This is a genomic window from Streptomyces sp. NPDC044033, from assembly GCF_056434425.1.
This window is the reverse complement of the sequence record NZ_JBWKFF010000002.1, coordinates 646,096-761,438: the sequence shown is the minus strand read 5'-3', so window position 1 is coordinate 761,438 and position 115,343 is coordinate 646,096. Positions and strand designations below refer to the sequence as shown.

Sequence of the window (115,343 nt, the reverse complement as noted above, 5' to 3'; positions counted from 1 at the left end):
GGCGGTACGGGCAAGAGCGCGTCTCCCGAGGCCACGGCTTCGGCTTCGGCATCGGCGACGCCCAGTGAGTCGCCGACGCCGAGCCCGACTCCGACTCCGACCTCGACCCCGACGTCCGCCCCTTCGACGCCTCCGCCGGCCCAAGAGCCCGCGCCCGATCCCGAGCCGCCGACGAGCCACCCCGCGCCGAAGCCTCCGGCCCACCACGAGGGCGGGGGCGGCGGTTCATCGTCGGGCGGTTCGTCGTCCGGCGGCAGCCACTCCGACTCCGGTGGTTCGAGCACCGGCGGCTCCCACAGCGGCGCCTCCGCCATCTGCGATGACGGCAGCTACTCCTACTCCGCACACCGCCGCGGCACCTGCTCCCACCACGGGGGAGTGGCCACCTGGCTGAAGGACCTCCCGGCGTAGGATGCGCGGCACTTGGCCGGTACAGCTAGTACAGCTGGTGCGGCTCGTGGCGCACGGGGGCAGTACGGCCCGTACGGCACCTGCCGTCCGTACGGCCGCCACCCGCCGTCGCAGCCCGAGGAGTCCGACGATGTTCACGACCCGGCCGACCCTCCAAGGAACCTTCGGAATGGTGTCCTCCACGCACTGGCTCGCCTCGCAGTCGGCGATGGCGGTCCTGGAGAACGGGGGCAACGCCTATGACGCGGCCGTCGCCGCCGGATTCGTCCTGCATGTCGTCGAGCCGCATCTGTGCGGACCGGCGGGCGAGGTGCCCATGATCCTCGCCCCCGAGGGCGGACCGGTGCGGGTGCTGTGCGGGCAGGGGCCGGCCCCTGCCGGGGCGAGCATCGAGCACTACGCGGGGCTCGGCCTGCAACTCGTTCCCGGCACGGGCCCCTTGGCGGCGGCCGTGCCGGGCGCGTTCGACGCGTGGATGCTCCTGCTGCGCGATCACGGCACCAAGTGCCTCTCCGACGTGCTGAAGTACGCCATCGGGTACGCCGAGGACGGCCACGCCCCCGTCGAGCGGGTCGGCGAGACCGTGGAGAGCGTGCGCGAACTCTTCGAGACGGAGTGGACGGACTCCGCCGCCCTCTATCTGCCCGGCGGCGAGCCCCCGGCCCCGGGCCGGCTCTTCAAGAACCCGGCGCTCGCGGCGACCTGGCGGCGGCTGATATCCGAGGCGGAAGCGGCCGGCACGGACCGGGCCGCGCAGATCGACGAGGCGCGCAGGGTGTGGCGCGAGGGGTTCGTCGCCGAGGCGCTCGTGGCCGCCGCCGCCCGGCCCACCATGGACACCTCGGGCGAACGGCACACCGGCACGCTCACCGCCGAGGACCTCGCCGCCTACCAGGCGACGTACGAGGACCCGGTCACCTACGACTGGCACGGCTGGACCCTCTGCAAAGCCGGCCCGTGGTCGCAGGGGCCCGTCTTCCTCCAGCAGCTCGCCCTGCTGCCGGACGGCCTGACCTACGGCACCCCCGAGTACGTGCACACCCTCATCGAGGGCGGCAAGCTCGCGATGGCCGACCGCGAAGCCTGGTACGGCGACGCGGCGGACGTACCGCTCGACACCCTCCTGTCGGACGGCTACAACGCCGACCGCCGCGCCCTGATCGGCGAGCGGGCCTCGTACGAGCTGCGCCCCGGCAGCCCCGACGGCCGGGCGCCGCGGCTCAGCGAGCACACCACCACCGTCGCCGCGGGCGGCGCGGGCTTCGACGCGCTCGGCCTCGCCGGTACGGGCGCGGGGGAGCCGACCGTGGCCAAGGACGGCGCGACCCGCGGCGACACCTGCCACCTCGACATCGTCGACCGCTGGGGCAACATGGTGGCCGCGACCCCGAGCGGCGGCTGGCTCCAGTCCAACCCCGTCATCCCCGCGCTGGGCTTCCCGCTCGGCACCCGCCTCCAGATGGCCTGGCTCGACCCGGGCCTGCCGAACTCGCTCACGCCCGGCCGCCGCCCCCGTACGACCCTCACCCCCTCGCTCGCGCTGCGCGACGGCGTACCGGTGCTGGCCTTCGGCACCCCCGGCGGGGATCAGCAGGATCAATGGCAGGTGCACTTCTTCCTCGCGGTGGCGCTGCGTGAGCGGGTACGGGGCGGGCTCGACCTGCAAGGCGCGATCGACGCGCCGAACTGGCACCAGGACAGCTTCCCCGGTTCCTTCTACCCCCGCGCGATGCTGCCCGGCAGCGTGACCGTCGAGGCCCGGATCGGCGCCGAGACGATCGAGGAGCTGCGCCGCAGAGGGCACGAGGTGAGCGTGGGGGAGCCCTGGTCGGAGGGGCGGCTGTGCGCGGTGGCGCGCGACCCGCAGACGGGCGTGCTGTCGGCGGCGGCCAACCCACGCGGAATGCAGGGGTACGCGGTAGGGCGTTAACCCCATGTACGCCTGACGTCACCATGCCGTACATCGCCACTGTCAGTGACGCGTGGTTCGATGGACGCATGATCGAAGATCTGCTGAACAAGTTCGAGGTGTCCGAGGTCGAAGAGGCGATCCGTGAGGCGGCCGCGGCCGAGATCATGCCGAGGTTCCGGCAGCTCGCCGCCCACGAGATCGTCGAGAAGAACGGGCCGCACGACCTGGTGACGGTCGCCGACCGGCTCGCCGAGGAACACCTCACCGCCTCGCTCACGAAGCTGCTGCCGGGCTCCGTCGTGGTCGGAGAGGAGGCCGTGCACGCCGATCCGTCCGTGCTGGCCGCCCTGCGCGGCGACGCGCCGGTCTGGATCGTCGACCCGGTCGACGGCACCCGGCTGTTCGTCCACGGGGACCCCGGCTTCTCGACGCTCGTCACCCTCGCCCAGGGCGGCGAGCTGCTGGCCTCCTTCACCTACGGTCCCGCGCTCGACCTGATGGCCATCGCCGTCCGCGGTCAGGGGGCCGTGCTCAACGGCGAGCCGATACGGTCCGGCTCGCCGGAGTCCGGCAAGACCCTCGAAGTGGCCACCTCCCACCACGACTTCACCGACGACGACCAGAAGCGGGTGCTCGCCGCACTGGCCGTCGACGGGGTCGCGCCGCGCCCCTGCGGCTCCGCGGGCCTCGAATACCTGCACGTGGCGCAGGGTTCCCTTGACGGCCTCGCCTTCTCCTGGGAGAACGCGTGGGACCACGCGGCGGGGCTGCTGCTGGTCGCCGAGGCGGGCGGCACGAGCGCGACGGTCGCGGGCGAGCCCTTCCGGATCGCCGGGGGCAACGCCCTTCCGTTCACCGCGGCGCGGGACGCGGAGACGGCTCGGCTTATCCTGGGGCTGCTGGCGTCCGCCGGCTGACGCCGACTTCAGCGAATCCAGGGGCGTCGGCGACGTCAGGGAGGTCAGCGACCTCGCTGGCCTGAGAGCGTTCTCGGTGGCCTGAGAGCGATCTCAGTGATCTGAGAGTGACCTCAGAGCGGTCTCAACGACGAGGGGAGCCCATCCGGTGCCATCCATGCTCGACGCGGTCGTGGTAGGTGCCGGGCCCAACGGACTGACCGCGGCCGTCGAACTCGCCCGGCGCGGCCTGGCCGTCGAGGTGTTCGAGGCCGCGGAGACCATCGGCGGCGGAGCGCGCACCGAGGAACTCACGCTCCCCGGCTTCCGCCACGACCCCTGTTCCGCCGTGCACCCGCTCGGCGCGGGATCGCCCGCCTTCAACGCCATGCCGCTGGCCCGCCACGGCCTGACCTGGCTCCACCCCGACCTGCCGATGGCGCACCCCTTCCCCGACGGCACCGCCGCGCTGCTCTCCCGCTCGGTGGGCGAGACCGCGATGTCGCTGGAACCGCGCGACGCGGGCGCGTACCGCCGACTGCTCACGCCCTTCCTCGGCAAGTGGGACGCCATCGCCACCGACTTCCTGCGCACCCAGTGGGACGGATTGCCGCGCGATCCGCTCACCTACGCGCGCTTCGGCCCCGTCGCGGCCCAGCCCGCGGCCCTGCTGGTGCGCCGGTTCCGCGACCAGAAGGCGCGCGGCCTGTTCGCGGGGCTCGCCGCGCACGGCATCGCGCCGCTCAGCTCGATCGGGACCGGGGGAATGGCGCTGATCTTCGCGCTCGCCGCGCACTCGGTCGGCTGGCCGGTCCCGCGCGGCGGCTCGCAGGCCATCGCCGACGCGCTCGGCTCGTACCTGCGCGAACAGGGCGGCGCGATCCACACCGGCTTCGAGGTCAAACGGCTGGACGACCTGCCGCCCGCCCGCGCCTACGTCTTCGACACCTCGCCGACCGCCCTCGCCCGCATCGCCGGGCTCGGCAACGCCTACCGCAACTACCGTTACGGCGCGAGCGTGTTCAAGGTCGACTACGCGCTGGACGGCCCCATGCCCTGGACCGCCGAGGCGGCGCGCCGCGCGGGCACCGTGCACATCGGCCCCACGTACGGGGAGATCTCCGCGGCCCTGCACGCCGCCGTCGACGGCCGCGACCCGTCCGTACCGTTCCTCATCACCGCCCAGCCCAGCATCGTCGACCCGACCCGCGCCCCCGAGGGCAAGCACACCTTCTGGGCGTACGGGCATGTGCCCAACGGCTGGGAGGGCGACGCGCTGGAGGTGATCGAGCGTCAACTCGACCGGTTCGCACCGGGCTTCCGCGACCTGGTGCTGGCCCGAGCCGTGGCGGGCCCGCCGCAACTGGCCGCCCGCAACACCAATTACGTCGGCGGCGACATCGCCAGCGGCTCCGTCGAGGGCCTGCGACTCCTGCTGCGCCCCAAGCTGACGCGCGTCCCGTACGAGACGTCGCACCCCTCCGTCTTCATCTGCTCCTCCGCGACACCGCCGGGCCCGGGGGTGCACGGCATGTCGGGGCATCACGCGGCGCGCGCGGTGTGGCGGCGGCTGCGGGGACGGGACACCGCGGGCACACGCCGGCCGATCGCGCCGCTGACGGGCTGACGGGCTGGCGGACTGGCGGGCTGACGGGCTGATGGGTCGGCGCGCGTCAGCCGTTTTCGGCAGCGGGTCCGGACAGCTTCCAGGTGGCCGAAACGGTCAGGCTCGCCTGCCCGTTGGCACCGACGATGCCCAGCTTGAGATCCTGACCGACCTGCACGCCGAACTCCACGCTCAGCTCCTGCGGCGGATCGTCCACGGCCCCCACCGCGTCGTGGACCTCCTGAAGCAGCGGCCCGAGCGGGCGCAGCACCGTGCGCAGCGTGCCGGTGGCGAGCGCCGCCGCCGCTCGGGCTCCGCGCCCTACGGGCGTCATGCCATCGAGCCGGGTGTCTCCGTCACCACTCGGCGGAGCCCCGACGGGGGCGAGCGCCAGGCGCACGGCGGTGCCATCGGCCAGCAGGATCTCGGCGTAGTCCGTCACTCGGCCTATGTTAGGCGCAGCCCCGGCCCCGGTTTATGCGACAACGCGCATAGTCGCCTCCACGCATGGACGGCCGAGCGGCCCCCTCATACAGTCATGGTCAACAGGCCCACCAGGGCCCCGACGCAAGGGGGTTCGGCGATGGCACGCGAGGAACTGATCCGGCTCACAGGGAATGGCAACGGCGGCCCGTGCGGCGAAGAGGACTGCCCGAACGTGTACCGCACCGCAAGCGGCTCCATCATCGTCCAGGGCGAGGTTTCACGGGTATTTGAACCGGCGGCCGAGGAAGGGCTTGTGGAAATCCCGGAACAGGTATTGCGGGAGGCTGTACGTGCTCTTGGATGGTGACGAGTGGCGGGCGGTGTTCCAAACCTTCCGGACGGAAGCCTGGCGACTTGAGACGCTCCCGCAGTACCTCATGCCGCAGGAAGAGAAGGAGATCCAGGCATTCAAGGACGGTGACCGAGTCGACCTGCGGTCCTACTCGTCCAGCTATACCGACCGGATCAAACGACAGCGTGCGGAGGGAAAGGCCAATGGACGTGTCCGCATCCTCACCCGTCCACTCTCCGAATACCTGCGGTTCGAGTTCTCTCGTTACTACGAGCCGCATGCTCTGGCCGGCGAAGACATTCGCATCCTTGACGTGACCGGCCGGGGAAACCCATTGGCGGGCATCCCGGATTTCTGGATGTTCGACAGATCCACGGTCGTGCTCATGCACTATGAGCCGGACGGCAAGCAGGTCACCCGTGAAGTCCACGAGGGCGACCCTGGACCGTTCATCGAATACCAGCGGATCGCAGTAGCCGAGTCCGTGCCTCTCGGGGAGTACGTGAGCGGGTGACGTTCGAGCCCGACCAGCTTGGCCAGTCGTCGGACGAACTGGCGGCCATGCTGAGAGGACTGCGCAAGGCGGCCGGTCTCTCCGGGGACCGGCTGGCCAAGCGTATGAACGTTTCCCAGTCCAAAGTGAGCCGCATCGAGAACAACAGAGTGCGGCCGTCCCTCGTGGACATAGAGCAGTACTTGAGGGGTGTGGACGCACCCGCGCCCGCTGTCGAGCAGGTCATGGCCTTGGCCAGGCTGGCCAACACCCAATGGCGGGATCTGCGGAGTCTGCGGCGTACGGGCCTCGGTGCCCGCCAGGCGGAGCTGAAGGCACTTGAAGCCTCCTCCGGCCATATGCGGTATTTCCTGCTGTCCATGATCACCGGTCTGCTGGCAACGCCGGAGTACATTCGCGCCAGCCTCTCTCACTCGCCTGCCGACGTAAGCAAGGCAGTGGCCGGGAAGCTGGAACGCCAGCAGATCCTCTATGACAAGTCCAAGCGTTTCACTTTCATCCTCACTGAGCAGGCGGTGCGGTTCCCACTCACCGAGCCCCAGGCGATGGCTGTGCAGCTGGACCGGCTGGCTTCGCTTGCTCTCCTGCCGAACATTCGACTTGGGGTTGTTCCCGTAGGTGCTTATCTGCCTGGAATGCCGCTGAATACTTTCACCGTGTATGACGACAGGATGGCCACGGTGGAGCTGGCGACCGGCTCCATAGTCTTCCGGGACGGAAGAGATGTTCGAGCCTACCTCGACGAGTTCGCCGGGTATGAGGATCGAGCGTTTTTCGGTGACTCCGCCAGGGCGAAATTGAGGGAATGGTCGGCTTCCTTCCGCGGGGATCTTTAGTCCACAACGCGAATAGTGCTGGAGACGACGCCTCGCCGGGCCGATGATGTTCCTATGCCGTCTGAATCGAAGCAGAAGAACTCCTCAGCCCCAAAAGGGTGGAGAGTGGACCCGATCCCGAGCCGACCGGCTTACCGAGACGACGCCGGGCGGGTCTGCATTCCGGTGTGGCTGGCGAGGGACGGACGGCATGTGGCAGACACGGAAGTGGTTCTGCTGCCATCCGAGGCCGACCTGCTGGGCGAGCGACTCGGGAACCTGATTGCTTCCCGACCCGTGGTTCCCGAGCTGTTCGAAGGCGGAAGAACGTCCGAGATTTCACCCGGCGTGACGTTCGTTCGCAAGAGCAGTCCCTGTGAGCTCTGAGGCGGCCTCTCAGCCATCTACCAGGAAGGTGCATCAGCATGCCGAACGCGACTGATCTGTACGGCCTCGACATCGACGGAGCCCGGTTCAGCCGGGCCTGCGGAGGCAACACGCACCCGGACGGCGAGTCGTGCGTGGCCCTCGCCCGGATCGGGACCGACGCGTGGGCCGTCAGTGACAGCAAGCGGCCGGGCGCCGAGCCGTTGAGGTTCACCACTGCCGAACTGGACGCGGCCGGTATCGACCCCGCGCGCTTCGGGCTCTCGGCCTGACCGGTCGCCACCGACCGGTGGCCCCCGTCCTCTGGGGAGGGCGGGGGCCACCCTCAACTGTGCTGAACGGAACGGACCATTGCACTGCCATGGCTACCTCTGGGTCGGGGACAAGGCGACCTTCGACAAGGAGGGCGTCCGTCGCCCGCCGGCGGCGGAGGAGCCGGCCGCGACGAGTGCGCTCGACGTGGTGCGGCGGTACCGGGAGGCGGCGAGCGAGTGGCGCACCTGCGATGTGCCACCGCTTCAGGTGGCGCACTGGCTGATGAAGCCCCCGCATCTCATCCGGGGAACGTGGGAGGAGCCGAAAGAAGCCGCGGAGTGGCTCGGGCGGCAGGTCATCGCGTACGCGCCCCGGTTCTCCTCGGAGCAGGACCAGGACAGCACACGGCTGACCGTACGGGTGGCGTACGCCGCGGAGGCCCTGGGATGGGGCGGAGACGTCTCGCACGGGCACTACCTGGGGCGGCCGCTTTTCCTGTCGATCGCTCTGGTGACGTGCTCCCCGAACCGCGCGGAGCCCCGGCTCAACTGCCCCCTCCGGACCCACCCGAGCCGCCAGTGATCCGGCCCCCCAACCCCCATGTCGGATTTCCGCGAGCCCGCGGCCCCGCCGACGGCCATGCTGGTACTCATGCACACCGACTTCGACCGCTGCGTGCGGGCCGTGCAGTCCAAGGACGCCCGATTCGACGGCTGGTTCTTCACCGCCGTCCTGACCACCCGGATCTACTGCCGGCCCAGCTGCCCGGTGGTGCCGCCGAAGGTCGAGAACATGTCCTTCTACCCCAGCGCGGCCGCCGCCCAGCAGGCCGGGTTCCGGGCCTGCAAGCGCTGCCGGCCCGATGCCAGCCCGGGGTCGCCCGAGTGGAATGAGCGGGCCGACCTCGTCGCCAGGGCCATGCGGCTCATCGGCGACGGTGTCGTGGACCGGGAAGGCGTGCCCGGGCTCGCCGCACGGCTCGGCTACTCCACCCGGCAGGTCGAACGGCAACTCCTCGCCGAACTCGGCGCGGGGCCGCAGGCGCTGGCCAGGGCCCAGCGGGCGCAGACCGCGCGGCTGCTCATCGAGACCACCGAACTGCCGATGGGAGACGTCGCCTTCGCCGCCGGCTTCGCCTCCATCCGCGCCTTCAACGAGACCGTACGAGAAGTCTTCGCCCTCTCCCCGAGCGACCTGCGCGTCCGGGCCGCCCGCGGCCGGCAGCCGTCCCCGTCCGGCGTGCTCGCCCTGCGGCTCCCGTTCCGGGCGCCGTTGTGCCCCGACAACCTCTTCGGGCACCTCGCCGCCACCGCCGTGCCCGGCGTGGAGGAGTGGCGCGACGGCGCGTACCGGCGCACCCTGCGCCTCCCGTACGGGCACGGCACCGTCGAACTGCGCCCCCAGACCGGTCACATCGGCTGCCGACTCGCCCTCACCGATCAGCGCGACCTGACCGGAGCGATCAGCCGCTGCCGACGGCTGCTGGACCTCGACGCCGACCCCGAAGCCGTCGACGACCTGCTGTGCTCCGACGAACGCCTCGCCCCCCTCGTCCGCAAGGCGCCCGGGCGGCGCGTGCCGCGCACCGTGGACGCGGACGAGTTCGCCGTCCGGGCCGTGCTCGGCCAGCAGGTGTCGACCGCTGCCGCCCGTACGCTCGCGGGCCGGCTCGTCGCCGCGCACGGAGAGGCCGTCGAGGACCCGGCGGGCGGCCTCACCCACCTCTTCCCCTCGACCGACGCGCTCGCCGCCCTCGACCCCGCCACCCTCGCCATGCCGGCCGGCCGCCGCGCCACCGTCGTCGCCATGGTCTCCGCGCTCGCCTCCGGCGACCTGGCCCTCGGCGTCGGCAGCGACTGGCCCACGGCCCGCGAACGCCTCGACGCCATGCCCGGCATCGGGCCGTGGACCACCGAGATCATCGCCATGCGCGCGCTCGGCGACCCCGACGCCTTCGTGCCGACGGACCTCGGGGTCCGGCGCGCGGCCGAAGAGCTGGGGCTCCCCGCGACCCCGGCCGCCCTCACCCGGCACGCGGTGGCCTGGCGGCCCTGGCGCGCGTACGCCGTCCAGTACCTCTGGTCCGCCGACGACCACGCCGTCAACCGCCTCCCGGCCGGGTGAACGGCCGACCACCCCCTGTCCGCCCCCGATCGGAAGATCCGACCCATGCGCGTACGCACCCACACCCTCATCGACAGCCCGTACGGCCCGCTCACGCTCGTCGCCGCCGACGGCACCCTCTGCGGCCTCTACATGACCGAGCAGCGCCACCGCCCGCCCGAGGAGACCTTCGGCGCGCCTGACGACACGCCCTTCACGGCGGCCGTGCACCAGCTGACCGCCTATTTCGCGGGCGAGATCACCGAGTTCGACCTGCCGCTGCACCTGGACGGCACGCCCTTCCAGCGCCGCGTGTGGAGCGGACTCCAGCGCATCCCGTACGGCGAGACGGTCTCGTACGGGCAGCTCGCCGACCGGATCGGCGCGCCCAACGCCTCCCGCGCGGTCGGCCTCGCGAACGGCAAGAACCCCATCGGCATCATCGTCCCCTGCCACCGCGTCGTCGGCTCCACCGGCAGCCTCACCGGCTACGGCGGCGGCCTCGACCGCAAGCGGCGGCTGCTCGACTTCGAACGCGGCGTCAGCGATCCGACGTCTCAGGCGGGAGCGGCGGAGCAGGACGCGCTGTTCTGAGCGCCCTCGGCGCCGGGGACCGAAACCGACGCGACTCCTCCGGTACCGGGCTACGGCGTCGGCGCGATGGGTAAGTCCCCGGTGTACGTCATTCGCCCCGGACCGGCCGCGAGCCCGCGCGAACGCGGCGCCCGGCGCCCGGGCCGAGGGGCTGGTCCTCGACGCCGGGCGCCGACGCGTCATCGGCGTCCGTACGGTCGGCGCCGCCACGTCCGGCAGCGCGTCGAACCGTACCGTCCGCCTCGGCCGAAGGCGTCCCTACGCGCCCGGCGCACCGCCGGTCCCGTCGTCCCGGTCCCGAGCGCTCTCCACGACCCGGCGCAGCCGCGCGTGCCGCACCGGGCTCTGCTCGGAGACGACATCGCCGACCATGGCCCGTACCGCGTCGCGCATCCCGAGCAGCGCGTGGTGGCGGGCCGGGCCCGCGCCCGGGTCGTCGCGGAGTTCCTTGATGAGCGACCAGCACAGCGCGAGCATCACCAGCACGAACGGCAGGGCGACCAGGATCGTCGCCGACTGGAGCGAGTTCAGGCCGCCCGCCACCAGCAGTACGGCCGCCACCGCCGCCATCAGCACGCCCCAGCCGACCACCAGCCAGGTGCGCGGATGCAGCGCGCCCCGGCTGGTGAGCGAGCCCATCACCAGCGAGGCGGAGTCGGCGCTGGTGATGAAGTACGTCATGACCAGCGCCATCGCGATCCACGAGGTCACCGTGGCGATCGGCAGCGCCTCCAGCAGCCCGAACATCGACGCCTCCGCGCCCTCCTTGACGGTCGCGGTCAGGTCGGCCCCACCCGTCATGTCCAGGCGCACCGCGCTGCCGCCCATCACGCAGAACCAGACGACCGTCGCCCCGCTGGGCACCAGCAGCACCCCGACCAGGAACTCGCGGATCGTACGGCCGTGGGAGATCCGGGCGATGAAGGTGCCCACGAACGGGGCCCAGGACAGCCACCACGCCCAGTAGAAGATCGTCCAGGTGCCGAGCCACTTGGGGTCCGTGAACGCTCCGGTGCGGGTCGCCATCGTCAGCAGGTCGTGCAGATAGCCGCCTGCGCTCGCCGGGATCGTGTTCAGGATGAAGACGGTGGGGCCGAGCACGAAGACGAAGAGCATCAGGCACGCGGCGAGCACGATGTTGATCGTGGACAGCCACTTCACGCCCTTGTGCAGACCGGAGAAGGCGGAGAGCACGAAGGCCGCCGACAGCGAGCCGATGATGATGAGTTGGAGCGTCTTGGAGTCCTCGACGCCGGTGGTGATGTTCAGGCCCTTCGAGACCTGGAGGGCGCCCAGGCCCAGGCTGGTCGCGGTGCCGAAGACGGTGGCGAAGACGGCGAGGAGGTCGATGATGCGGCCCTGCCAGCCCGCCGCGCGCCGCTCGCCGAGCAGCGGTACGAACGCGGCGCTGACCCGATTGCCCCGGCCCTTGCGGAAGCCCGCGTAGGCGAGGGCGAGCCCGGCCATTCCGTAGATCGCCCACGGGTGCAGGGTCCAGTGGAAGAACGAGTACTCCAGCGCCGTACGGGCCGCGGGGCCCGTTCCCGCGGTGACCCCGCTGCCCGGCGGCGGGGCGGCGAAGTGCTGGAGCGGCTCGCCGACGCCGTAGAACATCAGGCCGATGCCCATGCCCGCGCTGAACATCATCGCGATCCAGGTGAGGTTGCCGAACTCCGGCCGGTCCTCGTCCCGGCCCAGCCGGATCCGGCCGAACCGGCTCAGCGAGATCAGCACGGCCAGCACGAGGAACACATCGGCCGCGATCACGAACAGCCACGCGAAGTTCGACAGGACCCAGCCCAGGGCGGAGGAGGACGCGCGGTCGAAGGAGTGCTTGCCGAACGCCGCCCAGGCGACCACCCCCAGTACCGCGGCGCCGCCGACGGTGACGACCGTCATGTCCGGCTGCCGGTCGTGCGCCGGTCCGTGGGGCGGTCCGGATGACGGGCCGGATGGCGGCGGTCCTGGCGGGGTGTCCGGATCGGTCGGCTGAGGGGTGTCGGTGCTCATGTCGCCCCACTATGGCCGGATTGAGTGGTTTTTCCGGGGCTGGCGCGCCGCCGGGGGCCGTGGGCAACGCCGGACCATGGCGGGTAGGGTCGCTGCGGCGCGAGCGCCTGTGCGAAAGCCGGGCCGAAAAGCAAGGGGAGCAAGGTGGCGGACGTTTCCACTAAAGAGCCGACGCGCGTGCTGATCGCCGCGGACAAGTTCAAGGGCTCGCTGACGGCCGTTCAGGTCGCCGAGCATGTCGCGGTGGGGCTGCGCCGGGCGGCGCCCGGCGTCGAGGTCGAGACCCTGCCGGTCGCCGACGGTGGCGACGGCACGGTGGAGGCCGCGCTGGCGGCCGGGTTCGAGGCCCGTGGGGCGCGGGTGACCGGCCCGCTCGGGGCGCCCGTCACGGCCACGTTCGCGATGGGCCCGGACGGCACCGCCGTGGTGGAGATGGCCGAGGCGTCGGGGCTGCGGCACCTGCCCGCCGGCGTCTTCACGCCGCTCACCGCCAGCACGTACGGGACCGGCGAGCTGCTGAGCGCGGCCCTCGACGCGGGCGCGCGCGCCATCGTCTTCGGCGTCGGCGGCAGCGCGAGCACCGACGGCGGAGCCGGGATGCTGGCCGCGCTCGGCGCGAGCTTCCTCGACGACGACGGCGACCCCGTGCCGCACGGCGGCGGGCCGCTGACCGAGCTGACCTCGGCGGACCTCTCCGGGCTCGACCCGCGCTTCGCGGATGTCCCGATCGTCCTCGCGAGCGACGTCGACAACCCGCTGACCGGCCCGAAGGGCGCCGCCGCGGTGTACGGCCCGCAGAAGGGCGCCAGCGACGAGGACGTCACGACGCTGGACAACGCGCTCACGCACTACGTCGGCGTGCTGGAGAAGGCGATCGGCCCGCGGGCCGCCGAGTACGCGCAGTCGCCCGGGGCGGGGGCCGCGGGCGGCATCGGCTACGGCGCGCTCATCGGCCTCGGCGCGACGTTCCGGCCGGGCATCGAGGTGATGCTCGACGTGCTCGGCTTCGGCGCGGCGCTGGCCCGGGCCGGGCTCGTCATCACAGGGGAGGGCTCGCTGGACCAGCAGACCCTGCACGGCAAGGCTCCCGCCGGGGTCGCCGCGGCGGCCCGCGCGGCCGGGGTCGAGACCGTCGCGGTCTGCGGCCGCCTGGAGCTCGCGCAGGAGGCGCTCGCCGCGGTGGGCATCCGTCGCGCGTACGCCCTCACCGAGCTGGAGCCGGACCTGTACCTCTGTATGTCGGAGGCGGGGCCGCTGCTGGAGCGGGCGGCCGAGGCGATCGCCCGCGACTGGCTGCGCTGAGGCCGGGGGCCGATCCGGGGCGGGAACCGTGCCGAGGCCCGGTCGGGGCAGGAACCGTGCCGAGGCCGGCGGGGCTGACGTGAGGCCGGGGCGGGCTGGGGCGGGAGATCTCGCTATACACCACAGTTATAGGTGTTCTGTATAGTCCCCCGTATGATCTCGACCTACCCCCACTTTGGCATGCCCGAAATCGGCTTGCTTCTCATATCCGCGCCCCGGCTCAGCAGCGATGAAACGTTTCGCCTGAGCCGGGGCCGCGTGGCCCGTCGGGAGGCCGCGCTCTGATGGCGGAGACACTCCGTAGGCGGCCGTCGGGCATCGGCTCCACGCCCGACCCGTCTCGTGGCGGCCGCCGGTGGGACTGGCCGCTGCTGCTGGTGTGCGCCGTCGTGGCGCTCGCGGTGGGGCTCTCGTCGCCCCCGAACACCTCACAGCGGGTATGGGGCGTCTGCGCCGCCGTGGGATACGGCTGCGCGGCCGTCGTCGCGGTGCTGTCGGCCAAGCCCTGGGCGCGCAACGCCGCTGTGGTGGCGCTGATCGGCGCGGCCGTCGTGCCGCTGGTGTACCTGACGGCGATCGGCCGGGCGCAGATGGAGGTCGGCGTCGTGGAGCGCGGGGCCGACCTGCTGTTCTCCTCCGGAACCCCGTACAACTCGTCGCCGCACGCCGTACCGGACTTCAACCCCTATCTGCCGGGCATGGCGATCTTCGGCATACCGCGCGTGCTGTTCGGCGACACCTTCTTCGCCAGCGCCCGGCTGTGGTTCGTCGTCGGTTTCCTCGCGGCCGTGATCGGTGCCCTGCGCGTATCGCTGAAGGGCACGGGGGGTACGGGCAGCACTCCGGCCGGCACGTCCGGCGCCACCGGGCTGCTGTGGCTGATCGCCTGCCCCGTCGTCGCACTGCCCCTGACCATCGGCGGCGTGGACCCGCCGGTCATCGCCCTGGTCTGCCTGGCCCTGGCCTTTGCGCACCGGGGCCAGTCGGGGCGCGCGGGCCTGGCGCTGGGCGTGGCGGCGGCGCTGAAGTGGACCGCTTGGCCGGCCGTACCCGTGGTGGTAGCGCTGCTGCTGGTCTGCCGCGGCAAGCGCGCCGCCATCAAGTGCGCCGCGGGGGCCGCGGGGATCGCCGTGCTCTCCGTCGTCCCGGTGGCGCTGGCCGACACCGGGGCGTTCTACCAGAACGTGGTCCTCTACCCCCTGGGCCTCGGCCCCACCCAGTCGTCCGCCGAGAGCCCCCTGCTCGGGCATCTGATCGTCTCGGTGGTGCCGCACGGCAAGACGGTCGCCGTGGCGCTCATCCTGATCAGCGCCCTCGCCGTCGGGGTATCGCTGCTGCTCCGCCCGCCCCGCGACATCGTGGCCGCCGCCGACCGGCTGGCGATCGGACTGCTCCTGGCCATCGTACTGTCGCCCGCGACACGCATCGGCTACGCGATCTACCCCGTGGTCCTGCTGCTCTGGCCCCGCTTCGTGGTCAGCCTCTCGCGCGGACGGGACGAGGCGGCCGCCGATCGCGGTGTGCCGGCTCAGGGCGAGCGGACCCCGGTCACCGCCGCCGCGCCCTCCGACTGAGCGCGCCGTGAGCGGACCCGTACAGCTCCTCTGATCCGGTGCCGCCCTGCCCCACCAGGGCGGCACCGGCCACCGGGCCGGGGGCGACGCCGACAAACAACGCGACAACCCCGACAACGCCGACAACACTGACAACGCCGAAGGGCCCCGAGCACGTAGCTCGGGGCCCTTCGGCGTTGCGGTGGTACTACGGCAGCTGGGTGGCGCGGGCCTCGCGCCGGTTGCCGCGGAAGGTGTTGACGCGGCGGGCCGTCGCGAAGAGCGGGATCACCGCGCCGAGGACGACCTGGAGGGCGCAGCCGGTCTGCAGGAGCAGTTCCCCGCCGGGGGCGTCGAAGGCCCAGGCGGCCAGCAGGCCCATGCTCAACACGATCCAGCCGAGCATCGCCACCGCCAGGCGGCCGCGCGGCTTCGGGTACTCGACCCGGCTCACCATCAGCCACGCCACCCCGACGATCGCGAGGAGCGTCGGCATGAACGGGAGCTCAAGGAGGACGATGGAGACGACGGTCAGCGCCCCGAAGGGGCTCGGCATCCCCTGGAAGATGCCGTCGCGCAGCTGTACGCACGAGAAGCGCGCGAGCCGGAGCACGACGGCCAGCAGGACCACGATCGCGGCGACCGCCGAGACCCGCTGGTGGGCGTCGTCGGCGACCATCCCCCAGACGACCACGAAGTACGCGGGCGCCAGCCCGAAGCTGATCAGGTCGGAGAGGTTGTCGAGCTCGGCCCCCATCGCCGAGCTGCGCAGCTTGCGCGCCACGAGCCCGTCGAAGAGGTCGAAGACCGAGGCGAGCAGGATCAGTATCACCGCGGTGGCCGCGCTGTGCCGGGCCATGCCGCCGTCCTCGTTGCCCGTCAGATGCGGGATCAGGACGCCGGTGGTGGTGAAGTACACGGCCATGAAGCCGCAGATGGCGTTGCCGAGGGTGAGGGTGTCCGCTATCGACAGCCGGGTGGACAGGGGGATGTCCGCGACGTCGGAGTCCGCTTCCTCGGCCTCCGGCACCCAGGCCGCCTGTGTGTCGGGATCAATCACGGTCAAGGCGAGTCACCCCCGCCGTGGTCGCCTGGCCGACCTCGACCGCGGCCTCGACGCCTTCCGGGAGGTAGACGTCGACGCGTGAACCGAAGCGGATCAGACCGATCCGGTCGCCCTGCTCGACCTTGGTGCTCTGCGGCACGTACGGGACGATGCGGCGGGCCACGGCACCGGCGATCTGGACCATCTCGACGTCGCCCAGCTCGGTGTCGAAGTGCCAGACGACGCGCTCGTTGTTCTCGCTCTCCTTGTTGAACGCCGGTACGTAGCCGCCGGGGATGTGCTTGACGGAGCGCACCGTGCCCGCCATGGGGGCGCGGTTGACGTGGACGTTCAGAGGGCTCATGAAGATCGCCACGCGGGTGCGCCCGTCCTTCCACGGCATGATGCTCTGCACCACACCGTCGGCGGGGGACAGGACGCGGCCCTCGGGGATCTCTCGCTCGGGGTCACGGAAGAACCACAGCATTCCCGCCGCGAGCGCGGTGGTGGGTACGGCCAGGGCCGCCCAGCGTCCGGAGCGGCGGGCACGGGCGAGGCTGACCGCGGCCGTGGCGACGGTCGGGACGAGCCACGGCGACGCCCCGCGCGCGAGGCGGACGCGGCCGCGAGGTGCAGAGGATTGGCTGTGGGGCATGGATGACCTTCGTAGCGGAGGATGATGCCGCGTAACAAAACGGGGGACGGCGGCTTTCCGGGGATGCTATCGGTTGCGAGCGGCAACTGGGCAAGCGCCAGGGCCAGTCGGTGGCCGAACTCCGATGACGGGGTGTGATCTACTTCTCGTAGAAAACACCTCATAAGGGACATTTATCCCTGGAATCGGTACTCTTCAAGTAGTCGACGGCCAATGATCATTTTCTGGATCTCGGCGGTACCTTCACCGATGAGCAGCATCGGCGCCTCGCGGTAGAGGCGCTCGATCTCGTACTCCTTGGAGAAGCCGTAGCCGCCGTGGATGCGGAAGGCGTCCTCGACCACCTCCTTGCAGTACTCGGAGGCCAGGTATTTGGCCATACCGGCTTCCAGGTCGTTGCGCTGTCCCGAGTCCTTCTTGCGTGCCGCGTTCACCATCATCGCATGCGCCGCTTCGACCTTTGTCCCCATTTCGGCCAATTTGAACTGAATGGCCTGATGTTCGGCGATCGGTTTTCCGAAGGCGTGTCGCTGTTGCGCGTAGGAGGCGCCCAACTCGAAGGCACGCTGCGCCACTCCGCACCCACGCGCCGCTACATTCACCCGGCCGACCTCGACGCCGTCCATCATCTGGTAGAAGCCCCGGCCGGTGGCGCCGCCGAGCACCCGGTCGGCCGGAACCCGCAGTCCGTCCATGATCAGTTCGGTGGTGTCGACGCCCTTGTAGCCCATCTTGTCGATCTTCCCCGGGATGGTGAGACCGGGCTTGACCTCGCCGAACCCCGGCTCCTTCTCCACCAGGAAGGTGGTCATCGACTTGTGCCGGGCGGTGCCCTCCGGGTGCCCCTCGTCCGTGCGGCACAGAATCGCCACGAGCGAGGACGAGCCCCCGTTGGTCAGCCACATCTTCTGCCCGGTGAGGGCGTAGCCGTCGCCGTCCCGCACGCCCTTGGACGTGATCGCCGACACATCCGAGCCCAGCGCCGGCTCGGACATCGAGAACGCGCCCCGGATTTCTCCCGCCGCCATTTTTGGCAGGAAATAGTCCTTCTGTTCTTCGGTGCCGTGCTGCTTGAGCAGGTAGGCGACGATGAAATGGGTGTTCACGATCCCCGAGACGCTCATCCAGCCGCGGGCGATCTCCTCCACGCAGAGCGCGTAAGTGAGAAGGGACTCACCGAGGCCGCCGTATTCCTCCGGAATCATCAGGCCGAACAGCCCCAGTTCCGTCAGCCCCTCGACGATCCGCGCCGGGTACTCGTCGCGGTGTTCCAGCTCGGTCGCGACCGGCAGGATCTCTTTGTCGACGAAGTCACGGATGGTGGAGAGGATTTCCCGCTGGACATCGGTGAGGGAATCGGTCTGCGCGAGGCGTCCCATGGCTACTTCTCCACCTTCTTCTCGGGAGGCGTCTGGGGCCGGGGGCGGCCCGGCTGCTCTCCGCCGCGCTCCTTGACGTACGTCTCGGTGGGCACCATCACCTTGCGCCGGAACACGCAGACCAGGGTGCCGTCCTGCTTGTAGCCCTTCGTCTCCACGTACACGATCCCGCGGTCGGACTTGGATTTTGACGGAATCTTGTCGAGCACGGCCGTCTCGCCGTAGATGGTGTCGCCGTGGAACGTCGGCGCCACGTGCTTGAGCGACTCGACCTCCAGATTGGCGATCGCCTTGCCCGAGACATCCGGCACGGACATGCCCAGCAGCAGTGAATAGATGTAGTTGCCGACGACCACGTTCTTGCCGAAGTCGGTCGACAGCTCCGCGTAATTGGCGTCGATATGGAGCGGGTGGTGGTTCATCGTGAGCAGGCAGAAGAGGTGGTCGTCGTACTCGGTGACGGTCTTTCCCGGCCAGTGCCGGTAGACGTCGCCGACGGTGAACTCCTCGTAAACGCGGCCGAACCGCATGGCGCTCACACCTCCGGTGCTTCGAACGCGGTGGTGCGCCGCATACCGGCGGCGCGGCCCTTGCCCGCGACGACCAGCGCCATCTTGCGGCTGGCCTCGTCGATCATCTCGTCGCCGAGCATCGCGGAGCCCTTCTTGCCGCCCTGCTCCGAGGTGCACCACTCATAGGCGTCCAGGATCAGCTCCGCGCGGTCGTAGTCCTCCTGCGAGGGCGAGAAGACCTCGTTGGCCGCCTCGACCTGGCCGGGGTGCAGCACCCATTTGCCGTCGAAGCCCAGCGCCGCGGCGCGGCCCGCGACCTCGCGGAAGGCGTCCACGTCGCGGACCTGGAGATACGGCCCGTCGATCGCCTGGAGGTCGTGGGTACGGGCCGCCATCAGGATGCGCATCAGGATGTAGTGGTACGCGTCGGCGCCGTACCCGGGCGGCTGCTGCCCGACGACCAGCGTCTTCATGTTGATGGAGGCCATGAAGTCGGCCGGGCCGAAGACGATGGTCTCCAGCCGGGGCGAGGACGCCGCGATGCCGTCGACGTTCACCAGCCCCTTGGCGTTCTCGATCTGCGCCTCGATGCCGATCCGGCCGACCTCGAACCCCATCGTCTTCTCGATCTGGGTGAGCAGCAGATCGAGCGCATGGACCTGGGCGGCGTCCTGCACCTTCGGCAGCATCACGCAGTCGAGGTTGTGGCCCGCCCCCTCGACCACGGTCACCACGTCGCGGTAAGTCCACTCGGTGGTCCAGTCGTTGACCCGTACGACCCTGGTCTTGCCTGTCCAGTCGCCCTTGTTGAGCGCGTCCACGATGGTGTGCCGGGCGCCCTCCTTGGCGAGCGGCGCGCACGCGTCCTCCAGGTCCAGGAAGACCTGGTCGGCGGCGAGGCCCTGGGCCTTCTCCAGAAAGCGCGGGTTGCTGCCCGGCACGGCCAGGCAGGAGCGGCGCGGACGCAGGCGGTTGACAGTCATACGGGTACCTCCAGGGGGTCGAGCCTGTTCGCTTTCCGGATCTCGTCGACGATACGGCCGATGATCTCCGTGATTCCGAAGTCCTTCGGGGTGAAGACGGCCGCGACGCCGGCCGCGCGCAGGGCGTCGGCGTCGGCGGAGGGGATGATGCCGCCGACGACCACGGGCATGTCGTCGACGCCGGTGCGGCGCAGCCGCGCCAGCACGTCCGGGACCAGCTCGGCGTGCGAGCCGGAGAGGATGGACAGGCCGACGCAGTGCACGTCCTCGGCGACGGCCGCCGAGACGATCTGTTCCGGGGTGAGCCGGATGCCCTGGTAGACCACCTCGAAACCGGCGTCGCGGGCCCGTACGGCGATCTGCTCGGCGCCGTTGGAGTGCCCGTCCAGACCGGGCTTGCCGACCAGCAGCCGCAGCTTGCCGCAGCCGAGGTCCTCGGCGGTACGGGCCGCCTTCGCGCGTACGGCCGCGAGCGGGGTGCCCGGCTCGGCGGTGACGGCCAGGGGCGCGCCGCTCACGCCCGTAGGCGCGCGGAACTCGCCGAAGACGTCCCGCAGCGCCCAGGACCACTCGCCGGTCGTGACGCCCGCGCGGGCGCATTCGAGGGTGGCGGCGAAGAGGTTGTCGCTGCCGGCCGCGGTCTTCTTGAGGACGGCCAGCGCGTCCTGCGCGCGGCCCTCGTCACGGTTGTCGCGCCAGGTGTGCAGCGCGGCCACCACGCGCGCCTCGTTGGCCGGGTCGACGGTCATGATGGCGGTGTCGAGATCGGCGGTGAGCGGGTTGGGCTCGGTGGACTCGTAGCTGTTGACGCCGACGATCAGCTCCTCGCCGGCCTCGATCCGGGCCCGCCGCTCGGCGTGCGAGGAGACGAGCCGGGACTTGAGGTAGCCGGACTCCACGGCTGCCATCGCGCCGCCCATCTCCTGGATGCGGCCGATCTCCGCCCGGCACTCGGCGACCATCGCCGCCACCTTGGCCTCGATGACATGGGAGCCGGCGAAGATGTCCTCGTACTCCAGCAGGTCGCTCTCGTGGGCCAGGACCTGCTGGATACGGAGCGACCACTGCTGGTCCCAGGGGCGGGGCAGCCCCAGCGCCTCGTTCCAGGCGGGGAGCTGCACGGCGCGGGCGCGGGCGTCCTTGGAGAGGGTGACGGCCAGCATCTCCAGCACGATGCGCTGGACGTTGTTCTCCGGCTGCGCCTCGGTCAGGCCCAGGGAGTTGACCTGGACGCCGTAGCGGAAGCGCCGCTGCTTGGCGTTGTCGATGCCGTACCGCTCGCGGGTGATCTCATCCCAGATGCGGCCGAAGGCGCGCATCTTGCACATCTCCTCGATGAAGCGGACGCCCGCGTTCACGAAGAAGGAGATCCGGGCGACGACATCGCCGAACCGCTCCGGGGCCACCTGCCCGGAGTCGCGTACGGCGTCGAGCACCGCGATGGCGGTGGACAGCGCGTACGCCATCTCCTGGACGGGCGTGGCCCCGGCCTCCTGGAGGTGGTAGCTGCAGATGTTGATCGGGTTCCACTTGGGGATGTGGGCCACCGTGTACGCGATCATGTCGGTGGTCAGCCGGAGCGACGGCCCGGGCGGGAAGACGTGCGTCCCGCGCGAGAGGTACTCCTTGACGATGTCGTTCTGGGTGGTGCCCGACAGCTTGGTGATGTCGGCGCCCTGTTCCTCGGCCACCACCTCGTACATCGCCAGCAGCCACATCGCGGTCGCGTTGATGGTCATCGAGGTGTTCATCTGCTCCAGCGGGATGTCCTGGAACAGCCGGCGCATGTCGCCGAGATGGGAGACGGGGACCCCGACCCGGCCGACCTCGCCGCGGGCGAGGACGTGGTCGGGGTCGTAACCGGTCTGCGTCGGGAGGTCGAAGGCGACCGACAGGCCGGTCTGCCCCTTGTCGAGGTTGCGTCGGTAGAGCTCGTTGGACGCCTCGGCGGTGGAGTGCCCGGCGTACGTCCGCATCAGCCACGGACGATCCTTCTGACGCTCAGTCATGTACGTCTCTCAGCCGTCTCGTTCAGATGTCGCGGAAGCGGTTGATGGCGTCGAGGTGCCGCTCGCGCAGCTCGGGATCGGTGACGCCCATGCCCTCCTCGGGGGCGAGCGCGAGCACGCCGACCTTGCCCTGGTGGAGGTTGCGGTGCACGTCGTACGCGGCCTGTCCGGTCTCCTCCAGGGCGTACGTCCGGGAGAGCGTCGGGTGGATCTTCCCCTTGGCGATCAGCCGGTTGGCCTCCCACGCCTCGCGGTAGTTGGCGAAGTGGGAGCCGACGATCTTCTTGAGCGACATCCACAGATAGCGGTTGTCGTACTCGTGGGTGTAGCCCGAGGTGGAGGCGCAGGTGACGATGGTGCCGCCCTTGCGCGTGACGTACACGGAGGCGCCGAAGGTCTCACGGCCCGGGTGCTCGAAGACGATGTCGACGTCCTCACCGCCCGTCAGCTCCCGGATGCGCTTGCCGAACCGCTTCCACTCGCGGGGGTCCTGGTGGTGCTCGTCCTTCCAGAACCGGTAGTCCTCGGCGGTGCGGTCGATGATCGCCTCGGCGCCCATCCGGCGGCAGATCTCCGCCTTGCGCGGGCTGGAGACGACGCAGATCGGATTGGCGCCGCCGGCCAGCGCGAACTGCGTGGCGTAGCTGCCGAGTCCGCCGCTGGCGCCCCAGACCAGGACGTTGTCGCCCTGCTTCATGCCCGCGCCGTTGCGCGAGACGAGCTGCCGGTAGGCGGTGGAGTTGACCAGCCCGGGGGAGGCCGCCTCCTCCCAGCTGAGGTGCCGGGGCTTGGGCATCAGCTGGTTGGACTTGACGAGCGCGATCTCCGCCAGGCCGCCGAAGTTGGTCTCGAAGCCCCAGATGCGCTGCTCGGGGTCGAGCATGGTGTCGTTGTGGCCGTCGGAGGACTCCAGCTCCACGGAGAGGCAGTGCGCGACGACCTCGTCCCCGGGGTGCCAGGTGTTGACCCCGGGACCGGTGCGCAGCACGACGCCGGCGAGGTCGGAGCCGATGACGTGGTACGGCAGGTCGTGCCGCTTGGCGAGCGGCGAGAGCCGCCCGTACCGCTCCAGGAACCCGAAGGTCGGCAGGGGTTCGAAGATCGAGGTCCAGACGGAGTTGTAGTTCACCGAGCTGGCCATGACGGCGACCAGCGCCTCGCCGGGGCCGAGTTCGGGTGTGGGCACGTCCTCGACGTGCAGGGACTTGCGGGGATCCTTGTCCCGGGTGGCGAGGCCGGCGAACATCTCGGCCTCGTCCTTGTGCACGGTCACCGCGCGGTACGACTCGGGGATGGACAGGGCGGCGAAGTCTTCGCTCGTGCTGTCCGACGCGACGATCGCGTCCAGTAGCTGGTTCACGGTTTGCCTCCGGCGAGTGGGGCCTCTCCCTGCTTGAGCGAAGCCGAGAGCTTGGGGAAGCGTCGAGGGAACGGCTTGAGGGGACGTCGGGGGTGGTGCAGAGGCGGTGCCGTCGGTTCGGCGGTGCTGATGGTGCTCGGCGGTGCGCCCGATCGGGCGCGAGGTGCCTGTGACGCAGGCGTCCGGGCGCACAGAGTGCTTGTGGGGACAGCCGACGCACGACGGTTGTGTCTGCGCGCCGGCCGCCCGGACACCCTCAAGGTATGACACCGGGTGCCAGTCGACAAGACACTCAGTGCCAAGAATTTCTCTCAGATGTCATCGGCATGGCACGAATGAGCAAGGTGCGCGGATGAGGGGCCGTACGGGGCCGGGGCCGGGGCCGGGGCCGGACACGACTGCGCCCGCCGCTGCGGGCGGCGGGCGTCAGGGTGCTCGTTGCGGGCGTCAGGCCGCTGATGGGGGAGGCGCCGAGGGGGGACGGGGCGCGGCGGGGGAGCGCGGGCCGGGGGCCGGCCCGGTCACTTCCGCTTGAGGGCCTTCTCGATGGTGCGCATGACCTCGTCCAGCGGCGCGTCCGTGCGCGCCACCGTCACCAGCACCTCGCCGTTCGTACGGGCCGTGGGCGCCGGCGGCCGCTCCGTGCCGGGCCGGGCGCCGATGCCCGTGCCGAAGGTCTCGCGGACGATCGCGAAGGCGTGGTCGAGCTGAGTCTCCACGTCGCCGACCCCGCCCGCGCGCAGCCACCGGCGCAGCACATGGTTGTGGGCGGTGACCACGGCGGAGGCGGCGACCTCGGCCAGCAGCGGGTCGTCGTCGCCGACGTGGTGTGCGCCCTCGTCGAAGTGGCCCAGCAGATAGCGGGTGAAGAGCCGTTCATAGCGGGCCACCGAGGAGATCTCACGTTCGCGCAGGGCGGGCACCTCACGGGTCAGCCGGTAGCGCTCGACGGACACGGCCGGGGAGGCCGCGTACATCCGCATGACCTCCTTGATGCCCCGGCACACGGTGTCCAGCGGGTTCTCGTGCGCGGGAGCGGCGTCCAGCACCGCCGCCGCCCGTACCAGGGTGTCGTCGTGATCGGGGAAGATCGCCTCTTCCTTGGAGCGGAAGTGGCGGAAGAACGTCCGGCGGGCGACCCCCGCGGCGGCCGCGATCTCATCGACGGTCGTCGCCTCGTAGCCCTTCGTGGCGAACAACTCCATGGCGGCCGCGGCCAGTTTGCGGCGCATGGCGAGGCGCTGGGCGGCGGCGCGGCGGCTGCTCGCGCTCTCCGTGCCGTCAGCGGTCTCTTTATTCGTCGAACGCAGCGTACGAGCGGACTTAACGGGCTGGGACATGTGGGGAACGTAACACGCGGCCGTATGCGTGTGCCGGGGCGGACTGCTGACCGGTTCGAGCAGCCCACCCCACCTCAGACACCCTTCGTGCGGCCGACCGTCAGCGGCGGGCATACTCGCGGAAGCCGCGCCCCGTCTTGCGGCCCAGGCACCCCGCGGCGACCAGATGTTCCAGGAGCGGCGCGGGCGCCAGCCCCGGGTCGCGGAACTCGCGGTGCAGGACCCGCTCGATGGCCAGCGAGACATCGAGGCCGACCACGTCGAGGAGTTCGAAGGGCCCCATCGGATAGCCGCCGCCGAGTTTCATCGCGGCGTCGATGTCGTCCAGCGTCGCGTAGTGCTCCTGCACCATCTTGATCGCGTTGTTGAGGTACGGGAAGAGCAGCGCGTTGACGATGAAGCCCGCCCGGTCGCCGCAGTCCACCGGGTGCTTGCGGACCCGCGCGCACACCTCGCGGACGGTGGCGTGGGCGTCGTCGGCGGTCAGGACCGTACGGACCACCTCGACGAGCTTCATGGCCGGGGCCGGGTTGAAGAAGTGCATGCCGACCACGTCCTGCGGGCGCGACGTGACGCGGGCGCAGGCGATGACGGGCAGTGAGGAGGTGGTCGTCGCGAGCACCGCGCCGGGTCCGCAGACCTTGTCGAGCGCCCCGAACACCTCCTGCTTGACCGCCAGTTCCTCGGCGACCGCCTCGATGGCGAGGTCCGCGTCCGCGAGGGCGTCCAGCGACGCCGAGGGCGTGATCGCGGCCAGCGCCGCGTCCCGCGCCCCGGCGGTCAGCCGCCCCTTGCCGACCGAGCGGCCGAGCGAGGTGGCGATCCGGTCCTTCGCAGCCTCGGCCTTCTCCGGGGAGCGGGCCACGAGCGCGACGGGGTACCCGGCCTTGGCGAAGACCTCGGCGATGCCGGAGGCCATGGTGCCCGAGCCGACGACGCCCACGGCGCGCACCTCGCGGCCGACCGCGGCCCCGGCCGCGCCGGCGGCGGGGGTGGCCGGGTCCGGGACGGTCCGCGCGCTGCCCGGCGCCTCGTAGGTGTAGAAGCCGCGGCCGGACTTGCGGCCGGTCAGCCCGGCCTCGGCGAGATGGCCCAGGACCGGGGCGGGCGCGTGCAGCCGGTCGTGCGAGGCGCTGTACATCGCCTCCAGGACCGTACGGGCCGTGTCCACGCCGATCAGGTCGAGCAGCGCGAGCGGGCCCATCGGCAGGCCGCAGCCCAGCTTCATGGCCGCGTCGATGTCCTCGCGGGACGCGTACCGCGACTCGTACATGGCGGCGGCCTGGTTGAGATAGCCGAACAGCAGCCCGTCCGCGACGAACCCCGGCCGGTCGCCGACCGCGACCGGCTCCTTGCCCAGCTCGCGGGCGAGGCCGGTGACCGCGGCGACGGCGGCTGGCGCGGTCAGCACGCTGGAGACCACCTCGACCAGCTTCATGGCGGGCGCGGGGTTGAAGAAGTGCAGACCCAGAACGCGCTCGGGGCGGGCCGAGTCCGCCGCGAGCCGGGTCACCGAGAGCGCGTTGGTGCCGGTGGCCAGGATGGTGTCGGGCCGGACCAGGGCGTCGAGGGCGGTGAAGACCTCGTGCTTGAGCGCGTACTCCTCCGGTACGACCTCGATGACCAGGTCGGCGTCGGCGGCGCTACGCAGATCGGCGCAGGTTCGGAAGCGGGACAGGAGGTCCCGGCGTGCGGGTTCGGTGAAACGCTCGCGTTCGACCGCACGTGCGGTGGACGCTTCGAGGGACGCCACGGCACGCGCGGCCGCAGCGTCGCTGACGTCGATCCCGACGACCTCACGGCCGGCGCGGGCGAGGACTTCGGCGATGCCGCAGCCCATGGTGCCGAGGCCGACGACGGCGACCTTGCGCAGCGGGCGGGCGGCAGGTGTGCCGGAGGCGGCGGAGCCGAGAGGAGTTCGGGAGGCGGGGGAGGTAAGGGAGGCGAGGGGGGTGAGAGAGGAGGGATCAGGGGTGGACGTACGGTCCATCGCGAGACTCCAGGGAGAGTTCCCCGACAGCAGGGGGGAAGTGACGACTGAGGAGTTTCCGGGTACGCGCAAAGTGCGCCCGGAGAAAGGGAGTTGAGGAATCGGCGGGGCCCTGTCCCGAGGCCGTGCCGTACTGGGGTGCCGAACCGACTGCACGCTGTGGCGGCTGCGTCACCAGGCCGCCCGAGCAGGAGTACTGCTCTCCTTTGGAGGTTAACTCACGGGTAACCGAGGCCGCCAGTGGTCGGCTTGCGAATTACGCTGTGGCAGGGGCCACTCGGGGAGGAGCGGGAAATGGAAGAGGAATTCCGTGCGCTGCTGGAACGAGTATGGGGACAGCTGGGCTCCCCGGCGGAGGTGAGGGCCTACCAGGGAGTACTCGACCTGCTGCGCGACCACCGTCCCGCCGAGCACCGGGAAGACCTGGCGCGCATACTCGTCGAGCCCGGACGCCCTCTGTGGGCGCGCGAGATCGCCGCCTACGCGCTGGGCGTACGCGGCGACCGACGCGCTTTCGAGCCCCTGGTCATGCTCCTCAACTACCGCGACCCGGTCAGCTGCGCCTGCTCCGCCCGCGCCCTGGCCCGCCTCCGCGACCCCCGCACCGCCCGCGCCGCCGCCGCCCTCGCCACCAATGAACTGCGCACCGCCTACGCCCTGTACCCCATCCGGCTGCTCACCGAGCTCCGCGCGCCCGAGTCCGTACCCGCCCTGCTGGCCACCTTGAACCGGCTGCTGGCCGCGCCCGACCACTACTGGCCGATCGCGCGCGCCTGCGTCGAGGGGCTGGGCGCGCTCGGGGACCGGAGCGCCGTGCCGTCCCTGACGGCGGCCCGCCGCCACGAGCGGCTGCGGCCGGCGGCCGACGAGGCCCTCGCGCAGCTCGCGGGCCCGGCGACACAGAATGTGCGCCCCACCTCCAGTGCGTAACGCACCTCGGGCACCGGGACCCCGGCCACCTCGGACTCCTCTTCACCGCCGTCCGCCGCGAAGCCCGCGCGCTCGTAGAAACGGCGGGCGCGGGCGTTGCCCTTCACCACCCACAGCAGCAGCCGCGAGAACCCCCGCTCGGCGGCGCCCGCGAGCGAGGCGGCGGTCAGGGCGCGCCCGACTCCGGCGCCGACCAGCTCGGGCCGTACATAGAGCGCGTACAACTCCCCGTCGCCCGGGGCCGCGCCGCGATCCCGCGACGCCCCGAAGCAGGCCCAGCCCACGACGGCGCCGGACCCCTCCGCCACCAGGCTGGTCACCGCGCCGTCGCCGCGTCCGAAGAACTCCCGCCGCCGCGCCGCGTCCTCGCGCACGCTCAGCCCGTCGAGATACGCCTGCGGCATGAGCCCGGCATACGCGAACTGCCACCCGCGCACCCGGATCTCCGCCACCGCGTCGATGTCCCCGGCCGTCATCTCCCGCACCCGCACCATGCGCGGCACGCTAACGGCGTGCCGCGCGCGGTGCCACGGAATTCCTGTCGCGCGCCGGGCGTCGGGCGCCCGGCCGGGGAGATGGCGCAGGCGCCTACTCGCCCACGAGCGCGAACGCCTCGATCTCCAGCAGGAGGTCGGGCCGGGCCAGGGCCGCCACCTGGACGGCGGAGCAGGCCGGCGGGCGGGTCATGTCCAGGACCTCGTCGCGGGCGGTCCGGATGGCCGGGAGGATGGCGATGTCCGTGACGAAGAAGGTCATCTTCATCACATCGGCGAAGGTCGCGCCCGCCTCGGCGAGGCAGCGGCCGAGGTTGGCGAAGACCTGGCGGGCCTGCGCCTCGGGGTCGTTTTCGCCGACCAGCGAGCCGTCGGCGTCGAGCGCGATCTGCCCGGACACGGCGACGAAGCGGCCCGTTCCCCAGACGACGTGGCTGTAGCCGTTGCCGGGGGCGAGCCCGTCCGGTACCGGGGAATGGTGGAGCTGGGCCATGCGGGGCCCCCTTCAGAGCAAGGTCAACTGGGTGTGTTCGGGGGCGAGCGTAGGCGACGCGGCCGGCTCGGGGACGCGGCGGTGGGCGCCGGGGGCGTACGGGCCGATGCCGTACCGCCCCGTTTCCGGTCGGGGGCGGCGCGGGGTGCCGTGCGTGGTCAGTCGCGCACGCGGTGGGCGGCCCATGCCTTCGCCGCCGTGTGTACGCGGCGTGTCCACGGGTCGGGGTCGTGCTCGGCGATCTCGGCCCAGAGGTTCTCATTGGCCGCGGCGAAGGCGCTGACAGCGGCTGGATGAACCGCGCGGAAGGCGGGGGTGCGCATCGCCCACTGTTCGGCGCTCGCGGGCGAGTGGCTGCCCTCGGCGATGAGCCAGACGACCCAGTACCCGGCGTCCAGCCACGGAGCGCCCCGGGTGGCCCACGCCCAGTCGACGAACCATGCCTGTCCTTGGCCGACCAGGATGTTGCCGGGGTTGGGGTCGGTGTGGAGGAGGGCGTCACCGGCGAAGTGTCCGAGTGCGGTGGCAGGCGCGTAGTCGCGTAGCCGGTGTTCGGCCCGCTTCAGTTCCACACCGTCCGGTGCCCGCAAGGCCGACAGCCGCTCCAGGGCGGCGGCGACGAGCGGAAGGTCCTGAGAGCCCGGCGAATAGTCGGCTTGGCGGCCGCTCAGGGCGTCGAAGGCGACGAGATCCCATCCGCCGGCCTCGACGCGCCACCGCGCGCGCGGGGAGATTCCTTCCACGTACGGGCTCACTGTCGCTTCTCGCTCCTGCGTCCACACGCGGGGGTGGCCGATGGGCAGGCCCTTGATGTACAGGTCGCCCTGCTCGGTGGCGAGGCGCGCGGCGATGGCGGAGTTGAAACCGGACGACACCGTGTCGGCGTGCAGGATCGGGCCGGTGCGGGCGGTGACGGCGTCCTGGGCATCGGCGGGCAGGTCGCTGAAGTGCATGCGCTCGGTCGGCATGGCGGAACTCTTGCAGAGAGACGGGTGCCCCCGCACAGCACGACGGCTGCGCGAGGGCGCTACGGGACGGCTACCGGTAGGGGTTGTCGTCGTTGCAGCCGGGGACGGCGCCGACAGTCAGTGCCTCGATGTCCTCGACGACGACCAGGTCCACCGGCTCGGCGGCCGGGACCTCCTCGACGGGCCTGGAGCTGATCTCTACGGCGACAGCAGTCATGACGGAACTCCTTTTGCATGCTGACAGTAGTTTTCCAGTGGTGCCTTCGCGGTCTGGAACGCTTTTGCCAGCGGGCGGCAGACCCGGCAGGTGCCGGAGAGCTTGCAGCCCGTGCAGCCACCAGTGCGAAGCATTTGAGTGTCGGCGACAGCGGGCAGTCCGAGCAGCCCGTTGATGCCGGTCTCCATGAGGTCGATGGGGTGGTCGCGGCCGACCTTGCACATCGTCGCGAGCCCGAACGGATCGACGTGGAAGAACGTGTGACCGGCGGGGCAGCCCCGGAAGACCTCGCTGCGTTCGAGGAAGTCCGGGGACTGCACGGCAAGCGGGTCCGGCTGCCCGTCGTACGTAGGGGAGATCGACGCGTATTCGCTGAACCGGTCCGCGTACTCCAGCGCGATCCGGCGCATGGCGTCGGCCTCGTGCGCGTTGTGCCGGGTGATGATCAGTGCCGGCTCGACGGGGATGCCCGCCGCGCGTGCCGCCTCAAGGCCCTTCATCACGAGCCGGAACGACCCCTGTGTACGGGTGAGGGAATCGGCCGCCTCGTCGCTCGCCCCGTACAGGGACACGGTCACCTTGTGCGGACGCATCCGCGTGAGCGTGTCGAGCACATCCTGACGGTGCAGGCGGCTTCCGTTGGTCAGCACCTCCAGCAGCATCCCCCGCTCGTACGCGTAGGCGTAGGCGGCGAGGAAGTCCCGGTCGATCGTCGGCTCTCCGCCGGTGAACTGGAGCCCCAGCACGCCGGCCTCGCACAGCATGTCGATCAGCCGGGCCTTCTCCACCCATGGCAGGCCCTCGAACTTCCGCTGAGCGAGGAAGCAGTGCTCACAGTTGAAATTGCAGCCCTTGTTCACCTCCCAGGTCGCCCGGGAGTAGTTCAGCCGTGTACGAGGGCGCACGATGACGGTACCGCTCATCGGCCGCCCCGAAAGGTCCAGGCCCCACGCGGTGCGGGCGGCGGCGGTCAGCCACTCAGGGACCGGCGCGTCAGCGGCGAGAGCCGAGGCCAGGTCGTCGTACCGGGCGGCCGGAAGCCGGATACCGCGCCGTTCGCCCGGCCGGGCCACGAGGAACGTGTGTTGCTGCGGACTGGCGATGACTTCGTGCAATGCGAACCTCCCAGGGATATCGGGTTGTCACCTCCGCCGGAATCGGTTCATCCGGGGCGGGGGTGGGGCCGAGCCCGACGGCACGCGGGTCATGGATCACCACGTGCCGTCGGAGTCACTTCGAGAGCAGGGCCAGGTACAGGGCTCCCAGCAGTCCTGCGGCAGCGGTGACCAGCCACCAGACTTCCCGCCGCGTTGGCAGCGGCGGGGAGCGTGGTGGGCGGTGGGGAGCCCTGTCGCCGCGGCCGGTCACTGCCCGCCCCCGGCTCGTGGCCGGCATTCAGGCACGCAGACCCACAACCGGAAGAGCAGACCGCGGTACCGCACCTCGCTCAGCACCCGGCCGGTCGTTCCCAGACGCCGCGCGCACAGCGCGCATTCGATGGCCATCTGCTGACGGGGCCGGAGCCGGGCGAGGTCCGGCATGGGAGGTGGCAGCGCACCCGCCGCCCGCGCGTTCACAGGACGGCGACGGTGCGCATTTCCGCCCATACGCGTTTCCCTCGGCGCATCAGGTCGGTGCCCCACCGGTCCGAGAAGTGGTCCACGACCGCCAGGCCGCGCCCGCCCTCGTCGGCTTCGGACAATTCCCGCAGCACGGGCAGGGCACGGGACTTGTCCACGACAGTGACCCGGACGCGGTCCGGCGAAGGGCGGCTGACGATTACTCGGATGCTGCGGCTCTTGCTGTGCTCCACGGCGTTGCCCACCAGCTCCGAGAGGATCAGCACACAGTTGCCTTCGAGGAGGCCCAGGCCCCATGCATCGAGAGCGGCGGCGGCCAGGCGGCGGGCGCGGGCGGCGGCCTCCGGCTCACACGGAAAGGTCTGGGCGTAGGCGGGGCGGCCGATGGCTGCCACCTGGGTGCTGCTCGCGATCGCTGTCATACGGGGCCTTTGCCATGGGGGGCCGACAGGACGTTAAAGGTCGAGCGCTCAATGTGAGTTGAGCCACACGGAGCAGAGTGCCCCCATGGAAGCTGTGGTTGCAAGCTTGGAATTGAAATCCACAAAAGTAGAACGTCAGTTGCATGGACCAGTGACACCGGATGTGGGCAGACTCATCCTGTAAAGGCACCTGATGACCCCGAAGAGGGGTTCAGCAGCCCTGACTTGAACCCGAGTTGACCCGAAGAAAGGCAGGCCGCGGATGCCAACCGTTCGCCTCGTTCCCACAGTCCGGCGCCGGCGTCTGGGCGGAACGCTGCGCAGCCTGCGCAACAAGGCGGGCGTCAGCATCGACGCCACAGCGGGAGCCATGGGTTGGGACCCGAGCAAGGTCTCGCGCATCGAGAACGCCAAGGCGCACATGCCCATCAAGGAAGTCGCCCCGCTCCTGGGGTGCTTCGGGGTGACTGATCCGGCCGTCATCGCAGCCCTGGAAGGGCTGGCGAAGGATGCCAACAAGACAGGCTGGTGGACGACGTACGGGGATGTCGTCGCGGACGGGTACAAGGACTACATCGGCTTGGAAGAGGACGCCGAGTCAACCCACATCTACACGCCGGGGATCATTCCCGGCCTCCTGCAGATCGGCGCGTACGCGCGGGAGACCATCGCCGGGACCGTGCCGTATTACACCCCGGAGGAGGTGAACGCGCTCACCGAGGTCAGGAAGAAGCGCCAGGCCATCCTGACCGACAGCGGCAGGCCGACGGGTCCCCTCAAGCTGTGGGCGGTCGTCCATGAATCGACCCTGCACTACCGATCGGCCGCCTATCCGTCACTGATGCGCGATCAGCTCCGCCACCTGCTCGACATGGCTGACCTCCCGAACACGACGATCCAGGTCATGCCACAGGCCGCCCCTGCCCACCCCGGGATGGTCGGACCGTTCCATGTGGTCAGATTCCCCGACCCATGGCCCACCGTGATCAACCTGGAGAACATCAGGGGCGGCTACTTCGTCGAAGGCACCGACGAAGTCAAGCCGTTCGAGGCCGCATTCGAGCTCATCGTCGCTGCCGCACTTCCCGTAGAAGACTCACGGGAGATCATTAAGAAGATCATGGAAGGAACCCCCGCATGACCACCGAGCATGACCGCAAGGAAGACCTTTACTCGCACGACCTGACCGGCGCTGTCTGGCGGACGTCGTCCTTCAGCGACGGCGGCGCGCAGTGCGTCCAGATCGCCGACCTGCCGGGGGGAGGGCGCGCGGTCCGTGATTCGAAGAACCCGGAGCGCCCCGTGCTGTGCTTCGACGCCGACGAGTGGGCCGCGTTCCGCAGGGGCGTCCAAGCCGGAGAGCTGTAAGTCCCGCACGCCGACAGGTCCCATCCCTCGATCAAGGCAAGGGGGGTGGGGCCTCTTCCCGTCCCGCCCCTCCGGCTCCCTGACGAGGGCCCCTGGCGGATGAGGCGACGTCGCCGACTGCGCCGGCTGCCATGGCCGGAGCGGCGCTCTCGCCGTCCCCGCTCAGATTGGTCCAGCGCATGGCACCTCCTCGTATCGTCCTCCTTCGAATTAGAACATACGTTCCCCTCGTGGGCGGCGGCCCCGGATTTGGGTGGGTGTGGTGTTGGTGGTTGGCTGTGGCGCACAGGTCAGGTACGGCAAGCACGACGTCCGGAGGAAGAGCCATGGGCCAGGTCGAGGCCACCACGGAGCGGATCATCGCGGCGGACCCGGAGGATGTGTTCGACGCGCTCGCCGACTACACCGGCACCCGCGCCAAGCTGCTGCCCGAGCACTTCAGCGAGTACGAGGTGCGCGAGGGCGGCGACGGCAAGGGCACGCTCGTCCACTGGAAGCTCCAGGCCACCAGCAAGCGGATCCGCGACTGCCTGCTGGAGGTCGACGAGCCGACCGACGGGCAGCTCGTCGAGAAGGACCGCAACTCCTCCATGGTCACCACCTGGACCGTGACCCCCTCGGGCGAGGGCAAGGCGCGCGTGGTCGCCACCACCACCTGGAACGGCGCGGGCGGCATCGGCGGCTTCTTCGAGCGCACCTTCGCGCCCAAGGGGCTCGGCCGGATCTACGACGCGATCCTCGTCCGGCTCGCCGACGAGGTGGAGAAGTAGCCGCGGCGCGAGAGGCCCCGCGGGCCACCGCCGGAAGGCGGCCGGGACGGCCCGCTCGCGGGCTCACCGATTCGAGTGGTTTTCATAGCGGTGCGGCAACGCGCCACAACCGCTCCCACCGGCCCGAAGGCCCGCCGGGCACCCCTCCCCAGTGAATCGTCGCGCTTGCTCGCAGTTGTCGTGAAATGCGACAACGGGGCGGCGGTGCAGGCGCGATGAGGGGAGCAGCACGTGGGCGGGACCATCTGGGCGGCGAAGGACGAACACCTCCTCGCGGCCGACCCCGGGCCCTCGCGCCCGGTCGCCGCGACCCATCCGGCGGAGAGCGCCTGCAGCGGCCCGCCCCGAGGACGGGCTGCCCGCGCCGCCCTGTTCCTCGGTCTGCTGACCACCGCGCTGCTCGCGGCGCTCGACCAGAGCCTCGTGGCCGCCGCGCTGCCGCGCGTCGCGCGCGACCTGCCCGGCGGCCCCGCCGTCTCCTGGGTGGTCACCGCCCACCTCCTCGCCTGCGCGGCCGTGCTGCCCGTATACGGCAAGCTGGGCGACCTGCTCGGCCGCAAGGCCGTCTTCGTCTTCGCGCTCGTCGTCTTCATCGCCGCCGGCGCGCTGGCCGGCTGGTCCCGGACCGCGCAAGAGCTGATCGGCTTCCGCGCCATGCAGGGCATCGGCGCCGGCGGACTGCTCGCCGGCGCCCCGGCGCTCCTGGCCGACCTGGTACCGCCGCACCGCCGCGGCCGCTGGTACGGGCTGCTCGGCGCCCTCACGGGAGCGGCCCTCGTCGCCGGCCCGCCGCTCGGCGAGCACCTCGCCGAACACGTCTCCTGGCGCTGGTGCTTCTACCTCGACGTCCCCGTCGGCCTCTGCGCGCTCACCGTCGTCGCCCTCGCCCTCAAGCTGCCCAAGCCCGACCGGCGGCCGAAGCTCGATGTCCTCGGCGCGCTGCTGCTCGCCGCGGCCTCCGCCTGCCTGATCCTCCTGACCACCTGGGGCGGCACGGAGTACGCCTGGACCTCCCGCGTCACCCTCGGGCTCGGCGCGGGCGCCCTCGGCACCCTGCTGCTGTTCGTCGTCGCCGAGCACTTCGCCGCCGAACCGCTGCTCCCCCTGCGCCTCCTGCGCGACCCGGCCTTCGCCGCCGCCGGCCTCCTCAGCGTGCTCCTCGGCGCCGCGCTCGTCGCCGCCGGCGCGCTCCCGGCGTTCCTCCAGAGCACCCGCGGCATCGCCGCCGCCGAGTCCGGGACACTGCTGCTGCCCCTGCTGGGCGGCACCGTCCTCGCCGCCCTCGCCGCCGGTCCGCTCGCCGACCGCACCGGCCGCCACAAGCCCGCCGCCGCACTCGGCGCCGTGCTCCTGGCCACGGGCGCCTATCTGCTCTCCGGCCTCGACGCGGCCACCCCCCGGCTCACCCTCAGCCTCTGGACCGCCGTGCTCGGTCTCGGCCTCGGGCTGCTGCTGCCGGTCCTGACCCTCGCCGCGCAGCACCCCGCCCGCCCCGCGGACCTCGGCGTCGCCACCAGCGCGGCGCACCACCTCCGGCTGCTCGGCGGCTGCGTCGGCGCGGCCCTGGCCGCCTCGCTGATGGGCGGCCGGCTCACCGGCCCGGCGGCCACCGGCGCGCCGCACCACACGGGCCTGCCGCCCGTCGACTCGATCACCCCGCGGCTGCTGCACGCCCTGCCCGCCGCGCCGGGCGACGGCCGGCTGCGGGCGTACACCGAGGCTGTGCCGCAACTCTTCCTCCACCTCGTGCCGGTGCTCGCCCTCGGTCTCCTGCTCGCCTTCCTCCTGAAGGACCGGTCCCCGGCGTCCGCCGCGGCGCCCGGCGCCGTCCCCGCGCCCCGGCACGTCGTCGCGCCGCCGGAGCCCGCCCCCCTGCTCACGGGCACGGCCATCACCGGCACCGTCCGCCGCCACGACGGGGCCGAGGTGCCGCGCGCCGCGCTCACCCTCATCGACGCGACGGGGCGGCAGATCGGACGCGGCGCGAGCGAGGCGGACGGGCGGTACGCGCTCGCGGCGCCCGGCGCCGGCTCGTACGTCCTGGTCGCGGTCGCCGGGCGGCACCAGCCGCGGGCGGTGACCGTCACCGTCGCCGGGCGCCCGGTCGCGCTGGACATCGTGCTCGGTGGCGCGGGGCGGCTGACGGGCACGGTGCTGACCGCCGACGGCTCGCTCGCCCCGGAGGCGCTGGTGACCCTCACCGACGCGTACGGCGAGGTCGTCGCCACGACCCGCAGCGGCCGCGAGGGCGGCTACGTCCTGCCGGAACTGGCCGCCGGAGAGTACACGTTGGCCGCCGGCGCGCCCGGATTCCGCCCCGCCGCGCTCCCGGTCACCCTCCAGCCGTCCCGCGAGACGCGCCAGGACATCGAGTTGGCGGGCGGCGCCGTGCTGCGCGGGGCCGTACGGGCGGGCGGCGGGCGGCTGGTGGAGGAGGCCCGGGTCACGCTGCTGGACGCGGCGGGCAACGTCGTCGGCGCCGCCATGACGGGCGGCGACGGCACCTTCACCTTCATCGGACTCCCGGCCGGCGAGTACACCGTCATCGCCGCCGGATATCCGCCCGTCGCCACGGTTCTCCAGGTCACGGGCGGCGGACGTACGGAGCGTGATCTCCAACTCGGGTACGGGGACTGACAGAGGCGCGCTGCGGGCGTGGAACACACGGGACCACGAGCGCGCCGGGCGCACCACCTATTCGTCCATTGCCCCACCGGGCGGCCCGGTATGGGCCTACCGTGGTAGTGGTGGCGCAGATCGTGCGTACGTGTACGAAGGAGCAACCGCCCATGGACCGCACCGCGACAGGCTCCGCCTTCGAGACGGCGGCAGACGTGCCCGGGCGGATCCCGCTCGCGGTGATCGTCGTGGACTCCGCACGGCTGGTGACGCACTGGAGCACGGGCGCGCGCAAGCTCTTCGGCCACAGCCGCGAGGAGGCGGTCGGCCGCGCCGCCGTCGATCTGCTGCCCGTGGCGGGCGCGTTCTCCGACATCGACTGGTCGGACCCCGACGCGTACGACGGCCTGGGGCAGGACCTCGACGCCTCACTGGGCGGCGAGACGGCCTACCCCACGTCCGGCCGCGCCCGCATGACCGACACCGGGCACGGGCCCGCGGACGTCGTCTGGTGGGCCTACCCGCTGGTCGGGCCGGGGACCGAGCGGCTGCTCGTACTGGCCGCGGACGCCGCCCAGTTGCACAGCACCGAACACGAGCGCGTCGCGCCGGGCTTCGGCCTGCACACGGACTTCGAGGGCGCGCGGCAGCTCGCCGAGCGGCTCCCCGACATCCTGCCCAACATGGGCCCCGCCGCGAGCAGCCGCATCGTCTCCCAGGTCCTCGAACTCGGCTACCCCGTACTGGAGATAAGCCAGCAGGAGCGGGTGCCGGTCACCCCGGACTGGGGCATGCCCAAGTACGTCGAGCGCCGGCGGCGCCGCCTCGCCCGCGACCAGGGCCAGGGCGGCGGCGCGCTCGGCTCCCCGGCGGCCGCGGGCCCCGTCGACCCCGCCGACGAACTCGACCTCGAATACGCGGCGGTCCGCGAACGCCTGGAATTCCTCAACGAGGTCAGCGGCCGCATCGGCAGCTCCCTGGACCTGGCCCGCACGATCCGCGAGGTCACCAGCGCCGCCGTGCCCCGCTTCACCGACTTCGCCGGCACCCACCTGCGAGCGGCGGTCCTCGCGGGTGAGGGGTTCCCCGACGGGCCGCCCGACGTCACCACCGTCTGGCACCGCGTCTGGGTCGAGCACAACGACGAGCCGGGCCGCTGGGACGACACCGTCCCGGTCGGCGAGGCCATCGCCTTCCCCGCCGACACCCCGTTCTTCCAGTGCATGGTCACCGGAAACCCGGTGCTGATCCCGCACATCAGCGAGGAGTTGGGCAACCGGATCTCCGAACGGTTCGAGAAGCGGGACCTGCGCCCCCTCATCACCGGCCGGTCGATGCTGGTCGTACCGCTCAAGGCGCGCAATGTGGTGCTCGGGTTCATGGTGCTGATGCGCCGCGACGGGCGCGAGACGTTCAACGACATGGACCGTACGACCGGCGCCGAACTCGCCGCCCGCGCCGGGCTCGTACTCGACAACGCCCGTATGTACACCTACCAGGAGAACGTGGCGGAGACGCTCCAGGAGTCCATGCTGCCGCAGGTCGCCCCGCGCATGGCGGGCTGCGACGCCGCCACCCGCTATCTGCCGGGCACGCTGCTCGGCCGGGTGGGCGGCGACTGGTTCGACAGCATCAAGCTGTCCGGCTCGCGCACCGCCTTCGTCGTCGGCGACGTGATGGGGCACGGCCTCAACTCGGCCGCGATGATGGGCCAGTTGCGCACCGCCGTGCAGACCATGGCGGCGCTCGACCTGCCGCCCGCCCAACTGCTGCGCAACCTCGACGATCTCGCGCAGCGGCTCGGCGAGCACTACCTCGCCACCTGCCTGTACGCCGTCTACGACCCCATCCGCTCCGAACTGCTCATCTCCAACGCGGGCCACATCCCGCCCGTGCTCGTATGGGCGGCGGACGGCCGCAGCGAACTGCTGGAGCTGCCGACCGGCGCGCCCATCGGCGTCGGCGGGGTGCCCTTCGAGACGGCGAAGGTGCGCGTCGCGCCCGGCGACCGGCTCGTGCTGTGCACGGACGGCCTGGTCGAGGTGCGCGGCGCGGACATCGGGGACGGCCTTGCCGCCCTGTGCGAGTCGGCCGCCCACCCGGCGGCCTCCATGGACGACGCCTGCGACACCATCATCCGCGCCCTGAACACGCGCGGCGGGCGCAAGGACGATGTGGCGCTGCTGATGGCCCGGCTCAACGGCATCCCGCCCGGCGACGTCGCCGAATGGGAGCTGGGCACCGACCCGCGCGAGGTGGGCCGCGCCCGCCGGCTCGTCCGCGATCAACTGCGCGCGTGGGGCCTCGACGAGGCCGTCGAAACCGCCGAACTGCTCGTCAGCGAGGTCGTCACCAACGCCCAGCAGTACGCGCACGCCCCGCGGATCGGCCTCCGGCTGGTCCGCAGCGACGCGCTGCTGTGCGAGGTCACCGACGACGACCAGAGCCTCCCGGCGCTGCTGACCGCGGGCCGCGACGACGAGTTCGGGCGCGGGCTGCACGTGGTGAGCGGCCTGGCGCGGGAGTGGGGGACGAGCCGGCTGGCGCGGGGGAAGACGGTGTGGTTCGAGCAGTCGCTGGGGCGCGGTACGACGACCGGTCGCCGGTGAGAGACCGAACAGCAGGTGAAAGACCGGACAGCGGGTGAGAGACCGGACAGCGGGTGAACGCCCGAGCGCCGGGCGAAAGTCGGAACACCAGGTGAAAGAAGGCTCCAGCCCCTTGCCCGGGCCCGTACCGCGGCGGTACTCAAGATCCTGACGGTTCGTCGCGCCTGCCGGGCCCGGCGGCCCATCGGACCAATCGGACCTGGGGAGTGCGGCCATGAGCGTGTCGGACCGGTACAGAGACGCCTGGGAGAGCTACTGGAGCGATGTCTCCGACGCTCCCGGCGAGGCGATGTGGGACGCGGAGCCGGCGCTCAGCGCGGTGCCGCACCTGGCGCTGCTGGAGCCGCACACGGACCGTTCCCTGCCGATCGTCGACCTCGGCTGCGGCAGCGGCACCCAGACCCGCTATCTGGCCACCCGCTACGCCCGCGCCGTCGGAGTGGACCTCTCGCACGCGGCGGTCGAACACGCCCGGCGCGCGGACCGGTCCCAGGTGGCCGAGTTCGAGCAGCTCAACCTGGTGGACGCGGCGGCGGTACGGGAGCTGAGCGAACGGCTGGGCGACGTGGACGTCTATATGCGCGCGGTGATCCACCAGAGCGACCCCCAGGACCGGGCGCCGGTCGCCGCGGCCGTCGCCGCCCTGATCGGACGCCGCGGGCGCGCCTTCGTCGTCGAACTGACCCGGGCCTCCCGGGCGGTGATCAGCGAGGTGGCCCAGGCCCCGGGCGGCCCCCCGCCGAAGCTGGAAGCGGTCCTCTCGCACGGGCTGCGCCCGGCCGAGGCCGAGGACCGCGAGGTGTCGGACCTGCTGGAGGGGGCGGGGCTGGAGATCCTCGCCCAGGGCGGCACGACCCTGGCCCAGACGGAGTTCCACCAGGACGGCACCCGCATCGACCTGCCGGCGGAGTGGTTCGTGGTGCGCGGCAGGGAGTGAGGCGCTGGTTTTCGCCGGGGGCGGGGCGGCGGGACTTGTACGGGCGCGGGGCTTGTGGGGGCGTACGGGCTGGGGTTCGTACGGGGGCGCGGGCCTGTACGCCCGTACGGGCTGGGGTCCCGTACGGGCGTGGGGTCAGTGCGGGTGTACGGGCTCGGGGTCCGTACCGGCGCGGGCCCAGCCGCCCCGGCGGGTGCCGGGGCGGTCCGCGTGGCGGCTTGCCTCAGCCCGTGAAGCGCTGACGCAGCTCGCCGATGCCCTCGATCGTGGTGACGAGTTCGTCACCGGGTGCCAGCCACCGCTGGGGGGTGCGGCCGAGGCCGACTCCGGCGGGGGTGCCGGTGAAGATGATGTCCCCGGGCAGCAGCGGCAGGACGGCGGACAGCCGGGAGACGAGGGCGGGAACGGAGAAGATGAGGTCGCGGGTGTGGCCCTTCTGGACCTCTTCGCCGTTGACGGAGCAGCGCAGTTCGAGGTCGTCGGGGTTGTCGAACTCATCGGTGGTGACCAGCGAGGGCCCGAGCGGAGCGAAGCCAGGGTAGGACTTTCCGAGGCTGAACTGCGGTGCGGGACCGGCGAGTTGGATGACCCGCTCGGAAATGTCCTGACCGGCCGTCAGCCCCGCGACATGGCTCCAGGCGTCGGCCTCGGCGACGTGGCGGGCTTCGCGGCCGATGACGGCGACCAGCTCCACCTCCCAGTCCGTGTGGCCGTCCGGGGGCAGCGCCACGTCGGTGACGGGGCCGGAGATGCTGGTGGCGAACTTGGTGAAGACGGGCGGCAGCCCGTCGGGTGCCCCGAACCCCGACTCGGCGGCGTGGTCACGGTAGTTGAGGCCGATGGCCAGCACCTGCCGAGGGGCGGGCACGGGGGAGCCCAGGTCGCGGGGTGAGAAGGAGGAGCCGCCGGTGAGGTTCGCCGTCGCGGCCCAGTCGCGGAACTCCTCCCAACGGCCGTACACGGCCTGGGGATCGGCGGCGAACCGACCGCCACCGGCCCGCTCCACGTCGACGGCCTTCCCCTCGTGCAGCAGGACGAGACGGCCGGAGAGGTTGGCGATACGCACGGGACGGCTCCTTGAGGGCTGGGTGTGCGGCGAGCTGACCGCCCGCCGGATCGTCAATCATCATGATGATTAGGGCGATACTCGCTCCGGGGCGCCGCTGACGTCAAGGGGCGGACGGGAGGCTCGTCCGGCCCCGATATCGGTCCGGCCTGGTGCGCGCCCCGACCGGGGCGCTCGGTACGGTGAGGCCGCAGGTGAGAGACGAGGGAAGGCGAGGTCAGGGGTGGACGGGAACGGGCTGGGCTGGCAGGTGATGCTCCTGGGCGGGGCGTCGGGGAGCGGGAAGACGCGGCTCGGCTATCCACTGGCCCAACGGCACGGGGTGCCGGTCGTGGAGGTGGACGACATCGTCGAGGCCGTACAGGCCATGACCACCCCCGAGCAGCAGCCCGCCCTGCACCACTGGAACACCCACCCCCAGGACGCCGACCTGTCCGTCGAGCGGGTCGTCGAACTCCAGCTGGCGATCTGCGCCGCCGTGCGCCCGGCCGTGGAGGCGGTCATCGCCAACCACCTGCGCACCCGCGTCCCCGTCGTCATCGAAGGTGACTACCTGCTGCCCGCGCTGGCCGCCCAGCGTTCGTTCGCGGGCGTCGAGGCGCGCCCCGGGGAGGTGCGCGCGGCGTTCGTGCGCGAGAGCGACGTCGACCAGCTCGTACGCAACTACCGCGAGCGCGAACCCGAGGAGGGGTCGCAGTCGCACCGGGCGCGGGTCAGCGCCCGTTACGGCGACGTACTCGCGGAGCAGGCGGCGGCACTCGGCCTGCCGGTGCTCGACGCCAGGCCCTGGGGCACGGTGGGGGAGCGGCTGGCCGCCGGGCTGGTCTGAGGGGACGAGTCCTCGCCGATGGGGGGCGGGCCTCGTGATCACACGGCCTGGGTGGGTGTCCAAATGCCGTCTATGTACGGCGAGTTGCCGTCACGGATTCGCCTGTGGCGATACCGGGTGCCCTTGGGCTCGGTGCCGCGTCAGGAGTACGCGGCAGTCCAGGGCCGCACTGGGGTCGCGCTCCCGCTCTGCCTCGGCGAGCTTCTTCGTCAGGGACCGGCAGTAGTCACAGGTGGGGGAGTTCTTCGCCGTCACGCCATAGCCTCTCTGGCTGCCGAGGCTCTGCCTCGGCCCGTACATGGGGGGATGGTGCGCGCCATTCAGCGTGTTGACAGGTTCTTGGGCCTGCGTATGGTGCGGACCCGTCGGTTCGCGATCGCGCGCGTCGTAGGTCAACTGCCGGCGGCTACGAGCTTCACCAGCAGTACGAGGGCGGTTCCTATGGCTCCGACGAACAGTGCGCTGAAGATCCTGCCACCGGTCATGTGGCATCGCCGTTCGTCGGCCCTCGCGACGCCGGTCGAGACTCCACCTCGCCTTTGATCAGCCGCCCTTCGTGTTCCTTCGGCGGCTCCAGCGTCACGTAGTCGCCGAAGTTCCGGCGGAAGCGCTTGTGCCCGGTCGCCTGGGCGTGTTTGCGCATCCATTCGACGGCCGTCTCCGGGTCAATGCCGATGGCGGATTCCCAGCCGCATTCGATGTCGTCTCCGGATACGCAGGTGACGGAGAATTCCGTGTGGGTGAACGGGTCCAGCTCGATCGTGTGGAGCACGTACCGAAAAGTACGACTGCCCATGAAGTCCCCCTCTCTTCGGTCCCCTTTGAGGTTCAGACGAACAGCTGTGTCCGGCTTCCCGCGTCCGGCGCGGCACTTGGTGCACCGGCACGGCGGGAACGCGGGGGAACCGAAGGGAATGGCCGGCTCGCCGCGCGGCCCGTACGAGTCCCCGGCGGCCCCCGGGAGCGTGTCGTTGACGCTCCGCTCGGCCACCCGGTGAGACGGCGCCTCGCGCGCCTTGCTCCTCATGAGCATTGCCACTTGAGCCGCATCAGTCCGCGCAGCACACGCGCCTGTATCGTCCGCGTCCTTTCGCACTCCGACGGCAACGGCCATTCCCCCGGGGCCATCGACCTTGCGCCGCCGATGCGGAGCAAGGTCACAACCAGGTCGGCGTCACAGGGCGCGGGGGATGTCGACGCAATGGCGTCTCTGGGCATCGCGAGGGCCTCTCCAAGTAGCGTGACCTGTCACGCTGGCAGGGAGAGGCCCTGATGTCTGTGGCACTTTCACAATCTGTGAGCGATAAGTACCCCGCGTAATCACAGGGCCAGGCCGACCACCCCGGCCAGCTCGCGCATCTCAGGGGTGAGCGTGCGGCGGCCTCGTACGACCCTGCCGAGCACATCCCGCGCGTACCTCTGCTGCGGCAGCCATTGCGGAGCATCGTGCTGGATTTGCTTCAACCGTTCGACAGCTAGCCCATATTGGCGAGTCTTGGCATGCGCGTCGGCCAAGTCCAACATGTGGCGGTTGCGGTTGGCCCACGTCTTCCGCAGCCCTGCGAGCGGTACTCGTTCGGCGAGCGTCAGCACCTTGTCCGGTCGGTCGAGAACGGCGGCATTCTCGACCGTTTTCATTGCTACCGTCACGGGTCCGAAGGACCTCAACGCATCGCTCGACGGGCGCTGTTCACGTCCCATAGCGGTGGCTGCGGCGCGCGCGAGCCTCATCGCATCGGACGCCTCGGCCGGGGAGTTGTTCCGAACGGCGGCGGCAGACACCCAGAGCATCATGTCCCCCCACGCGCTGAGCTCATCCGGCGTCGCCCTCGACATGCGTGGCTCTGTCTCATCGGCCCACCGCACGGCCAGTTCGTGGGCTTCCTCCAGCTGTCCCCGCCTCGTCCGCAGCCAGCACATGGTGTTGACGGTCGCCGCGGCCTCCAGCCGGTCAGCCGAGTCGGCCATGGCCCGCTCCAGGGCTGTCTCCGCCGCCTCGAACTGACGGTTGGCCACCATCAGGAACCCGGTGAGTTGCATGGTCCGCATGCGCACACCCCGGCCCTCGGGCCCGAGGGCGTCAGCATCGCGAACCAGGGCGGGCGTGATCCGCGCCAGCTCGGCGAACGCGTCCTCGGCAACGAGTGCCTGTGCGGCCCGCAGGGCGTCCGCCACGCCTCCTACCGTCGGAGGTTCGACCATGTCGCCTTCGAGCGTCGGTGGAGCAGCGAGTGCGGTGCGCACGGCAGCCCACCGGTCATCCGTCACAGGGTCGGCTCCCTCCTCACCGGGTTCCCCCGCCAGACGCATCGTCGGCACCCGTAGCGCTGCGGCCAACTTGCGCCATGTCTCCAGCCGGGCATGGGGCCTCTCGCCCTGTTCCAGTTTTGTGATCACCGATTTTGAGACTCCCGACGCGCGGGCCAGATCGCTCTGCGTCAGATCCCGCAATTTGCGAGTTGTCTTGAGGCGTTCTCCAGCAGATGCCATACCGCCAGGCTAGCGCCGCGGTATGTGCTGCCGTTGCGTTCGCGGCCCGCAGTGGCAATTGGTCCGCCGGTGAGGCGAGCAGGCCCCGCACTGGTGCGGGGGCGTGCTGGTGTCAGGGGAGAGCGGCCGCCTTCGGCCGGCGTCGGCCGTTGTTCGGTCGCCCGCGAGGGCAAAGGGCCGAGGTCGCCGTCCCCGCGTTGTGGCGGCGAATTCTCGTCGTCCCGGCCCGTGCCGCAGGCGTCGGCGGAGTTCTCTGATCGGCAATCAATTCGTGTAGTGACCACTACTGTTGGGCGAGCACTTTTCGTACCCGGCCGATGATCGGAGGACATCTCCCATGATGGCAGCGAGCGGCGATCCCAGTATCTCGGCGGGGTCCGGACCCGACCGGATGGACCGGCGCGCGGGCCTGGCCTGTGGGCTGCTCATCCTCGGTGCGTTCCTCCTGTGAACGATAAGTACCCCGCGTAATCACAGAGCCAGGCCGACCACCCTGGCCAGCTCGCGCATCTCAGGGGTGAGCGTGCGGCGGCCCTTGACCAGCCGTTCCATGATGTCGCGGGCGAATCGTTGCTGGGGAAGCCACTCGGGCGAGCTGTCACGGATTGCCCACAGCCGCTCGACTGCCTTGCTGTAGTCGCGGGTTTTGGCGTACGCGTCGGCTACATCCAGGTAATGGCGGTTGCGATTGTTGCTGGTCGGTCGCAGTCCGCCCGTCGGCACCCGCTCGGCGAGACGTAGGACCACGTCCGGACGGTCAACCACAGCGGCATTCTCGGCCCGCTTCAACGCGACCGTCACGGGCCCGAAGGTGCGCAGATGATCGTTCTCCGGGGCGTACTCCCGTCCGATCGCCACCGCCGCCGAGCGTGCGAGCCGTAGCGCGTCCTCGGCCTCACCGGGCGCGTTGTCGCGTACCGCCGCCGCCGATACGCGCAGCAGCAGCCACCCCCACGTACTGAGTTCGGCGGGTGTCGCGCGGGACATCCGAGGTTCGGTCTCGTCGGCCCAGTGCATCGCCAGCTCGCGGGCCTCGCTCAACTTCCCCTGCCTCAGCCGCAGCCAGCACAGCGTGTTGACGGTTGCCGCCGCCTGTAGGCGGTCCCCCGCATCGTCCAAGGCGCGCGTCAGGGCCGTCTCCGCCGCCGCGAACTGGCGCGTCTGCGTCAGCAGCCACCCAACGAGCTGGAGCGTCCGCACGCGCACCGCCCGCCCCTCCGGGCCAAGCGCGTCGGCGTCGCGTACCAAGGCCGGGGCGATTACCGCCAACGCGCCGAACGCGTCGCCTGCGAACAGCGGCTGCGCCGCCGTCAGCGCGTCCGCAACCCCCCTGACGGTGGGCAGATCCTCGTCCCCCTCGGCGGCGACCGGCGGGGCGGCGAGGGCGGCACGTACGGCTGCCCATCGGTCCTCTGTCTCCGGGTCCGCTCCGCTCCCGTCATGGTCCCCGGCGAGGTGCATCGTCGGCACCCGCAGCGCGTGGGCCAGCTTGCGCCAGGTTTCCAGGCGGGCGCCCTCCCGCTCCCCTTGCTCAAGCTTCGTGATCACCGATTTTGAGACTCCCGACGCGCGGGCCAGATCGCTCTGCGTCAGATCCCGCAATTTGCGAGTTGTCTTGAGGCGTTCTCCAGCAGATCCCATACCGCCAGGCTAGCGCCGCGGTATGCGCTGCCGTTGCGTTCGCGGCCCGCAGTGGCAATTGATCCGCCGGTGACGCGAGCAGGCCCCGCACTGGTGCGGGGACGCGACGGCGTCAGGGGAGAGCGGCCGGCGTCGGCCGCTGTTCGGTCGCCCGCGAGGGCAAAGGGCCGAGGTCGTCGCCCCCGCGTTGTGGCGGCGAATTCTCGTCGGCCCGGCCCGTGCCGCAGGCGTCGGCGGAGTTCTCTGATTGGCAATCAATTCGTGTAGTGAACACTACTGTTGGGCGAGCACTTTTCGTACCCGGCCGATGATCGGAGGACATCTCCCATGATGGCAGCGAGCGGCGATCCCAGTACCTCGGCGGGGTCCGGACCCGACCGGATGGACCGGCGCGCGGGCCTGGCCTGTGGGCTGCTCATCCTCGGTGCGTTCCTCGCCCTGCTGGACACCACGATCGTCAGCGTCGGCATGGACAGGATCGGGGAGCACCTCCACTCGCCGCTGTCGACCATCCAGTGGATCGGCGCCGGGTACATGCTGGCCATGGCCGTGGCCATTCCGCTGTCCGGGTGGGCCGTCGACCGGTTCGGCGGCCGGCGGATGTGGATGGCCACGCTCGCCCTCTTCCTCGTCGCCTCCGCGCTGTCCGGCCTCGCCTGGTCCGCGTCGAGCCTCATCGTCTTCCGTATCGTGCAGGGCTTCGCTGGCGGCCTGATCGAACCGGTCGCGCAGACGATGATCGCCCGGACGGCCGGGCCGCGGCGGGTGGGCCGGGTGATGAGCCTGGTGCAGATTCCGATGATGCTGGCCCCGGTCTTCGGGCCGGTGATCGGCGGCTCCGTCATGGAACTGGCGGGCTGGCGCTGGCTGTTCTTCCTCAACCTCCCGATCGGGGCCGCCGCCCTGCTGCTGGCCCGGCGTGTCCTGCCCAAGGACCGGCCCGCCGACCGGACCACCGGCGGCGGCTTCGACTCGCTGGGCTTCGCCCTGCTCTCCCCGGGGCTCGGGCTCCTCGTCTACGGGCTCTCCCGAGCCGGCACCGGTGCTCGGCCCGGTTCGGCGACCGTGGTGGTGCCGGTCGTCCTCGGGGCGCTGCTGCTGCTCGGCTACGCCGGGCACGCCCTGCGCACCAAGGGCGTACCGCTGATCGACCTGAGGCTGTTCGCGAACGGCAAGTTCGCCCGGTGCACGGTCATGCTGTTCATGCTCGGCTTCACCGTCAACAGCGGGCTGTTCATGATCCCCCTGTACGACCAGATCGTGCGCGGCGAGGGCCCCGTGCACGCCGGGCTGATGGTCGCCCCCCAAGGGCTGGGCGCGGCGCTCATCCTGCCGTTCGTCGGCCGGCTCACCGACCGCTTCGGCGCGCGCGGCGTCGTCCCCTTCGGCATGGCCCTGGCGGGCATCGGCACCTTCGCCTATACCCAGATCGCCGCGGGGACCGGCCAAGGGTGGCTCGCCTTCTGGCTGTTCGTCCGGGGCGTCGGCACCGGCGCGACCTTCGGCCCCGCGCTCGGCGCGGCCTATCAGGCCATCGGTGAGGCGGTGGCGGCGCGGGCCACCAGCGCGCTGTACGTGCTCCTGCAACTCGGCGGCGCCATCGGCACCGGCGGCCTCGCCCTGCTCTTCCAGAACCGCATCGCCGCCGCGATCCCCGGCGCCACCGGCACCCCCAGCGTCGCCGATGACCCGAGCCTGGCCGCGCCCCTCGCCCATGCCTTCGGTGAGGCGTTCTGGGCGGGCGTGGTGGTCTGCGCCGCCGCTGTCGTCGTCGGGCTGTTCCTGCCCGGCCGCTACAGCGGCGGCGAGGACGATCGGCCGGCCGACCGGGACGCCGCACGAGAACCGGCCCCGGCGGCGGAGGCCCCCGCGCCGCCGCCCCACTGAGCTCGGTCCATGCCCGACCCGGGTCGGCCATCGGGCTCAGGGAGCCGGGAACAGCCACGCGCCAACGCTCCCGCGGCGGCGGTTCTCTCCCGGGCGGCGCATCCGACACCTTGAGGCCGGGGCCGGTCGCCTGCTACGCGGCGCATCCCGACGCCCCGAGGCCGGACCGGTCGCCTACTGCGCGGCGCATCCCGACATCCCGAGGCCGGGGCCGGTCGCCTACGACGAAGAGTCACTCGCACGGACCAGTGATCCGGCCGGCGGATTCTTCCAGGGCGAGTCCGGGGCGAGTCCGGCCATGCCGAAGGGCATACCTGGCCGACCTATAGGTCCCGCCCCCCGTCAGCTCAGGTGGCTCACATCGTTGTGACACAGCAGCGTCCACCCCAGCCGACCCCCCGGCGGCGGCCACGGCAGCGGCCGCCGCGCCCAGTGCGTCAGACAGGCCGGGCCCGACGTGAACGAGGTGTGCGCCCGTACCCCGGCCGGCAGGTCGAGCAGGAGCTGGCTGACCGCCGTGATCGTCTCGCCGTGCCCCACGACCAGCACTCGCTGCCCCGCGTGCCGGTCCAGGAGCCGGTCCACCGCGGCCCGTACCCGTGCCAGGTACGCGCCCCAGCTCTCGCCGCCCGGCGCCAGCGGCCGGTCGGGGCTGAGTACGGGCGTACCGCCGAAGGCGTCGACCACCTCCCGCCAGGGGCGTCCGTCGCCCGCGCCGCAGTCCGCCTCGCGCAGGCCGGGTTCGGTGACCGGGGGCAGCCCGAGGGCCGCCGAGACGATACGGGCGCTCTCCCGGGCCCGGCGCAGCGGCGAGGTGTACAGGGCGTCGACGGGGCGGCGGGCGTGGTCCTCGCGCAGCCGCCGGGCCAGTCGGCGCACCTGCTCCCGGCCGGTCTCCGTGAGTCCTCCGCAGCCCACCAGGCCGCCGACCGTGCCCGTACGGCTGCTCACCGACTCGCCGTGGCGCACCAGGAGGAGTTCGGTGGCTTCCTGCCTCAACTGCCGTTCCCCGCGACGGGTACGCCGGGGATCGCCGCGAGCGCGGCCGCCAGGCCCGGACCCCGCCGCTCGCCCTTCGTGAACGTCGCGGGCAGCGCCGCGAACCCGTTGACCTGCCCCACCGACGGATAGTCGACGGCCTGCGACCCGATCACCTCGTAGTCCGGCAGCCGCTCCAGTACGGCGCTGAGCATGGTCTGGAACATCAGCCGGGCGAAGTGCGCCCCCAGGCAGCGGTGGATGCCCGCACCGAACGCGAGGTGCCGGCCCGCCGCCCGGTCGACGCGCAGCAGTTCGGGGGAGTCCACGGCCGCGGGGTCGTGGTTGGCCGCCGCCCAGGAGATCAGCACCCGGTCGCCGGTCCGCAGCGGGCAGCCGTTCAGCTCGGTGTCGCGGGTCACCGTACGGGCGTTGAAGTGGATGGGGGAGAAGTAGCGCAGGAACTCTTCGGTCGCGCTGTCCAGCAGCGTCGGCTCTCCGGTGATCCGGTGGCGTTCGCGCGGGTGGCGGGCCAGCCACTCCAGGCTCCGGCCGAGCAGCGCGGTGGTGCTGTCCGCGCCGCCGAAGAACAGCAACTGGCAGACGCTGACGGCCTCTTCGTCGGTGAGGCCCGCGTCCTCGGCGGTCAGATAGCTGATCAGATCGGCGCGCGGCGACCGGCGGCGGTCCGCCACCACGTTCCGGAGCAGAGCGAGTACCTCGCCCAGCAGCCGCCCGGCCTCGGTGTGCTCCGCGCTGCCCGGAGCGCTGGAGACCAGCGTGTGGAAGGGATGGGTCAGCTCCCGCCAGTCCTCGGCGGGCAGCCCGAGCCAGGCGACCACGAAGCAGGCGGGCAGCGGGAACCCGAGATCGCCGACGAGATCGATCCGCCCGGACTCGATCCGCTCGTCCAGCAGCGCCGTGGTGAGGCCGGTCAGCCAGGGCCGCCACACCTCGCACGCGGTGTGCGAGAACCGCGGGCTCAGCAGCCGCCGGTAGCGGAAGAACTCCGGCGGGTCCACCTCCTGCGGGATGCTGCGGGTCCCGGAGGAGAAGGGCACGCCGACGCCCCGGAAGCCGCCGCGTTCCCCGGTGGGGTCGTGGTCGGAGGAGTACGTGGCGTCGTCGCCGGCCACGGCGGCGACGGTCTCCTCGCTGGAGACCACCCAGAATCCGCCGTGCCGCTCGGAGCGGGCCACCGGGCAGCGTTCCCGCAGCTCGCGGTAGATCTCCGGCCACCGCTGCCCGTACTCGGCCGAACCGAAGTCGAAGTCGGTCCCGTGCCCCGACTGTCCGTTCCCGTGCATCCTGCCCACCTCGGTTCGGCCTGGGGCGTGCCCGCCCGGTTCGGTCGGAGCGTGCCCGCGCTGTTCAGGAGCGAGCCTGTGCTGCTCAGGAGCGTGCCCGCGCGGTTCAGTAGCGGTAGTGCTCCGGTTTGTACGGGCCTCTGACCGGGACGCCGATGTACTCGGCCTGATCATCCGTCAGTTCCGTCAACTCGCCGCCCAGCGACCGGCCGAACCCGGCCGGTGACACGTCGGCCACGGCGAAGTCCAGGCCGTTGAGGTGGTGCAGCCGCTCGGCGGTCATCGGTTGTTTTCCTCTCGCGACAAATCAGCGGAACGAAGTGGTTGTTGACGTGGAGTCAGGAAGTATGCGGGGGTGGCTCCGGCCAGTCCAGGCTCTCGAACCAGACCCCCGTGCGGTAGTTGTCGACGGCGGTGCGCATATACGGCACGACGTCGGAGGGCAGGTCGCGCACCGGGCTCCACAGCAGCTCGGAGCACTTGCCGGGCTCGGCGTTGACGGGGGTGCCCGCCCAGTTCCGGCACGCGGTGAAGAAGTCGACCCGGCTGCCGTCGGCCTGCCGGTGCACGACCGAGACGACGTCCACGGACTCCGGCGGCACCGCCAGGCCGACCTCCTCACGGGTCTCCCGGACGGCGCCGCGCCGCACGCTCTCGTCGTCCTCCAGGTGCCCGCCGACCAAGCTGAGCCAGCCGTCCCGGTAGCCGGTGCCGCGCCGCCGGGAGAGCAGGACGTGGCCGTCGCGCAGCAGCAGGATCCAGACGGCGGCGATCAAGGGGCACCAGCGCCCGTACGGACTCCGGGGCTCGCGCCCGTACGGACCTCAGTGCCCGCGCCCGTACGAGCTCCCGTGCCCGTACGAGCTCCCGTGCCCGTACGAGCTCCCGTGCCCGTACGGGCCGCCCCGCCCCTACCCACCGAGCGGGGCATGATCCACCTTGGGTCCGGCCGCCTCTGCCGCCCCCTCCACCCCCGCAGTCCCGGCCGCCCCGAGCACCCCGGCGGGCCCACCTGGCAGCAGCGACGGGTCCCGCGCGGCCAGCCACGGGCCGAGCACCAGCAGGTCGAGTCCGCTGCCGAGGAAGGTGCGGACCGCGTCCGCGGGGGTGTTCACGATGGGCTCGCCCGCCAGGTTGAACGAGGTGTTGAGCACCACCGGCACCCCCGTCAGCTCCTCGAAGCGGCGGATCAGCGACCAGTACCGGGGGCTGTGCTCCCGCTCCACGGACTGCGGGCGCGCCGTGCCGTCGACGTGCACGACGGCCGGTATCCGGGACCGCGCCTCGGGCCGTACGGTCGCCGACACGTTCATGAACGGGGAGCGGTGCGGGGTGTCGAAGTAGGCGTCGAACCGCTCGGACAGGACGCTCGGCGCGAGCGGGCGCCAGATCTCGCGCCCCTTGATCCGGTTGAGCCGGGAGACGATCTCCCGGCTCCTGGGGTCGGCGAGCACGCTGCGCGCGCCGAGCGCCCGCGGCCCGATCTCCGCGCGCCCCGAGCACCAGCCGACGATCCGGCCCTCGGTCATGGCGGTCGCGACATGGCCGATCAGCTCGGCCTCCGGCACCCGCACCACGTGCAGCCCGTCCGCCCGCAGCGCCTCGGCGGTCTGCGCGTCGTCGGGGCCCGGCCCCCAGTAGGCGTGGTCGATGCGGGTGGGCGAGAACGCCCCGCCCGTCGTACGGGCGTGGGCATGGGCGACGTGCAGCGCGGCGCCGAGGCTGACGCCGGGGTCGTGGGCGACGGGCAGGAAGTAGTACTCGTCGAAGAGCCCGCTGGCGGCGAGCCGGGCGTTGGCCGAGCAGTTCTGCGCGACGCCCCCGGCCACCACGAGCCGCCCGCTGCGCGTCGCCTCGCGGGCGTGCCGGGCGAGGCCGAGCAGCGCCTCCTCCAGGGCGGCCTGCGCGGAGGCCGCGAAGTTCGCGTACACCATCTGCTCCGCGCGCTGCCCGTCCAGATACGGGAACGTGGTCCGCCGCCACCAGGACAGCAGCGCCTCACGCATCTCGGTACGGGTGTCCGCGGTGTGCTCGACCCGCAGCTCCGGCGCCATCGCGGGGCCGCCGTCCTCGGTGACCAGTGGCATCGGCTCCCGCGCCCGGCCGTACGCGGCGAGCCCCATCAGCTTGCCCTCGCCCCGGGAGCCCGCGGTCTCCAGGCCCGCGTACTGGGTGGCCGCCCGGTAGAAGTGCCCGAGGGACGCGTTGACCGGGTAGCTCGCCAGCGTCCGGATGCCGTCCCCGTCGCCGTACGCGATCGAGCTGGACTCCCGCTCGCCCTGCCCGTCCACCACCACGATGGCCGCCTCGTCGAAGCCGCTGGACCACAGGGCGCTGGCCGCGTGCGACAGGTGGTGGGCCACCGGCACCGCCTTCGGCCGCAGCGGGCGGTCGAACTCGGCGGGCAGGGCGTTGTCCAGCTCCAGGTAGGGCGCGGCCGGCAGCGCCGGTTCGAAGCGGCCGATGTCCCAGCCGGTGGCGATGGCCCCGACGTCGGCGGCGCGCGCACCGGCCTGCCGCAGACAGGACCGTACGGCCTCGATCGGCATCTCCAGCCGGGCTCGCTTGCGGCGGCTGAACCGCTCCTGTTCGGCCATGGCCAGCAGCCCGCCGTCCTCCAGCAGAGCCGCGGAGGGGTCGTGGAAGCCGAAGTTGATTCCCAGGACGAGCATCAGCGAGCACCCCGCGCCATGGGTTCGACGAGGTCCCGCAGCGGTTGCCCTTCCTCCAGGCGGACGATGTTGGCGCAGGCGGAGCGGAAGTACATTTCGGCTACCTCCCGGGTGCGACCGGCGATATGGGGTGTCAGGAGCAGATTCGGGGCGCCGCCGAGCGGCGAGCCGGGGCCCAGGGGCTCGGCGGCGAACACGTCGAGCGCGGCCCCGGCGAGGCGGCCGGAGCGCAGCGCCGCGGTCAGGGCGGTCTCGTCGACGAGGCCGCCGCGCGAGGTGTTGACGAAGTAGCCGCCCGGGCGCATGAGCGCGAACTCCGCCGCGCCGAAACGGTAGTCGGCGGCGTCGGCCCGCACATGCAGGCTCACCACGTCGGCGGCGGGCAGAAGCCTCTCCAACGGCTGGTAGTGGACGTCGAGTTCGCGCTCCCGCCCGCAGGCGAGCCGGGTGCGGGAGAAGTAGCCGACTTCGGCGCCGAAGGCCGACAGTAGCCGGGCCGTGGCCGTGCCGATCCGGCCCATGCCCACCAGCGCCACCGACGCGCCGCCCAGCTGCCGGGTGGCCGCGTCGAACCGGTTGGAGGCGTGCCACTCCCCGGAGCGTACGAACGTATCGGCGTCGGGCAGCCGGCGCAGCAGCGCGAGCGCCGCCATGACGGTGTGTTCGGCGGTGGCCGCCGCGGCGAAACCGGATTTGTTGTGCGCCACCGGCACGTTGTGCGCCTGGGCGGCGGCCAGTTCTCCGGAGATGTCGTACTGTCCGCGCCCCAGGCGCTGCACCAGGCGGACCCGGTGCAGGAGCGCGAAGTCGGCCTTGTCCAGAGGCTCTTGGTCCACGACGATGACATCGCACCGGCCGAACTTGGCCTCCCGGTCCGTGTCGTGCGCGTCGGAGAATTCCAAGTGGAAGCGTGGCGGCCTCAGTTCGGCGGTGATGACCCGCCGGCCGAGCGCGCTGACGGCGCCGCGCACGAGGACGTTCACAGCGCCTCCCCATCCGGTTCCGGCCGCCACTCGTGGCCGAGCGCGGCGAGCTTGCGCCGGGCCACTTCCGCCTCGACCTCGGCGGGCACCGGCAGCAGCCGCGGCGGCGGACCGTCTCGCGGCGCGGGCCGCGCCGCGAGGTGGGTCAGGCACAGGGCGTGCAGGGCCAGGGAGATGTCCATCATCTCCGGCGGGTTGATCCCCGCGTAGACGTGGTTGCCGCCGGGCCCCTCCAGGAGGGTGAGCCGCTTGCCGTCCAGGACGTAGTCGATCCGTCCGGGCGCGACCCTACGGATGGTGGCGGCCGTGGCGAGGGCGGCCCGGTCGATCTCCTCGGCGGAGTGCCCGATCCCGCCGAGCACCGCGCCGTCCTTGAGGGCGCGCAGCCGCTCCAGGGAGAGCACCCGCCGCGCGTCGGTGACGGTGATGACGACATCGGCCGCGGGCAGCGCCCGGTCCAGCGGCACCAGCCGGTGGCCCTCGTAGACCGCCCGCAGCGCGGCCACCGGTGAGACCTCGGCGACCTCGACGCGGCAGTGGCACCCCCGGGCGTAGTCGGCGACCGCGCGCCCGGTGACCCCGTAGCCGACCACCAGCACGCTCTTGCCCGCGAGCTGGACCCCGGCGCCGAGTACGCCGAGGAGCGCGGCCTGCCCCGTGCCGTGCGCCGTCTCGACCGCGGACTTGAGGGCCGAGGCGGCGACGGAGAACAGCGGGAACGGCAGCGCGCCGCCCGCCTCGGCGACCTTCTTCACCGCGTTCCGTGAGTGCGCCGTCCCGCCGAGCACCGGCGTCGCCCCGTCCGTACGGCTCCACAGCAGGGCCAGTTCGCCGTTGTCGACGACCAGGTCCGGGGCGAATTCGAGTACGCACCGGGCGCCGGAGCTGGACTCCTGTAGCGGGGTGTCCAGCACCCGCGCGCCGAGAGCGGTCATCTCGCGGCCCGCCTCCGGGTCGAAGGTGGTGGACTTGGACGACACCACGACGACGCGGGCACCGCCCGCGAGGAGGACCCGCACGAGCCGCGCCGCCTCGTCGGTGACGTTGAGGGCGGCGGCCACCTTGCGGCCGGCGAGGGGGCGCCGCTGCCCGAAGTCCCGTTCCAGGGAACGCAGTACGGGCATGGGGGCGGTGCCGGTCATCCGACGTGTCCCAACGCCCTGAGCTTGGCGCGGGCCACGTCCTCCGTGAGTTCCTCGGGGGCGACGGACAGGCCCGGCGGCAGGCTGCCGCGCCGCTCCCACAGCCGTACGGCGCACAGGGCGTGCAGCGAGAGCGAGAGGTCCATCATCTCGCTGGCGTTGCCGCCTCCGCAGACGTGGTTGAACTGCACCCCGCCGCCGAGCAAGTACACGGATTTGTCCGGCAGTTGGTATTCGTCGAGGCCCGTAGAGACCGGCAGCACCTTCTTCGCCGCGGCGGCCAGCGCGGGCACGTCGACGGCGTCCGGGTAGTGCCCGATGTTGCCGAGCACCACGCCGTCCCGCAGCAGATCCAGGTCGTGGCCGCCGATGACGCCGTGCGTGCCGGTGGCCACGATGACGACATCGGCGCTGCTCAGGGCGTTGGTCAGCGAGTCGATCCCATGACCGGCGGCGGCCGCCCGCAGACAGGCCACGGCCGAGACGTCCACCACCGTCACCCGGGCCCGGAGCGCCGACACATAGGAGGCGATGCCCCGGCCCGCCGTCCCGTACCCGATGATCGTCACGTGCTTGCCGCTGAGCTGCATGCCGGTGGCCCCGATGACCGCGGCGGCGGTGGACTGCCCGGTGCCCATGGGCGTCTCGATCGCGTTCTTGAGCGGGTTGTCCACCAGCGACAGCACGGGGACCGTGAGCGGCGAGCCCGCCGCGGCCAGGGCCTTCACGGTCTGCGTGCCGCTGCGCGAGTGCACGGTGGCGCCGACCAGCTCGCGCGCCGCCTCGGGCCGTTCGCCGCAGGCGACGAGGAGCGCCGCATTGTCGATGAGCAACTGCGGGCGGAATTCGGCGAGTCGCCCGGCCAGGTGGTCGGGTCCGGCCGCGGGGTCGGGCGTGAGGACCCGGATCGTACGGTGCCTCTCCAGCTCGGCCACCGCGCCCGCGTCCACGGTCCTGGGGTTCGACGGATGCAGCAGGACGTGCGCCCCGGCGTCCTTGAGGGCGACCAGGAGATGGGCGCTCTCGGGGCTGACGTGCAGGGCCGCGGCGATACGGACGTCACGCAGCGGCTTCTCCGGCCGGAACCTGCGGCGGAGTCCGGCCAGCACCGGCATCTGCCGCCAGGCCAGCTTGATCCGCGCGCGGTCGGCGGCCTGGGTCCGTACCGCGGTGGCCGGGTGATCGGCCACCGCCTCCTCGGGTGGGGCTACGGCCATGTCTGTGCTCTCTCCTCTTCCCGGGCGCCGGGGCGCACCCCGGCGCCCGAAGGCCCGTCCGGTCGGCTCGGCCTCAGGCCTGGGACTTCCACAGCCGGCACATCGACACGAGTCCGTCGGGGGTCCGCGGCTTGCCGTTCTTGGCGAGCACCTCCTCGGCGGGGCAACCGCTCAGCCAGGGCTCGTCCTTGGCCTGGAAGGCGGCCTGGGTGAACAGCTCGAACTCGTTGTGCTGGCGGTTCAGCCGCAGCCCGCGGTCGGTCATCGTGGCGAAGTGCATCGGCTCGTCGAACAGCACCGAGCAGACATAGCAGCGGCCGTCCGGGAAGATCGACAACCGGTCGAGCGAGCAGCCGACGCAGCCGCGGTACCCCTCGTCGATGTACCGCTCCAGCTTCTGGGCGCCCGCGTAGGTCGGCGGGTACCAGATCGACGTCCGGTAGTTCTCCTTGATCGACTCCAGGTACTCGTAGAAGTCGATCCAGCGCTGCGGGGAGAGCGACCACTCCTCGGCGTTGGCGATCCCGCGCCCCTCCTCGGAGAAGACGTGGAAGTTGACCATCTTGACGCCGAGCTCGTCGGCGAGCGCGAGGAGCGGCGCCGCGTCGTCGATGTTGAGCTGGGAGATCGTGCAGATCAGCCGCACGTCGTAGCCCGCGGCGATGGTCTCGCGGATGCAGGGGACCGTCTTGTCGAACATGCCCTCGCCGCGGATCGCGTCGTGCGTGGCGGGGCTCGCGCCGTCCAGGCTGAAGGAGATGTAGTGCAGCTTCGCCGGGTCGATCTTGTCGATGGTGCGCTCCAGCAGACCATTGGAGTTGATCATGATCTGCTTGTAGCCCAGCTCCTCGGCGTAGTCGACCATGCGGGGCAGGTCGGGGTGGAGCGTGGGCTCGCCGCCGAGGAAGGTGATGTACTCGCCGCCCAGGGTGCGGCAGTAGTCCATGATGTTGCTCGCACGGTCGAACGTCAGCGAGAGCCCGCGCTCCAGACGGTCGCCCATGTAGCAGTGTCCGCACCGCAGTTGGCACTTTTCGGTGACGTACAGATAGATGTTGTGGAACCGCTTGTAGTGCACGCGCGAGCGGTCACGGGAGCTGGTCACGCTCTCCACGGGAACAAAGGTAGCCATTGCGCACTCCCCGTTCGGAAGGGTTTCCGGGCAGGTTCGGCGGAGCGGCGGCAGGTCGGACAGGACCCGGCCGGCGGCGCGTGAACCTTGGCACATGCGTGGTGCTCCGCGCGGCGGACGTCAGCGGATCCTCGAACGGATCGGGTGCTCGACACGGCAATTCGGCCGGTCTTCACCGCCGCACGCCATCGAACGTAAGGCGGGTGTTCCAGGGGATGTGAGAGTTATTCCAGCCGCGCCCCGAGGTCTCCGGGGGCCTCGGGGCGCGTGCAATCACTACCGGAGCGGCGCGCCGGCGGACGTCCCTCGGAGTGGGCCGGAGGTGAGCGTCGGACGTAATCCTGACGCCGTGAACAGCGGGAGCGCCACCCGGACTGTCCCGAAAACACCGCTGCGGCCGGGGGCGCGAGGCTCCCGGCCGCAGCGGTGTCCGAAAGGAGACGCTCGGCGTCAGTAAGGTAACGCTTAGTTTCTGCCTCCCAACGCCCTTGCTGCGGGCGTCAGTTCACGCATGGAACGCCGCCCGCCTTCACCGCCGGGCCCGACGTGTCGTCGTCATCATCCGACGAGGACGACGAGGAACCAGCCGGGCCGGTGCTGGGCTTGGAGTCGTCCGATGTGGCGGGTGCCTCGGTCGGGAGCTTGTAGTCCTGGCCGAGCGTGATGCTGACGTGCCCCGCGGGTACCGACGCGCTCGGGGTGGGCGCCGCCGTCTTCAGCCGGTCCGCGATCTGCTGCGCGGCCTTCTGCGCGCCGCTGCCGTAGACGATCGTGGTGTGCGGCTGCGCCGGGGCGTCGCCCGCCGCGCCCGCGGTGTAGCCGAGCTTGGCCAGGGCCTTGAGCCCGGCGTCGGCGGCGCCGGTGGCCCCGTTGCCGTTGCGGACGTCGACCGTGCCCGGCGCGGCCTTCTCGGGCTTCTTGCCGCCCGAGGAGTCCTTCGGGGCGGCGGTGGCGAACGCCTGCTGGACGATCTTCCTGACCTGGGCCGGGTCGACGAGGTTGACGGACTCCTTGTTGCGCGTGCCGAACCCGGTGATGGGCAGGGTGTGGAAGACGACGTTGCCGCCGGTGAGGTTGGGCGCCTGCTGGGCGAAGTCCAGCACGTCCCAGGACTTGTCGAGGACCAAGTCCTTCTTGACGACGTCGAGGAGCCCTTGCAGCTTGCCCAGGTCGCCCCAGACCCCCTGGTTCTTCAGCTCGTGGGTGACCGACGAGATGAACGCCTGCTGGCGGCGGGTGCGGTCCAGGTCGCCGTTGAGCAGCCCGTGGCGCTGGCGCACGAAGGCGAGCGACTGCTTGGCGTCGAGCTTCTGGACCCCGGCGCCGAAGTCGGCGCCCGAGTAGTGGTCCTTCACCGGGTGCTTGAGGCAGACCGTGATCGGCTGGAGCACCTTGGCGATGTCGTAGAAGCCGAGCAGATTGACCTCGGCGAAGTGGTCGATCGGCACGTCCAGGAACTTCTGCACCGTGGCCAGCGTCGCCTCCCGCCCGGCCTCCCGGCTCTTGCCCTCCAGCTTCGCGCCCTTCATCCCCTGCGCGGTGAGCTTGTCGTGGGCCCCGGCGTAGGCGTTGGAGTACGCCTCCTTGATCTTGAAGTGGCCCTGTACGGAGCCGTCGCCGTTGTAGGTCTCCACATAGTCGTCACGGGGCACCGAGAACGCCTGGACCTTGCCGCCGTCCTTCGGTATGTGCATCAGGATCAGCGTGTTGGTGTTGTAGTAGCCGATCTGGCTGGACCCGGCGTGCAACTGGTCCTGCACGAACTGCTTGGGCAGGTCGTTGCCGTTCATGTCCTTGCGCGAGTCGAGGCCGATGAGCAGCAGGTTCACCGAGCTGTCGAGGTGCTTGGGCGCGTTCTTCTTGATGGAGTCCAGCGCGCTCGACGTGGTCATGCCGTCGGTCAGCGAGTGGTACGCGTACCAGGTGGCCCCGCAGGTGATCAGCACGACGGCGGAGGCGGCCCAGACCATGGCGCGCAGCGCCAGCACCATCCGCGGCGGCCGGCCCGCCGTGCCGGGGGCGGCCGCCGCTTTGCCGCGGGGGCGTGCGCGACGCCGGGTCCCGTGCTTGTTCGGCCCCGACTGCCGGGACCCGCGCTCCTCAGCCATTTCCGCGCCTCCCGCGCCGCATGCCGCCGAGGCCGCGTACGGCCAGCACCGCGAGTACCGCGCACTCCGCGGCCGCCATCGCCGGGAACCCGGCGACGGCCCAGCGCACCAGATCGGTGGTGAGCGTCTTGCCGCCGGACGGCCCGGCGCCGAGCAGCCCCGCGCCCGCCGTCACCGCCGCCACCACCAGCGGGGGCAGCGGCACCACCCACCACAGGGCGTGCCGCCGGGCCGCCAGGACGGCCGCCCAGCCCGCGCCCAGCGCGGCCCCGGCCGCCAGCGTCCACCCCGGGCCGGAGCCGACCATGCTGTCCACGGCCACGCCCAGCAGCGGCGGCGCCACCAGGGCGACGGCCACCGCGCCGCGCGTGCCGCGCCGGGCAGTGGGGGTACTGCTCACCTGTTCGGGCCCGTACGAGCCGGCCGCTCCGGGAGAGGCGGGCTCCGCCGCGAGGGCGGGCTCCTTCCGCGGTGGGTACGGGGCGCTTCGAGCGCCCCGGCGGGTCTGTCCGCCGCCTGCTGCTCGTGCCTGCTGTTCTTGCATACGTCCGTTCTCACCAGTCCGTTCGGCGGTTCACCGGCTTCCCCCCGCCGGCCCGCTCCGGCCGTGCTTGTGCTCGTCGGCCAGTGAGACGGTTCGCTCGCCGAGTTAGTTGCCTGGTCGCGCAAGCCCGCAAGCGTCTATGACGAGGGCCACACAGATGGGCCGAGGTGGGGTCGCTAATATAGTTGCACGATTGCGCAATTGAGCAACTCGATGGATTCGGGTGGACCGACGCGAAGGGGCAGTGGAGTTGTCGCAGGAGCAGCAACCGCCGACGGGCAGCGCGAACCTGCGCATCGGCGCGGCCGTGGCCCGGATCGAGGGCCTGTACACCGCCCTGCGCACCACCGGCCCCGGAGAGCGCAGAGATCAACTCATGGCCGACCTCGCGCGGGCGGGCCGGAGTCTGGCCGCGGTCACCGAGGCGACCGCGGGCGGCGGCGGGATCGTGCCGCCCCGGTCACGGTGGCAGCGCCGCCGCGCACTGGCGGCCCGCGGCGCCGACTGGCTCGCCGCTCGTACGGGGCCGTAGCGCCGGGCTCCGGCCCGCGAGCGGGGGCTCCGGCTACGTAGGTCCGGCCTCCGCATGTGGGTCCGGCCCCGGTCCGTGGGTCCGGCCCCGGTCCGTAAGTCCGGCCCTGGTCCGTGGGTCCGGCCCCGGCGTGCAAGTCTGGCACCGGCCCGTAATGCCGGTCCTGCGGCCCGTACTGCCGTCGGCCGACCCGGCCTTCAGCGCTGGCCCCGGTCCGTAGTGCCGACCCCGGCGTGTAGCGCCAGCGCCCGATCCATAGCGCCGCCCCCCGGTCCGTACCGCCGCGCCGGGCGCCCCCGCCTACCGGGGCGTGCCCGGCGTCCAGCGCATGGTCATATCGGGCAGGTTCTCCATGTTGCGGCTGCCGTCGTTGGTGTCGAGCACCGTGAAGCCGTGGCGCTCGTAGAACCGGCGGGCGTCCGTGTTGAGCTGGAACACGCGCAGCGACATCCCCCCGGGGCTGTGCCGCCTCGCCTCATCGAGGAGCAGCGTGCCGATGCCCCGGCGGCGGACGTCCGGACGCAGATAGAGGTGTTCGAGCATGTCGCCCTCCAAAGCGGCATAGCCCACCACCTCCCCGCCCAGGACCGCGACCCACATCCGACACTCCTTGAACACGGTGTGCTCGATCCACCACGCCACCTCGTCCTCACCGCGCCGCTGCGCCGGGAGATACGGCATCGTCGCCGCCCGTGACGCCAGATGGATACGCGCGATCACCGCCGCGTCCACCGTGTCCGCGCCCCGAATCCCCACCCCGTCGCCATGAATCACGGGGGCGACCCTACAACGGCCCGCCACCGGCGTCGGGCCCGCCTCGGAGCCCGCCACCGGCCTCGCCTCTGCCGTGGAGAAGGAGCTCGGCGGCCTTCTCGCCGATCATGATGGTGGGGGCGTTGGTGTTCCCGGAGGGGACCGACGGCATGACGGACGCGTCCGCGACGCGCAGCCCCGCGACGCCGCACACCCGCAACTCGGGGTCGACGACCGCCAGCGAGTCCTGCCCCATCCGGCACGTACCGACCTGGTGGTGGTACGTACCGACCGCGCGGCGTACATAGGCGCGCATGTCGGCGCGGGTGCGCGCATCCGGCCCCGGGGCCGCCTCCGCCTTGCGCCAGTCGTCGAAACGGGCGCTGTGTCCGATCTCCCGGGACAACTCCACCGCGTCCACCAGCGACTCCATGTCGTGCGGCTCCGCCAGCACATTCGGGTCCACCAGCGGCGCGGCCTCCGGGTCCGCCGAGGCGAGCCGCAGGGTGCCCCGGGACAGGGGGCGCACGATGCCGGGGGCGATGGTGTAACCGTGCTCGGGCACCGGATAGGACTCGGCCGGATAGACCAGGTGCATGAACAACGGCTGCAGGTCGGGGCCCGGCCGCCGCCCGTCCGTCGAGGCGAAGAGCTGGCTCTCCAGGAGGTTCGCCCGCCCGGCGGGCAGCGGCCGCGACGCCTCGTAGACATTGCTGACCAGCAGGTGGTCGTGGAGGTTCGCACCGACCCCGGGCAGGTCCGCGGCGACCTCGACGCCGACCCGCCGGAGATGGTCCGCGGGCCCGATGCCGGACAGCAGCAGCAACTGCGCCGAACCGATCACGCCGCCGCACAGGACCACCTCCGCCGTCCCGTACGCCCGGTGGAGCGCGCCACCGGCCGCGTACTCCACGCCGACGGCCCGGCCGTCCTCCAGCAGCACCCGGTGCGCCCGCGCGCCGGAGCTCACCTTCAGCGCCGGATGCGCGGCCAGCGGTGCCATGAAGCTCTGCCACGCGCTCATCCGGCGGCCGTCGCGGATCGTGACGTGGTTGAAGCCCGCCCCCGTCATCCGCTCGCCGTTGAAGTCATCGGTCGGCGCGTGCCCCAGATCGACCGCGGCCGCCACGAACGCCTCGGCGGTGGGGTGGGGTTCGGTGATCCGGGCGACGGGGAGCGGGCCGCCCCGGCCGTGCCAGGCGCTCGGGCCGTCGGCGTGGTCCTCGGAGCGGAGGAAGTACGGCAGCACGCTGTCCCAGTCCCAGCCGGGGCAACCGCCGTACGCCCAGGCGTCGTAGTCGCTGCGGTGCCCGCGGATGTAGATCATGCCGTTCAACGAGCTGCTGCCGCCGAGCACTTTGCCGCGCGGCCAGAACAACGACCGGCCGTTCGCGTGGCGTTGAGGGACCGTCATGACCGACCAGTCCACCTCCGACCCCAGCAGCGTCGGCCACCCCTGCGGGCTGTGCACCGCCGGATCGTCGTCGGCCGGGCCCGCCTCCAGGATGTGCACCGAACGCCCCTGGTCGAGCAGGCGCCGCGCGATCACACTGCCTGCCGACCCCGCGCCCACGATCACATAGTCGTGCTCGACCAGCCCTTGCTGTGGCATGGCTTTCAGCTCCCGACGCGTCGACGCTGGGGGTCATGCTAGAGCCTGCCTTCGATCGGTGTCGCGGCTCATGTGCCGCGGGTCGCCTGGCGTAGGAGATGCGATGCGGACACCCGGCCGGCCCCCGCTCTCGCCTCTCGGACCGTGATCTCGCCCCTCGGCCCGCGGCCTCACCCCGCGGCCTCACCCCTCGGCCTCACCCCTCGGCCTCAGCCGCCGTCCGAGCCGGGCCGCTGGAGTGCCGTACGGAGTTGGTCCCGTAGCCAGCGGTGCGCCTGGTCGTCGTCGTGCCGCTGGTGCCACGCGAGGATGACGGGCAAGGGCGGCACGTCGAAGGGCAGGGGGCGCAGAAGGAGCCCGAGTTCACGGGTCACGGGCCCGACCATGAGCTCGGGCACCACGACGAGGGCGTCGCTCGCACGGGCCAGGCGCAGCGCCGCGGAGCCTGTCGGGGCGGCGGCGATCACCCGACGGCGCAGTCCCCGCGCTTCGAGCAGGTCGTCGATGAGGTCCCGCAGGCGACCCCGGCGGGACACGGTCACGTGGTCCGCCGCGGTGTAGTCGTCGAGGGTGAGCCGGCCGCTCGCCCGGGGGTGGCCGGAGCGCAGGGCGACGACCAGCCGGTCGTGGGCGACCGTCTCGTGGCGGACGTCCGGCTGGGTCGGGCGGGTGGCGCCGATCTCAAGGTCGACCTGCCCGCGCCGCAGGTCGTTGGTGTCCCCGTCGGCTTCGGCGAGCAGCCGCAGGCGAACGCCGGGGGCGTGGGCCCGGACCGTGGTGAACAGGTCGGGGGCGACGGCGTTGGTGATGGCGTCGTTCCACCGCAGCGTGAAGGTCCGCTCCAGCGTCGTCAGGTCGAGTTCCCGTTCCGAGGAGAGCACCGCGTGCGCGCGCCGCACCAGCAGGTGGACCTCCTCGCGGATCGCGAGGGCGTGCGGCGTGGGGGTCATCGTTCGCCCGGTGCGGACCAGGATCTGGTCGCCCGTGACATGGCGGACCCGGCCGAGCGCTCTGCTCATGGCCGGTGCGGTCAGGTGCAGTCGGTCCGCGGCGCCCGCCACGCTGCCCTCCTCAAGGAGTGCGTCGAGAGCGGTCAGCAGGTTCAGATCCAGATGCATCAGAGTCATCCCAAAGCTTACGAACATGCATTTGACGACATGCTAGTTGGTTTCTAGCGTGAATCCCGGCGGTGAGACAACTCCCGCCCTCCCCAACTCACAGGCTGGTTCCGCATGTTGAGGAATTCCGAACCCGACGCCGCCCCCGCCTTCGGCGGCCGCGACCCCCACCTCGCCGAGGATGAGTCGTTGCTGACCGAGCTGGTCACCGCGGTCCGCGCCGCCGGTGAACACGTACAGGAGCGGTTCTCCCCGGACGCCCGCCCGGGCGGCTTCGAAGAGGTCGTCGCCGCGATCCACGCCAACGACGCGGCGTCCCTGCGATTACTGCGCGATCCACTGGAGAGGCTCCGACCGCACGCGGGATGGGTCGACGACGAGTTGGAGACCGGCCGACTGCCCGACGGCGAATGGTGGGTCACCGACGCCGTCGAGGGAAACATCAACCACGTGCACGGCATGCGCGACTGGTCCGTGACGGCCACCCTGGTGCGCGGCAACAAGCCCGCGGTGACGGCGGTGTCCGTACCGCTGACCGGAGACATCTACACCGCCGTCCGGGGTGGCGGGTCCTTCCTGAACGGCGCCCGGCTGCGGCCCTCCTCGAAATCCGAGCTGAGCGGCGCGTTCGTGGGCACCGGGCAGGCCAAACCGGGCGAGGGCGGCGCGACGTACGACCGGATCGCCGCGTCCGTCGGCGCCATGCTGCGGAGTGCGCTGGTCACCCGGGTCTCGGTGCCCGCCACCATGCAGCTGATCCAGGTGGCGGCCGGGCGCATGGACGGGTTCTGGCAGTACAGCGACGTGCGCTCGGGGCTCGTGTCCGGCGCGCTGCTGGTCGCGGAAGCCGGTGGAACGGTCACCGACACCGGCGGCCGGCCGTGGCGGCTGTCGAGCCCGGACTTCCTGGCCGCGACCCCGGCGCTGCACGCCGCCATGGTCGACGTCCTCTCCGCCGTCCGCTGAGTCACCCCAACGACGTCGACACACCCGCCTGTTGAGCGATCCGGAAAACCGGGAGACCTGATGAGCACCCAGCCTCGCATCGCGATCGTGGGGGGTGGCCCTGGTGGCCTCACCCTCGCGCGCGTCCTCCAGACCCGCTCCATCGACGTCACCGTCCACGAATGCGACGCGTCGCGCGCCGCCCGGCCGCAGGGCGGCAGCCTCGACCTGCACCCGGACTCCGGCCAACGCGCCCTGCGCCTCGCCGGCCTCGACGCGCGGTACCGGGCGGCGGCCCGCCCGGAGGCGCAGCACATGAGGCTCCTGGGGAAGGACGGGACCGTGTACCGGCAGGAGACCGGCACGGACACCCACGCACCGGAACCGGAGATCGACCGCGGTGTGCTGCGTGACATCCTGCTCGACTCGCTGGCGCCCGGCACCGTCCGCTGGGGCCATGAACTGCGCCGCGCCATGCCGGTCGGGAACGGGCGCCACCGGCTGGAGTTCGGCGACGGCGAGACGGACACGTGCGACCTGCTCGTCGGCGCCGACGGAACGTGGTCGCGGGTCCGACCGCTCCTGACCGACGCTGTGCCCGCGTACACCGGGGTCGGCTTCATCGAGACCGGCATCCCCGACGCCGATACGGGCCGACCCGAACCGGCGCGGTTCGTCGGCCCCGGCAGCCTCTACGCCTTCCAGGACGGCAAAGCCCTGATGGCCCAGCGCGACGGGGACGGCCGCATCCGCACCTACATCGGCTTCCGCGCCCCCGAGGGCTGGCTGAACACATCGGGCATCCCCTACGGCCGCCCCCACGAGGCGCGCCGGGCGCTGCTGGCGCACTTCGCCGACTGGTCGCCGCGGCTGACCGACCTCATCCGGTACTGCGACGACACCATCCTGCCCCGCCCCCTGTTCATGCTGCCGGTCGGTCTGACCTGGCGTCCCGTCCCAGGAGTGACCCTCCTCGGGGACGCGGCCCACCTGATGTCGCCCTTCGCCGGAGAAGGGGCCAACCTCGCTCTCCAGGACGCCGCCGAACTCGGTACGGCACTCGCCGACGCCGAAGGCGACCTCACCGCGGCGCTGTCGGCGTACGAGCGCGCGATGTTCGAGCGCGCCGCCCCGCGCGCCGCGCGGTCCGCCGCCAGGCTCGCACTCTGCTTCTCCTCCGACGGCGCCCGCGCCATGGCCGAACATCTCGAAGCCGAGGCGAACGGCGACGGCGGCGGCGGTGGCGATGGCGACGGAGGCGGCGATGGCGACGGTGACGGAGGCGGTGACGGTGGCGACACCGCGAATGCCTCGCCGCCGGCCCATGCCCAGGAGGTCTTAGGGTGACCGACTGGCTCCGGCTCGCCGAGTCCTGGATCGCCTCACCGTGGCTCTACGTGATTCTCATCGGGGTGTCCCTCCTCGATTCCTTCCTGCCCCTCGTGCCCAGCGAACCCGTCGTCGTCATCGCCGGGGTCTACGCGGCGAGCGGCGAAACCCATCTGGCCGCCGTGATCGCCGCGACGGCGGTCGGGGCGTTCCTCGGCGACCTGGTGCCCTACGGTCTCGGCCGGCTGATCGGGGGCCGTCTCACGAAACGGCTGCGTGCAGGGACCAGACGCCGAGCGGTATACGACTGGCTCGCCGCCGAGTTGGCGGCCCGGGGCGGCTATGCGCTGGTGACCTCGCGCTTCCTCCCCGTCGGCCGCTACCTCGTCACCCTCTCCGCCGGCACGGTCGGCTACCCCTGGCGGAAGTACGCGGCCTTCACCGGCTTCGCCGGCGTGTCCTGGAGCGCGTACACCGTCCTCACCGGATACGTCGGGGGCGTGGCGTTCCAGAACAACGCGCTCGCGGGCGTCGGCGTCGGACTCGGTCTCGCCCTCCTGCTGAGCGGCACCATCGAAGCGGCGCGGCGCCTGCGCCGACGGCGCGAGCCGGATGTGGGGCCGGAGCGCCGCGGCGAACGCGGAGAGCGGCCTTCCGCCGATGTCGGCACCTGATAGCCACCCCAACTCACAATAAAATGATGCTGGTTCGGGTAAACGGGTCGGAGTGTGAACTCAACCCGCCGCGTTCCGAATCCCCCTGATCGTTGATCAGGGGGATGCCGGGGTGATGGTCCGGCAACACGCGTGCTCCTCACGGGATACGAGCCTCATGGCGCGGGCTGCCAGGCCGTCGTGGCGGCGTGCACCGTCCGCAGGATCTCGGTGTGGCTCCGGCCGGGGTCGTCGAGCAGCAGCCCGCCCGGGCGGCTGCCCATCGAGTAGTGGGTGTCGAAGAACGTGGCGACCTCGGCGACGGCCGTCGCCCCGCCGGGCCGGGGTGCACAGACCCAGGTCACCGGGGTGCCGGTGGCGGCCACTGCCTCGACCAGGGCGGGCAGTTCGGCGAGGATCCGCTCAGGTGCGAGCCGCACGGCCAGGACGAGCCGCCCTGGTTCGCGCCCGGGATTGAGGGCCACACACCGCGCGGCGACCTCCCGGGGGCGGCAGCCCGGCCGCGGCCGCAGCCCGACGGCCGCGCCGGGGCGGGGCGCGCTGTCGCCGGCGTCCCAGCGGACGCGGTCGGCGACCACGGGCGGGCAGTCGTCCAGGAACGCCATCATCTGCGGGAAGTCGTCGAGCCAGGCCGCGGCCGAACCGTTCGCCGCCCCATACTCCTTGGCGATGCACCGGGCCTCGCGGGGCATCAGGTCCGGCGCCGGATGGTCGCCGGTGACGACGGTCACCGGCGCCCCCGTCGCGTACCGGACCAGCCCCGCGGCCACCGTCAGCAGCGCCCCCGTGGCCTGCCCGCCGAACTGGAGCCAGAACGCCTCGCCGTTCGCCCCCGAGGGCGGTGCCGGTGCCGGAACCGGCACCGCCCTCGGGGTCCGTACCGTGAACGGCCGTGTCCGCCCGTCGAGCCGCTGGGGCGGAGGCCGGCGGGAAGCCGCCCCGGCATCCGGGACCGCCTCAAGCGCGCGGGCCCGCCCGGCGGTCCCCGGCTCCCGTCCGCCGCTGTCCCGCCCGGCGGTCCCCGGCCCCCGTCCGCCGCTGTCCCGCCCGGCGGGGATCAGCAGCGGATTGAAGAGCTCCCGGATGAACAGCCAGGGCAGGTCGCCGTCGAGCACCACATAGGACTTGAACACGGCGGGCAGCACGCGCCCGTCGCGCTCCCACCCGGCCACGCCCACCTCCACCAGCCGCCGGCTCCGCATGGCGCCCGCGGCCCGCAGCCCGTAGCCGATCGGGGTACGGGCGCTGCGCACACACGCCGCCAGCGCGGGATCGTCGGGCACCAGCCCGACGACGCTGTTCAGCGATACGGGCGTCAGCTCGGAGTCGGACATCGCCGACCGGCGGAGCAGGACCGGCTCGTCCCCGCCGACGCCGAGGCACCGGCGGACCAGGGCGGCCTGCGCGGCGGCGGGCGCCACGCCCTGGTGCAGGACGCGCAGCCGCAGCGGCGTCGAGAGCGCGGACTCCAGCAGCGTGGTGGTCAGACCGTCGCTGGCCAGCAGCATCCGCGTCAGCGGGCTGGTGAACCGGGCGACGTCACCGAGGTCGAAGGGGCGCGGTGCCGGCCGGTCCGGGGACCGGGGGTCCGGCGCGCGGCGGTCCGTACTGGGGTAGCGGAGCGGGGTGGACACGGGATCTCATCGCCTTTCCATGAGCTGTGCGGATCCCAGGGCCGCCGAGGCCCAATCCGCCGCGCCGTCCCGGGCGCGGGGGACCGAGCCGGCGCGGCGGGCGCGGGCGGCGCCGGCGAGCTCCCGCAGGAGGTCGGCGGTCGCGTCCCAGCCGATGCAGGCGTCGGTGATGCTCTGTCCGTAGACGAGCGGCTCGGTGGGGGAGCGGTCCTGGCGGCCGGGCGTCAGGAAGCTCTCCAGCAGCACTCCGCGGAGCGTGGTATCGCCGTCGGCGATCCGAACGGCCAGGTCCTCGGCCACCGCGTGCTGCCGCTCGTGTTGTTTGCCGCTGTTGCCGTGGCTGGCGTCCACGACGACCCGGACCGGCAGCCCGGCGTCGGCCAGCGACCGGCCGGCCCGGCTGACGTGCGCGGCACCGTAGTTGGGGCCGTCCGCGCCGCCGCGCAGTACGAGGTGGCAGTGCGGATTGCCGCTGGTGCGCAGCACCGACACGGGTCCGTCGGCGGACACGCCGAGGAAGGCGTGCGGGGCGGCGGCGGCCCGTATCGCGTCGATCGCGACCTGCGCCGAGCCGTCGACGGAGTTCTTGACGCCGATGGGCATCGGCAGGCCGCTGGCCAGGTCCCGGTGGACCTGGCTCGCCGCCGTACGGGCCCCGATGGAGCCCCAGCCGACGACGTCGCCGAGGTACGCGGGGGCGAGCGGGTTGACCCATTCGCAGCCGACGGGCAGCCCGGACTCGGCGATGTCGAGCATCAGGGACCGGGCCTCGGCCAGGCCCCGGCCGACGTCGGCCCCGCCGTCCAGGCCGGGGTCGCCGACGAGGCCGGGCCAGCCCAGGCAGGTGCGCGGCTTCTCTCCGTACACCCGCATCACGATGAGCAGGTCCTCGGAGAGTTCGGCCGCGGCGGCCCGCAGCCGGGAGGCGTAGTCGAGGGCGGACGCCCGGTCGTGCACGGAGCACGGCCCGACGATCGCGAGCAGCCGGTCGTCCCGGCCGTCGAGGACCCGGACGATCTCGTGCCGGGACGCTGTGACGGTGTGGGCGGCGTGGTAGGTCAGCGGCAGCCGTTCGGACAGTTCGGCCGGGCTCTCCAGGGGGAGGGCGCGGGTCTGGCCGCCGGTGGGCCGGACGCGGTGTCCGTCGCCGCGGAGCGGTCCGGGGTGGTCGGCCTGGGCAGTCATGGCGGTTCTCTCCTTCGGTGCGTCGGGGTGGGCGGTGGGCGGGCGGTCCTGGGGAGTCATGACGAGTGGCCGCCTTCCTTGCCGCTTTCCTTGCCGTCCGCCTTGCCGTCTGCCGCGCTGTGGCCGGCGCCGTGCTCCATGCCGTGGCCGCCACCGCCGTGGCCCATGCCGGGGTGCATGTCCATGACCTGGCCGGGCATGACCGTGAACGGGCGCATCATGGCCTCGTCCTCGTGTTCGAGGATGTGGCAGTGGTACATGTAGCGGCCGCTGCCGCCGTCGAACTGGCCCAGAACGGAGACCAGTTGACCGGACCCGGCCGGCGGCGGCGTGAGATCGCCGACCCGCACGGTGTCCTTCCAGCCGCGGGCGGCGCCCTCGGTCGGCACCTCCGCGGTGAAGGCGACGGGCGTGACGGTGCCGTAGCCGCGCACGGTGCCGTCGGCACGCAGCAGCGGCTGGAAACCGCGGGCGTCGTAGTTCTGCCGCCGGGTCTCCTGGAACCGGACCAGGTGGATGTGGAAGGGGTGCACCGGCCCGCCCAGGTTGAGGACGTTCCACTCCTCCCAGCCGTCCTGGCGCACCATGAACGTCGTCGCGTCGTCGAACAGCGTCGCCACCCGGCGCAGCGTCAGCAGAGGCCGGCCCGGCCGGCGCACCTGGACCACGCCGTCGCTGGGGATCGGCACCGACGAGGCGTCCTCGACGGTCTCCATCTCCCACATCATCGGCATCCCGGTCACGTCGGGCGGGGTCAGCACGACCCACCGGTGCTCGTGGTCCGGAGCGGTGGCGTGGCTCAGCCGCTCGTAGGACGGGCTGAGGAGCCGCGGCAGGGTGAACGGGTCATCGCCCTCCCGGTCCTCGACCCGGAACTGCATCACCTGGGGCGAGGGCGCCGGGCCCGGCTCGTTGGCCGCGACATTGACCCAGTGCACGCGCATCCCCCGCAGTACGGAGAAGTCGGCCAGCACGTCGGCCCGTTCGCCCGGCGCCAGGGTCAGGCCCTCGGCGGGCAGCGGCTCGGGCTCGGACAGCAGTCCGGCGTCCGTGCCGATCTGGTGGAAGGCCCGGTCGACGAGCTCCCGGTCCACCGGCGTCCCGTCCTCGTGGCAGAGCCGCAGGGTGAAGAAGCGGGCGTTGGAGCCGTTGACCATCCGGAAGCGGTACCAGCGGGCGGCCACCTCCAGATGCGGCTGGATGACGCCGTTGACCAGGGTGTACGGCCCGTAGAAGGGCAGCGGCACGTCCTGCTTGTTGCGGAAGACCTTGTGCATCAGCCGGCCGGTGAGGCGGCCCTCCCAGTCGGTGTCCAGATTCCGGTCGCACAGCACGAGCGGGATCTCCTGCGCGCCGGCCGGCAGGCCGAGGGCTTCCTCCTCCTCGTCGCGGATCCAGTACATGCCGGCCAGGCCCGTCATCACGTTCAGCGAGGTGATGTTCATGGCGTGGTCGTGGTACCAGAGGGTGGTCGCCGCCTGGTCGTTGGCGTACTCGGCGAGCTGCGTCTCGCCCGGCGGCACGGCGTTGTCCGTCCAGCCGTCGTTGCCGCCGCCGGTGCGCGCGCCGTGCAGGTGCACCACCGTCCAGGCCGGCAGCTTCGGCGCCTTGCGGTCGAACGTGTCCGCGTCCGGGTCGTAGCCGGGGTGCCGGGTGTGCTCCTGGACCCGGGTCTCCACCTTGATCAGGGGGTACGGGCCGCTCAGCCCGTTGGCCCACGCCACCCGCAGCCGGGTGCCGCGCCGTACTTCGACGGTCGGCCCGGGGAGCTGTCCGTCGTACGCCCACATGAGCGACGGCGGCAGCTGCGAGTGCAGGGGCAGCAGGACGGGGCGGGTCGTGACGGTCAGCTCGGCCAGACCGGTGTCGGCGTCGGGCTCCGGCCGCAGGAGCGGCGGAATCCGCAGGGGGTCCACGAACGGCTCCAGCGCCGGTTCCGGTGTCTGCTCGGGCGTCGGCTCCGCTGTCTCCTCCGGTGTCCGCTCCGGTGCCGTGGCGGCTGTCCGCTCGGGCGCCGTGATGGCGGGGGCGGACTCCGGGGCGGTCGTGGTCGCGGGGGACGGTTCGCCGGCGGTTTCGATGAGCTCAGGCATTTCGGGGCTCTTTTCGTGAGGTGGGAGGCTTACGGTCTTCACCGTGCGCCTCGCCCCGCCCCTCCCACATCGGGGGAAATACCCGCCCGACTACTGATCCGCTACGGACCCGCGGCCGCTCTCCACGGACCTGCCCGGGTGCCAGGGGCCCGGCCGCCGCCGTATGGGCCCGCGGCGCTGCTGCCCTACGGACCGATCCCGCGCTTACGGGGCCCAGGCCCGCCCTGCCCTACGGACCGGCCCCGCGCTTACGGCCCAGGCCCGCCCTGCCCTGCGGCCTCTGCCTTGCCCGGCGGCCCTCCCGCCCTGCCCAGAGCTCCCCCCGCCCTGCCCCGCGGCCCCCGTACGCCGCGCCCTACGGACCCGTACCGCGCGCATCCGCAGCGTCGGCGTCCGTACCGCGTCCGCCGGAACCGTCCCCGGCCCCGGCCCCGCCCGCCGCCTCCGCCAGCCTCCCCGCCACCGCCGCCCGCGACGACACCCCGAGCTTCGTGAAGACGTGCGCCACATGGGTCTCCACCGTCCGCGGGCTCAGGAAGAGCCGCTCCGCGATCCGCTGATTGGTGAACCCCTGCCGGACCAGCTCCGCGACCTCCGCCTCCCGCCGCGAGAGCTGACCGGCCGCCCCCGCCGCCGCCCGCGCCGTGCGGACGCCGACGCGCCGCTGCTCCCGTACGGTCCGCGCGTACAGCCCCTGCGCCCGGCACGCGCCGAACAGCTCCGCCGCCCGCGCCAGCTCCGTGCGCGCCGCCTTCTTCTGCCCGCACCGGGCGTGCGCGGTACCGGCCCGCAGCCACGCCCGCCCCGCGAAGAGCGGCTCGCCCGTCTCCCCGAACAGCTCCGCAGCCCGGCCCGCGCCGCGCGCGGCCCCGGCCGGATCGTCCTCCAGCGTCGCGTGCGCCCGCGCCAGCGCCGCGAAGGGCGACGCCTCGCCGCCGCCCGGCGCGGCTTCCGCCCGCTCGGCCCACCGGGCCGCCGCCGCGGGCCGGCCGCGCTCGGCCTCCGCGTCGGCCATGGCCTCGCAGCAGATCAGCAGGCACGACTGCTCCAGCAGCGGCGCGAGGAAGTCGTCGCACGCGGCCAGGACCTGCGCCTCGCCCTCGTCCACCTCGTGCAGCGCCGCCAGCGCCAGCCCCCGGCCCACGCCGCCGAGCCGGGCCCACCACTCCCGGCGGCCCCCGGCGTGCCGCAGCGCCTCGTCGGCGGCGGCGAGCGCCGCCGTGTGCTCGCCCGTCCAGTTGAGGAGGAGGCACTTGACGGCGAGGGCCAGTGCGACGCACTCGTCCGAGCCGAGCAGCCGGGCCGCGTCCACCGCGTCCTCGGCCCGGTCCACGCCCTCGGTCAGCCGGCCCATCCGCCCGAAGGTGAACGCCTGCGCGGCCAGGACCCACGGGGACAGATAGCTCTGCCCGGTGGCGTCGGCGATGGCCATGCCGCGCTCGATCTTCCGTGCGGCCTGCGGCAGCCGGCCCATCATCGCGTCGACCCAGCACAGGAAGGCCAGCGACTCCAGCCACGGCGCCAGCTCGGCATCGGTGGCCTCCTCGGTCAGCCGGTCGGCCCGTACCGCGTAGCCGATCGCGGCCTCGCGCTCGCCCACGCCGTACGTGTAGGCGAACCGCAGCGCGATCAGCGGCACCCAGTCCTCCGCCACCCAGTCCTCGGGCATCCAGTCCTCGCGCGCCCGGCCGGGCGCCGGGGAGCCGTCCGCCGACGGCGTCGGCCCGGCCCGCGCCAGGGCGGCGGTCAGCCGGTCCAACTCCACGGCGGCGGCCGGGAAGTCCGCGCGGATGAGGCTGTCGCCGATCAGCTGGAGACGGAGCGGCACCGCTTCGGCCGCGTGCTCCGGCGGAACCCGCCCCAGCTCCGCGCGGAGCAGGGCCCGGCCCTCGTCCTGCCGGTTGAGCAGCCGTTCCAGGATCGCGCAGAACCGGGCGGCGCGGGCGCGGGGCGCCCAGGCGTCGGCGGGCAGCAGCCGGAGCACTTCCAGGGCGGTGTCCCGGCCCTGTACGAGCCGGCCGCCGACGCCCTGGAGGCGGGCCAGCTCCACGAGGAGGGAGAGGCGGTCGGCGGCGGGTCCGGCCTCGGGGGCCTCGGGGGCCTCGGGGGCCTGGGGGTCGGCGGGGCGTTCGGGGAGCAGGCGCAAGGCGGTCTGGAGCCACCCGGCCGCGGTGGCGGGGGACTGGTGGGCGGTCGCGCGGGCGGCCTCGACGAGCACGCCGACGGCGAGCAGATCGCCGAACCGCGCGGAGCGGGCGATATGGCGGGCGCGGGTGACGGTCGGCGCGTCCCGCTCGTCCAGGGCCGCCGCCACCCGCGCGTGCGCCGCGACCCGCCAGCCGACGCCCGAGGAGGCGTACGCGAGGTGCCGTACGACGGGGTGGCGGAAGCGGAACCGGCCGGGCTGCGGCGCGCAGCGGACCACGTCGCGCGCGGCCAGCTCGTCGAGGGCCGCGAGCGCCTCGGTCTCGGTGGTGCGGGCCGCGACGGCGACCATGGCCGGGTCGAACTCGTCGCCGAGCGCCGCCGCCGCCTGCGCGGCGAGCCGGGCGTGCGCGGGCAGCGCGGCCAGCTCGGCGGCCAGGGCCTCCCGCACCGGCCCCGGCACCTGGTCGTCGTCGCCGTCGAGCACCGGGGCCGCGTGGTCGGCGGGGGACAGCGTGGCGAGCGCCGTCTGACGGGCCCCGGACCGGGACAGCGCCTCCAGATAGAGCGGGTTGCCGCCGCTCGCCTCGTACAGCGCGCGACACCGCCGGGCGCCGACGGCCGGGCCGAGGAACTCCCGGGCTTCCCGGAGCGAGAACGGCGCCACCTGGACGCGGGTGCCCAGCCCCGGCGCGGCGTCCGCGAGGGCGGCGGTGAGCCGGGGTCCGGCCTGGCGGGTGCGGTAGGTGACGGCGAGCAGGATGGGGCCGCGCGGGGCGTGCCGGGCGAGGTGGGCGAGCAGCTCGACGGACCCCTCGTCCGCCCAGTGCACATCGTCCAGCAGGACCGCGAGGCCGCCGGGGTCCGCGAGGACCTCCAGCAGCAGGCGGACGGCCCGGTGCAGCCGGTAGCGGTGCAGCCCGAGGGCGGGAGCGGTCCCGGGGCCCGGATCCGCGCGGGTCGCCGACAGCGCCGGGAAGACCTCCGCGAGCAGCTGTGCGCTCTCCGCGTCCAGGCAGTCGCGGACCTGCCGCGCCCGGTTCTCCACCTGGTCGTCCAGGGCGTCGACGGCGAGGGCGAGCGGCACGTCGTGCTCGAACTCCGTGCCCCGGCCGCGCAGTACGGTCATGCCGTGCCGGTGCGCGGCGGCGCCCGCCTCGCCGAGCAGCCTGGTCTTGCCCGCCCCGGGCTCGCCCGTCAGCTCCACGAGCCGGAACGCGCCACCGGCCGCCCGCGCGGCCTCCTCGTCGAGGAGCCGCACCACGTCCGCCCGGCCGACGAGTGCGCTCTTGCCGTTGTGGGGTGCGGGGCTGTCGGACATCGGGCCGCTCGGTTCCCGTCGGCAGGCGGCCGTGAAAAACGGCACGCTGCGACATAGGCGACATAATGGAATATTTTTGAATTCTAGCGACAAATCACCCGAGAGGCGGGGGCGGCGGAGGTCAGATTCCGTATGGAGCGGCTCATTCCCCTGTTCACCAGTGAAGGCGTGCACGACGCCGAGGCCACCGTGCATCCGTTCGCCGCCGGAGACGGCCTGGGCCTGAGCCTGACGCGCTTCCGGCGCGGCCCGCCGGGAGGTCCCGCGAGTCCGCGGGACGCGGTGCTGCTCATACACGGACTGACCACGTCGAGCGACATGTTCATCATGCCCGAGCACGCCAACCTGGCCGGCTACCTGCTCGACCACGGGTTCCGGGACGTATGGGCCCTGGACCACCGGATGAGCAACCGCTTCCCGTACGACCTCGCCTGCCACCGCTTCACCCTCGACGACGTCGCCCTCCACGACTTCCCCGCCGCCCTCGCCGAGCTCCGCGCGCACGTCGGACCGGAGTGCCGGGTGCACGTGATCGCCCACTGCCTCGGCGCGGTGGCCTTCGCGATGAGCCTGGCCGCCGGGGCGGTCACCGGCATCACCAGCGCGATCGTCAACAGCTCCGCCCTGGTGCTGCGCCTGCCCGTCTGGTCCCGGTGCAAGCTGCGCGTCGTCCCCGGCCTGACCGAGTACGTCCTGGGGCTGCCCTACCTCAATCCGGCCTGGCCGCATGACGCGCCCTTCACCCGCGGCCGCATGATCGCCCGTGGCGTGTCCTTCTTCCACCACGAATGCGACGTCCCCGCCTGCCACATGGTGAGCGCCATGTGGGGGGCCGGGCGGCCCGCGCTCTTCGACCACGCGCGGATGTCACCGGTCACGCACGAGCGCATCGCGGACCTGTTCGGGGCGACCGGCGTGCACTACTACCGGCATATCCGGGCGATCGTACGAGCCGGCCGCGCGGTGAAGTACCGGCCCGGCGACCCGGCCTACCGCGACCTGCCGGACGACTACCTGGAGGCCGCGGCCGGCCTCACCACGCCGCTGCTGCTGACCAGCGGGGACCGCAACCACGTCATGTCCGACTCCAACGTCGCCTGCCAGCGGGAACTGGCCCTGCGCGCCCCCGGCGTCTCCCGGCTGCGGCTCTTCCCCGGCTACGGGCACCAGGACGTGTTCATGGGCAAGGACAGCGCGCGGGACGTCTTCCCGCAGATGGCCGAGTTCCTGCGCGAACACGCGGACTGACCGGCCGGGGCGGACCGGCCCCGGGGGCGGGCGGACCGGTCCTCCCCGGGCGCCCGGGCCCCGCGGTTCACGCCCGCCCCGGCCCGTACACGTCCCACAGCTCCCCGGCGAAGAACCGGCCGAACCGGGTCAGCCCCGCGAGCGGCGCGGCGCCCGTCGCCCGCATCGACGCGAGCTGGCGGATGAAGTCCAGGCGGCCCACGCGCACCGCGCCGTGGCACAGCCGCGCCCCGGCGGGCTCCTCGTCCGGGCCGAGCAGCCCCGGCCACACGCCGACGGCCAGGGTCGTCGTGTCCGGCCACAGGTCCATCCCCGGATCGTCGCCCACCTCCTTGCGGCCGGTCAGGGTCAGCTCCCGGCCGCCGGGACCGTACAGGTGCAGCCGGTAGAGCATCCGCCGCCGCCCCGGAGACCCGGCGGGCACGAAGAGGTTGAACCAGCCCTCCCGTACGGCCAGCCGTCCCCCCAACGGGTCGCAGGCCACCTCGCCGCGCGCCGCGGCCTGGTGGTCCGGCGAGTCGAGGAAGGCGTCGACGTCGTCGACGGCGATGGTCAGGCGCAGGGTCAGCGCCGGACCGTCGGCGAGCGCGCCGCGCATCTTCTCGGTGAAGGTCAGGCCGGTGGCGGGCGCCGGGGCCGGACGGTACGCGGGCCGGGGCGGGCGCATCTCCAGCAGCCGCGTGGACATGCGGTCGGAGAGCGCGGCGATCGTCAGCGACGGATTGACGCCGACCGGCCCCGGCAGCGCCGCCGCGTCCGCCACGTACAGGCGCGGATGCCCGAACACCTCCCCGTACGCGTCGCACACCGCGTCCTGCGGCCGGTCGCCCATGGGCGCGCCGCCCACCGGGTGGACGGTGACGACGCGCCGCCAGAGCCAGAGCGGGTTGTCCAGATACCGCGCCCCCATGCCGTCGGCGAGCGCCCGCATGGTGGCGCGCACCCCTTCGTAGTACGCGCGGCTGGTCCGCGTGGTCCACTCGACGTCCAGCCTGCCGTCGCGCAGCGTCATCACTCCGTCCGGGACGTCCCGGCCCACGCCCAGCAGCGGCAGCACTCCGGGGAAGCCGCCACCCGCGCCGAGGAGGGCGGCGAACTCGCCGGAGATGTTGCTGTCCGGCGAACCGGAGACGGAGGAGAGCGCGAGGCCGGCGGCGAAGGCGGCCATCCGCCGCGCGCCGCCCGCCAGCCGGGCGCCTTCCACGAACCAGTTGAGGAACCCCGGATAGCCGCCGTCCTGGACGATGTGGCCCCGGCCCGCGCCGCCGGCGGCCTCGCCGGGCGCGTCGACCACACCGGTGATCACCGGCCCCCGGTCCGGCCGGGGCACGGGGGCGCCGGGCCGCCCGTACAGGAAGGTCAGCAGATCGCCGTTGCCGCAGAACCGGGTGCCCAGGGCCGGGCCGAGGCCGGGCAGCCGGGCCCGGTTGGCGAGCAGCAGCCGGACGGTGCCGTAGGCGCCGGCCGCCAGGATCAGCCGGTCGCAGTCGATGTGGCGGCGGGGGAGGTCGGCGGTGCGGGTCGGGCGCCCTTCGGCGTGGGCGCCTCCCGCGCTGTCCGCGTCCCCCCGGCCTTCGGCGTCGTCCACCGGGTGCACGACGTAACCGACGCGGTAGCCGCCGCCCCCGAGCGGCTCCACCGTCGTGACCTGGTGGCCGGTCCGCAGATCGGCGCCGTCGTGCCGGGCGGCGGAGAGGTAGGTGTGATCGAGGGTGTTCTTGGCGCCGTTGTTGCAGCCGAGGTCGCATTCGCCGGTGAGGGCGCAGGTCCGGCGCGGCACCCCGTGCAGATTCCCGTACGGGGGGTCCGCGAGGGGCAGTTCCGGTCCGGGCGGCGCGCCGGGAGCGGGGGAGAAGGACACCGCGAGCGGCGCCGGGGACCACGGCAGCCCGGCCCGTTCCGCCGCCTCCCGCAGCGCCACCGTCTTGGGGGTACGGGCGTACGGGGGCGCGTCCACCGGGTACGGCACCGGGCGCAGCACCGCCTCCACCGCGTCGTAGTGCGGATCGAGGTCGGCCCGGGTGAGCGGCCAGGACTCGTGGCCGCCGCCGGGCAGCGCCTCGTTCCGGACGAAGCAGCGCTCGTCCTTGCGGAGCAGCACATTGGCGTAGATCAGCGAGCCGCCGCCGAGACCGCTGGAGACCAGGGAGTCGCAGCCCTGGAACCGCCACACGTCGTACAGCCCGTACAGCCCCTCGCTCGGGTCCCACAGCGCCCGGCCCAGCTCCGCGGGCGTACGGGCGAAGCTCCCCGGCGGGTAGGCCCGGCCGCGCTCCAGGACGACGACGGAGAGCCCGGCCGCGGCCAGCCGGTACGCGGCCACCGACCCGCCGAACCCGGACCCGACGACGACCGCGTCCACCCGCTCGGGCCTGCCGCCGCTCGATGGTTCGGGCACGGGAACCGTCCTTTCTCCCTCCCGGCTCCCAGTAGAGCAACGGTTCGCGCCGCGCACATCCGCAGCGGCGCCGCGTGGCGGGATCGCGTTGGCGGGGCCGGGGCTACGGCCTGGAGACCCGGTGGAGCGTCAGGGCTCCCCGTGCGCGGCCGGTGATTTCGCGTGTGCGTCGTAGCGCCAGAAGGGGCGTACGGCGAGGCTGCCGCCGATGACGAGGACGATGCAGAGCACGGCGCTGCCCGACCAGGCGATGCTGAAGGTGGTGGCCGCCGCCATGGCCCCCGCGCGAAGATCGCCGAGCCGGGGGCCGCCGGCCACGACGACGGTGAAGACGCCTTGCATGCGTCCGCGCATCTCGTCCGGGGCGTAGGTCTGGAGAATCGTCTGACGGTAGACGGAGCTCACCAGGTCGGCCGCGCCGGCGCACATGAGGAGGACGACGGTGAGCCAGAGCGTGCGGGTGAAACCGGCCAGCGAGATGCCGGTCGCCCAGGCGACCACGGCGAAGGTGAGCGCGACCCCCTGACGGCGTACGCGCGAGATCCATCCACTGCACAGGCCGGCCAGCAGGGACCCGATGGCGACCGCCGAGTACAGCAACCCGATGCCGCCGTGGAAGTGGGTGGCGGCCGCCTGCGGGAACAGGGCCTTCGGCATCGCCAGCACCATGGCGGCGATGTCCACCGCGAACGACATGAGCAGCACCGGGCTGCCGCCGATGAAGCGGAGGCCCTCGGCGACGGCGCGCGCCCCGGCCTTGACCGCCGTCCCCGCCGGTTTGATGGAAGGCAGCCGGAACGTCGCGTAGAGGGTCGCGGTGAACAGGAGCACGTCGGCCCCGTACGCGTAGGCGAACCCATGCGGGAACGCGACGAGGACCCCCGCGATGAGCGGCCCGAGGATCTGCCCGATATTGCTGACCGTGAACTGGAGCGTGTTGGCCGCGGGAACCAAGTCGCGCGGCACGATGCGGGGGATGATGGCGCCGCGCGCCGACGAGGACGTGGCGAAGGCGGCGCCCTGAACGGCGACGAGGGCGAGGAGGAGCACCTCCGATCCGATGTCCAGGACGGTCTGGGCGAGGAGGAGGAGCGTCACCGCCCAGGTCACGAACGAGGACCACAGGGAGAGCAGGCGGCGGTCGACCGCGTCGGCGATGGCACCGCCGTACAGGCCGAACACGACGATGGGCAGGAACCCGGCGAGTCCGGCCAGACCCACGTACATCGATGAGTGCGACATCGAGTAGATCTGGACCGGGACGGCGACCTCGGTCAGCATCGTCCCGATCAGTGAGGCGCCCTGGCCGATGAGCACGCGCCGATAGGCCGGAATGGCCAGCGGCCGTGTGTCGACGGCCGCGTGGCGTATACGGGCCGCTATGCCCGTGGGGCCCTTCGGCTTGTTGATCACTGTCACCGGAGCCCTGCCTCCGGCTCCGTCGTACGGAAAGCCGGCGGCCAGGGCCACGGACTGGTTCGGTGCCGCCGCCGAGACGGCACTCCTGGTGTGGTGTTCATGGCGTCACTTTGCCATCGGGCCCTGCTGGCGCACTTCCATTATTCTGCCTACTTGTGTCGAAGAACAGCCACCAGTGGATCCCGCCCGCCACCTCCCATGTCCACGCCGCCGGCGAGGTCATCAGCCGCCACCGGCACGCCTACCACCAACTCCTCTACGTCAGCACCGGTGTGATGTCCGTACGGACCGGGCGGGGCACCTGGGTGGTCTCCAGCAACCGCGCCGTCTGGACCCCGGGGATGACGTGGCACGAGCACCGGGTCTACGGGGAGACTCTGGTTCACACCCTCGGCTTTCCGCCGGACGACGCCCCGCTGCCCGACGGCTCGCCCACGGTGCTGGCCGTGGGCGGCCTGCTGCGCGAACTCCTCATCGCCTGCACCGAACCCGACCTGCCCCTACCCGAACTGCGGCGGCTGCGGGCCGTGGTGAACGACCGGCTGCGCCGCGCGGACGTCCATCCCCTGACGCTGCCCACCGCGCAGGACCCACGCCTGGCCCACGCCTGCCGAGCGGTCGAGGAGGACCTGAGCCGCCCCCGGCCCCTGGCCTGGCTGGCCCACCACGTCGGCGTGGGCGAGCGGACCCTCACCCGCCTCTTCCGTACGGAGTTCGGCACCACGTACCCCCAGTGGCGAACGAGCACCCGCGTCTTCCACGCCATGCTCCAACTCGCCGAGGGCGCCACCGTCACCGGCACAGCACGCCGCTGCGGCTGGGCCACCACCAGCGCCTTCATCGACACGTTCGCCCGAACCATGGGCCAGACACCAGGCGCGTACCGCAGCGCGGCCATCGGAACGGCCGCGGGGGACGGGCCGGACGCGAAGCCCTGAGCGCCCGCGCCCGTGCGCCCGCGCGACTCGTGCGGGGCCGGGGCCCGCGCGGTCAGGCGAGGGCGGGGCCGGCGAGGTCGAGGGTCAGCTGGTTCTTCCAGTCGTTGGTGAAAACGCCGACCGCTCCTTCGTAACGGGCCCCCAGGAACGGGTTGGAGTGGAACATGACGGTGACCCACCGCAAGGCGCCGCCGGCGTCGAGACGCGCGAGATATCCGATGTTCCCCATCCCGCTTCCCCCGCCCGACATCCACCCCGAACCGTCCGGCAGCGGGCTCTCGAAGTAGGTGTCCACCTCGATGATGCCGCCCTCCTCCACGGCCCGAGCCACGTCGAGCGGCCCGCCGAGCTGGAAGGGGATGGGCTGCCCGGCGTCCGGATGGTAGGCGCCGGGGCCGTCCACCCGCACATCGAGGCCGGTGTCATCCGCCCGGTAGAGCCCGTCATGGAGCGGCATCTCCCCGTCCGCCCACAGCTCTTCGACCACTCCCACAAGCACACCCCCGCTGTCTTTCTTCGGCCCACCGTGCCGCAGTGTCGCACTCCGCTCGGCTGCCACGCAGCCTGCCGCACGCGACCGGGAGCCTGCTGGAGGCCGGATCGCCGGCTGAGGCGAAACCGCCGTTGGCGGGGTCGTCTCAGCATCCGGATTCAAGACGCCGGCCAGGGCGCGGCGGTGGCCGCATGGGCGGCGACCTCACCGTTGCTCGACGGCCACGGCGGGGCGTACTGCCAGGACTGCGACATAGCGGAACCCGCCCACACCGACGACATGCTTATCGGCGGCGTCAAGCCCTGGGCCGTCGACCCCAATGCGGCATCCCGGCTCTGGCAACTCTCCAGTGAGCTGACCGAGTTGGATTCGTTGTTCAGGTCGCCGCGGACGGGCCGGATGTCGCCCGGGGCGTTCCCGACCAGGACCCGGGACCGTTCCGAGGACGGTCCCGGGTCGGTACCGCACGACGGCGCCGGGTCGCGCGGCGAGAGCGCGGACGACGCGGGCGCCCATGGCCCCCGTGCCCCCGGCCATGATGCGGTCGTCACCGCGCCACGTCGAACACGAGCTTGCCGCGGGTGCGGTTGGTCTCGCCCAGGCGGTGAGCCTCGGCGGCCTGCTCCAGGGCGAAGGTGCGCTCGACCTCGACCCGGAGCGCGCCGGTGTCGACCAGGCCGGCGATGGCGGTGAGGGCGGCGGCGTCCGGTTCGACCAGGAGCGGGCTGGTGCGCACGCCCGCCTGCCCGGCGGCGTCGGCCAGGCCGTCCGAGACACCACTCGGGATGGAGATGACCAGGCCGCCGGGGTGCGTCACCGACACGGACCGCACATCGGTGTCGTCCTGGGAGCCGACCAGGTCGATGACCACGTCGACCTTGCCGGTGGCGTCCTCGAAGCGCTGCCGGGTGTAGTCGATGGTCTCGTCCGCGCCCAGTTCCTTGAGCCAGGCGTGCCGGGGCTCGCTGGCGGTCGCGATCACCTCGGCGCCGAGGTACTTGGCTAACTGCACCGCCAGGTGCCCGACGCCACCGGCCGCCGCGTGCACCAGCACCCGCTGCCCGCCGGAGACGCCCGCCGTATCGACAAGGGCCTGCCAGGCGGTGAGCGCCGCCAGGGGCAGGGCCGCGGCCTCGACGTGCCCGACCGAGGTGGGCTTACGGGCGAACTGCCGCGACGGTGCCGTGACGAACTCGGCGTAGCCGCCCGCGGGGCGCGGGAACCAGGGCATGGCGTAGACCTCGTCGCCGGGCGCGAGCGTGGTGACGCCGAAGCCGACCTCCTCGACGACGCCGGAGACGTCCCAGCCGGGGATCATCGGCAGCCGCTGGAGTGCGGCCATGCCGCCACCCGCGCGGGTCTTCCAGTCCACCGGGTTGATCCCGGCGGCGTGCACGCGCACCAGCACCTCGGTCGGCAGCGGTTCGGGCCGCGCGACGCGGGCGGCGGCCAGTACCTCCGGTCCGCCGAACTCCCCGATGGTGACGGCGCGCATTGTCTGCTCGCTCATGCTTTCCTCGCTCGTTTCCACTACGTGTGTTCTCTGTCCGGGACGAGTGCCCCGATATCCGGGGCCGGAATCCGGACAGTCGGGACAGAAGCCCCGATGGCCGGGACGGGTGAGTGCCCCGACGACCGGGGCGGTAGCCCCGGCGCATTCCCAGCCTCTCCGGTGCCCGCGGACGCGGCGAGTGGCCGTACGGCCATCTGTCGTACCATCACGGCCATGACTCATCGTGTTGTCGTTCTCGCTCTCGACGGGGTCATACCGCTGGACCTGGGCATACCGGCGCGGGTGTTCAACGAGGCCCGCGACCCGGCCGGGGCGCGGCTCTACTCCGTGTCGACCTGTTCGCTCGGCGGCCGGCCGGTCCGTACGAGCCAGGACTTCCGGATCGTCGTCGACCACGACGAGTCGCTCCTGGAGACCGCCGACACCGTGGTGATCGCCACCCAGGAGCCCGAGGAACACCTGGTCGCCACCGGAAAGCTGCCCGAGGACATCGCCGCCGCACTCGCCCGCATCCCGCCGCGGGCCCGGGTCGTCAGCCTGTGCACGTCGGCGTTCCTGCTCGCGGCGGCCGGCCTGCTGGACGGTCGGCGGGCCACTACGCACTGGGCGCTGTGCGATCTGTTCGTGCGGCTGTTCCCCCGGGTCGACGTCGATCCGGGCGCGCTGTTCGTCGACAACGGGCGCATCCTGACGTCCGCCGGCGGGGCCGCCGGCATCGACCTGTGCCTCCATCTGGTCCGCCTGGACCACGGGGCGACGGTCGCCGGCGCCGCCGCGCGGCGGTGCGTGGTGGCACCGTGGCGCGAGGGCGGGCAGGCGCAGTTCATCGAGCACCCGGTACCGGAGGACGGCGACCGTTCCACCTCGGCCACCCGCCAGTGGGCACTGAACCGGCTGGCCGAACCGATCACGCTGGAGGACATGGCCCGGCACGCGCTCATGAGCGAGCGCACGTTCACCCGGCGGTTCCGCGGCGAGGTCGGCACCAGCCCGCTCCGATGGCTGCTGCAGCGTCGACTGGTCCAAGCGCGCGGACTGCTGGAGTCCACCGACCTCACCGTCGCACGCGTCGCCACGGCCTGCGGCTTCGGCGACCCGGTCGCGCTGCGCAAGCACTTCCACACCCACCTGGGCCTGTCCCCGCTGGCCTACCGCCGCGCGCACTGCGCCCCGGAGCCGGTGCCCCCGGAGCCGGTGCCCCAGGGGCAATGAGGTGCCAACTGGCTTGGTCTGGGCGCGATTTCATCGACGGGCGCTACGAGTGGCGGCGCGTCAGGTGACGTCACGTCATCTCGGTGGCGTGGTCGGCGACGCCTCGCCGGCAGGGGGCTCCTGGACCGCCTCCGCCCGCCCGGGCGACGGCGCGGGAGGCCGTACCGCACCGCGGAAATGGCATGCTGCCCGCCATGCATGAAGGTCTGCGGGACGGGGCGGAGTCGGGGGCGTGGGGGAGTGCCGCGGGGCTGTGGGGGGCGTATCGCATGCGCATGGGCCGTCGCTTTCGCCGGGCTCCACTTCTTCTGGGCGCTGGGCGGCAGCTGGGGCCTCAGCGTCTCGGCCGGGCCCTTGGCCGAGGAACGCCCCGGCTGGTTCGTGGCGGTGGGCTTGTGGGGCGTGGGGCTGCTGTGCCTTGTCGGCGGTGCGCTGGGATGGCTCCTCGGCAGGCCGCGGCCTGCCGGCTGGCGGGGCGGGCGCTCAAGGTGCTGGGCTGGTGTGTCTGCGCCGTGCTGCTGGTGCGTGGCGTCGCGATTGAGCTTCTGCTGCTGACCGGCGCCGCGGGGCAGGAGATCGACATCAGTCCGGAACAACGGTTCTGGACACTGCTGTTGTGGAACCCCTGGTTCCTGGTCGGCGGGCTCGCCTTCGCGCTGGCCGCGCGGGGGTTCGGGAGAGCGAGAGGGCTGAGCGGCAGCGCCGCCTGACGGTCGTTCCTACCCGTAGCGGATGGCGGTCCTGAGGCTCCTCACTCCGGTGGCCGTCCGTCCGGGGCCGGCGTCGCGGAGCTGGGGGACGCGGGGGGTGAAGACCGTCGTCGGCGTTCCTGAGGGCCCTCCGTCCCTACAGCCCCGTCGGCCGCGCTGTCGACTCACGCGGGCGCACATGGGTCGGCAGCAGGGTGCGGACCGTGCGGCGGGTGCCCTCGCGGACCTCCAGGAGGCGGGTCACGGCGAGGGCGCCCGCCTCCTCGACCGGGACGTCGAGCGCCGTCACGGACGGTACGGTCGCGCCGAGCGCCGTGAGGTCGTCGGCGGCCGCGAGGCTCACGTCCTGCGGCACCCGCAGGCCCGCCGCCTTCAGCCCGTGCAGCAGGCCGAGCGCGAGATAGCTGTTGTACGCGACGACGGCGCTCGCCCCGGCCGGCAGCTCGGCGGCGGCGCTGATCCCCGCGTCGAAGGTCGGCGGCAGCGGGCCGAGTACGCGCATCCGGGCGCCCGCCTCCTCGACCTGCTCCGCCATGGCCGCCCGGCGCCGCCCGTCGGCCCAGGAACCGGGTGGCCCCGAGACGTACACGATGTCCCGGTGGCCCAGCTCCAGGAGGTGGCGGACCAGCGCGCCGGTGCCCGACGCGGTGTCGAGCACCACGGCCGGCAGCCGGCCCACCCGGCGGTCGACCAGGACGAGCGGGCGGCGGGCGGCCAGCTCCCGCAGGGCGGCGTCGGAGCCGACGGGCGCGACCAGCACCACCCCGTCGACCTGCTCGGACAGCCGCCCCACCAGCGCGGCCTCGCGTTCGGCGCTGTACTCGGAGACCGTGAGCAGCAGATGGTTGTCGGTCTCCTCGGCGGCCCGCTGGGCGCCCAGGACCAGCGGGGCGAAGAACGGGTTGGCGAGGGTCGGCACCACCAGGCCCACCATGCCGGTACGGCCGGTGGTCAGGGCGCGCGCCGCCCGGTTGGGCTGGAAGCCGAGGCGCGCGGCGGCGGCCCGTACGTTCTCCAGCGTGGGCCGCGCCACGAGCTCGGGGCGCATCAGCGCGCGCGACGCGGTGGCCTTGGACACGCCCGCCTCGCGGGCCACATCCGCCAGTGTCGACACCGTTGACTCCCCCTCCCCGCCGGACCCGGGCGCACCCCGCGGCCGACCCATGTCATCCTATCTGCAACCGCTCTCTGCAACCGGTTTCATCAGGATGCGCAGCGACCGGCCAGCGACCGAAGATCCTTTCCTCCCACCGAGGTAGCCATGCCCCACTCTGACGGGACGCCCGTACGGCCGTACGCCGAGCCACCGGCCGGTCAGCCCGGCGAGCCGCCCGCGGGGGCAACTGGCGAGCCGCCCGCAGGGGCAACCGGAGGGCCGACCGCAGGGGCAACCGGAGGGCCGACCGCAGGGGCAACCGGAGGGCCGACCGCCGGGACCTCGGCAGGCTTCCTTGAGCGCCATTTCCGGATCCGCGCCCGCGGCAGCAGCCCCCGCACCGAGGCCGTCGCCGGTCTGTCGATGTTCATCGCCGCCGCCTACGCGGTCGTCGTCGTCCCCGGCCAGCTCGCCAAGGCCGGCGTTCCGCACGGGCCGGTCACCACCGCCGTGATCATCGCGATCGTCCTGTCGACCCTGGCCATGGGCCTGTTCGCGAACCTCCCGTTCGTCCTCGCGCCCGGCCTCGGCGGCGTCGCCCTGCTCGCCGTGACCATCGTCGGCCAGGACCACGTGCCCTGGGACGCGGCGCTCGGCATGGTCCTGTGGTCCGGTGTCGCCTTCCTGGTGCTGACCGTGCTCGGCATCCGCGATCTGATCACGCGGCTGATGCCGCAGAACCTCAAATACGCCATCAGCGGCGGCCTCGGCCTCTTCATCGCCCTCCTCGGCTTCAAGGACAGCGGCCTGGTCGTGGCGAAACCCGCGAGCAACGCGCTCGCGCTCGGCGACCTCTCCCGGCCCGCCGCGCTGCTGGCGCTCGCCGGGCTGGTCCTGCTGACCGCCCTGTCCGCGCGCAAGGTGCCCGGCGCGTTCTTGATCACCATCGCAGTGGTGACCGTCGCCGGCATCCCGTTCGGCGTGACCGAACTGCCCGGCCACTTCTTCGGCGCACCGGACAGCCCCGCCCCCGTGGCCTTCCACATCGATGTGCTCGGTGCGCTGAAACCGGAGTACTTCCCGTACATCTTCGCGTTCTTCGTCTCGGAGTTCTTCTCCATGACCGGCACGCTGCTCGCCGTCGCGGACCGGGCGGGCCTCACCGACAAGGACGGCAACGTCCCCGGCATCCGGCGGCCCTTCTACGTCGACTCCGCCGCGGTGATCGGCGGCGCCGGGCTCGGCGCGCCCAGCATGACCGCGTACCTGGAATCCTCGGCCGGAGCGGACAGCGGCGGGCGTACGGGCCTGTCGTCGGTGGTCGCCGCGGGCGGCTTCGCCGCGCTGCTGCTCGTCACCCCGTTCGCGACGCTCATCCCGTCCGCCGCGACCGCGCCCGTGCTGATGTACATCGGGCTCACGATGCTCGGCGCGCTGCGCAACGTCGACTTCAAGGACCCGACGAACGCCGTCCCGGCCGCGCTCACCGTCGCCACCACCGTCTTCTGGGGCAACTTCGGCACCGGCATCGCCGCCGGACTGATCGCCCACGTCCTGGTCAAGGCCGCCGCCGGGCGCTTCCGGGAGATCCCCTGGGGCCTGTGGGTCGTGATGATCCCGCTCGGCTACTACTTCTACACGCTGCTGCCATGACGGCCGCCGACCGGTTTCCCGACCCCCTCCCGAACCCTCCCGAACCCTCCAAGGAGTGTGCACCCCATGACCGAGCAGCCGCAGCAGCCGCACGACGTACGGATCAGCGGTGGACGGGTGGTGTCGACCTTCACCGGTGAGGAGTTCGCCGCCGACGTCCTGCTGCGCGGCGACACCATCAGCGGCGTGCTGCCGCCCGGCGCGCCCGGCGAGGCCCGCGAGCACGTGGACGCCACCGGGCTGCTGATCGTGCCCGGTTTCGTGGACGCGCACATGCACATCGAGAGCTCGTTCCTGACGCCGCAGACCTTCGCGGCCCTGACCCTGGCCCGCGGTACGACGACGGTGCTCGCCGACCCGCACGAGATCGTCAACGTGGCGGGCGCGCGGGCCATGCGCTGGATGATCGAGGCGGGCCTCGGCACCCCGCAGACCCAGCTGTGGGGCGTGCCCTCGTGCGTGCCCGCCCTGGAGGGGCTGGAGCGCGCGGGCGCGAGCCTGTCGGCCGACGACATCGCGGAGCTGCTGCGCCTGCCCGGCGTCATCGCCCTCGGCGAGGTCATGGACTACCGCGCCGTGGTCGCCGACGACCCCCGCATGCGCGGCATCGTCGCGGCCGCCCGCGAGCAGGGCGTGATCCTCGACGGGCACTGCCCCAACCTCAGCGGCGCGGAACTCAGCGCGTACATGGCCACCGGCGTCGACTCCGACCACACCAAGAACCGCACCGAGGTGGTCCTGGAGAAGGCCCGTATGGGCATGCTGATGATGCTCCAGGAGAAGTGCCTGCTGCCCGAGGTCATCGAGGCGCTGCTCGCGCTGCCGCAGCTGCCGCCGCTCTGCCTGGTGACGGACGACCTGGCGGCCGACCACATCCTGGGCGCCGGCCACCTCGACCACATCGCGCGGGTCGCGGTACGCGCCGGGCTGCCCGCGATCGCGGCGCTGCGTGCGCTGACCTGGACCCCGGCGCAGCGGCTGCGGCTGTACGACCGTGGCGTGGTCGCCCCCGGCAAGCGGGCCGACCTCGTGCTGCTCCGCGGGGAGCTGGGCGACTTCGACCCGGCCGCGGTGTTCGCGGGCGGCCGGGAGGTGGCTCGGGACGGGGCCGCGACGTACGGGGCTGAGGCGTACGGGGCGGCGACGGGCGCCCTCGACGCCGGTCCCCCCGACGCAGGCCCCCTCGCCGACACCCTGACCGTCGAGCCGCAGACCCCCGACGGCTTCCGCTGGCGGGTCGACCTCCCCGACGGCACCCACCGCTTCCGGGCCATGCGCGTCAACTCCCGCGACACCTACACCGAGGCGGCGGAGATCGAACTCCCCGTCCGGTCCGGGGAGGTGGCGTGGGAGGGCCGGACCACGCTGGTCCGGGTGCGGAACCGTTACGGACGCCCGGGCACGGTCTTCGCGCCGCTGCTGGGCCGCACCCTCGCGCCGGGCGCGGTGGCGACCACCTACGCCCACGACAGCCACAACCTCCTCACCATCGGCACCTCCCGCACCGCGATGGCGGCCGCCGCGGCGGCGGTCGTCGAGGACGGCGGCGGCGTCGCCGTCGTACAGGGGGAGACGGTCGCGGCCCGGCTGCCGCTGCCGGTCGGCGGGGTGATGTCCCCGGACCCGGCCGCCGAGGTCGCGCGCCGGTCGCGAGTGGTGCGCGACGCGCTCACCGAGTGGGGCTGGGAGCACCTCAACCCGTTCATGAGCGTCTCGACGCTGACGCTGGCGGTGTCCCCGAGCCTCAAGATCACGGACCTGTCCCTGGTGGACGTGGTCCGCCGCGAGCCGGTCGGCGCCACTGCCACTGCCTGAGGAGGGTCCTCCCGCCGAGGGCCCGAGGCGGGCCCTCCGCTTCTGCCTCCGGCAAGCCCCTGGGCACGTAACCCCATTGGGGTGAGTACGGGTCCGCTCGGCCGGCGCCTCGTCGCGGCGTCCAGGGCTGAACGCTCCTGCGGCACACGGGCGGTACGGGTGGATTCACCGCCTTCGTCGGCTTCAGTCCGGACGGGGGCGCGGGCGTCGCGGTGCCCGCCGACGTCTCGCCCACGCCCCGGCGGCCCGTCATTCCCGCAACCCGCCGCCTCTTCCGCCAGGCCGTCCACGGACCGGTCCCGCACACACCGTGAGCGCGGGGAGTTGAGGGACACGAGGGGCTGACGGGCCCGGTGGGTTGTCTCCGAAGCGGGAGCGAGCCCCCTCTCCAGGGCTGTTCCCTCCCGGACCGCGCAGCTCACAGCCGTTCGGCGGCGGTGACTGACGGGCGCGGCGCGGGAGTTCCCCGACGCGGGCTCCGCGCCTGCCGCCGCCTTCGCAGGGGGCCACCGGGCACCCCGCGGAAGGGGCCGTCCTACACTCCGGGGTGACGCAGAGCGATGTTTGAGGAGCGAGATGGCGCATCAGGGCTTTTCAGTGGACCGGATCAACACGGGCGAAGCACACTCGGCGCGGGTGTACGACTACATACTCGGCGGCAAGGACCACTACGACGTGGACCGCGACGCCGGTGACCTGATGTGCCAGGAGTGGCCCGCGCTTCCGGTCCATATGCGTGCCAACCGGCAGTTCATGCACCGCGCCGGGCGGTATCTCGCCCGTGAGCAGGGCATCCGGCAGTTCCTGGACATCGGCACCGGCCTGCCCACCGCGCCCAACCTGCACGAGGTCGTCCAGGAGGTCGCCCCCGACGCGCGGGTCGTCTACGTCGACAACGACCCGATCGTCCTGAACCACGCGGACACCCTGCTGACCAGTTCCGTCCAGGGGCGGACCGCCTACGTCGACGCCGATATGCGCGACCCCGACGCCATCATCAACTCCCCGGAGTTCCAGCGCCTTCTGGACCTGCGGGAACCCGTCGGCCTCATGATCATCGGCATCCTGCACTTCATCCTCCCGCCGGACGACCACCGCCTGGTCCAGCGCCTCCTGGAACCGCTGCCCGAAGGCAGCTTCCTGGCCATGACCATCGGCACCGCCGACTTCGCGCCCGAAGAGGTCGGCCGGGTCGCCGCCGAGTACGGACGGCGCGGCATGCAGATGCAACTGCGCACCCGCGCCGAGGCGGAGGAGTTCTTCGCCGGCCTGGACGTCGTCGAGCCCGGACTGACGCAGGTCCACAAGTGGCAGCCCGACGAGGGGCAGGAGCCCGTGGACGACCGCGACATCGCCATGTACGGGGCTGTCGCCCGTAAGACCGGCAAGAGCGGGTGACGGGCGCGGGCGCACCCGTCGTCTGAAGCGCGGCTGCCGCGGCCGGGTGCCGCGCCAAGAGCCTCGCCGCAGCAGTGGGCCCCGTCGGCGACCGGCCGACGGGGCCCACCCGTTCGTTCCCGGACCGCCCCTGCCCGAGCGGCCGCCGACTGCTGTACGCGCGCCCTCCCGGACGGCCGGGAAGGCGCGATGCCCGTCCGTACGGTCAGTACTCCGTCATCGCGTGCACCTCGTCCGTCAGGGCGATGAACTCCGGTGACTGGAGCGAGGGGATCATCGAGCGCAGGCGCGCCACGTCGCCGCCCGGGCGGATCTTGCCGGTGACGAGGCCCACGAGCGCCTTCATCTCCCGCGTGGACAGCTTGACGCTGGTCTTGTACGCCATCCGCAACGAGCACCTGGGCCGCTCCAGCGTGCCGCGCCTGGCCTCCACGAGGCGGCCGTCGCGGATCCGGAAGTAGTACGCGATCTCGCCGCCCTCCGGCGCCTCCCTGATGACGTGCTGGATCTCCAGATCGAGACCCGGCTTCTCGGGCATTCGGCCGCCGCGCTTTTCCAACTCCGCCAGATACTCCGGGGAAAGGTATTTGATCTTCGGCATGGCACACTCCGGCATGGCACACTCCAGAAACCTCGGTTCCCGAACCGTATCGGGTCGGACCGCGTGAAATCCTCATCCCTGCTGGGGAATCAGAGGCGCGGTCCGCCGCGCACCCCCTCCGAAATAATGAGGACGTGCGGCCGTATTCACCCGGTTCCGGTGCGTGAATTCTGGAGAGCCGGAAGTGGACGAGGGCCGTAACGGCCGGGGGAGCCGAGCCATGCTGCTGGAGAACAAGCGCCTTCTCGTCACCGGGGTGCTGACCGAGTCCTCGATCGCGTGGCGGGTGGCGGGCCTCGCCCAGGAGCAGGGCGCCTCGCTCGTACTCACCGGCTTCGGGCGCGGGCTGCGGCTGACCGAGCGGATGGCCCGGCGGCTGCCGGACCCGCCGGACGTGCTGGAGCTCGACGTGACCCGCGAGGACCACATCGCCGCCGTGGCCAAGGACCTCGACGCGCGGTGGGGGCGGGTGGACGGCGTGCTGCACGCGGCCGCCTTCGCCCCGCCGCACATCCTCGGCGGCGGCTTCCTCGCCGCGCCCTGGCCGGCGGTCGCGACGGCGCTGCACGTCTCGGCGTACTCGTTCGTCGCCCTCGGCCGCGGCCTCGGCGACCTGCTGGCCAGGGCGGGCGGCGGCTCGGTGGTCGGGCTGGACTTCGACGGCGGCGTCGCCTGGCCCGCGTACGACTGGATGGGCGTGGCCAAGTCCGCGCTGGAGAGCTGCTGCCGCTATATGGCCCGTGATCTGGGCGGCCGGGGGACGCGCGTCAACCTGGTCGCGGCCGGGCCCCTGCACACGGCGGCCGCCCGGGCCATCCCCGGCGCGGAGGCGGTGAGCGGGCCGTGGCCGCACCGCGCGCCGCTGGGCTGGGACCCCGCCGACGCCGAGCCGGTCGCCCGGGTCGTCTGCGCCCTGCTCTCCGACTGGATGCCCGCCGTCACGGGCGAGATCGTGCACGCCGACGGCGGCGCGCACGCGATGGGCGCCGCTCCCACCAAAGGATGAACGCTCATCCTTTGGTGGTGCCCGGTGAATTCATCAGGCCGACGGAAGACGGGCAGAACCCTCCGAACGTAGATTTCCATGCGTTGCGCCGAGAGCTCTTGAGCGCCCGGCCGTGGAAGATTCCGAACTCACCGAGGGGCCTACTCAGGTGATCACCACCGATGCATGGGTATTGCATGCGGGACCCGCCTGCGCGGAATCCGGAGATCTTGCGCCCGGAGAACTGGTGCGGGAGGATTTCAGTTTTCCGGATATCACCGAGAACGAAGTTCTGGTGGCGCCGCTCTACGGCTCATGGGAAGCGAATATGAGCCACGCGCTGGAGCGGACCCCGGTGGACGTGTGCCGTCAGCGCGGCGAGGACCGCATGGTCATCGGCAACTTCGGGGCCGTCCGGGTGGTGCGCCCGGGGAAGGCGGTCACCCGCGTCAAGGAGGGCGACCTCTGCCTGATGCAGGCGTTCGCCCGTACCGACCAGGACGGTTACGTCAAACTCGTGCACGCCTACGACGCCCCCGGCACCACCGGCGTCCTGGCCCGCCGCACGAAGATCGGCGAACACCTGCTGCTGCCCCTGCCGAAGGACACCCGCTACTCGCTCCGGCAGTGGGCCGCCTCCTACGGGCGGTACTGGACGGCGTGGGACAACTGGAAGGTCGCCTACGCCTGCTGGCGCTCCCAGGTGCGTACGGACCCGGCGCGCACGGACCCGCCGCCGCTCGCCTTCGGCTGGGGCGGCGGGGTGGCCGCGGCCGAACTCGAACTCGCCCGACGCGCGGGCTTCCGGGCCGCCATGGCCTCCGGCAACCCGCGGCGGCTCGCCGAGATCGAGGCCAAGGGCATGATCCCGGTGGACCGCCGGCTCTTCCCCGACCTCCACCACGACGAGGACCGGATGGCCGCCGACCCGGACTTCCGGCAGCGCTACCGCCAGTCCGAGCGGACGTTCCTGCGCATCATCAGCGAACTCAGCGGGCGCCGCGGGGCCGCCGTCGTCATCGACAACATCGGCAAGCCCGTGCACCGGGCGACCCTGCGGGCCCTGGGCCGGCAGGGGGTGCTGACCACCGTCGGCTGGAAGCACGGCATGCGGCTGGAGACCGTACGGGCCAACGAGTGCATCAAGCGCCATATCCACGTCCACACCCACGCCTGCTGCTTCCACGACATCGAGGAGATCCTCGAATTCCAGGAGAGCTCGGGGTGGATGCTCGAACTGGGCGACCAGCGCGTCTATGGCTTCGACGAGATGCCGGAACTGGCGCGCGACTACGCGGCGGGGCAACTGGACTCCTATTTCCCGCTGTTCCGTGTCAACGAGGAATGAAGAGAAGTGAAGGGGAGAGCTGTGTCTGAGGTTGACTTCGATATCGGCATCATCGGTGGGGGCCCGGCCGGTTCCACGGCTGCTTCCTACCTGTCCAAGGCGGGCCTGAGCTGCGTAGTGTTCGAGGGCGATCTCTTCCCTCGCGAGCACGTCGGCGAATCGCTGATCCCCGCCACCACGCCCGTACTCGCCGACATCGGATTCCTGCCGCAGATGGAGGAGGCCGCGTTCCCCAGGAAATACGGCGCCGCCTGGACCTCGGCCACCGAACAGTCCATCCCCACCATGGGATTCAAGGGAATGTCCCATGGATTCCGGGCCGCCGAGATCGAATTCCACGAGCGCGAACAGCTCGGCGTGCACCAGGATTACACCTACCACGTGGACCGCGGGAAATTCGATCTGCTGCTGCTCCAGCACGCGAACAGCCTGGGCGCCAAGGTCTACGAGGGCATCCGCATCCGCAGGGTCGACTTCTCCGAACCCTGCCCCCGGATCGTCTTCCCGCTCGGCGCCGGCGAGTCCTCGGTCAAGGTGCGCATGGTCATCGACGCCAGCGGCCGCGGCACGTTCCTCGGCCGGCAGCTCGGGCTCAAGGTCAGCGACCCGGTCTTCAACCAGTACGCCGTGCACTCCTGGTTCGACCGCCTGGACCGCTCCGCCCTCGCGGTCAACAAGGAGCAGGCGGACTACATCTTCATCCACTTCCTCCCGGTCACCGACACCTGGGTGTGGCAGATCCCGATCACCGACACCATCACCAGCGTGGGCGTCGTGACGCAGAAAAAGCACTTCAAAGCGTCCAGCTCGGACCTCGAAGGCTTCTTCTGGGAGTGCGTCGGCAGCCGCCCCGACCTGCGCGACGCCCTGAAGAACTCCCAGCAGGTACGCCCCTTCAAATCCGAGGGCGACTACAGCTACGCCATGAAGCAGATCTGCGGCGACGGCTGGGCCCTCGTCGGCGACGCCGCCCGCTTCGTCGACCCGATCTTCTCCAGCGGCGTCAGCGTCGCCCTCAACGGCGCCCGCCTGCTCAGCGGCGACGTCATCGCGGCCGCGGAGAAGGGCGACTTCGGCAAGGGCGCGTTCCGCACCTACGAGTCCAAGCTGCGCCGCGCGGTCGGCAACTGGTACGAGTTCATCTCCATCTACTACCGGCTGAACATCCTGTTCACGGCCTTTGTCCAGGACCCCAAGTACCGCATGGACGTCCTCAAGATGCTCCAGGGCGACGTCTACGACGACGCGGAGCCCAAGGCCCTCGCCGCCATGCGCGAGATCACCCGCCAGGTCGAGGAGAACCCCGACCACCTGTGGCACAAGCACCTGGGCTCGCTCCGCGCTCCGAGCGCGGCGCCCCTGTTCTGACCGACCGGCCGTACGCGCACACGGGGCGTCCGACCGTACGCGCACAGGCCGACCGACCGTACGCACAGGCCGACCGACCGACCGACCGGCCGTACGCACAAGCCGACCGTACGCACGCACAGGCCGGCCGCACGCGCACACAAGCCGACCGGCCGTACGCACGCCGAGCACCGCAGCAGTTGGAGGGGAACGCGCCGATGCACGAAGCGATCGCCATGGTGGGGGCGGGCTGCCGGTTCCCCCGCGGAGCCGACGGGCTACCGGAGTTCTGGCGCCTCCTGCGCGCGGAGACGGACGCCATCGAGGAAGTCCCCCCGGAACGCTGGGACGTGGACCGCTACTACGACACGGACCCGCACCAGCGCGGCACCATGTACAGCCGGTGGGGCGCCTTCCTGGACGGCGTCGACCGGTTCGACCCGGCGTTCTTCGGCATCGCGCCCCGCGAGGCCCACGAGATGGACCCCCAGCAGCGGCTGCTGCTGGAGGTCGCCTGGGAGGCCCTGGAGGACGCCGGCCAGTCGCCCACCGCCCTGGCCGGCACCCGCGCCGCCGTCTTCACCGGCGTCATCGGCATGGACTACACCCTGCTGCACGCCCGCCAGGCCGGACTGGAGGGCATCGGCGCCTGGTACGCCAGCGGGCGCGAATTCAGCTTCGGCCCCGGCCGGCTCTCCCACGTGCTCGGGCTCCAGGGCCCCAGCATGTCCATCAACACCGCCTGTTCCTCATCGCTCGTCGCCGTCCACCTCGCCTGCCAGAGCCTGCGCGCCGGCGAGGCCGACATCGCCCTCGCGGGCGGCGTCAACCTGATCCTCTCCCCGGAACTCAGCATCTTCCTGTGCAAGGTCCGCGCCATGTCCCGGGACGGGCGCTGCAAGCCCTTCGACGCCTCGGCGGACGGCATCGTACGGGGCGAGGGGTGCGGCCTCGTCGTGCTCAAGCGGCTCTCCGACGCCCTGGCCGACGGCGACGACATCCTCGCCGTCATCCGCGGCACCGCCGTCAACCACGACGGGGCCAGCGCCGGGCTCACCGTGCCCAGCGGCGCGGCCCAGCAGCGGCTGCTGTCCGACGCCCTCGCCGCGGCCGGCGTCGCACCCGCGGACATCGACTACGTGGAGGCCCACGGCACCGGCACGCCCCTCGGGGACCCCATCGAAATGGGCGCGCTGCGCACCGTACTGGCCGCCGGCCGCCCGGAGGACCACCCGCTCTCCGTCGGCTCCCTGAAGAGCAACTTCGGCCACATGGACGCCGCCGCGGGTGTCGCCGGACTGCTCAAGGCCGCCCTGATCCTCCGGCACCGGCAGATCCCCGCCACCATCCATGTGCGGCAGCGCAACCCGCGCATCCGCTGGGACTGGCCGGTGGACGTCGCCACCGAACTGACCCCGCTGCCGGACACCGGGGACGGCCGGCCGCGGCTGGCCGGGATCAGCGCCTTCGGCCTCAGCGGCACCAACGCGCACGTGATCATCGAGGCCGCCCCGCCGCGCACCGACGCCCGTACCCCGGAACCGGCCGGACCGGTCCTGCTCCCGCTCTCCGCCCGCGACGGAACCGCCCTCACCGACCTGGCCCGCGCCTACCGCGACCGGCTCACCGACGCCGAGGCGCCCGCGCCCCGGGACCTCGCCCACACCGCGGGCGCGCGCCGCGCCCACCACGCCGAGCACCGCCTCGCCGTCACCGGCAGCGGTACGGGCGAACTCGCCGCCCGGCTCGGCGCGTTCCTCGACGGCGGTGCACCGCCCGGCCTCAGCACCGGCGGCGGCGACCCGGAGACCGGCGGCGCGGGGGAGCGGAGCGTCGTCTTCGCCTTCTCGGGCCAGGGTGCCCAATGGCCCGGCATGGCCCGCGAACTGCTCGCGCCCGACAGCGGCCACGACGCCTTCCGCGACGCCTTCGACGCCTGCGACGCCCTCGTCCTGGAGCACGCGGGCTGGTCGCCGAAGGAGGAGACGGCCAGGCCCGAAGACGAATCCCGGCTGCACCGCACCGAGTACGCGCAGCCCGTGATCTTCGCCGTCCAGGCCGCGCTCGCCGCGCTCTGGCGCTCCTGGGGCATCGAGCCCGCGGCGGTCGTCGGCCACAGCATGGGCGAGATCGCCGCCGCGTACGTGGCCGGCGCGCTCACCCTCGACGACGCCGCACGGGTCGCCGTCCACCGCGGCCGGCTGCTCGCCGAATCGGCCGGGCGCGGCCGGATGGCCGTACTCGACCTCTCCGAGGACGAGACGCGGCGCGCCCTCGACCCGTACGCCGGGCTGATCTGGCCGGCCGCCGCCAACAGTTCCCGTACGACCGTGGTCTCCGGCGACGCGGACGCCGTGGGACGGCTCCTGGCCGACCTCGCCGGGCAGGGCGTCGGCTGCCGCCCGCTGCCCGGCGACTACCCCTTCCACAGCCCGTACATGGAGCCCTGCCAGGCCCGCCTGGCGGAACTCCTGGACGGGCTCCGGGCCGCGCCGCCCACTGTGCCCGTGGTCACCACCACCCCGGCGGGGGACGGGAACGGGCAGCTCTTCGACGCCGCGCACTGGGTACGCAACATCCGCGAACCGGTCCGCTTCGCCGAAGCCGTCGACACCCTGCTGGACCAGGGCCACCGGACCTTCCTGGAGATCGGTCCGCACCCGGTCCTGGCCCTGCCCATCACCCACGCCTGCGAGGACCGCGGCGCCGACGGCGCGCTGGTCGTACCGTCGCTGCGCCGCGCGGTCCCCGCGCCCCAGACGCTGCTGACCTCTCTGGGGGCGCTGTACGCGGCAGGGGCCACGGTCCGCTGGGACGCGGTGCCGCCGGCCGGCGGCCGCCCGGTCAAGCTTCCCTCCTACCCCTGGCAGCGCCGCAGCTACTGGCTCAGGCCGGTGCCGGAGCAGATGCCGGAGCAGAAGGGCGAGCGGGAGGCGGCGGGGGAGCGGCCGCCGGAGCCCGTGCCCGAATTGATGGTGGACCGGCCGCCGGAGCCCGCGCCGATGCCGGAGCGGGTCGAGCCCGCGGCCGTACGCGCCACAGGCTCCGGCTTCCCGCGCGAGCGGCGCGAAGTGGCCGACCTCGTCGCCCGGGCGGCGGCCGAGGTGCTGGGGCACGAGCCCGGCACGATCCGGCGGCGCCAGGGCTTCGCCGACATGGGCATGGACTCCCTCACCTCACTCGAACTGCGCACCGCGCTCCAGGCCCGGTTCGGGCCGCTGCCCGCCACTGTCGCCTTCGACCACCCGACGGTGGAGCGCCTGACCGCCTACCTGTGGGAGCGCCGCGCCGACCGCCGGGCCGCTCCGGAGATCGCCGGCGCCAAGAGCACCGCCCCCGCGCCCGCCCCGGACGGGCCCGAGCCGATCGCGGTCGTCGGCATCGGCTGCCGCTTCCCCGGCGGGGCCGACGGGCCCGACGGCTACTGGCGCATGCTGCGCGACGGGACCGACGCCATCGCCCTGTCCCCGCCGGGCCGCTTCGACGACCAGAGCCGCCGGCTGGGCGCGTGGCTGGACCGCGTGGACCACTTCGACCCCCGGTTCTTCCGGATCGCGCCGCGCGAGGCGAAGGTCATGGACCCGCAGCAGCGGCTCTTCCTCGAAGTGGCCTGGGAGGCCCTGGAGCACGCGGGGCAGACCCCGGAGCGGCTGGCCGGCACCCGTACCGGCGTGTTCGTCGGCATGAACTCCCACGACTACGCCGAACTCATCGCCAACGCCCCGCAGAACGTCGACGCGTTCTTCGGCACCGGCAACTCCTTCTGCTCCACCTCCGGCCGCCTCTCCTTCTTCCTCGGTGTCCACGGCCCCAGCCTGGCCGTGGACACCGCCTGCTCGTCGTCGCTGGTCGCCGTGCACCTCGCCGTCCGCAGCCTGCGCGGCGGCGAGAGCGAGATCGCCGTCGTCGGCGGGGTCAACGCCATCCTGCGGCCGACCATCCACCGCGCCAGCGAGGCCGCCGGCGCGCTCGCCGCCGACGGGCGCTGCAAGACCTTCGACGCCGCCGCCGACGGCTACAACCGCGGGGAGGGCTGCGGGGTGGCCGTGCTCAAACCGCTCGCCAAGGCGCTCGCCGACGGCGACCGGGTACTGGCGACCATCCTCGGCTCGGCCGTCAACCAGGACGGCCCGAGCAGCGGCCTCACCGTCCCCAACGGCCCCGCCCAGGAGGCCCTGGTCCGCGACGCGCTCGCCGACGCCCGGGTCGCGCCCGCCGAGATCGGGTACGTCGAGGCCCACGGCACCGGCACGCCGCTCGGCGACCCGATCGAGCTCCAGGCGCTCGGCGCGGCGCTCGGCGGGCTCCCCGGACGGCAGCGGATCGCGGTCGGCTCGGTGAAGACCAACTTCGGCCACCTGGAAGCCGCCTCCGGGATCGCCGGCCTCATCAAGACCGTACTGGTCCTGAACCGCGGTGAGATACCGCCGCACCTCCACTTCAACGAGCCGAGTCCCGCGATCCCCTGGCGCGAACTCCCCTTCGACGTGCCGACCGCCGCGATCCCGTGGCCGACGGACCGGCGCGCGGCCGGGGTGAGCGCCTTCGGCTTCAGCGGCACCAACGCCCATGTGGTCCTCGGCCGCCCGCCCCGGCAGCCGGAACCGTACGGCGCGGGGCAGGCCCCCGGGGACGGCCGGCCGTATCTGCTGCCGCTTTCGGCCTCCGATGAGAAGGCCCTGGCCGCGCAGGCGGCCAACTATCGCGGGCTGCTCGTCGGAGCCGACGGCGCGACCGGGCTCGCTGACGACACCGGGATGACCGGGGCCGGCGGCGCGACCGGGGCTGCCGCCGCCGCTGTAGATGCGGCCGGGGGCACCGGGGCGAGTGGAACCATCGGGCTCGCCGACGCCATCGTTACAGCGGCCGGCGTCCCGTTGCACGACCTGTGTTTCACCGCGAGCACCCGCCGGGCCCACCAGGCCCACCGGCTCACCGTCGTCGGCCGCACCCGCGCCGAACTCGCCGACCGGCTCGCGGCGTTCGAGCGCGGCGACGCGGGTCCCGGCGTCGCCACCGGGCGGGCGGACGGCGGCGCCGAGCGGAAGCTGGCGTTCGTCTTCTCCGGCCACGGCTCGCAGTGGCCGGGCATGGGGCGGCTCCTGCTGCGGCAGGACCCCGCCTTCCGTGAGGCCATGGCCTGGTGCGACGCCCAGCTGAGCCCGTACACCGGCTGGTCGGTCCTCGACCACCTGGAGCGCGGCGCCGACACCCCGTCGGGCCCGCGCCGACAAGAGCTGATCTTCGCCGTGCAGACCGCCCTCGCCCGCCGCTGGCAGTCGCTCGGCATACGGCCCGCCGCCGTACTCGGCCACAGCATGGGCGAGGTGGCCGCGGCCCAGGCGGCCGGTGTGCTCGGCATCGAGGACGCGGCACGGCTCATCCACGAACGCGCCGCCGTCCAGGAACGGCTGGTCGGCAACGGCGCCATGGGGGTGGTCGGGCTGCCGGCCGACGAGGCCGAGGCGGCGCTCGCCGGGTACGAGGGCCGGCTGTGGGTGGCGCTCGCCAACAGCGCCCGCAGCACGGTGCTGTCCGGCGCCGAGGACGCGCTCGACGAGGTGCTGGCCGCGCTCAAGCGGCGCCGGGTCTTCGCCCGCCGCGTCGACGCCGCGGGCGCCGGGCACTGCCCGCTCGTCGAACCCCTCGACCGCGAACTGACCGACCGCCTCTCCTGGCTCCGGCCCGCCCACGGCGGAGTGCCCTGCTACTCCTCCGTGACCGGGGGCCCGCTCGGCGGAGAGGCGTTCGACGCCGCCTACTGGGGGCGCAACCTGCGCGACCGCGTACGGTTCTCCACCGCCGTCCGCGCCATGGCGGGCGACGGCTTCGACACCTTCCTGGAGATCTCGCCCCACCCGCTGCTGCTCACCTTCATCGAACAGGACCTGCGGGACCTCGGCGTGCCGGGCGTCCTCGTACCGTCCCTGCGCCGGGACGGCGACGACTTCGCCGTCATGCTCGACTCGCTCGGCACCCTGCACGCGCACGGCTGCCCCGTGGACTGGGACGGCATGTACCCGGCGGGCGGCCGGGTGACCGACACCCCCGCCTACCCCTGGCAGCGCAAGCGCTACTGGCTGGCCGCCCCGCAGGGCGGTACGGCCCGGAACACGGCGCCGGCCGGGCAGGAGACCGATCGGTCCGCTCACCCGCTGCTGGCCCGCCGGACCCGCGCCGCGGGCCACCCCGGCACCCGGCTGTACGAGGCGGACCTGACGGGCCGGCTGCTGAGCGCCCTGCCCACCGGGCGGCTGCGGGGGGCCGGACTGGTGCCGGGCGCCGCCTGGCTGGAGATGGCACTGGCCGCCGGGCGCGACCGCTTCGGCCCCGGACCGCTGCGCGTGGAAGCGGCGGAACTGCCCGAGCCGCTCCTGACCGGCACGGCGACGGACGCGTCCGATGGCGAACTCGCCGAACTGACAGCGCAGTTGACCCTGACGGATGCGGAGGACGCGGCCGAAGCGGCGCTCTTCACCGTGCACACCTTCCCGCTCGCCCCGCGGAACGCGACGGCCGCGGAAGCGGTACGGGCCCGGGGGCGCGTGCTGCCCTGCGCGGATGCGGCGGACACGGCGCCCGTATTCGCCGACGGGGCCGAAGGGGGCGAACTCGCGGCACCCGCGGACGCCTTGACCGCAGACGGCGTCAGCCTGGACGGGCTGCGGCTCACCGTGCCCGTACGCGCCGACGGCTCCTGCACCGCCGAGTTCACTTACGAACCGTCGGGCACCGGCTGGATCCTGCCGCCCGGCCTCTTCGAAGCGGCGCTGCGCACCCTGGCGCTCGCGGCGGGCGCGACGCCGCGCGAGACGCCGCTGCTGCCCCGGGCCGTGGCGCGGCTGACACTGCTCCGCGACCCCGCCGGACCCCGGCTCACCGTCCAAGCCCGCGTCACCGAGCGCGCGGGCACCGGAGTGCGCGGCGACATCCGCATAGGCGACGCGGACGGCGCCCCCGTCGCCCTGCTCACCGGAGTGGACCTGGAGCCCGCGCGCTTCACACCGCTCACCGAGCAGACCAGTGCCCTGCTCTACACCGACCACTGGCGCCCCGCCCCCCGCCCCGCCGTACGTCCAACCGAGCCCGCGGACGCCGGATGGTGGCTGGTGCTGGCGGACCGAGGCGGCGTGGCCGACGCGCTCTGCGCACGGCTCGCCGCGCGCGGGGAGCGGACCGTACGCGTCACCACCGACGACGCCGCCGGCCCCGGAGCCCTCACCAAGCTCGTACAGGAGAGCCTCGGCGCGCCCGGCTGCCGCGGCGCGGTGCACCTCTGGGCGCTGGACCTCCCCTCCGGCGAGGGGGCCGCCGCCCTCGCCGACCCGGCGCTCGGACGCGCCTACGACTCCGTGCTCGGCCTCGCCCGCGCCCTCGGCGCGGACGGCGTCCCGCGGCCCGTCCGGTACGTCACGCGCGGCGCCTGCGCGGCCGGCACGACGGGGGCGGCGGGCGGCCCGCCGGTCGCCGAGACACACACGCCGCTGTGGCCGCTGGCCACGGTCGCCGCCCTCGAACACCCCACTGCCCGCGGCGGTCTGCTCGACCTGGACCCGCACCGAGCGGGCGGCCCCGACGCCGAAGCCACGGCCGTACTGGACGAGCTGACGGCGCCCGACGGCGAGGACCGCGTCGCGCTGCGCTCCGGGCGGCGCCTGGTGCAGCGCGTCACCCGCGACCGTACGAGCGGGCCCGTACGCACCGAGGCGGCGTCCGAGCCCGGCGGCGCGTATCTGGTCGTCGGCGGCACCGGCCGCCTGGGCTCGCACATCGCCCGCTGGCTGACCGGGCGCGGCGCCGAACGCGTCGTCCTCGCGTACCGGCCCGAAGACGGCCCGCCCGCGTCCGGGTCCGGCGCGGGCGGTACGGAGCCGCTGGCCGTGGCGTGCGACCCGGCCGACCCCGCCGCCCTGGCCGGCGCGCTGGAGGCCGCGCGGGCCGGCGGCACGCCGCTGCGCGGGGTCCTGTGGCTCGCCGTCGACTGGGAGCTGTGCGACACCGCGGCCGTCGGACTGCCCGAACTCACCGGCGCCGTCCGGGACCGCGCCCTCGGCGCCTGGCACCTCGACGAACTGCTGACGGCACAAGACGGCGAGCGCGAACTGGAGTTCTTCGTCGTCTTCAGCGGCATCGCCTCGGCCTGGGGTTCGGTGGGCGCGGCCCGCCAGGCCCCGGCGGACGCGCTGCTGGCCGCCCTCGTCCAGCACCGCCGGGCCCGTGGCCGTACCGGTCTGTGCGTCCGCTGGGCGCCGTGGGACGAGGTCGGCGGGCTCGGCAAGGAGAGCAGGTCGATGATGGTACGGGCGGGCCTGGAACCGCTGCGGCCCGAGGCGGCCGTCGCGGCCCTCGACGCGCTCGTCGCCGCCGGACCCGTCGAGGCGGGCGTCTGCCAGGCGGACTGGGGCATCATGCTGCCCCTCTACCGCAAGGCCGGCTGGCCGCTCTTCGACGAGCTGTCGTCCGAGGACGACGCCGCGGGCACGGCGGGCGCGGCCAAGGCCGCCGTCCTGCGCCGGGAGCTGGCGGCGCTGCACCCCGAGGAGCGCCTCGATGCCCTCGTGGGCCATGTGCTGGCCGAGGCGGCCGTGGCGCTCGGCGCCGACTCGGACGACGAACTGGACCCCCGGCAGGGCTTCTTCGACCTGGGCATGAACTCGGTCACCTCGCTGGAGATGAAGATCCGCCTGCAGCGGCGCTTCGACTGCTCGCTGCCCAACACCCTGGTCTTCGAATACCCCAACGCCGAGGCGCTCGCCGGATATCTCGCGACGGACGTGCTCGCCCTCGGGGCCGCGGAGGCCCCCGCCCCGGACGTGGGCCCCGACGCACCCGCCCCGGACGCCGACGGGGACGACGACCTCGCGGCCCGCTTCGAGCGCGAGATGGCCGGGGTCGACGCCCTGGGCATCGGACGCCCGGCCCGGACCCGTACCGACACCACGTACCGCGGAGAGGCGGAGCAATGACCGGAAGGGACAGGGACATGGACGACCGGGCCAGGCTGGCCCACGCCCTCGACCGGATCGCGCAGCTGCGGACCCGGCTTGAGCAGTACCAGCAGACGGACGGGCCCGTCGCGATCATCGGCATGGGCTGCCGCTTCCCCGGCGGCGCCGACTCCCCGGAGGCGTTCTGGCGGGTGCTCCGCGACGGCACCGACACCATCGGCCGCTTCCCGGCCGACCGGGGCGACGCGGACGCCGTGTACGACCCCGACCCGGACGCGCCCGGCAAGGCGTACTGCGTCGAGGGCGGGTTCATCGACCGGGCCGACGCCTTCGACGCCGAACTCTTCGGCATCTCCCCGGCCGAGGCGGTGGCGATGGACCCGCAGCAGCGCCTCACCCTGGAGGTGGCCTGGGAGGCGCTGGAGCGCGCCCGGATCGCCCCCGACCGCCTGGCGGACAGCGCCACCGGCGTCTTCCTCGGCGCCAGCACCAGCGACTACGCGCGCATGCGCCAGCAGCTCACCGACGTGAGCGACGTGGACGCCTACCAGCTGATGGCCGAGCCCGCGTTCCTCGCCGGGCGCGTCGCCTACCACTTCGGGCTGCGCGGCCCCGCGCACGTCGTCGACACGGCGTGCTCCTCCTCGCTGCTCGCCGCCCACCTCGCGTGCCAGAGCCTGCGCCGGGGCGAGTGCGACCTCGCGCTCGCGGGCGGGGTCAGCCTGATGCTGACGCCCTACGGTTTCGTCCTGGTCAGCAAGGCGGGGGCGCTGGCGCTCGACGGGCGCTCCAAGGCGTTCGACGCCTCGGCCGACGGTTACGCGCGCGGCGAGGGGTGCGGCATCGTCGTGCTGAAGCGGCTGGCGGACGCGCTCGCGGACGGCGACCCGGTGGTGGCCGTCATCCACGGCAGCGCCGTCAACCACGACGGGCGCTCCAGCGGCATCTCGGTGCCCAGCGGCCCGGCGCAGCAGGAGGTGATCCGGGCGGCCCTCGCGGACGCCCGGGTCGCCCCCGCCGGAATCGGCTGCGTCGAGGCGCACGGTACGGGCACGATGCTCGGCGACCCCATCGAACTGCGCGCCCTGGAAGCGGTGTTGGGCCCCGGCAGGCCCGCTGACCGGCGTGTGTACATCGGGTCGGTGAAGACCAATGTGGGGCACCTGGAGGCCGCCGCCGGGGCGGCCGGGCTGATGAAGCTCGCGCTCTCCCTCCAGCGCGGGCAGATACCGCCCAGCCTGCACTTCACCGTGCCCAACCCCAACGTGGACTGGGACCGGCTGCACCTCACCGTGCCCACCGCCCCCACGCCCTGGCCGGCCTCGCCCGACGGCCGCTACGCGGGCGTCAGCTCCTTCGGGGTGAGTGGCACCAACGTGCACCTGATCATGGGCGAGGCCCCGGCGCGGCCCGTTCCGAGCGCCCCCGCGGCCCGCCGCTCGCACGAACTGCTGGTCCTGTCCGCGGCGTCCCGCGCGGCGCTCGGCGACCTGGCCGCCCGCTACGCGGCCCGCCTCGGCCTGCCCACGGAGCTCGCCGCGGGCAACGCCGCGGTGGATCGCGACGACCGTACGGGCGCGGCGGCAGGCGCCGGTTCGACGGCGGAAGTGTGCCAGGCAGCGGCCCTGGGCCGTGCCCAACTCCCCTACCGTGCCTCGCTGGTGGCCACCTCCAAGGCCGAACTGCGCGACAGGCTGGCCAAGTTCGCCGCCGGGCAGAGCGCACCGGGCGTCTCCAGCGGACGGGCCGCGCCCCGCAGGCGCGCGAAGGTCGCGTTCCTCTTCACCGGCCAGGGCAGCCAGTACCCCGGCATGGGCCGCGGCCTCTACGACACCGAACCCGTCTTCCGGGCCGCCCTCGACGAGTGCGACGCCCTGCTGCGCGACCGCCTCGAACGCCCGCTGCTCGACGTGCTGCACGGCGACCCGAAGGACACCGCGCTCCTGGACCGCACCGCCTACACCCAGCCGGCGCTCTTCGCCGTCGAGTACGCGCTGTCCCGCCTCTGGCACGCCTGGGGCATCCGGCCCGGCGCCGTCCTGGGACACAGCGTCGGGGAGTACGTGGCAGCCTGCGTGGCCGGGGTGTTCAGCCTCGACGACGCCCTCACGCTGGTCACCGCCCGCGCCGCGCTGATGCAGCGGCTCTGCGAGCCGGGCGCCATGCTCGCCGTGCCGCTCACCGCGGCCGAGGCGGCCGCGGAGGCGGAGGCCGACGGCGGCCCCCTCGCGCTCGCCGCCGTCAACGGCGAGCGGGAATGCGTACTGTCGGGCGCCGCCGACGCCGTCGACCGCGTCGCCGCCCGCCTCGCCGGGCGCGGGGTCCGGGCCCGGCGGCTGCGCGTCTCGCACGGCTTCCACTCGCCCCTGGTCGAACCGTCGCTGGCCGAACTGCGCGCGACCGCCGCACGGATCAGCTGCACCGCGCCGCGCATCCCCGTCATCTCCAACCTCACCGGCGAGGCCGTCGGCCCCGACACCCTCGCCGACCCCGAATACTGGTGCCGGCACGCCCGCAGGACCGTCCGGTTCGCCGACGGGCTGCGCACCCTGGACCGGCTCGGGTTCACCGCCTTCCTGGAGGCCGGCCCCGGCCGCACCCTGCTCGGCCTCGGCGCCACGGCCCTCCCCGGACCGGACCGCACCTGGCTCGCCTCGCTGCGCCGCACCGCCGACGACGCCGAGCAGGTCCGTACGGCGCTCGGCGGCCTGTACGTGCTCGGGGCCCCGGTGGACTGGCAGGCGGTCCACGCCGGGTCGCCCGCCGCCCCCGTGGACCTCCCCACGTACGCGTTCCAGCGGCAGCGCTACTGGTTCCAGGAGCGGGCGGCCGTACCCAAGGCCGTACCCAAGGCCGTACCCACGGCCGCGCCTGCCGCGCGTACGGCCGACGGACCCGCTGGAGCCGAAGGGGACGCCGAAACCGCCACCGCCCCGGCGCTGCTCGCCCGGCTCACCGAAGCGGTCCCGGAAGAGCGGCCCGGCCTCGTCGCCGCCCACCTCCTGGAACTGCTCGCCGCCATGCTGTGGACCCCGGCCGAGGAGATCGCCGCCGACGCCGACCTGCTCGAACTCGGCGCGGACTCGCTGATGGTGATGCAGGTGGTCACCGCCTGCAAGACCGAACTGGGGCTCGCCCTCTCCCCGCGCGAACTCTTCGAGCGGCCCACCGTCACCGACTGGTCGGCGCTGATCACCGAACGCGCGGAGCAGGACCACGGGCTGCCCGGCGCGACCGTGCGCGACGCCCCGGCGGCGGCCCCCGACTGGACCGATACGGCCGTGCTCCGGGCCGACGCCGTACTGGACCCGGACATCCGGCCCGCCGACGGGCACGGCGGGCCCGGCGAAGCCTGGCGCGACCCCGCCGACGTCCTGCTCACCGGCGCCACCGGATTCGTCGGCGCGTTCCTCCTGGACGAACTGCTGCGCTCCACCAAGGCGACGGTCCACTGCCTCGTACGCGCCGACGACCCCGCCGCCGGGCTGGCCCGGCTGCGCGCGGGCGCCGAACGCTATGCGAACTGGCGCGAAGGGGACGAGAAGCGGATCGTGGCGGTGCCCGGCGACCTCTCCCGGCCGCTCCTCGGCCTCAGCGAGGAAGCCTTCGACGCCCTCGCCCACCGCGTCGACGCGATCTACCACAACGGCGCCAACGTCAACTTCGTCCACAGCTACCGGCATCTGCGGGCCACCAACGTCGGAGGCACCCAGGAGGTCCTGCGGCTCGCCTGCCGGGGGCCGCTGACCCCCGTCAGCCACGTCTCGACGTTCGGGGTCTGGGGCGTGCCCGAAGACCTCACCTCCACCTTCGCCGAGGACGACGGCCTGGAGCGGGCCGGGCGGCTGCCCAACGGCTACCTCCAGACCAAGTGGGCGGCGGAGCGGCTGGTGTCCGCCGCCCGCGAGCGCGGGGTGCCGGTCAACGTCTACCGGCTCGGCCAGATCATGGGCGACTCGCGCCGAGGCGTCTGCGTCACCTCCAGCTTCACCTGCGCGGTCATCAAGGGCTGCGTCCAGTTCGGCTCGGCGCCCGAACTCGACATGCTCGTCGAGATGACCCCGGCCGACTACGTCAGCCGCGCCCTGGTGCACGCCTCGAAGACGACCCGGTTCGGGCAGAACTTCCACCTCCTGAACCCCGAGCGCATCACCTTCGAGGAACTGGTCGGCTACCTCCGGCGGCGCGGCTGGCAGGTCGGCCGGCGGCCGGGGCCCGAGTGGGTGGCGGACTTCCGCGCCGGGGTGGGCCTGGAGGACAACGCGCTGCACCCGCTCATCGACACCATCAGCGAGATCGTCCGGACCGGCCAGGACTCCATGACCTACCGGGTGGACAACCTGCGGCGCGCGCTGGACGGCAGCGGCATCGGCTGCCCGCCGCTCGACGACGCGCTCCTCGACACGTACTTCGGCTGGATGATCCGCAGCGGCTTCCTGCCCGCACCCGACGAGCCCGCCGCGCGGCCCGGTGCGCAGCCGCACCTGCCCGCCGCGCGGCCCAGGACGGAGCAGCCATGAACACGCCCGACCGCGCACACCCCCGAGGCGGGGACCTCCGCGACGTCGCCATCCTCGGCGGCTCCCTGCCGGCGGCGACCCTGGCGACCGTCCTCGCCGCCGGCGGGGCGCGCGTCACGCTCATCGACGAGGACCGGCCGCCGCCCTTCCCGCCCGGCGAGATGGGCGTGCACGCCGCCGGGCTCTTCCGGGTGCTGGCCGAGCGCTACAGGGCGCCGGAACTGGCCCGGCTGTCGACCGTCGAGGACATCCACGCGCACATCACCCGGACCGTCGGCGCGGAGCACTGCCACAGCTTCGTCTACCACCGGGAGGGCCGGCCCCAGGACCCGGCCGAGCTGCTCCAGGTCTGCCCGCCCAAGGGCGCGCCGCCCGAACCGCACTTCCACCGCCCCGACATCGACGCCCACCTGCTGCGCTGCGCGCGCGACCGGGGCGCCGACGTGCGCCGGGGCGCCAAGGTCACCGGGGCGGCGGCGGGCCCGGACAGCGCGGTCGTCCGGCTCTCGGACGGCGCCGAGATCCGGGCCCGGTACCTGGTGGACGCCTCCGGGCCCGACTCGCCGCTGGTGTCCGGGCTGGGGCTGCGGGAGGAACCGGTCCGCTTCGCCACGGTCAGCCGCACGCTCACCACCCATATGACGCGGATACGGCCGTTCGCCGACGCGGTGGCCGACCGGGCCGCGGCCTACCGGCCGCCGCTGCCCTGGCACCGGGGCAGCATGCACCACCTCACGGACAGCGCGTACCTCGCGGTGCTGCCGCTGGGCAACCACCCCGACTCCACCGGCGGGCTGTTCAGCGTCAGCCTGACGCTGGACGCCCGGCGCCACCCCGCGAGGGAGGGGGCGGGGCGGACGGCGGAGGAGGAGTTCCGGGCCTTCGTCGCCCGATTCCCCACGCTGGCGCACCAGTTCGCCGACGCGGTCGCCGGGCGCCCATGGCTGGCGACCGAGCGCAACCAGTACGCGGCGAGCCGCACGGCCGGCGAGCGCTGGTGCCTCATCGGGGACGCCGCGGGCTACGTCGACCCCTTCATATCGCGCGGCCTCGGCCTCGCCCTGGAGACGGTGAACATCCTCGCCCGGCGGCTGCTGGACGCCGTGCGCGACGGCGACTTCTCCGCCGAACGCTTCGCTCTCGTCGGCGAACTGACCCGTGATCACCTGGATGCCAACGACGAACTGGCCGCCATGGTGCACGCGTCGCTGTGCGACCCGGCGCTGGTGCGGTCCGTGCTCTTCGTCCTCGAAGTCGGCTTCCGCTTCGGCGGGTTCCCGATGCTCACCGCCTGGTCCGAGCTCCGCTCCACCGGCGGGGACGCGGCGCTGCGGGCCCTGGAGACGGTGCCGCACCGCGGCCATGTCTTCGCCGGACACGAGGGCTACCACCGGCTCTTCACCGCGGCCGGCGCCACGTGCGCGGCGGTCGCCGCCGGGGAGCTGGACCCGCGCGCCGCGAGCGAGCGGATCTTCCGGTCCGTCCGCGAGGCGGAGTTCGTGCCCGCGGCCTTCAAGCTCGGTGACCCCGCGGCCCGTTCGCTGCGGATCACCCCGGTGACACTGCTGAGGCTGGCCCTGTGGACGGTCCGCGGGGCGCCGAAGGACATCGCCCCGCTGGTCCGCGCCGGGATCAAGAGCGTTCTGCGGGGCGGCTGAGGGCGCCGCCGCCCGTACGCCGGTCCGCTTGCGGGTATGTCCGGCCCCGCCCGTACGCCCGCCCCGTCCGCACCACTCCGGCGACCCGGCCCGTACCCCTCCGGCGACCCGCCCGTGGCCCTCGATCCGGCCCGTACCCCTCGACCCGCCCGTAGCCCTCGACCAGCCCGTACCCCTCGACCCGCCCGTACCGCCCCGACCGTTACAAGGAGCACGCATGGCAACCTCTGCCCGTTTCGCCGGTACGGTCCTCACCCCGGGGGACCCCGGCTTCGAGGAGGTGAGCCGCACCTGGAACGCGTGCTTCGCCTCCCGCCCCCGCGAGGTGATGGTCTGTCACAGCACCGAGGCGGTGGCGGACGCGCTGCGCAGCGTGCGGGAGCGCGGCATCCCGTTCCGGGTCCGCTCGGGCGGCCACTCCATGGCCGGGCTCAGCAGTATCGAGGACGGGGTCGTCATCGACCTGGGCGGCCTCGACTCCATCACCCTCAGCGAGGACCGCTCGCTGGTGACCGTCGGCGGCGGGGCCCGGCTCGGCGACATCTACCGCGCGCTGTGGCAAGCGGGCGTGACGATACCGGCGGGCACCTGCCCGCGGATCGGCATCGGCGGCCATGTGCTGGGCGGCGGCATGGGCGTCCTGTCCCGCTCCCGCGGCGCCCTGGTCGACCACCTCACCGCCCTGGAACTGGTCGACGCCGAGGGCCGGGCGCGCACCGTGGACGAGCGCGAGCACCCCGACCTGTTCTGGGCCTGCCGGGGCGGGGGAGGCGGCAGTTACGGCATCGCCACCTCGTACACGCTGCGCACCTCACCGGTCGACGAGGTCACCCTCTTCACCTTCAGCTGGAGTTGGGAGCGGTTCGCCCCGGCGGTGCGGGCGTGGCAGAGCTGGCTGGCGTCGACGGACGACCGGGTCAACACCTTCCTCTCGCTCTTCCCGCGCGAGCAGGACCTGGTGGCGGCCTTCGGCGTGTACGACGGTCCGGCGGCGGAGTTCGAGGAGCTGATGCGGCCCCTGGTGACCGCGGTGCCGCCGCAGGACCAGGTCGTGGAGCCGATGCCGTTCATCCAGGCCGTCGACACCGTGGAGGCGCTGCAGGGCGAGGCGGCGGCGGCCGATCAGGTGCGGGCGCAGGGCAGTTCGGCCATCATCGCCGAGCCGCTGGACGACGCGGCGATCGCCACCCTTCGGGGCTTTCTCACCGATCCGCCGAGCCACCGCGCGGAGGTGGCCGTCTACGGCATGGGCGGGGCCATCGGCCGCCCGGCGCGCACCGACACGGCGTTCGTGCACCGGACGGGGCTGATGGCCTTCGAGTACCGCACCGACTGGGACCTGCCCGAGGACGACGGGAAGAACCTCACCTGGATCAAGGCGCTGCGCCACGCGATGGCCCCGCACACCACCGGCGCCGCGTACGTCAACACCATCGATCTGGCCCTGGAGAACTGGCTCTGGGCCTACTACGAGGAGAACCTGCCGCGGTTGATGGAGGTCAAGCGCCGCTACGACCCCGGCGACGTCTTCCACCACCCGCACAGCATCCCGCTCTCGCTCACCGAGGCGGACATCGCCCGGCACGGCATCCCGGAACCGGTGGCCACCCGGCTGCGGTCGGCCGGGCTGACGGTGCATCACATCGCTGGCTGACGGAACATCACACCCGCTGACCGAGGAGGTCGCACACCATGGCACACACCGAGCAGGAGATCCTGGCCGGCGTCGCGGAGATTCTGCACGACATCTGCGGCGTCGCGCCCGCGCGGAGCACCGCGGAGAAGTCCTTCGTCGACGACCTGGATGTCGACTCGCTGTCCATGTACGAGATCGGCATGACGACGCAGGACCGCTTCGGCGTCGAGGTGCCGGACGAGGACATGCGGGGGCTGCGCACCGTGGGCGACCTGGTCGCCTATATCCAGGGGGCGGGAGTCACGGCATGACCGGCGGTCACTCCGCCGACGACCGCGAGGTGATCGTCACCGGGCTCGGGGCGGCCGGCCCGGTCGGAGGCGACGTTCCGACGATGTGGAAGGGCCTCCTCGCGGGCGTCAGCGGGGTGCGCCGCGTCGAGGAGGCGTGGGCGGCCGATCTGCCGGTGCGGATCGCCGCGCCGGCGGCCGTGGAGCCGGCCGAGCGGCTGGCGGTCCACGAGACGCGCCGGCTGTCCCGGGTGCAGCAACTGGCCCTGCTGGCCGCCCGCGAGGCGTGGGCGGACGCGGGGGCGCCGGACGCGGCGCCCGAGCGGTTCGCGGTCGCGGTCTCCTCGGGCGGGGGCGGGGTGGGGGACCTGCTCGACCAGTACGACGTGCTGCGGGAGCGCGGCTGGAAGCGGGTCTCCCCGCTCACCCTGCCGATGTACATGGCCAACGGCCCCGCCGCCTGGATCGCCCTGGAGTTCGGCGCCACCGCCGAACTGCACGCCCCCGCCGCCGCCTGCGCGTCGGGCGCGGACGCGCTGGCCCGCGGGCGCGAGCTGATCCGGTCCGGGCAGGCGGACGTGGTGCTGGCGGGCGGCGCCGACGCGATGATCCATCCGGTCGTCGTGGCGGGGTTCGCGGCGATGCGCGCGCTCTCCCGGCGCAACGACGACCCCGAGGGCGCCTGCCGGCCCTTCGACGCGGGGCGCGACGGCTTCGTCCTGGGCGAGGGCGCGGGCGTCATGGTGCTGGAGTCGGCCGGGCACGCGGCGCGGCGCGGCGCGCGCGGTTACGCGGAGTTGGCGGGCGCGGGCCGCTCCGCGGACGCGTACCACATCGCCAACCCCGATCCCTCGGGCGCGGGCGCGGTGCGCGCGATGCGCCGCGCGCTCGCCGACGCGGGTGCGGCGCATGGCGAGACCGCCCATGTCAACGCGCACGCGACCGGTACGCCGACGGGGGACGCGGCGGAGGCGGTGGCGCTGCGCGAGGTGCTGGGGCCGGGGCTCGGCGGCGCCTCGGTGGCCGCGACGAAGTCCCTGACGGGTCATCTGCTGGGCGCGGGAGGCGCGTTGGAGGCGGTGATCACTGTCCTGACACTCCATCACGGCACCGTGCCGCCGACCGCCAACCTCGACGAGCCCGACCCGGCCATCGCGCGGGATGTGCTGCGGGCCGTGGTCAGGGGCGGGCCGGGGGCGCTCCCCGGTGGCGCGCTCGCGGCGCTCAGCAACTCGTTCGCCTTCGGCGGCCAGAACGTCTCCCTGCTGCTGCGCCGCCGGCGGTGACGGTCCGTGCGCGCGGACTTCCCACCCGGAACTTTTTCACCTACGGTTGAATTCAACGTTGGGTGAGTTTCCTGCGAGGAGAGATCACATGAAGACCGCGATTGAGGTCCAGGACCTCGTGGTGACCCGCGGTGGGAAAGAGGTGCTGCACGGCCTCTGCGCACGCATCCCGCACGGCGGGATCACCGGCCTGCTCGGACCGAGCGGCAGCGGGAAGACCACCTTGATGCGCTCGATCGTGGGCGTGCAGCGGGTGAAGTCGGGGCGGGTCACCGTGCTCGGCGAGGCGGCCGGCACCCCGTCGCTGCGCCGCAAGGTCGGCTACTTCACCCAGTCGCCGAGCGTCTACACCGATATGACCGTCCGCGAGAACGTCCGCTACTTCGCGAGCTTCTACGGTCTCGGCTCGGCCGCGGCGGACGAGACGATCAAAGAGGTCGGGCTCCAGGAGCAGGCCGGCCAGATCGTCCGCACCCTCTCCGGCGGCCAGCACAACCGGGCCTCGCTCGCCTGCGCCCTCGTCAGCCGCCCCGAACTGCTCATCCTGGACGAGCCCACGGTCGGCCTCGACCCCGTGCTCCGCGAGGAGCTGTGGGCCCACTTCCACCAACTGGCCGCCAACGGAACCACATTAGTCGTCTCCAGCCATGTCATGGACGAGGCCAACCGCTGCGACCGGCTGATCCTCATCCGGGAGGGGACCGTCGTCGCCGACGACACCCCCGACGCGATCAAGAAGAAGGCCGGCACGGACGATCTGGACCGGGCGTTCCTCACCCTCGTCCAGGAGAAGGCGGAGGTGGCGTGATGTCGGTGCGACTGATGCTGAGCACCACGGGCCGGGTCCTGGGGCAGCTCAGGCACGACCGGCGCTCGGTCGGCCTGCTGATCGGCGCGCCGCTGCTGCTGCTCACGCTGATCTACTTCATGTTCGAGAAGAACGGCGCGACCCTCGACCGGGTCCTGCTGATCATGCTCGGCGTCTTCCCCTTCCTGCTGATGTTCCTGGTCACCAGCATCGCCATGCTGCGGGAACGCACGTCGGGCACGCTGGAGCGGCTCTTCACCACCCCGCTGGGCAAGCTGGACCTGCTCTTCGCCTACGGACTCGCCTTCGGTCTGGCCGCCACCGTGCAGGCCACCGTGGCGACCACGGTCGCGTACTGGCTGCTCGACCTCGACACGGCGGGCAACGGCGCGCTCGTGGTGCTGATCGCCGTGGGCAACGCCCTGCTCGGCGTCGGCCTGGGCCTGCTGTGCAGCGCCTTCGCCCGGACCGAGTTCCAGGCGGTGCAGTTCCTGCCGATCGTGGTGCTGCCGCAGATCCTGCTGTCCGGCCTCTTCGTGCCGCGCGCCGAGATGGCGGGCTGGCTGGAGGGCGTCAGCGCGGCCATGCCACTGGCCCACGGGGTCGAGGCGCTGCAGCAGGTGGGCGCGTCGGTCGATGCCACGGGAGATCTGTGGCGCGGCTACGGAGTGGTGATGGGGTGCGTGGTCCTGGCCCTGGTGCTGGCCGCGGGCACGCTGCGGCGGCGCACCGCGTAGCTTCCGCGAGCGGCGCTGACCCGGTGGGGGGGGGGGGGGGGAGGGGGGGGAGGGAGAGGGGGCGGGGGGAGGTGTTGTTGTGGGTTCGAAGGAAAAAGAAGAGAAAAAAAAGAAAAGCCACAAAAAAAAAAAA

Annotated in this window: 90 protein-coding genes and 2 pseudogenes (1 of these 92 running past the window's edge); 46 read left to right on the top strand and 46 right to left on the bottom strand. The window is 72.7% G+C overall.

Annotation, left to right across the window (positions count from 1 at the left end; genetic code table 11):
* From AC07AB_RS06890 to AC07AB_RS06875, 4 genes are all read left to right on the top strand, one after another.
* Positions 1-411: the 3' portion of a DUF3761 domain-containing protein gene (locus AC07AB_RS06890; RefSeq protein ID WP_478561195.1), read on the top strand. 63 nt of this gene lie to the left of the window's left edge; 411 of the gene's 474 nt are visible here — the last part of the coding sequence; its start codon lies off the left edge, out of view; its stop codon occupies positions 409-411.
* Positions 412-541: 130 nt separating this feature from the next.
* A complete protein-coding gene (locus tag AC07AB_RS06885; protein ID WP_478561192.1) occupies positions 542-2,341 on the top strand; it encodes a gamma-glutamyltransferase family protein in 1,800 nt (599 codons plus the stop codon).
* A gap of 68 nt (positions 2,342-2,409) precedes the next feature.
* Positions 2,410-3,240: an inositol monophosphatase family protein gene (locus AC07AB_RS06880; protein WP_478561189.1), complete on the top strand. Its 831-nt coding sequence runs from the start codon at positions 2,410-2,412 to the stop codon at positions 3,238-3,240.
* 148 nt (positions 3,241-3,388) lie between these two features.
* Complete coding sequence (locus AC07AB_RS06875; protein WP_478561186.1) at positions 3,389-4,846, top strand: phytoene desaturase family protein; 1,458 nt, start codon at positions 3,389-3,391, stop codon at positions 4,844-4,846.
* Between the two features lie 46 nt (positions 4,847-4,892).
* On the opposite strand, the gene AC07AB_RS06870 is transcribed toward AC07AB_RS06875, so the two are convergent.
* Entirely contained in the window at positions 4,893-5,267 is a 375-nt protein-coding gene (locus AC07AB_RS06870) for a CU044_2847 family protein (RefSeq protein ID WP_478561183.1), read from the bottom strand.
* 141 nt (positions 5,268-5,408) lie between these two features.
* Here AC07AB_RS06870 and AC07AB_RS06865 point away from each other — a divergent pair, with 141 nt between their 5' ends.
* The 7 genes from AC07AB_RS06865 (at position 5,409) to AC07AB_RS06835 (ending at position 10,271) form a co-directional block, all read left to right on the top strand.
* Positions 5,409-5,618 carry a hypothetical protein gene (locus tag AC07AB_RS06865; RefSeq protein WP_478561181.1) on the top strand — a complete coding sequence of 70 codons (210 nt, stop codon included), beginning with the start codon at positions 5,409-5,411 and terminating at the stop codon, positions 5,616-5,618.
* Entirely contained in the window at positions 5,602-6,117 is a 516-nt protein-coding gene (locus AC07AB_RS06860; RefSeq protein WP_478561178.1) for a DUF6879 family protein, read from the top strand. Before AC07AB_RS06865 ends, AC07AB_RS06860 begins: the two co-directional genes overlap by 17 nt.
* Positions 6,114-6,953 (top strand): helix-turn-helix domain-containing protein, encoded by an 840-nt coding sequence (locus tag AC07AB_RS06855; protein WP_478561175.1) that lies wholly within the window; start codon positions 6,114-6,116, stop codon positions 6,951-6,953. The genes AC07AB_RS06860 and AC07AB_RS06855 overlap by 4 nt, the downstream gene beginning before the upstream one ends.
* Before the next feature lie 404 nt (positions 6,954-7,357).
* Positions 7,358-7,591 carry a DUF397 domain-containing protein gene (locus AC07AB_RS06850; protein ID WP_478561172.1) on the top strand — a complete coding sequence of 78 codons (234 nt, stop codon included), beginning with the start codon at positions 7,358-7,360 and terminating at the stop codon, positions 7,589-7,591.
* Positions 7,592-7,670: 79 nt separating this feature from the next.
* Positions 7,671-8,156 (top strand): hypothetical protein, encoded by a 486-nt coding sequence (locus tag AC07AB_RS06845; protein WP_478561169.1) that lies wholly within the window; start codon positions 7,671-7,673, stop codon positions 8,154-8,156.
* A gap of 69 nt (positions 8,157-8,225) precedes the next feature.
* A complete protein-coding gene (locus tag AC07AB_RS06840) occupies positions 8,226-9,698 on the top strand; it encodes an AlkA N-terminal domain-containing protein (protein WP_478561166.1) in 1,473 nt (490 codons plus the stop codon).
* A 45-nt stretch (positions 9,699-9,743) separates the two neighbouring features.
* On the top strand, positions 9,744-10,271 hold the full coding sequence (locus AC07AB_RS06835) for a methylated-DNA--[protein]-cysteine S-methyltransferase (protein ID WP_478561163.1): 528 nt from the start codon (positions 9,744-9,746) through the stop codon (positions 10,269-10,271).
* Positions 10,272-10,529: 258 nt separating this feature from the next.
* On the opposite strand, the gene AC07AB_RS06830 is transcribed toward AC07AB_RS06835, so the two are convergent.
* A complete protein-coding gene (locus tag AC07AB_RS06830; protein ID WP_478561160.1) occupies positions 10,530-12,281 on the bottom strand; it encodes a BCCT family transporter in 1,752 nt (583 codons plus the stop codon).
* Positions 12,282-12,425: 144 nt separating this feature from the next.
* On the opposite strand from AC07AB_RS06830, the gene AC07AB_RS06825 reads away from it, so the two are divergent.
* The 3 genes from AC07AB_RS06825 to AC07AB_RS06815 all read left to right on the top strand — a co-directional run bounded on the left by AC07AB_RS06825 (position 12,426) and on the right by AC07AB_RS06815 (position 15,157).
* Positions 12,426-13,583 (top strand): glycerate kinase, encoded by a 1,158-nt coding sequence (locus AC07AB_RS06825; protein WP_478561157.1) that lies wholly within the window; start codon positions 12,426-12,428, stop codon positions 13,581-13,583.
* A 153-nt stretch (positions 13,584-13,736) separates the two neighbouring features.
* Entirely contained in the window at positions 13,737-13,868 is a 132-nt protein-coding gene (locus tag AC07AB_RS06820; RefSeq protein WP_478561155.1) for a hypothetical protein, read from the top strand.
* Positions 13,868-15,157: a glycosyltransferase 87 family protein gene (locus AC07AB_RS06815; RefSeq protein ID WP_478561152.1), complete on the top strand. Its 1,290-nt coding sequence runs from the start codon at positions 13,868-13,870 to the stop codon at positions 15,155-15,157. Before AC07AB_RS06820 ends, AC07AB_RS06815 begins: the two co-directional genes overlap by 1 nt.
* A 187-nt stretch (positions 15,158-15,344) precedes the next feature.
* Here the strand turns inward: AC07AB_RS06815 and pssA are convergent, their stop codons facing one another.
* The 9 genes from pssA to AC07AB_RS06770 all read right to left on the bottom strand — a co-directional run bounded on the left by pssA (position 15,345) and on the right by AC07AB_RS06770 (position 26,409).
* On the bottom strand, positions 15,345-16,202 hold the full coding sequence (gene pssA / locus AC07AB_RS06810; RefSeq protein ID WP_478561149.1) for a CDP-diacylglycerol--serine O-phosphatidyltransferase: 858 nt from the start codon (positions 16,200-16,202) through the stop codon (positions 15,345-15,347).
* Positions 16,189-16,836, bottom strand: coding sequence for a phosphatidylserine decarboxylase (locus AC07AB_RS06805; protein ID WP_478561146.1), 648 nt, complete (start codon positions 16,834-16,836; stop codon positions 16,189-16,191). The genes pssA and AC07AB_RS06805 overlap by 14 nt, the downstream gene beginning before the upstream one ends.
* 173 nt (positions 16,837-17,009) lie before the next feature.
* Positions 17,010-18,215: an acyl-CoA dehydrogenase family protein gene (locus tag AC07AB_RS06800; protein ID WP_478561143.1), complete on the bottom strand. Its 1,206-nt coding sequence runs from the start codon at positions 18,213-18,215 to the stop codon at positions 17,010-17,012.
* A gap of 2 nt (positions 18,216-18,217) precedes the next feature.
* The gene (locus AC07AB_RS06795; RefSeq protein ID WP_478561140.1) at positions 18,218-18,745 is read right to left on the bottom strand and encodes a MaoC family dehydratase; all 528 of its coding nucleotides are present in this window, start codon (positions 18,743-18,745) and stop codon (positions 18,218-18,220) included.
* A 5-nt stretch (positions 18,746-18,750) separates the two neighbouring features.
* Positions 18,751-19,710 (bottom strand): HpcH/HpaI aldolase/citrate lyase family protein, encoded by a 960-nt coding sequence (locus tag AC07AB_RS06790; protein WP_478561137.1) that lies wholly within the window; start codon positions 19,708-19,710, stop codon positions 18,751-18,753.
* Positions 19,707-21,719 (bottom strand): protein meaA, encoded by a 2,013-nt coding sequence (locus AC07AB_RS06785; protein ID WP_478561134.1) that lies wholly within the window; start codon positions 21,717-21,719, stop codon positions 19,707-19,709. Before AC07AB_RS06785 ends, AC07AB_RS06790 begins: the two co-directional genes overlap by 4 nt.
* A gap of 22 nt (positions 21,720-21,741) precedes the next feature.
* Positions 21,742-23,079, bottom strand: coding sequence for a crotonyl-CoA carboxylase/reductase (gene ccrA, locus AC07AB_RS06780; RefSeq protein ID WP_478561131.1), 1,338 nt, complete (start codon positions 23,077-23,079; stop codon positions 21,742-21,744).
* 521 nt (positions 23,080-23,600) lie between these two features.
* Positions 23,601-24,419, bottom strand: coding sequence for a TetR family transcriptional regulator (locus tag AC07AB_RS06775; protein ID WP_478561128.1), 819 nt, complete (start codon positions 24,417-24,419; stop codon positions 23,601-23,603).
* A gap of 100 nt (positions 24,420-24,519) precedes the next feature.
* Entirely contained in the window at positions 24,520-26,409 is a 1,890-nt protein-coding gene (locus AC07AB_RS06770; RefSeq protein ID WP_478561125.1) for a 3-hydroxyacyl-CoA dehydrogenase family protein, read from the bottom strand.
* A gap of 294 nt (positions 26,410-26,703) precedes the next feature.
* On the opposite strand from AC07AB_RS06770, the gene AC07AB_RS06765 reads away from it, so the two are divergent.
* Complete coding sequence (locus AC07AB_RS06765; RefSeq protein WP_478561122.1) at positions 26,704-27,339, top strand: HEAT repeat domain-containing protein; 636 nt, start codon at positions 26,704-26,706, stop codon at positions 27,337-27,339.
* A 74-nt stretch (positions 27,340-27,413) separates the two neighbouring features.
* On the opposite strand, the pseudogene AC07AB_RS06760 reads toward AC07AB_RS06765, so the two are convergent.
* The 6 genes and pseudogenes from AC07AB_RS06760 to AC07AB_RS06735 all read right to left on the bottom strand — a co-directional run.
* Positions 27,414-27,743, bottom strand: a pseudogene (locus AC07AB_RS06760) (N-acetyltransferase family protein); the annotation flags it as partial.
* A gap of 184 nt (positions 27,744-27,927) precedes the next feature.
* The gene (locus AC07AB_RS06755) at positions 27,928-28,326 is read right to left on the bottom strand and encodes a RidA family protein (protein WP_478561119.1); all 399 of its coding nucleotides are present in this window, start codon (positions 28,324-28,326) and stop codon (positions 27,928-27,930) included.
* A gap of 158 nt (positions 28,327-28,484) precedes the next feature.
* Positions 28,485-29,294: a phosphotransferase family protein gene (locus AC07AB_RS06750; RefSeq protein WP_478561116.1), complete on the bottom strand. Its 810-nt coding sequence runs from the start codon at positions 29,292-29,294 to the stop codon at positions 28,485-28,487.
* A 70-nt stretch (positions 29,295-29,364) separates the two neighbouring features.
* Entirely contained in the window at positions 29,365-29,511 is a 147-nt protein-coding gene (locus AC07AB_RS06745) for a hypothetical protein (protein WP_478561113.1), read from the bottom strand.
* On the bottom strand, positions 29,508-30,626 hold the full coding sequence (locus AC07AB_RS06740) for a radical SAM protein (RefSeq protein ID WP_478561110.1): 1,119 nt from the start codon (positions 30,624-30,626) through the stop codon (positions 29,508-29,510). Before AC07AB_RS06740 ends, AC07AB_RS06745 begins: the two co-directional genes overlap by 4 nt.
* Positions 30,627-31,084: 458 nt before the next feature.
* A complete protein-coding gene (locus AC07AB_RS06735; RefSeq protein WP_478561107.1) occupies positions 31,085-31,513 on the bottom strand; it encodes an ATP-binding protein in 429 nt (142 codons plus the stop codon).
* A gap of 262 nt (positions 31,514-31,775) precedes the next feature.
* Between AC07AB_RS06735 and AC07AB_RS06730 the strand changes: the two genes are divergently transcribed.
* The 6 genes from AC07AB_RS06730 (at position 31,776) to AC07AB_RS06705 (ending at position 39,816) form a co-directional block, all read left to right on the top strand.
* The gene (locus AC07AB_RS06730) at positions 31,776-32,654 is read left to right on the top strand and encodes a helix-turn-helix domain-containing protein (protein WP_478561104.1); all 879 of its coding nucleotides are present in this window, start codon (positions 31,776-31,778) and stop codon (positions 32,652-32,654) included.
* On the top strand, positions 32,651-32,881 hold the full coding sequence (locus AC07AB_RS06725; RefSeq protein WP_478561101.1) for a DUF397 domain-containing protein: 231 nt from the start codon (positions 32,651-32,653) through the stop codon (positions 32,879-32,881). The genes AC07AB_RS06730 and AC07AB_RS06725 overlap by 4 nt, the downstream gene beginning before the upstream one ends.
* A 326-nt stretch (positions 32,882-33,207) precedes the next feature.
* Positions 33,208-33,651, top strand: coding sequence for an SRPBCC family protein (locus AC07AB_RS06720; protein ID WP_478561098.1), 444 nt, complete (start codon positions 33,208-33,210; stop codon positions 33,649-33,651).
* 231 nt (positions 33,652-33,882) lie between these two features.
* Positions 33,883-36,288 (top strand): MFS transporter, encoded by a 2,406-nt coding sequence (locus AC07AB_RS06715; RefSeq protein WP_478561095.1) that lies wholly within the window; start codon positions 33,883-33,885, stop codon positions 36,286-36,288.
* Positions 36,289-36,440: 152 nt separating this feature from the next.
* Entirely contained in the window at positions 36,441-38,879 is a 2,439-nt protein-coding gene (locus AC07AB_RS06710; RefSeq protein WP_478561092.1) for a SpoIIE family protein phosphatase, read from the top strand.
* 214 nt (positions 38,880-39,093) lie between these two features.
* The gene (locus tag AC07AB_RS06705) at positions 39,094-39,816 is read left to right on the top strand and encodes a class I SAM-dependent methyltransferase (RefSeq protein WP_478561089.1); all 723 of its coding nucleotides are present in this window, start codon (positions 39,094-39,096) and stop codon (positions 39,814-39,816) included.
* 223 nt (positions 39,817-40,039) lie between these two features.
* On the opposite strand, the gene AC07AB_RS06700 is transcribed toward AC07AB_RS06705, so the two are convergent.
* Positions 40,040-40,882, bottom strand: coding sequence for a fumarylacetoacetate hydrolase family protein (locus AC07AB_RS06700; protein WP_478561086.1), 843 nt, complete (start codon positions 40,880-40,882; stop codon positions 40,040-40,042).
* 223 nt (positions 40,883-41,105) lie between these two features.
* Between AC07AB_RS06700 and AC07AB_RS06695 the strand changes: the two genes are divergently transcribed.
* The gene (locus AC07AB_RS06695; protein WP_478561083.1) at positions 41,106-41,711 is read left to right on the top strand and encodes an AAA family ATPase; all 606 of its coding nucleotides are present in this window, start codon (positions 41,106-41,108) and stop codon (positions 41,709-41,711) included.
* A gap of 90 nt (positions 41,712-41,801) precedes the next feature.
* Here AC07AB_RS06695 and AC07AB_RS06690 read toward each other — a convergent pair whose 3' ends face one another.
* The 4 genes from AC07AB_RS06690 to AC07AB_RS06675 all read right to left on the bottom strand — a co-directional run bounded on the left by AC07AB_RS06690 (position 41,802) and on the right by AC07AB_RS06675 (position 45,842).
* Positions 41,802-41,966 (bottom strand): hypothetical protein, encoded by a 165-nt coding sequence (locus tag AC07AB_RS06690; protein WP_478561080.1) that lies wholly within the window; start codon positions 41,964-41,966, stop codon positions 41,802-41,804.
* Between the two features lie 226 nt (positions 41,967-42,192).
* Entirely contained in the window at positions 42,193-42,507 is a 315-nt protein-coding gene (locus tag AC07AB_RS06685) for a DUF7848 domain-containing protein (RefSeq protein ID WP_478561077.1), read from the bottom strand.
* A 524-nt stretch (positions 42,508-43,031) separates the two neighbouring features.
* Positions 43,032-44,201: a helix-turn-helix domain-containing protein gene (locus tag AC07AB_RS06680; RefSeq protein WP_478561074.1), complete on the bottom strand. Its 1,170-nt coding sequence runs from the start codon at positions 44,199-44,201 to the stop codon at positions 43,032-43,034.
* 471 nt (positions 44,202-44,672) lie between these two features.
* Positions 44,673-45,842 (bottom strand): helix-turn-helix domain-containing protein, encoded by a 1,170-nt coding sequence (locus AC07AB_RS06675; RefSeq protein WP_478561071.1) that lies wholly within the window; start codon positions 45,840-45,842, stop codon positions 44,673-44,675.
* Between the two features lie 327 nt (positions 45,843-46,169).
* Between AC07AB_RS06675 and AC07AB_RS06670 the strand changes: the two genes are divergently transcribed.
* On the top strand, positions 46,170-47,729 hold the full coding sequence (locus AC07AB_RS06670; RefSeq protein WP_478561068.1) for an MDR family MFS transporter: 1,560 nt from the start codon (positions 46,170-46,172) through the stop codon (positions 47,727-47,729).
* A 342-nt stretch (positions 47,730-48,071) separates the two neighbouring features.
* Here AC07AB_RS06670 and AC07AB_RS06665 read toward each other — a convergent pair whose 3' ends face one another.
* The 11 genes and pseudogenes from AC07AB_RS06665 to AC07AB_RS06615 all read right to left on the bottom strand — a co-directional run bounded on the left by AC07AB_RS06665 (position 48,072) and on the right by AC07AB_RS06615 (position 59,668).
* Positions 48,072-48,728: a histidine phosphatase family protein gene (locus AC07AB_RS06665; protein WP_478561065.1), complete on the bottom strand. Its 657-nt coding sequence runs from the start codon at positions 48,726-48,728 to the stop codon at positions 48,072-48,074.
* A complete protein-coding gene (locus tag AC07AB_RS06660; protein ID WP_478561062.1) occupies positions 48,725-50,014 on the bottom strand; it encodes a cytochrome P450 in 1,290 nt (429 codons plus the stop codon). Before AC07AB_RS06660 ends, AC07AB_RS06665 begins: the two co-directional genes overlap by 4 nt.
* 106 nt (positions 50,015-50,120) lie before the next feature.
* Positions 50,121-50,219: pseudogene (locus AC07AB_RS06655) on the bottom strand (adenosylhomocysteinase); the annotation flags it as partial.
* 133 nt (positions 50,220-50,352) lie between these two features.
* Positions 50,353-50,790 (bottom strand): NUDIX hydrolase, encoded by a 438-nt coding sequence (locus AC07AB_RS06650; RefSeq protein WP_478561059.1) that lies wholly within the window; start codon positions 50,788-50,790, stop codon positions 50,353-50,355.
* A 135-nt stretch (positions 50,791-50,925) separates the two neighbouring features.
* Positions 50,926-52,686 (bottom strand): carbamoyltransferase family protein, encoded by a 1,761-nt coding sequence (locus tag AC07AB_RS06645; protein WP_478561056.1) that lies wholly within the window; start codon positions 52,684-52,686, stop codon positions 50,926-50,928.
* Positions 52,686-53,669 carry a 2-hydroxyacid dehydrogenase gene (locus AC07AB_RS06640; RefSeq protein ID WP_478561053.1) on the bottom strand — a complete coding sequence of 328 codons (984 nt, stop codon included), beginning with the start codon at positions 53,667-53,669 and terminating at the stop codon, positions 52,686-52,688. Before AC07AB_RS06640 ends, AC07AB_RS06645 begins: the two co-directional genes overlap by 1 nt.
* Positions 53,666-54,811, bottom strand: a complete 1,146-nt coding sequence (locus AC07AB_RS06635) for an NAD(P)-dependent oxidoreductase (protein WP_478561050.1) — start codon at positions 54,809-54,811, stop codon at positions 53,666-53,668. Before AC07AB_RS06635 ends, AC07AB_RS06640 begins: the two co-directional genes overlap by 4 nt.
* Positions 54,808-56,028, bottom strand: a complete 1,221-nt coding sequence (locus AC07AB_RS06630; protein WP_478561047.1) for an adenosylhomocysteinase — start codon at positions 56,026-56,028, stop codon at positions 54,808-54,810. The genes AC07AB_RS06635 and AC07AB_RS06630 overlap by 4 nt, the downstream gene beginning before the upstream one ends.
* Before the next feature lie 73 nt (positions 56,029-56,101).
* Positions 56,102-57,160, bottom strand: coding sequence for a radical SAM protein (locus AC07AB_RS06625; protein WP_478561044.1), 1,059 nt, complete (start codon positions 57,158-57,160; stop codon positions 56,102-56,104).
* Between the two features lie 500 nt (positions 57,161-57,660).
* Positions 57,661-59,268, bottom strand: coding sequence for an LCP family protein (locus tag AC07AB_RS06620; protein WP_478561041.1), 1,608 nt, complete (start codon positions 59,266-59,268; stop codon positions 57,661-57,663).
* Positions 59,261-59,668: a DUF6542 domain-containing protein gene (locus AC07AB_RS06615; RefSeq protein ID WP_478561038.1), complete on the bottom strand. Its 408-nt coding sequence runs from the start codon at positions 59,666-59,668 to the stop codon at positions 59,261-59,263. The genes AC07AB_RS06620 and AC07AB_RS06615 overlap by 8 nt, the downstream gene beginning before the upstream one ends.
* Positions 59,669-60,056: 388 nt before the next feature.
* Here AC07AB_RS06615 and AC07AB_RS06610 point away from each other — a divergent pair, with 388 nt between their 5' ends.
* Entirely contained in the window at positions 60,057-60,344 is a 288-nt protein-coding gene (locus AC07AB_RS06610) for a hypothetical protein (protein ID WP_478561035.1), read from the top strand.
* A 300-nt stretch (positions 60,345-60,644) separates the two neighbouring features.
* Here the strand turns inward: AC07AB_RS06610 and AC07AB_RS06605 are convergent, their stop codons facing one another.
* From AC07AB_RS06605 to AC07AB_RS06595, 3 genes are all read right to left on the bottom strand, one after another.
* Positions 60,645-61,118, bottom strand: a complete 474-nt coding sequence (locus tag AC07AB_RS06605; RefSeq protein WP_478561032.1) for an N-acetyltransferase family protein — start codon at positions 61,116-61,118, stop codon at positions 60,645-60,647.
* Positions 61,119-61,128: 10 nt separating this feature from the next.
* Positions 61,129-62,709 (bottom strand): GMC family oxidoreductase, encoded by a 1,581-nt coding sequence (locus AC07AB_RS06600; RefSeq protein WP_478561029.1) that lies wholly within the window; start codon positions 62,707-62,709, stop codon positions 61,129-61,131.
* 209 nt (positions 62,710-62,918) lie between these two features.
* Complete coding sequence (locus tag AC07AB_RS06595; RefSeq protein ID WP_478561588.1) at positions 62,919-63,827, bottom strand: LysR family transcriptional regulator; 909 nt, start codon at positions 63,825-63,827, stop codon at positions 62,919-62,921.
* A gap of 114 nt (positions 63,828-63,941) precedes the next feature.
* Here AC07AB_RS06595 and AC07AB_RS06590 point away from each other — a divergent pair, with 114 nt between their 5' ends.
* From AC07AB_RS06590 to AC07AB_RS06580, 3 genes are read left to right on the top strand one after another with little or no spacing between them, the layout of a single operon-like run.
* Positions 63,942-64,793, top strand: coding sequence for an inositol monophosphatase family protein (locus AC07AB_RS06590; RefSeq protein WP_478561028.1), 852 nt, complete (start codon positions 63,942-63,944; stop codon positions 64,791-64,793).
* A 60-nt stretch (positions 64,794-64,853) separates the two neighbouring features.
* Positions 64,854-66,119: an FAD-dependent oxidoreductase gene (locus AC07AB_RS06585; protein ID WP_478561025.1), complete on the top strand. Its 1,266-nt coding sequence runs from the start codon at positions 64,854-64,856 to the stop codon at positions 66,117-66,119.
* Positions 66,116-66,775: a DedA family protein gene (locus tag AC07AB_RS06580; RefSeq protein WP_478561022.1), complete on the top strand. Its 660-nt coding sequence runs from the start codon at positions 66,116-66,118 to the stop codon at positions 66,773-66,775. Before AC07AB_RS06585 ends, AC07AB_RS06580 begins: the two co-directional genes overlap by 4 nt.
* 155 nt (positions 66,776-66,930) lie before the next feature.
* On the opposite strand, the gene AC07AB_RS06575 is transcribed toward AC07AB_RS06580, so the two are convergent.
* The 4 genes from AC07AB_RS06575 to AC07AB_RS06560 form a co-directional block, all read right to left on the bottom strand.
* Positions 66,931-68,409 (bottom strand): 3-deoxy-7-phosphoheptulonate synthase, encoded by a 1,479-nt coding sequence (locus AC07AB_RS06575; RefSeq protein WP_478561019.1) that lies wholly within the window; start codon positions 68,407-68,409, stop codon positions 66,931-66,933.
* 6 nt (positions 68,410-68,415) lie between these two features.
* Positions 68,416-69,594: a 3-deoxy-7-phosphoheptulonate synthase gene (locus AC07AB_RS06570; protein WP_478561016.1), complete on the bottom strand. Its 1,179-nt coding sequence runs from the start codon at positions 69,592-69,594 to the stop codon at positions 68,416-68,418.
* Positions 69,595-69,650: 56 nt separating this feature from the next.
* The gene (locus tag AC07AB_RS06565; protein WP_478561013.1) at positions 69,651-71,687 is read right to left on the bottom strand and encodes a multicopper oxidase family protein; all 2,037 of its coding nucleotides are present in this window, start codon (positions 71,685-71,687) and stop codon (positions 69,651-69,653) included.
* Between the two features lie 355 nt (positions 71,688-72,042).
* Entirely contained in the window at positions 72,043-75,153 is a 3,111-nt protein-coding gene (locus AC07AB_RS06560) for a helix-turn-helix transcriptional regulator (RefSeq protein ID WP_478561010.1), read from the bottom strand.
* A gap of 132 nt (positions 75,154-75,285) precedes the next feature.
* Here AC07AB_RS06560 and AC07AB_RS06555 point away from each other — a divergent pair, with 132 nt between their 5' ends.
* Positions 75,286-76,401 carry an alpha/beta hydrolase gene (locus AC07AB_RS06555; protein WP_478561007.1) on the top strand — a complete coding sequence of 372 codons (1,116 nt, stop codon included), beginning with the start codon at positions 75,286-75,288 and terminating at the stop codon, positions 76,399-76,401.
* Positions 76,402-76,468: 67 nt separating this feature from the next.
* Here the strand turns inward: AC07AB_RS06555 and AC07AB_RS06550 are convergent, their stop codons facing one another.
* Positions 76,469-78,799: a GMC oxidoreductase gene (locus AC07AB_RS06550; protein WP_478561004.1), complete on the bottom strand. Its 2,331-nt coding sequence runs from the start codon at positions 78,797-78,799 to the stop codon at positions 76,469-76,471.
* Between the two features lie 129 nt (positions 78,800-78,928).
* The gene (locus AC07AB_RS06545) at positions 78,929-80,218 is read right to left on the bottom strand and encodes an MFS transporter (RefSeq protein WP_478561001.1); all 1,290 of its coding nucleotides are present in this window, start codon (positions 80,216-80,218) and stop codon (positions 78,929-78,931) included.
* 155 nt (positions 80,219-80,373) lie between these two features.
* On the opposite strand from AC07AB_RS06545, the gene AC07AB_RS06540 reads away from it, so the two are divergent.
* On the top strand, positions 80,374-81,156 hold the full coding sequence (locus AC07AB_RS06540; protein ID WP_478560998.1) for an AraC family transcriptional regulator: 783 nt from the start codon (positions 80,374-80,376) through the stop codon (positions 81,154-81,156).
* A 52-nt stretch (positions 81,157-81,208) separates the two neighbouring features.
* Here AC07AB_RS06540 and AC07AB_RS06535 read toward each other — a convergent pair whose 3' ends face one another.
* Positions 81,209-81,649: a hypothetical protein gene (locus AC07AB_RS06535; protein WP_478560995.1), complete on the bottom strand. Its 441-nt coding sequence runs from the start codon at positions 81,647-81,649 to the stop codon at positions 81,209-81,211.
* A 547-nt stretch (positions 81,650-82,196) separates the two neighbouring features.
* Complete coding sequence (locus AC07AB_RS06530) at positions 82,197-83,159, bottom strand: NADP-dependent oxidoreductase (protein ID WP_478560992.1); 963 nt, start codon at positions 83,157-83,159, stop codon at positions 82,197-82,199.
* Positions 83,160-83,375: 216 nt separating this feature from the next.
* Between AC07AB_RS06530 and AC07AB_RS06525 the strand changes: the two genes are divergently transcribed.
* From AC07AB_RS06525 to AC07AB_RS06515, 3 genes are all read left to right on the top strand, one after another.
* Positions 83,376-84,374 (top strand): GlxA family transcriptional regulator, encoded by a 999-nt coding sequence (locus tag AC07AB_RS06525; RefSeq protein ID WP_478560989.1) that lies wholly within the window; start codon positions 83,376-83,378, stop codon positions 84,372-84,374.
* Positions 84,375-84,551: 177 nt separating this feature from the next.
* Entirely contained in the window at positions 84,552-84,929 is a 378-nt protein-coding gene (locus AC07AB_RS06520) for a DUF3995 domain-containing protein (protein ID WP_478560986.1), read from the top strand.
* Positions 84,812-85,084, top strand: a complete 273-nt coding sequence (locus tag AC07AB_RS06515; RefSeq protein ID WP_478561619.1) for a DUF3995 domain-containing protein — start codon at positions 84,812-84,814, stop codon at positions 85,082-85,084. The genes AC07AB_RS06520 and AC07AB_RS06515 overlap by 118 nt, the downstream gene beginning before the upstream one ends.
* A gap of 136 nt (positions 85,085-85,220) precedes the next feature.
* Here AC07AB_RS06515 and AC07AB_RS06510 read toward each other — a convergent pair whose 3' ends face one another.
* On the bottom strand, positions 85,221-86,198 hold the full coding sequence (locus AC07AB_RS06510; RefSeq protein WP_478560983.1) for a LacI family DNA-binding transcriptional regulator: 978 nt from the start codon (positions 86,196-86,198) through the stop codon (positions 85,221-85,223).
* A gap of 147 nt (positions 86,199-86,345) precedes the next feature.
* Here AC07AB_RS06510 and AC07AB_RS06505 point away from each other — a divergent pair, with 147 nt between their 5' ends.
* From AC07AB_RS06505 to AC07AB_RS06495, 3 genes are all read left to right on the top strand, one after another.
* Positions 86,346-87,833 carry an NCS2 family permease gene (locus AC07AB_RS06505; protein ID WP_478560980.1) on the top strand — a complete coding sequence of 496 codons (1,488 nt, stop codon included), beginning with the start codon at positions 86,346-86,348 and terminating at the stop codon, positions 87,831-87,833.
* Positions 87,834-87,899: 66 nt separating this feature from the next.
* A complete protein-coding gene (locus tag AC07AB_RS06500) occupies positions 87,900-89,648 on the top strand; it encodes an adenine deaminase C-terminal domain-containing protein (protein WP_478560977.1) in 1,749 nt (582 codons plus the stop codon).
* Positions 89,649-90,224: 576 nt separating this feature from the next.
* Positions 90,225-91,046 carry an SAM-dependent methyltransferase gene (locus tag AC07AB_RS06495; RefSeq protein ID WP_478560974.1) on the top strand — a complete coding sequence of 274 codons (822 nt, stop codon included), beginning with the start codon at positions 90,225-90,227 and terminating at the stop codon, positions 91,044-91,046.
* A 205-nt stretch (positions 91,047-91,251) separates the two neighbouring features.
* Here AC07AB_RS06495 and AC07AB_RS06490 read toward each other — a convergent pair whose 3' ends face one another.
* A complete protein-coding gene (locus tag AC07AB_RS06490; protein ID WP_478560971.1) occupies positions 91,252-91,647 on the bottom strand; it encodes a hypothetical protein in 396 nt (131 codons plus the stop codon).
* Between the two features lie 220 nt (positions 91,648-91,867).
* Between AC07AB_RS06490 and fabI the strand changes: the two genes are divergently transcribed.
* From fabI to AC07AB_RS06435, 11 genes are all read left to right on the top strand, one after another.
* Complete coding sequence (fabI, locus tag AC07AB_RS06485) at positions 91,868-92,653, top strand: enoyl-ACP reductase FabI (RefSeq protein WP_478560968.1); 786 nt, start codon at positions 91,868-91,870, stop codon at positions 92,651-92,653.
* A 307-nt stretch (positions 92,654-92,960) separates the two neighbouring features.
* Positions 92,961-93,980 (top strand): MDR/zinc-dependent alcohol dehydrogenase-like family protein, encoded by a 1,020-nt coding sequence (locus AC07AB_RS06480; RefSeq protein WP_478560965.1) that lies wholly within the window; start codon positions 92,961-92,963, stop codon positions 93,978-93,980.
* Between the two features lie 21 nt (positions 93,981-94,001).
* Complete coding sequence (locus AC07AB_RS06475; RefSeq protein WP_478560963.1) at positions 94,002-95,348, top strand: NAD(P)/FAD-dependent oxidoreductase; 1,347 nt, start codon at positions 94,002-94,004, stop codon at positions 95,346-95,348.
* Positions 95,294-104,293: a type I polyketide synthase gene (locus AC07AB_RS06470; RefSeq protein WP_478560960.1), complete on the top strand. Its 9,000-nt coding sequence runs from the start codon at positions 95,294-95,296 to the stop codon at positions 104,291-104,293. Before AC07AB_RS06475 ends, AC07AB_RS06470 begins: the two co-directional genes overlap by 55 nt.
* Positions 104,290-108,795 carry a type I polyketide synthase gene (locus tag AC07AB_RS06465; RefSeq protein ID WP_478560957.1) on the top strand — a complete coding sequence of 1,502 codons (4,506 nt, stop codon included), beginning with the start codon at positions 104,290-104,292 and terminating at the stop codon, positions 108,793-108,795. The genes AC07AB_RS06470 and AC07AB_RS06465 overlap by 4 nt, the downstream gene beginning before the upstream one ends.
* Positions 108,792-110,453, top strand: coding sequence for an NAD(P)/FAD-dependent oxidoreductase (locus AC07AB_RS06460; protein WP_478560954.1), 1,662 nt, complete (start codon positions 108,792-108,794; stop codon positions 110,451-110,453). Before AC07AB_RS06465 ends, AC07AB_RS06460 begins: the two co-directional genes overlap by 4 nt.
* A 217-nt stretch (positions 110,454-110,670) precedes the next feature.
* Complete coding sequence (locus AC07AB_RS06455; RefSeq protein ID WP_478560951.1) at positions 110,671-112,107, top strand: FAD-binding oxidoreductase; 1,437 nt, start codon at positions 110,671-110,673, stop codon at positions 112,105-112,107.
* Positions 112,108-112,145: 38 nt separating this feature from the next.
* Positions 112,146-112,400, top strand: coding sequence for an acyl carrier protein (locus AC07AB_RS06450; protein WP_478560948.1), 255 nt, complete (start codon positions 112,146-112,148; stop codon positions 112,398-112,400).
* A complete protein-coding gene (locus AC07AB_RS06445) occupies positions 112,397-113,665 on the top strand; it encodes a beta-ketoacyl-[acyl-carrier-protein] synthase family protein (RefSeq protein ID WP_478560945.1) in 1,269 nt (422 codons plus the stop codon). The genes AC07AB_RS06450 and AC07AB_RS06445 overlap by 4 nt, the downstream gene beginning before the upstream one ends.
* An 88-nt stretch (positions 113,666-113,753) precedes the next feature.
* Entirely contained in the window at positions 113,754-114,473 is a 720-nt protein-coding gene (locus AC07AB_RS06440; RefSeq protein WP_478560942.1) for an ABC transporter ATP-binding protein, read from the top strand.
* Positions 114,473-115,210 (top strand): ABC transporter permease, encoded by a 738-nt coding sequence (locus tag AC07AB_RS06435; RefSeq protein WP_478560939.1) that lies wholly within the window; start codon positions 114,473-114,475, stop codon positions 115,208-115,210. The genes AC07AB_RS06440 and AC07AB_RS06435 overlap by 1 nt, the downstream gene beginning before the upstream one ends.
* Positions 115,211-115,343: the final 133 nt, after the last annotated feature.

Coding starts and splice junctions, on each gene's coding strand:
- AC07AB_RS06885 (WP_478561192.1), top strand. CDS start 542: ATGTTCACGACCCGGCCGACCCTCCAAGGAACCTTCGGAATGGTGTCC.
- AC07AB_RS06880 (WP_478561189.1), top strand. CDS start 2,410: ATGATCGAAGATCTGCTGAACAAGTTCGAGGTGTCCGAGGTCGAAGAG.
- AC07AB_RS06865 (WP_478561181.1), top strand. CDS start 5,409: ATGGCACGCGAGGAACTGATCCGGCTCACAGGGAATGGCAACGGCGGC.
- AC07AB_RS06850 (WP_478561172.1), top strand. CDS start 7,358: ATGCCGAACGCGACTGATCTGTACGGCCTCGACATCGACGGAGCCCGG.
- AC07AB_RS06840 (WP_478561166.1), top strand. CDS start 8,226: ATGCACACCGACTTCGACCGCTGCGTGCGGGCCGTGCAGTCCAAGGAC.
- AC07AB_RS06835 (WP_478561163.1), top strand. CDS start 9,744: ATGCGCGTACGCACCCACACCCTCATCGACAGCCCGTACGGCCCGCTC.
- AC07AB_RS06830 (WP_478561160.1), bottom strand. CDS start 12,281: ATGAGCACCGACACCCCTCAGCCGACCGATCCGGACACCCCGCCAGGA.
- AC07AB_RS06820 (WP_478561155.1), top strand. CDS start 13,737: ATGATCTCGACCTACCCCCACTTTGGCATGCCCGAAATCGGCTTGCTT.
- AC07AB_RS06815 (WP_478561152.1), top strand. CDS start 13,868: ATGGCGGAGACACTCCGTAGGCGGCCGTCGGGCATCGGCTCCACGCCC.
- AC07AB_RS06805 (WP_478561146.1), bottom strand. CDS start 16,836: ATGCCCCACAGCCAATCCTCTGCACCTCGCGGCCGCGTCCGCCTCGCG.
- AC07AB_RS06800 (WP_478561143.1), bottom strand. CDS start 18,215: ATGGGACGCCTCGCGCAGACCGATTCCCTCACCGATGTCCAGCGGGAA.
- AC07AB_RS06795 (WP_478561140.1), bottom strand. CDS start 18,745: ATGCGGTTCGGCCGCGTTTACGAGGAGTTCACCGTCGGCGACGTCTAC.
- AC07AB_RS06790 (WP_478561137.1), bottom strand. CDS start 19,710: ATGACTGTCAACCGCCTGCGTCCGCGCCGCTCCTGCCTGGCCGTGCCG.
- AC07AB_RS06785 (WP_478561134.1), bottom strand. CDS start 21,719: ATGACTGAGCGTCAGAAGGATCGTCCGTGGCTGATGCGGACGTACGCC.
- AC07AB_RS06775 (WP_478561128.1), bottom strand. CDS start 24,419: ATGTCCCAGCCCGTTAAGTCCGCTCGTACGCTGCGTTCGACGAATAAA.
- AC07AB_RS06770 (WP_478561125.1), bottom strand. CDS start 26,409: ATGGACCGTACGTCCACCCCTGATCCCTCCTCTCTCACCCCCCTCGCC.
- AC07AB_RS06765 (WP_478561122.1), top strand. CDS start 26,704: ATGGAAGAGGAATTCCGTGCGCTGCTGGAACGAGTATGGGGACAGCTG.
- AC07AB_RS06755 (WP_478561119.1), bottom strand. CDS start 28,326: ATGGCCCAGCTCCACCATTCCCCGGTACCGGACGGGCTCGCCCCCGGC.
- AC07AB_RS06750 (WP_478561116.1), bottom strand. CDS start 29,294: ATGCCGACCGAGCGCATGCACTTCAGCGACCTGCCCGCCGATGCCCAG.
- AC07AB_RS06745 (WP_478561113.1), bottom strand. CDS start 29,511: ATGACTGCTGTCGCCGTAGAGATCAGCTCCAGGCCCGTCGAGGAGGTC.
- AC07AB_RS06735 (WP_478561107.1), bottom strand. CDS start 31,513: ATGACAGCGATCGCGAGCAGCACCCAGGTGGCAGCCATCGGCCGCCCC.
- AC07AB_RS06730 (WP_478561104.1), top strand. CDS start 31,776: ATGCCAACCGTTCGCCTCGTTCCCACAGTCCGGCGCCGGCGTCTGGGC.
- AC07AB_RS06725 (WP_478561101.1), top strand. CDS start 32,651: ATGACCACCGAGCATGACCGCAAGGAAGACCTTTACTCGCACGACCTG.
- AC07AB_RS06720 (WP_478561098.1), top strand. CDS start 33,208: ATGGGCCAGGTCGAGGCCACCACGGAGCGGATCATCGCGGCGGACCCG.
- AC07AB_RS06710 (WP_478561092.1), top strand. CDS start 36,441: ATGGACCGCACCGCGACAGGCTCCGCCTTCGAGACGGCGGCAGACGTG.
- AC07AB_RS06705 (WP_478561089.1), top strand. CDS start 39,094: ATGAGCGTGTCGGACCGGTACAGAGACGCCTGGGAGAGCTACTGGAGC.
- AC07AB_RS06685 (WP_478561077.1), bottom strand. CDS start 42,507: ATGGGCAGTCGTACTTTTCGGTACGTGCTCCACACGATCGAGCTGGAC.
- AC07AB_RS06680 (WP_478561074.1), bottom strand. CDS start 44,201: ATGGCATCTGCTGGAGAACGCCTCAAGACAACTCGCAAATTGCGGGAT.
- AC07AB_RS06675 (WP_478561071.1), bottom strand. CDS start 45,842: ATGGGATCTGCTGGAGAACGCCTCAAGACAACTCGCAAATTGCGGGAT.
- AC07AB_RS06670 (WP_478561068.1), top strand. CDS start 46,170: ATGATGGCAGCGAGCGGCGATCCCAGTACCTCGGCGGGGTCCGGACCC.
- AC07AB_RS06660 (WP_478561062.1), bottom strand. CDS start 50,014: ATGCACGGGAACGGACAGTCGGGGCACGGGACCGACTTCGACTTCGGT.
- AC07AB_RS06645 (WP_478561056.1), bottom strand. CDS start 52,686: ATGCTCGTCCTGGGAATCAACTTCGGCTTCCACGACCCCTCCGCGGCT.
- AC07AB_RS06635 (WP_478561050.1), bottom strand. CDS start 54,811: ATGACCGGCACCGCCCCCATGCCCGTACTGCGTTCCCTGGAACGGGAC.
- AC07AB_RS06630 (WP_478561047.1), bottom strand. CDS start 56,028: ATGGCCGTAGCCCCACCCGAGGAGGCGGTGGCCGATCACCCGGCCACC.
- AC07AB_RS06625 (WP_478561044.1), bottom strand. CDS start 57,160: ATGGCTACCTTTGTTCCCGTGGAGAGCGTGACCAGCTCCCGTGACCGC.
- AC07AB_RS06620 (WP_478561041.1), bottom strand. CDS start 59,268: ATGGCTGAGGAGCGCGGGTCCCGGCAGTCGGGGCCGAACAAGCACGGG.
- AC07AB_RS06600 (WP_478561029.1), bottom strand. CDS start 62,709: ATGCCACAGCAAGGGCTGGTCGAGCACGACTATGTGATCGTGGGCGCG.
- AC07AB_RS06595 (WP_478561588.1), bottom strand. CDS start 63,827: ATGCATCTGGATCTGAACCTGCTGACCGCTCTCGACGCACTCCTTGAG.
- AC07AB_RS06590 (WP_478561028.1), top strand. CDS start 63,942: ATGTTGAGGAATTCCGAACCCGACGCCGCCCCCGCCTTCGGCGGCCGC.
- AC07AB_RS06585 (WP_478561025.1), top strand. CDS start 64,854: ATGAGCACCCAGCCTCGCATCGCGATCGTGGGGGGTGGCCCTGGTGGC.
- AC07AB_RS06570 (WP_478561016.1), bottom strand. CDS start 69,594: ATGACTGCCCAGGCCGACCACCCCGGACCGCTCCGCGGCGACGGACAC.
- AC07AB_RS06565 (WP_478561013.1), bottom strand. CDS start 71,687: ATGCCTGAGCTCATCGAAACCGCCGGCGAACCGTCCCCCGCGACCACG.
- AC07AB_RS06560 (WP_478561010.1), bottom strand. CDS start 75,153: ATGTCCGACAGCCCCGCACCCCACAACGGCAAGAGCGCACTCGTCGGC.
- AC07AB_RS06555 (WP_478561007.1), top strand. CDS start 75,286: ATGGAGCGGCTCATTCCCCTGTTCACCAGTGAAGGCGTGCACGACGCC.
- AC07AB_RS06530 (WP_478560992.1), bottom strand. CDS start 83,159: ATGAGCGAGCAGACAATGCGCGCCGTCACCATCGGGGAGTTCGGCGGA.
- AC07AB_RS06525 (WP_478560989.1), top strand. CDS start 83,376: ATGACTCATCGTGTTGTCGTTCTCGCTCTCGACGGGGTCATACCGCTG.
- AC07AB_RS06520 (WP_478560986.1), top strand. CDS start 84,552: ATGGCATGCTGCCCGCCATGCATGAAGGTCTGCGGGACGGGGCGGAGT.
- AC07AB_RS06515 (WP_478561619.1), top strand. CDS start 84,812: ATGGCTCCTCGGCAGGCCGCGGCCTGCCGGCTGGCGGGGCGGGCGCTC.
- AC07AB_RS06505 (WP_478560980.1), top strand. CDS start 86,346: ATGCCCCACTCTGACGGGACGCCCGTACGGCCGTACGCCGAGCCACCG.
- AC07AB_RS06500 (WP_478560977.1), top strand. CDS start 87,900: ATGACCGAGCAGCCGCAGCAGCCGCACGACGTACGGATCAGCGGTGGA.
- AC07AB_RS06495 (WP_478560974.1), top strand. CDS start 90,225: ATGGCGCATCAGGGCTTTTCAGTGGACCGGATCAACACGGGCGAAGCA.
- AC07AB_RS06490 (WP_478560971.1), bottom strand. CDS start 91,647: ATGCCGAAGATCAAATACCTTTCCCCGGAGTATCTGGCGGAGTTGGAA.
- fabI (WP_478560968.1), top strand. CDS start 91,868: ATGCTGCTGGAGAACAAGCGCCTTCTCGTCACCGGGGTGCTGACCGAG.
- AC07AB_RS06480 (WP_478560965.1), top strand. CDS start 92,961: ATGAGCCACGCGCTGGAGCGGACCCCGGTGGACGTGTGCCGTCAGCGC.
- AC07AB_RS06465 (WP_478560957.1), top strand. CDS start 104,290: ATGACCGGAAGGGACAGGGACATGGACGACCGGGCCAGGCTGGCCCAC.
- AC07AB_RS06460 (WP_478560954.1), top strand. CDS start 108,792: ATGAACACGCCCGACCGCGCACACCCCCGAGGCGGGGACCTCCGCGAC.
- AC07AB_RS06455 (WP_478560951.1), top strand. CDS start 110,671: ATGGCAACCTCTGCCCGTTTCGCCGGTACGGTCCTCACCCCGGGGGAC.
- AC07AB_RS06450 (WP_478560948.1), top strand. CDS start 112,146: ATGGCACACACCGAGCAGGAGATCCTGGCCGGCGTCGCGGAGATTCTG.
- AC07AB_RS06445 (WP_478560945.1), top strand. CDS start 112,397: ATGACCGGCGGTCACTCCGCCGACGACCGCGAGGTGATCGTCACCGGG.
- AC07AB_RS06440 (WP_478560942.1), top strand. CDS start 113,754: ATGAAGACCGCGATTGAGGTCCAGGACCTCGTGGTGACCCGCGGTGGG.
- AC07AB_RS06435 (WP_478560939.1), top strand. CDS start 114,473: ATGTCGGTGCGACTGATGCTGAGCACCACGGGCCGGGTCCTGGGGCAG.